107 protein-coding genes and 1 riboswitch (1 of these 108 only partly in view) are annotated in these 113,923 nt (G+C 72.1%); of the genes, 67 read left to right on the top strand and 40 right to left on the bottom strand.

Annotated elements, in window-relative coordinates; all coding sequences use genetic code 11:
* From ACGFML_RS28405 to ACGFML_RS28390, 4 genes are all read left to right on the top strand, one after another.
* A protein-coding gene (locus ACGFML_RS28405) for an NYN domain-containing protein (protein ID WP_393548400.1) crosses the window boundary here: on the top strand, positions 1–507 show its 3' portion. Its footprint begins 867 nt before the window's first position; 507 of the gene's 1,374 nt are visible here — the last part of the coding sequence; its start codon lies beyond the left edge, outside the window; its stop codon occupies positions 505–507.
* A gap of 303 nt (positions 508–810) precedes the next feature.
* On the top strand, positions 811–1,830 hold the full coding sequence (locus tag ACGFML_RS28400; RefSeq protein ID WP_393548398.1) for an NlpC/P60 family protein: 1,020 nt from the start codon (positions 811–813) through the stop codon (positions 1,828–1,830).
* Between the two features lie 252 nt (positions 1,831–2,082).
* Positions 2,083–3,120, top strand: coding sequence for an NlpC/P60 family protein (locus ACGFML_RS28395; RefSeq protein WP_393548396.1), 1,038 nt, complete (start codon positions 2,083–2,085; stop codon positions 3,118–3,120).
* 51 nt (positions 3,121–3,171) lie between these two features.
* Positions 3,172–4,563: a hypothetical protein gene (locus ACGFML_RS28390; protein ID WP_393548395.1), complete on the top strand. Its 1,392-nt coding sequence runs from the start codon at positions 3,172–3,174 to the stop codon at positions 4,561–4,563.
* Here the strand turns inward: ACGFML_RS28390 and ACGFML_RS28385 are convergent.
* Positions 4,520–5,812 carry a glycosyltransferase 87 family protein gene (locus tag ACGFML_RS28385; protein ID WP_393548393.1) on the bottom strand — a complete coding sequence of 431 codons (1,293 nt, stop codon included), beginning with the start codon at positions 5,810–5,812 and terminating at the stop codon, positions 4,520–4,522. The genes ACGFML_RS28390 and ACGFML_RS28385 overlap by 44 nt on opposite strands.
* 162 nt (positions 5,813–5,974) lie before the next feature.
* On the opposite strand from ACGFML_RS28385, the gene ACGFML_RS28380 reads away from it, so the two are divergent.
* Complete coding sequence (locus ACGFML_RS28380) at positions 5,975–7,117, top strand: glycosyltransferase family 4 protein (protein WP_393548391.1); 1,143 nt, start codon at positions 5,975–5,977, stop codon at positions 7,115–7,117.
* Between the two features lie 478 nt (positions 7,118–7,595).
* Here ACGFML_RS28380 and ACGFML_RS28375 read toward each other — a convergent pair whose 3' ends face one another.
* On the bottom strand, positions 7,596–9,392 hold the full coding sequence (locus ACGFML_RS28375) for an AMP-dependent synthetase/ligase (protein ID WP_393548389.1): 1,797 nt from the start codon (positions 9,390–9,392) through the stop codon (positions 7,596–7,598).
* Positions 9,393–9,666: 274 nt separating this feature from the next.
* On the opposite strand from ACGFML_RS28375, the gene ACGFML_RS28370 reads away from it, so the two are divergent.
* From ACGFML_RS28370 to ACGFML_RS28340, 7 genes are all read left to right on the top strand, one after another.
* Positions 9,667–10,443 (top strand): metallophosphoesterase, encoded by a 777-nt coding sequence (locus tag ACGFML_RS28370; protein WP_393548387.1) that lies wholly within the window; start codon positions 9,667–9,669, stop codon positions 10,441–10,443.
* A 158-nt stretch (positions 10,444–10,601) separates the two neighbouring features.
* Complete coding sequence (locus ACGFML_RS28365) at positions 10,602–11,078, top strand: SRPBCC family protein (RefSeq protein ID WP_393548385.1); 477 nt, start codon at positions 10,602–10,604, stop codon at positions 11,076–11,078.
* A gap of 2 nt (positions 11,079–11,080) precedes the next feature.
* Complete coding sequence (locus ACGFML_RS28360; protein WP_393548383.1) at positions 11,081–12,298, top strand: ArsA family ATPase; 1,218 nt, start codon at positions 11,081–11,083, stop codon at positions 12,296–12,298.
* Positions 12,299–12,363: 65 nt separating this feature from the next.
* On the top strand, positions 12,364–12,840 hold the full coding sequence (locus tag ACGFML_RS28355; RefSeq protein ID WP_393548381.1) for a DUF5304 domain-containing protein: 477 nt from the start codon (positions 12,364–12,366) through the stop codon (positions 12,838–12,840).
* A gap of 87 nt (positions 12,841–12,927) precedes the next feature.
* Positions 12,928–13,869: an ROK family glucokinase gene (locus ACGFML_RS28350; protein WP_393548379.1), complete on the top strand. Its 942-nt coding sequence runs from the start codon at positions 12,928–12,930 to the stop codon at positions 13,867–13,869.
* 74 nt (positions 13,870–13,943) lie between these two features.
* Positions 13,944–14,687 carry an endonuclease/exonuclease/phosphatase family protein gene (locus ACGFML_RS28345; protein ID WP_393548377.1) on the top strand — a complete coding sequence of 248 codons (744 nt, stop codon included), beginning with the start codon at positions 13,944–13,946 and terminating at the stop codon, positions 14,685–14,687.
* Positions 14,688–14,723: 36 nt separating this feature from the next.
* The gene (locus tag ACGFML_RS28340; RefSeq protein ID WP_393548375.1) at positions 14,724–15,182 is read left to right on the top strand and encodes a hypothetical protein; all 459 of its coding nucleotides are present in this window, start codon (positions 14,724–14,726) and stop codon (positions 15,180–15,182) included.
* Between the two features lie 56 nt (positions 15,183–15,238).
* Here ACGFML_RS28340 and ACGFML_RS28335 read toward each other — a convergent pair whose 3' ends face one another.
* Positions 15,239–15,766, bottom strand: coding sequence for a hypothetical protein (locus tag ACGFML_RS28335; protein WP_393548373.1), 528 nt, complete (start codon positions 15,764–15,766; stop codon positions 15,239–15,241).
* Complete coding sequence (locus tag ACGFML_RS28330; RefSeq protein WP_393548372.1) at positions 15,753–16,550, bottom strand: alpha/beta hydrolase; 798 nt, start codon at positions 16,548–16,550, stop codon at positions 15,753–15,755. The genes ACGFML_RS28335 and ACGFML_RS28330 overlap by 14 nt, the downstream gene beginning before the upstream one ends.
* Before the next feature lie 219 nt (positions 16,551–16,769).
* Here ACGFML_RS28330 and ACGFML_RS28325 point away from each other — a divergent pair, with 219 nt between their 5' ends.
* The 5 genes from ACGFML_RS28325 to ACGFML_RS28305 all read left to right on the top strand — a co-directional run bounded on the left by ACGFML_RS28325 (position 16,770) and on the right by ACGFML_RS28305 (position 21,915).
* A complete protein-coding gene (locus tag ACGFML_RS28325) occupies positions 16,770–17,522 on the top strand; it encodes a lysophospholipid acyltransferase family protein (RefSeq protein ID WP_393548370.1) in 753 nt (250 codons plus the stop codon).
* Positions 17,523–17,549: 27 nt separating this feature from the next.
* On the top strand, positions 17,550–18,827 hold the full coding sequence (gene macS, locus ACGFML_RS28320) for a MacS family sensor histidine kinase (protein ID WP_393548368.1): 1,278 nt from the start codon (positions 17,550–17,552) through the stop codon (positions 18,825–18,827).
* A gap of 23 nt (positions 18,828–18,850) precedes the next feature.
* Complete coding sequence (locus tag ACGFML_RS28315; protein ID WP_393548446.1) at positions 18,851–19,495, top strand: response regulator; 645 nt, start codon at positions 18,851–18,853, stop codon at positions 19,493–19,495.
* Positions 19,496–19,687: 192 nt separating this feature from the next.
* Positions 19,688–20,716 (top strand): 6-phosphofructokinase, encoded by a 1,029-nt coding sequence (locus ACGFML_RS28310; protein WP_393548366.1) that lies wholly within the window; start codon positions 19,688–19,690, stop codon positions 20,714–20,716.
* Positions 20,717–20,898: 182 nt separating this feature from the next.
* Complete coding sequence (locus ACGFML_RS28305) at positions 20,899–21,915, top strand: 2-hydroxyacid dehydrogenase (protein WP_393548364.1); 1,017 nt, start codon at positions 20,899–20,901, stop codon at positions 21,913–21,915.
* Here ACGFML_RS28305 and ACGFML_RS28300 read toward each other — a convergent pair.
* Positions 21,881–23,755, bottom strand: a complete 1,875-nt coding sequence (locus ACGFML_RS28300; protein WP_393548362.1) for an anthranilate synthase family protein — start codon at positions 23,753–23,755, stop codon at positions 21,881–21,883. The two genes, ACGFML_RS28305 and ACGFML_RS28300, sit on opposite strands and share 35 nt — an antisense overlap.
* A 105-nt stretch (positions 23,756–23,860) precedes the next feature.
* Complete coding sequence (locus tag ACGFML_RS28295) at positions 23,861–23,917, bottom strand: trp operon leader peptide (RefSeq protein WP_351594118.1); 57 nt, start codon at positions 23,915–23,917, stop codon at positions 23,861–23,863.
* Between the two features lie 175 nt (positions 23,918–24,092).
* Here ACGFML_RS28295 and ACGFML_RS28290 point away from each other — a divergent pair, with 175 nt between their 5' ends.
* Entirely contained in the window at positions 24,093–25,436 is a 1,344-nt protein-coding gene (locus tag ACGFML_RS28290) for a class II 3-deoxy-7-phosphoheptulonate synthase (protein ID WP_393548444.1), read from the top strand.
* A 155-nt stretch (positions 25,437–25,591) separates the two neighbouring features.
* Positions 25,592–25,870: a bacterioferritin-associated ferredoxin gene (locus ACGFML_RS28285; protein ID WP_393548360.1), complete on the top strand. Its 279-nt coding sequence runs from the start codon at positions 25,592–25,594 to the stop codon at positions 25,868–25,870.
* A 26-nt stretch (positions 25,871–25,896) separates the two neighbouring features.
* Here the strand turns inward: ACGFML_RS28285 and bfr are convergent, their stop codons facing one another.
* Complete coding sequence (bfr, locus tag ACGFML_RS28280; protein ID WP_393548358.1) at positions 25,897–26,373, bottom strand: bacterioferritin; 477 nt, start codon at positions 26,371–26,373, stop codon at positions 25,897–25,899.
* Positions 26,374–26,520: 147 nt separating this feature from the next.
* Here bfr and ACGFML_RS28275 point away from each other — a divergent pair, with 147 nt between their 5' ends.
* Positions 26,521–27,153 (top strand): sulfite oxidase-like oxidoreductase, encoded by a 633-nt coding sequence (locus ACGFML_RS28275; protein ID WP_393548356.1) that lies wholly within the window; start codon positions 26,521–26,523, stop codon positions 27,151–27,153.
* 22 nt (positions 27,154–27,175) lie between these two features.
* Here the strand turns inward: ACGFML_RS28275 and ACGFML_RS28270 are convergent, their stop codons facing one another.
* The 6 genes from ACGFML_RS28270 to thiO all read right to left on the bottom strand — a co-directional run bounded on the left by ACGFML_RS28270 (position 27,176) and on the right by thiO (position 33,155).
* The gene (locus ACGFML_RS28270) at positions 27,176–27,712 is read right to left on the bottom strand and encodes a DUF4396 domain-containing protein (RefSeq protein ID WP_393548355.1); all 537 of its coding nucleotides are present in this window, start codon (positions 27,710–27,712) and stop codon (positions 27,176–27,178) included.
* Positions 27,713–27,781: 69 nt separating this feature from the next.
* Positions 27,782–28,684: a deoxyribonuclease IV gene (locus tag ACGFML_RS28265; RefSeq protein WP_393548353.1), complete on the bottom strand. Its 903-nt coding sequence runs from the start codon at positions 28,682–28,684 to the stop codon at positions 27,782–27,784.
* 66 nt (positions 28,685–28,750) lie between these two features.
* On the bottom strand, positions 28,751–30,709 hold the full coding sequence (gene pknB / locus ACGFML_RS28260; RefSeq protein WP_393548351.1) for a Stk1 family PASTA domain-containing Ser/Thr kinase: 1,959 nt from the start codon (positions 30,707–30,709) through the stop codon (positions 28,751–28,753).
* 207 nt (positions 30,710–30,916) lie between these two features.
* Positions 30,917–31,711: a thiazole synthase gene (locus ACGFML_RS28255; RefSeq protein ID WP_393548349.1), complete on the bottom strand. Its 795-nt coding sequence runs from the start codon at positions 31,709–31,711 to the stop codon at positions 30,917–30,919.
* An 8-nt stretch (positions 31,712–31,719) separates the two neighbouring features.
* Positions 31,720–31,941, bottom strand: a complete 222-nt coding sequence (thiS, locus tag ACGFML_RS28250) for a sulfur carrier protein ThiS (RefSeq protein WP_393548347.1) — start codon at positions 31,939–31,941, stop codon at positions 31,720–31,722.
* Entirely contained in the window at positions 31,938–33,155 is a 1,218-nt protein-coding gene (gene thiO, locus ACGFML_RS28245) for a glycine oxidase ThiO (protein ID WP_393548345.1), read from the bottom strand. Before thiO ends, thiS begins: the two co-directional genes overlap by 4 nt.
* A riboswitch (TPP riboswitch) is annotated at positions 33,153–33,265 on the bottom strand. Its footprint overlaps the gene before it by 3 nt.
* A 155-nt stretch (positions 33,266–33,420) precedes the next feature.
* On the opposite strand from thiO, the gene ACGFML_RS28240 reads away from it, so the two are divergent.
* From ACGFML_RS28240 to ACGFML_RS28220, 5 genes are all read left to right on the top strand, one after another.
* Positions 33,421–34,662, top strand: a complete 1,242-nt coding sequence (locus tag ACGFML_RS28240) for an NAD(P)/FAD-dependent oxidoreductase (protein ID WP_393548343.1) — start codon at positions 33,421–33,423, stop codon at positions 34,660–34,662.
* A 91-nt stretch (positions 34,663–34,753) separates the two neighbouring features.
* Entirely contained in the window at positions 34,754–35,119 is a 366-nt protein-coding gene (locus ACGFML_RS28235) for an Rv2175c family DNA-binding protein (protein WP_393548342.1), read from the top strand.
* 92 nt (positions 35,120–35,211) lie between these two features.
* Positions 35,212–35,871, top strand: a complete 660-nt coding sequence (gene thiE / locus ACGFML_RS28230) for a thiamine phosphate synthase (RefSeq protein ID WP_393548340.1) — start codon at positions 35,212–35,214, stop codon at positions 35,869–35,871.
* A 120-nt stretch (positions 35,872–35,991) separates the two neighbouring features.
* A complete protein-coding gene (gene metF / locus ACGFML_RS28225) occupies positions 35,992–36,909 on the top strand; it encodes a methylenetetrahydrofolate reductase [NAD(P)H] (protein WP_393548338.1) in 918 nt (305 codons plus the stop codon).
* Between the two features lie 37 nt (positions 36,910–36,946).
* On the top strand, positions 36,947–38,095 hold the full coding sequence (locus ACGFML_RS28220) for a hypothetical protein (protein WP_393548336.1): 1,149 nt from the start codon (positions 36,947–36,949) through the stop codon (positions 38,093–38,095).
* A 40-nt stretch (positions 38,096–38,135) separates the two neighbouring features.
* Here the strand turns inward: ACGFML_RS28220 and ACGFML_RS28215 are convergent, their stop codons facing one another.
* The 5 genes from ACGFML_RS28215 to ACGFML_RS28195 all read right to left on the bottom strand — a co-directional run bounded on the left by ACGFML_RS28215 (position 38,136) and on the right by ACGFML_RS28195 (position 44,380).
* Positions 38,136–39,647 carry a phytoene desaturase family protein gene (locus ACGFML_RS28215; RefSeq protein ID WP_393548334.1) on the bottom strand — a complete coding sequence of 504 codons (1,512 nt, stop codon included), beginning with the start codon at positions 39,645–39,647 and terminating at the stop codon, positions 38,136–38,138.
* 79 nt (positions 39,648–39,726) lie between these two features.
* Positions 39,727–40,344 carry a DUF4126 domain-containing protein gene (locus tag ACGFML_RS28210; protein WP_393548333.1) on the bottom strand — a complete coding sequence of 206 codons (618 nt, stop codon included), beginning with the start codon at positions 40,342–40,344 and terminating at the stop codon, positions 39,727–39,729.
* Between the two features lie 388 nt (positions 40,345–40,732).
* Positions 40,733–41,347: a TetR/AcrR family transcriptional regulator gene (locus ACGFML_RS28205; RefSeq protein ID WP_393548331.1), complete on the bottom strand. Its 615-nt coding sequence runs from the start codon at positions 41,345–41,347 to the stop codon at positions 40,733–40,735.
* A gap of 35 nt (positions 41,348–41,382) precedes the next feature.
* Positions 41,383–43,590 (bottom strand): YhgE/Pip family protein, encoded by a 2,208-nt coding sequence (locus ACGFML_RS28200; protein WP_393548330.1) that lies wholly within the window; start codon positions 43,588–43,590, stop codon positions 41,383–41,385.
* Positions 43,562–44,380 carry an ATP-binding cassette domain-containing protein gene (locus tag ACGFML_RS28195; RefSeq protein WP_393548328.1) on the bottom strand — a complete coding sequence of 273 codons (819 nt, stop codon included), beginning with the start codon at positions 44,378–44,380 and terminating at the stop codon, positions 43,562–43,564. The genes ACGFML_RS28200 and ACGFML_RS28195 overlap by 29 nt, the downstream gene beginning before the upstream one ends.
* A 233-nt stretch (positions 44,381–44,613) precedes the next feature.
* Here ACGFML_RS28195 and ACGFML_RS28190 point away from each other — a divergent pair, with 233 nt between their 5' ends.
* The 3 genes from ACGFML_RS28190 (at position 44,614) to ACGFML_RS28180 (ending at position 46,656) form a co-directional block, all read left to right on the top strand.
* Positions 44,614–45,099: an SAV_6107 family HEPN domain-containing protein gene (locus ACGFML_RS28190; protein ID WP_393548326.1), complete on the top strand. Its 486-nt coding sequence runs from the start codon at positions 44,614–44,616 to the stop codon at positions 45,097–45,099.
* A gap of 140 nt (positions 45,100–45,239) precedes the next feature.
* Positions 45,240–45,995 carry a methyltransferase gene (locus ACGFML_RS28185; protein ID WP_393548324.1) on the top strand — a complete coding sequence of 252 codons (756 nt, stop codon included), beginning with the start codon at positions 45,240–45,242 and terminating at the stop codon, positions 45,993–45,995.
* A 259-nt stretch (positions 45,996–46,254) separates the two neighbouring features.
* A complete protein-coding gene (locus ACGFML_RS28180; protein WP_393548323.1) occupies positions 46,255–46,656 on the top strand; it encodes a DUF3040 domain-containing protein in 402 nt (133 codons plus the stop codon).
* 134 nt (positions 46,657–46,790) lie between these two features.
* Here the strand turns inward: ACGFML_RS28180 and ACGFML_RS28175 are convergent, their stop codons facing one another.
* The 4 genes from ACGFML_RS28175 to ACGFML_RS28160 form a co-directional block, all read right to left on the bottom strand.
* Positions 46,791–49,208 (bottom strand): transglutaminaseTgpA domain-containing protein, encoded by a 2,418-nt coding sequence (locus ACGFML_RS28175; protein ID WP_393548321.1) that lies wholly within the window; start codon positions 49,206–49,208, stop codon positions 46,791–46,793.
* Positions 49,209–49,245: 37 nt separating this feature from the next.
* Entirely contained in the window at positions 49,246–50,607 is a 1,362-nt protein-coding gene (locus ACGFML_RS28170; protein WP_393548319.1) for a DUF58 domain-containing protein, read from the bottom strand.
* Positions 50,607–51,629, bottom strand: coding sequence for an AAA family ATPase (locus ACGFML_RS28165; protein WP_393548317.1), 1,023 nt, complete (start codon positions 51,627–51,629; stop codon positions 50,607–50,609). Before ACGFML_RS28165 ends, ACGFML_RS28170 begins: the two co-directional genes overlap by 1 nt.
* 116 nt (positions 51,630–51,745) lie before the next feature.
* The gene (locus ACGFML_RS28160; RefSeq protein ID WP_393548315.1) at positions 51,746–52,306 is read right to left on the bottom strand and encodes a beta-class carbonic anhydrase; all 561 of its coding nucleotides are present in this window, start codon (positions 52,304–52,306) and stop codon (positions 51,746–51,748) included.
* 495 nt (positions 52,307–52,801) lie between these two features.
* On the opposite strand from ACGFML_RS28160, the gene rsmH reads away from it, so the two are divergent.
* The 16 genes from rsmH (at position 52,802) to ACGFML_RS28080 (ending at position 70,710) form a co-directional block, all read left to right on the top strand.
* On the top strand, positions 52,802–53,770 hold the full coding sequence (rsmH, locus tag ACGFML_RS28155) for a 16S rRNA (cytosine(1402)-N(4))-methyltransferase RsmH (protein ID WP_393548313.1): 969 nt from the start codon (positions 52,802–52,804) through the stop codon (positions 53,768–53,770).
* Positions 53,767–54,345 carry a septum formation initiator family protein gene (locus tag ACGFML_RS28150; RefSeq protein ID WP_393548311.1) on the top strand — a complete coding sequence of 193 codons (579 nt, stop codon included), beginning with the start codon at positions 53,767–53,769 and terminating at the stop codon, positions 54,343–54,345. Before rsmH ends, ACGFML_RS28150 begins: the two co-directional genes overlap by 4 nt.
* A 7-nt stretch (positions 54,346–54,352) precedes the next feature.
* Positions 54,353–56,350, top strand: coding sequence for a peptidoglycan D,D-transpeptidase FtsI family protein (locus ACGFML_RS28145; RefSeq protein ID WP_393548309.1), 1,998 nt, complete (start codon positions 54,353–54,355; stop codon positions 56,348–56,350).
* Between the two features lie 17 nt (positions 56,351–56,367).
* Positions 56,368–58,128 (top strand): UDP-N-acetylmuramoyl-L-alanyl-D-glutamate--2,6-diaminopimelate ligase, encoded by a 1,761-nt coding sequence (locus tag ACGFML_RS28140; protein ID WP_393548307.1) that lies wholly within the window; start codon positions 56,368–56,370, stop codon positions 58,126–58,128.
* A 62-nt stretch (positions 58,129–58,190) separates the two neighbouring features.
* Positions 58,191–59,624, top strand: a complete 1,434-nt coding sequence (murF, locus tag ACGFML_RS28135) for a UDP-N-acetylmuramoyl-tripeptide--D-alanyl-D-alanine ligase (protein WP_393548305.1) — start codon at positions 58,191–58,193, stop codon at positions 59,622–59,624.
* A gap of 5 nt (positions 59,625–59,629) precedes the next feature.
* Positions 59,630–60,694 (top strand): phospho-N-acetylmuramoyl-pentapeptide-transferase, encoded by a 1,065-nt coding sequence (mraY, locus tag ACGFML_RS28130; RefSeq protein WP_393548442.1) that lies wholly within the window; start codon positions 59,630–59,632, stop codon positions 60,692–60,694.
* Positions 60,695–60,723: 29 nt separating this feature from the next.
* Positions 60,724–62,133 carry a UDP-N-acetylmuramoyl-L-alanine--D-glutamate ligase gene (murD, locus tag ACGFML_RS28125; RefSeq protein WP_393548440.1) on the top strand — a complete coding sequence of 470 codons (1,410 nt, stop codon included), beginning with the start codon at positions 60,724–60,726 and terminating at the stop codon, positions 62,131–62,133.
* Positions 62,134–62,189: 56 nt separating this feature from the next.
* Positions 62,190–63,524 (top strand): putative lipid II flippase FtsW, encoded by a 1,335-nt coding sequence (gene ftsW, locus ACGFML_RS28120; protein ID WP_393548303.1) that lies wholly within the window; start codon positions 62,190–62,192, stop codon positions 63,522–63,524.
* A 6-nt stretch (positions 63,525–63,530) separates the two neighbouring features.
* Positions 63,531–64,622 (top strand): undecaprenyldiphospho-muramoylpentapeptide beta-N-acetylglucosaminyltransferase, encoded by a 1,092-nt coding sequence (gene murG / locus ACGFML_RS28115; RefSeq protein ID WP_393548301.1) that lies wholly within the window; start codon positions 63,531–63,533, stop codon positions 64,620–64,622.
* 23 nt (positions 64,623–64,645) lie between these two features.
* The gene (locus ACGFML_RS28110; RefSeq protein WP_393548299.1) at positions 64,646–65,458 is read left to right on the top strand and encodes a cell division protein FtsQ/DivIB; all 813 of its coding nucleotides are present in this window, start codon (positions 64,646–64,648) and stop codon (positions 65,456–65,458) included.
* A 283-nt stretch (positions 65,459–65,741) separates the two neighbouring features.
* Positions 65,742–66,974, top strand: coding sequence for a cell division protein FtsZ (gene ftsZ / locus ACGFML_RS28105; protein ID WP_393548297.1), 1,233 nt, complete (start codon positions 65,742–65,744; stop codon positions 66,972–66,974).
* A gap of 13 nt (positions 66,975–66,987) precedes the next feature.
* Complete coding sequence (gene pgeF, locus ACGFML_RS28100) at positions 66,988–67,719, top strand: peptidoglycan editing factor PgeF (protein ID WP_393548295.1); 732 nt, start codon at positions 66,988–66,990, stop codon at positions 67,717–67,719.
* Complete coding sequence (locus ACGFML_RS28095; RefSeq protein ID WP_393548293.1) at positions 67,712–68,446, top strand: YggS family pyridoxal phosphate-dependent enzyme; 735 nt, start codon at positions 67,712–67,714, stop codon at positions 68,444–68,446. Before pgeF ends, ACGFML_RS28095 begins: the two co-directional genes overlap by 8 nt.
* A 122-nt stretch (positions 68,447–68,568) precedes the next feature.
* Positions 68,569–69,189: a cell division protein SepF gene (locus tag ACGFML_RS28090; protein ID WP_393548291.1), complete on the top strand. Its 621-nt coding sequence runs from the start codon at positions 68,569–68,571 to the stop codon at positions 69,187–69,189.
* Positions 69,190–69,257: 68 nt separating this feature from the next.
* Positions 69,258–69,548: a YggT family protein gene (locus ACGFML_RS28085; protein ID WP_046928503.1), complete on the top strand. Its 291-nt coding sequence runs from the start codon at positions 69,258–69,260 to the stop codon at positions 69,546–69,548.
* Between the two features lie 49 nt (positions 69,549–69,597).
* Positions 69,598–70,710, top strand: coding sequence for a DivIVA domain-containing protein (locus ACGFML_RS28080; RefSeq protein WP_393548288.1), 1,113 nt, complete (start codon positions 69,598–69,600; stop codon positions 70,708–70,710).
* 266 nt (positions 70,711–70,976) lie between these two features.
* Here the strand turns inward: ACGFML_RS28080 and ileS are convergent, their stop codons facing one another.
* Together ileS and ACGFML_RS28070 are read right to left on the bottom strand one after the other, a co-directional pair.
* Positions 70,977–74,114: an isoleucine--tRNA ligase gene (gene ileS, locus ACGFML_RS28075; RefSeq protein WP_393548286.1), complete on the bottom strand. Its 3,138-nt coding sequence runs from the start codon at positions 74,112–74,114 to the stop codon at positions 70,977–70,979.
* 539 nt (positions 74,115–74,653) lie between these two features.
* Complete coding sequence (locus tag ACGFML_RS28070) at positions 74,654–75,103, bottom strand: hypothetical protein (protein WP_393548284.1); 450 nt, start codon at positions 75,101–75,103, stop codon at positions 74,654–74,656.
* Between ACGFML_RS28070 and ACGFML_RS28065 the strand changes: the two genes are divergently transcribed.
* The 4 genes from ACGFML_RS28065 (at position 75,081) to ACGFML_RS28050 (ending at position 78,974) form a co-directional block, all read left to right on the top strand.
* Positions 75,081–75,539, top strand: coding sequence for a TraR/DksA family transcriptional regulator (locus ACGFML_RS28065; RefSeq protein ID WP_393548282.1), 459 nt, complete (start codon positions 75,081–75,083; stop codon positions 75,537–75,539). The two genes, ACGFML_RS28070 and ACGFML_RS28065, sit on opposite strands and share 23 nt — an antisense overlap.
* Before the next feature lie 123 nt (positions 75,540–75,662).
* The gene (gene lspA / locus ACGFML_RS28060) at positions 75,663–76,271 is read left to right on the top strand and encodes a signal peptidase II (RefSeq protein ID WP_393548281.1); all 609 of its coding nucleotides are present in this window, start codon (positions 75,663–75,665) and stop codon (positions 76,269–76,271) included.
* Positions 76,272–76,351: 80 nt separating this feature from the next.
* Positions 76,352–77,293 (top strand): RluA family pseudouridine synthase, encoded by a 942-nt coding sequence (locus tag ACGFML_RS28055; RefSeq protein WP_393548279.1) that lies wholly within the window; start codon positions 76,352–76,354, stop codon positions 77,291–77,293.
* A gap of 85 nt (positions 77,294–77,378) precedes the next feature.
* On the top strand, positions 77,379–78,974 hold the full coding sequence (locus ACGFML_RS28050; RefSeq protein ID WP_393548277.1) for a Na+/H+ antiporter: 1,596 nt from the start codon (positions 77,379–77,381) through the stop codon (positions 78,972–78,974).
* A gap of 3 nt (positions 78,975–78,977) precedes the next feature.
* Here ACGFML_RS28050 and ACGFML_RS28045 read toward each other — a convergent pair whose 3' ends face one another.
* On the bottom strand, positions 78,978–80,054 hold the full coding sequence (locus ACGFML_RS28045) for a mechanosensitive ion channel family protein (protein WP_393548439.1): 1,077 nt from the start codon (positions 80,052–80,054) through the stop codon (positions 78,978–78,980).
* Between the two features lie 110 nt (positions 80,055–80,164).
* Between ACGFML_RS28045 and ACGFML_RS28040 the strand changes: the two genes are divergently transcribed.
* Entirely contained in the window at positions 80,165–80,770 is a 606-nt protein-coding gene (locus tag ACGFML_RS28040) for a dienelactone hydrolase family protein (RefSeq protein WP_393548275.1), read from the top strand.
* An 18-nt stretch (positions 80,771–80,788) separates the two neighbouring features.
* On the opposite strand, the gene ACGFML_RS28035 is transcribed toward ACGFML_RS28040, so the two are convergent.
* From ACGFML_RS28035 to ACGFML_RS28010, 6 genes are all read right to left on the bottom strand, one after another.
* Positions 80,789–82,432, bottom strand: coding sequence for an alkaline phosphatase D family protein (locus tag ACGFML_RS28035; protein WP_393548273.1), 1,644 nt, complete (start codon positions 82,430–82,432; stop codon positions 80,789–80,791).
* A 99-nt stretch (positions 82,433–82,531) separates the two neighbouring features.
* Entirely contained in the window at positions 82,532–83,455 is a 924-nt protein-coding gene (locus tag ACGFML_RS28030; RefSeq protein ID WP_393548271.1) for a thioredoxin domain-containing protein, read from the bottom strand.
* A gap of 41 nt (positions 83,456–83,496) precedes the next feature.
* The gene (locus ACGFML_RS28025) at positions 83,497–84,156 is read right to left on the bottom strand and encodes a hypothetical protein (protein WP_393548269.1); all 660 of its coding nucleotides are present in this window, start codon (positions 84,154–84,156) and stop codon (positions 83,497–83,499) included.
* Positions 84,157–84,247: 91 nt separating this feature from the next.
* The gene (locus tag ACGFML_RS28020; RefSeq protein ID WP_393548267.1) at positions 84,248–85,114 is read right to left on the bottom strand and encodes a thioredoxin domain-containing protein; all 867 of its coding nucleotides are present in this window, start codon (positions 85,112–85,114) and stop codon (positions 84,248–84,250) included.
* A gap of 83 nt (positions 85,115–85,197) precedes the next feature.
* The gene (locus tag ACGFML_RS28015) at positions 85,198–85,857 is read right to left on the bottom strand and encodes a hypothetical protein (protein ID WP_393548265.1); all 660 of its coding nucleotides are present in this window, start codon (positions 85,855–85,857) and stop codon (positions 85,198–85,200) included.
* A 116-nt stretch (positions 85,858–85,973) separates the two neighbouring features.
* A complete protein-coding gene (locus tag ACGFML_RS28010) occupies positions 85,974–87,317 on the bottom strand; it encodes a DUF2252 domain-containing protein (RefSeq protein WP_393548263.1) in 1,344 nt (447 codons plus the stop codon).
* 281 nt (positions 87,318–87,598) lie between these two features.
* Here ACGFML_RS28010 and dnaE point away from each other — a divergent pair, with 281 nt between their 5' ends.
* Positions 87,599–91,141, top strand: a complete 3,543-nt coding sequence (dnaE, locus tag ACGFML_RS28005; protein WP_393548261.1) for a DNA polymerase III subunit alpha — start codon at positions 87,599–87,601, stop codon at positions 91,139–91,141.
* A gap of 66 nt (positions 91,142–91,207) precedes the next feature.
* Here the strand turns inward: dnaE and ACGFML_RS28000 are convergent, their stop codons facing one another.
* Positions 91,208–91,384: a hypothetical protein gene (locus ACGFML_RS28000; protein ID WP_393548259.1), complete on the bottom strand. Its 177-nt coding sequence runs from the start codon at positions 91,382–91,384 to the stop codon at positions 91,208–91,210.
* A gap of 305 nt (positions 91,385–91,689) precedes the next feature.
* Between ACGFML_RS28000 and ACGFML_RS27995 the strand changes: the two genes are divergently transcribed.
* The 4 genes from ACGFML_RS27995 (at position 91,690) to ACGFML_RS27980 (ending at position 95,640) form a co-directional block, all read left to right on the top strand.
* A complete protein-coding gene (locus tag ACGFML_RS27995; RefSeq protein WP_393548257.1) occupies positions 91,690–92,982 on the top strand; it encodes an NYN domain-containing protein in 1,293 nt (430 codons plus the stop codon).
* A gap of 27 nt (positions 92,983–93,009) precedes the next feature.
* A complete protein-coding gene (locus ACGFML_RS27990) occupies positions 93,010–94,020 on the top strand; it encodes an ABC transporter ATP-binding protein (protein WP_393548255.1) in 1,011 nt (336 codons plus the stop codon).
* An 85-nt stretch (positions 94,021–94,105) separates the two neighbouring features.
* On the top strand, positions 94,106–94,909 hold the full coding sequence (locus ACGFML_RS27985; RefSeq protein WP_393548437.1) for an ABC transporter permease: 804 nt from the start codon (positions 94,106–94,108) through the stop codon (positions 94,907–94,909).
* 68 nt (positions 94,910–94,977) lie between these two features.
* A complete protein-coding gene (locus ACGFML_RS27980) occupies positions 94,978–95,640 on the top strand; it encodes an ABC transporter permease (protein WP_393548251.1) in 663 nt (220 codons plus the stop codon).
* An 80-nt stretch (positions 95,641–95,720) separates the two neighbouring features.
* Here the strand turns inward: ACGFML_RS27980 and ybaK are convergent, their stop codons facing one another.
* From ybaK to ACGFML_RS27965, 3 genes are all read right to left on the bottom strand, one after another.
* Complete coding sequence (gene ybaK / locus ACGFML_RS27975; RefSeq protein ID WP_393548249.1) at positions 95,721–96,230, bottom strand: Cys-tRNA(Pro) deacylase; 510 nt, start codon at positions 96,228–96,230, stop codon at positions 95,721–95,723.
* A gap of 65 nt (positions 96,231–96,295) precedes the next feature.
* Positions 96,296–97,042, bottom strand: coding sequence for an LON peptidase substrate-binding domain-containing protein (locus ACGFML_RS27970; RefSeq protein WP_393548247.1), 747 nt, complete (start codon positions 97,040–97,042; stop codon positions 96,296–96,298).
* 369 nt (positions 97,043–97,411) lie between these two features.
* Positions 97,412–99,013, bottom strand: a complete 1,602-nt coding sequence (locus ACGFML_RS27965; RefSeq protein WP_393548245.1) for an oxidoreductase — start codon at positions 99,011–99,013, stop codon at positions 97,412–97,414.
* A gap of 209 nt (positions 99,014–99,222) precedes the next feature.
* Between ACGFML_RS27965 and hisD the strand changes: the two genes are divergently transcribed.
* From hisD to hisF, 8 genes are read left to right on the top strand one after another with little or no spacing between them, the layout of a single operon-like run.
* Positions 99,223–100,548 carry a histidinol dehydrogenase gene (gene hisD / locus ACGFML_RS27960; RefSeq protein ID WP_393548243.1) on the top strand — a complete coding sequence of 442 codons (1,326 nt, stop codon included), beginning with the start codon at positions 99,223–99,225 and terminating at the stop codon, positions 100,546–100,548.
* Positions 100,545–101,666, top strand: a complete 1,122-nt coding sequence (locus ACGFML_RS27955) for a histidinol-phosphate transaminase (RefSeq protein WP_393548241.1) — start codon at positions 100,545–100,547, stop codon at positions 101,664–101,666. Before hisD ends, ACGFML_RS27955 begins: the two co-directional genes overlap by 4 nt.
* Positions 101,663–102,268: an imidazoleglycerol-phosphate dehydratase HisB gene (hisB, locus tag ACGFML_RS27950; protein WP_393548240.1), complete on the top strand. Its 606-nt coding sequence runs from the start codon at positions 101,663–101,665 to the stop codon at positions 102,266–102,268. The genes ACGFML_RS27955 and hisB overlap by 4 nt, the downstream gene beginning before the upstream one ends.
* A gap of 4 nt (positions 102,269–102,272) precedes the next feature.
* Complete coding sequence (locus tag ACGFML_RS27945; protein ID WP_393548238.1) at positions 102,273–102,437, top strand: hypothetical protein; 165 nt, start codon at positions 102,273–102,275, stop codon at positions 102,435–102,437.
* Positions 102,428–103,075, top strand: a complete 648-nt coding sequence (gene hisH / locus ACGFML_RS27940; protein ID WP_393548236.1) for an imidazole glycerol phosphate synthase subunit HisH — start codon at positions 102,428–102,430, stop codon at positions 103,073–103,075. Before ACGFML_RS27945 ends, hisH begins: the two co-directional genes overlap by 10 nt.
* Positions 103,075–103,806 carry a bifunctional 1-(5-phosphoribosyl)-5-((5-phosphoribosylamino)methylideneamino)imidazole-4-carboxamide isomerase/phosphoribosylanthranilate isomerase PriA gene (gene priA / locus ACGFML_RS27935; RefSeq protein ID WP_393548234.1) on the top strand — a complete coding sequence of 244 codons (732 nt, stop codon included), beginning with the start codon at positions 103,075–103,077 and terminating at the stop codon, positions 103,804–103,806. Before hisH ends, priA begins: the two co-directional genes overlap by 1 nt.
* A gap of 40 nt (positions 103,807–103,846) precedes the next feature.
* A complete protein-coding gene (locus ACGFML_RS27930; RefSeq protein WP_393548232.1) occupies positions 103,847–104,236 on the top strand; it encodes a Rid family hydrolase in 390 nt (129 codons plus the stop codon).
* Between the two features lie 39 nt (positions 104,237–104,275).
* Positions 104,276–105,031 (top strand): imidazole glycerol phosphate synthase subunit HisF, encoded by a 756-nt coding sequence (gene hisF, locus ACGFML_RS27925; RefSeq protein ID WP_393548230.1) that lies wholly within the window; start codon positions 104,276–104,278, stop codon positions 105,029–105,031.
* Between the two features lie 366 nt (positions 105,032–105,397).
* Here the strand turns inward: hisF and ACGFML_RS27920 are convergent, their stop codons facing one another.
* The 3 genes from ACGFML_RS27920 to ACGFML_RS27910 are packed head-to-tail and all read right to left on the bottom strand — an operon-like array spanning position 105,398 to position 108,856.
* On the bottom strand, positions 105,398–106,141 hold the full coding sequence (locus tag ACGFML_RS27920) for a succinate dehydrogenase/fumarate reductase iron-sulfur subunit (RefSeq protein WP_393548435.1): 744 nt from the start codon (positions 106,139–106,141) through the stop codon (positions 105,398–105,400).
* Between the two features lie 59 nt (positions 106,142–106,200).
* Positions 106,201–108,150 carry a fumarate reductase/succinate dehydrogenase flavoprotein subunit gene (locus ACGFML_RS27915; protein WP_393548228.1) on the bottom strand — a complete coding sequence of 650 codons (1,950 nt, stop codon included), beginning with the start codon at positions 108,148–108,150 and terminating at the stop codon, positions 106,201–106,203.
* A 1-nt stretch (position 108,151) separates the two neighbouring features.
* Positions 108,152–108,856 (bottom strand): succinate dehydrogenase cytochrome b subunit, encoded by a 705-nt coding sequence (locus tag ACGFML_RS27910; RefSeq protein ID WP_393548226.1) that lies wholly within the window; start codon positions 108,854–108,856, stop codon positions 108,152–108,154.
* Positions 108,857–108,951: 95 nt separating this feature from the next.
* On the opposite strand from ACGFML_RS27910, the gene ACGFML_RS27905 reads away from it, so the two are divergent.
* A complete protein-coding gene (locus ACGFML_RS27905) occupies positions 108,952–109,851 on the top strand; it encodes a LysR family transcriptional regulator (RefSeq protein ID WP_393548224.1) in 900 nt (299 codons plus the stop codon).
* 10 nt (positions 109,852–109,861) lie between these two features.
* Here the strand turns inward: ACGFML_RS27905 and ACGFML_RS27900 are convergent, their stop codons facing one another.
* Positions 109,862–110,494, bottom strand: coding sequence for a TIGR03085 family metal-binding protein (locus tag ACGFML_RS27900; protein ID WP_393548222.1), 633 nt, complete (start codon positions 110,492–110,494; stop codon positions 109,862–109,864).
* A gap of 46 nt (positions 110,495–110,540) precedes the next feature.
* Positions 110,541–110,684, bottom strand: coding sequence for a hypothetical protein (locus ACGFML_RS27895; protein WP_393548221.1), 144 nt, complete (start codon positions 110,682–110,684; stop codon positions 110,541–110,543).
* Between the two features lie 24 nt (positions 110,685–110,708).
* Here ACGFML_RS27895 and hisI point away from each other — a divergent pair, with 24 nt between their 5' ends.
* The 4 genes from hisI to ACGFML_RS27875 all read left to right on the top strand — a co-directional run bounded on the left by hisI (position 110,709) and on the right by ACGFML_RS27875 (position 113,762).
* Entirely contained in the window at positions 110,709–111,119 is a 411-nt protein-coding gene (gene hisI, locus ACGFML_RS27890; RefSeq protein WP_393548219.1) for a phosphoribosyl-AMP cyclohydrolase, read from the top strand.
* Between the two features lie 11 nt (positions 111,120–111,130).
* Complete coding sequence (locus ACGFML_RS27885) at positions 111,131–112,654, top strand: anthranilate synthase component I (RefSeq protein ID WP_393548217.1); 1,524 nt, start codon at positions 111,131–111,133, stop codon at positions 112,652–112,654.
* A 126-nt stretch (positions 112,655–112,780) separates the two neighbouring features.
* Positions 112,781–113,434: a TIGR02234 family membrane protein gene (locus ACGFML_RS27880; RefSeq protein WP_393548215.1), complete on the top strand. Its 654-nt coding sequence runs from the start codon at positions 112,781–112,783 to the stop codon at positions 113,432–113,434.
* 82 nt (positions 113,435–113,516) lie between these two features.
* The gene (locus tag ACGFML_RS27875) at positions 113,517–113,762 is read left to right on the top strand and encodes an HGxxPAAW family protein (RefSeq protein ID WP_393548213.1); all 246 of its coding nucleotides are present in this window, start codon (positions 113,517–113,519) and stop codon (positions 113,760–113,762) included.
* Positions 113,763–113,923 lie beyond the last annotated feature (161 nt).

The following is a 113,923-nucleotide window of genomic DNA, read 5'->3' as shown; positions in this document are numbered from 1 at the left end:
CCCGCCAGCGTCCACCCGGCGGACACCGTCGAGGCGGTCGCGCCGGGCAGGATGACGCCCAAGGACATCGCGACCCGGGCACTGTCGGACACCGATCCGGCGCTGCTCGACCAGCTACTGGCGCTGCCCCAGGCGCATTTGGTGGTGGATGGCTACAACGTCACCAAAACCGGCTATCCCACCATGCCTCTGGACAAACAGCGGCTGCGGCTGCTCGGTGGGCTGGCGGTGCTGGCCGCGCAGACGGGTGCGGAGATGACCTGTGTCTTCGACGGTGCGGAGCTGGCGGCGCCGGTGCTCCTCGCGCCCCCGCGCGGCGTCCGGGTCCTCTTCAGCAAACCGGGCGTCACGGCCGATGAGTTGATCCGTCAGCTGGTACGGGCCGAACCGCCCGGCCGTCCGGTGGTCGTGGTCTCCACGGACCGGGAGGTGGCCGACGGCGTCGCGAAGGCGGGTGCCCGGCCGGTCGCATCGGCCCTGCTCCTCAAGCGACTTGCCCGGACCTGACGGTTTCGCGGCCCCGGTGCCGTCCTGTCGGGAAAATCCCGGACCTTCCGTATCGCAGCGTCAATTGACGCTTACTGGCCGTGTGATGTTGGTAAAAGATGGGGTTGGCGGCGCAGTTTTTTCCCGTGGGGATTTGAAGCGATCACAGCTTGGTTACTAAGGTCAGGCCCGAACCTTCATACAGGTGATTATCCAACCGGGATGGTCAGTGAAGGTACCGCCGAGTCCGCGGCGTTCACGCGGAGCCGGGGTTCACCCCCCCACTTCCCGGTAGGCGGCTGGAGGAAGAAGGAGCTCGCCCCCGTGGCGTCCCACCGTCGACCCAAGCAGCCGAGCCGTACTCGCGTGACCGTGCTCACCGCGACCGCCGCCGCGGCCGTCGCCCTCTCGTCCCAGGCAGCCCAGGCCGCCGACCCGACCAAGAAGGACGTCAAGTCCGAGGTCGACAAGCTCTACGAGCAGGCGGAGCAGGCCACCGAGAAGTACAACGGCGTCAAGGAAGACCAGAACAAGCTGCAAAAAGAGGTCGACAGCCTCCAGGACAAGGTCGCCCGCGGCCAGGGTGAGCTCAACCAGATGCGCAAGGGCCTGGGCGCCGTCGCCTCCGGCCAGTACCGCAGCGGCAGCATCGACCCCTCCGTGCAGCTCTTCCTCTCCGGCGACCCGGACACCTACCTGGACAAGGCCGCCACCCTGGACCAGCTCAGCGGTCACCAGGCCGAGCAGCTGAAGACCGTCGCGGACAAGCAGCGGCGCCTCGCCCAGGAGCGCGCTGAGGCGGCCGGCAAGATCAAGGACCTCTCCGAGACCCGTAAGGCGCTCGGCGACAAGAAGGACGAGATCAAGGGCAAGCTCGCCAAGGCGCAGGAGCTCCTCAACACGCTGACCGCCAAGGAGCGGGCGGCCATGCAGGCCAAGGAGGACCGCGCCAACCGCAGCAACTCCCGGGTCAACCTCGGCGACGACCTGCCCGCCTCGCAGCGCGGTGCGGCCGCCCTGGCCGCCGCCCAGTCCAAGATCGGCTCGCCCTACGTCTGGGGCGCCACCGGTCCGTCCTCCTTCGACTGCTCGGGTCTGACCTCCTGGGCCTACCAGCAGGCCGGCCAGTCGCTGCCGCGCACGTCGCAGGAGCAGGCCAACGCCGGTACCCGGATCTCGCAGGACGCCCTCAAGCCGGGCGACCTGGTGCTCTTCTACGGCGACCTGCACCACATCGGCCTCTACGCGGGCAACGGCACGGTGCTGCACGCCCCGAAGCCCGGTGCCGCGGTGCGCTACGAGTCCATCAACAACATGCCGTTCGCGTTCGGCGTGCGCGTCTGACCGTCCCGTCACCCGGGTCGGAAAAGCCTCACCACACTGCCAATCTGCCGCCCGAACGGGCGAATTGCGGCCCCCGCCGCTGACTTCCCGCCCCGCCGGTGACCTGCACAGTCACCGTCGGGGCGGCTTTTTGCGTACGGCAAGGGGTCTTTGGTCCGCGCCTGCCCGCACGGTTACTGTCCAGCCTCGCGCCGCCGGTCACCGTCCGCCCTCCCGGCGGCAGCGGCTGCACACGGAAGGAGTGCGGCATTCGTGGTCTCCCATCGCCGTAGCTCGCAGCCAGGTCCCGTCACCCGCACCGGTGTCACCGTCGCCTCCGCGGCGGCCCTGGCCACCGCGGCCGCCGCACTGTCCGGGGCACCGGCCTCGGCCGACCCCGCCGCGGGCCGGGAGGCGGCCACCGCGCGGGTCGACAGGCTCTACGAGGAGGCCGAACGGGCCACCGAGAAGTTCAACGGCGCCAGTGATCTGACCCGGCGGCTGCGGGACGAGGTGTCGAACCTCCAGGACCGCACCGCCCGCGCCCAGGGGCGGGTCAACCGGATGCGCACCCGGCTCGGTGCGCTGGCCGCCGCCCAGTACCGGACCGGCGGCCTGGACCCCACCGTCCGGCTGCTGCTCTCCGAACGCCCGGACAGCTACCTGGAGAAGGCCTCCGCGCTCGACCGGCTGCACACCGTCCAGGCCGCCGAGCTGCGCGAGCTGCGGGGCGCACAGCGGTTCCTGGAGCAGCAGCGGCGGGCGACCACCGCGAAGCTGGCCGACCTGGTGGCCGGCCGCCGGGACGTCGCCCGGCACAAGAAGGCCGTCCAGCACAGGCTGGCCGCCGCACAGCGGCTGCTGAACGAGCTGCCCCGGGATGCCAGGGCGGCCTACGACCGGGTCTCCCGCAGCGACGGGCGGGACGGGGCGTTCCCCGACCTCTCCGGCGTCGTACCGGCCTCCGGGCGGGCCGCGGCGGCCGTCGCCGCGGTGCGGGCCGCCGTCGGTTCGCCGTACGCCTGGGGAAGCACCGGCCCCGCGGCCTTCGACTGCTCCGGACTCACCCAATGGGCCTATGAGCGCGCCGGAGTCTCCATCCCGCGTACCTCCCAGGCCCAGCGCGGCGCCGGCCGCCAGGTGCCGCTGTCCCAGGCGCAGCCCGGCGACCTGGTCGTCTACCGCTCCGACGCCAGTCACGTCGGGCTGTACGTCGGCAACGGACAGGTCGTGCACGCGCCCTATCCGGGCGCCCGGGTCCGCTACGACCCGGTCGGCATGATGCCCATCGCCTCCGTCACCCGGCCGTAGATCCCCGCCCAGCGTTTTTGCCCCGCCCGGGCCGCACATACGATCGGCGGCATGTCACGTCAGCGGGCGCGACGGCGCTGGCCGTCCCGGGCCGGGGCGGCGGCCTGTGCCGTCCCCCTCCTCGTGCTGCTCGTCCCGCTCAGCGGCTGCGCGCCCCAGTCCCCGCCGAGCGACCGTTATCCGGACGTCCAGCGGATGCTCGACTCCCGCGCGCGGGCCGTCCGCCACCGGGACACCGCCGCCTTCCTGGCCACCGTCGACCCACGGGCCACGGGCTACCGCGCCCGCCAGCGCCGGGTCATCGGCAACATCGGGGCGGTGCCGCTCACCGACTGGCACTACGACCTGGTCTCCACCGACGCCTTCCCGCTGCCGGCGGGCGGCCCCCGCGGGCGGATGGCCGCGAAGGTCCGGCTGAGCTACCGCCTCAAGGGCTATGACACCGCCCCCGTCACCTCCTTGCAGTACCTCACGCTCACCCGGCGGGCGGGCCGCTGGCGGGTCTCCTCGGACACCGACGGCGCCGCGTCCGGCAGGACCGGCACCCGCCAGCTCTGGGACCAGGGCCCGGTGCGGATGGTCCGCGGCAGGCACAGCCTGGTGCTCGGCGGCCGATCGGACCCGGAGCGGCTGCGCGACCTGGCCGACCGCGTCGACGAGGCCGTGCCGGCCGTCTCCGAAGCCTGGCAGGGCAGGTGGTCGGGGAACGTGATCGTGGAGGCCCCCGACACGGTGGAGCGGATGGCGCAGCTGCTGGGCAGCGACGATGCCGCCGGCTACGCGGGCATCGCGGCCGTCACCACCGGAGAGGCGGGCGCCTCCACGACCGCGCCGGCGGACCGGGTGATCGTCAACCCGGAGGCGTACGAGGAGCTCAACGACCTCGGACGCGCGGTCGTCCTCACCCACGAGACCACCCACGTCGCCACCCGCACGGTCACCACCGCGGTCACCCCGCTCTGGCTCTCCGAGGGATTCGCCGACTGGGTCGCCTACCGCGAGATACGCCACCAGGCCGCCGTCACCGCCCCCGAGCTCTCCCGCGCGGTGGCGACCGGCAAGGCCCCCGAACGCCTCCCCACCGACCAGGACTTCGGCTTCCAGGCCGGCGCGGACCGGCTGGCGAAGGCGTACGAGGGCGGCTGGCTGGCCTGCCGGATGATCGCCGACAAGTGGGGCGAGACCAAGCTGATCGCCTTCTACCGGGCGGCGGGCCTCAGCGGCGCGGAGATCGCGTCGGGGCGCCTGGGCGGGCCGATGGAGGCGCAGCAGGCCACCCACCGGCCGACGGCGCACCCCTCGCCCGGCTCGGCGTCGGCGCGCGAGCGCCACCAGCCGGACCGCGCCGAGCGCCTGGACCGCACGATGCGGGCCCAACTCGGCATCAGCATGGCGGAGTTCACTCGGCAGTGGCGGGACTATGTGGCGGGGCAGCTGGGGTGAGCGGGCGGGCCGCGGGCCGGTGCGCGCGGGCCGCCGTACGGCCGTCGGGCACCCGGCGCCCATCCGCCCGCGTCACGGCCGACAGCCGGCGGCAGGCCAGCAGCGAGGCCGCCACCAGCAGCCCGTTCCGCAACGCCAGCAAGGTGGTGCCGAGGCCGTCGCTCGCCACCACATGGGCGAAGCAGACCGGGAACTCCAGCAGCGTGACCCCGGCCGCCACCAGCACGAGCGCGACCGGCAGGGCCTGCCGGCCGGTCCCCGCCGTCATGCACACCGCAGCCAGCGCCACCAGCCACAGCACGTACTGCGGGCTGATCACCCGGCTGGTGGTGGTGAACAGCAGGGTGGCCGTGAAAGCGGCGTCGCGGAGTGTTTCGGCCGTCGTCTCCCGGGCGCGGAGCCGCCAGCGGAGCAGCCAGGCCAGCGCGGCGCCGGTCAGCGCGAACGACAGGGCGCTGACGAGCGGGACCCCCGGCCCGACGAACTCCACCGAGCCGTAGCGCAGCACCACCCGCCCCTCCCAGCCCGCGCGGCGGGCCAGATGGAGGACGAGTCCGCCGAGCGATTCGATCTCCGTACCGCGGTCGCGCTGGAAGGTGAGGAAGGCGAGCGCGCCGGGGGCGGCGACCGTGGAGAGCGCCGTCAGCCCGGCCGCGGTGCCCGCCGCGGCGAGCCACAGGGAGCGGGCGGGGCGGCCGCGCAGGGCAGCCCCGGTCAGCAGCAGCACCGGCCAGACCTTCAGCAGTGCACCGAACCCGACCAGGGCGCCCGCCAGCCGCGGCCGGCGGGCCGCCGCGCACAGCGCCGCCGCGGCGACGAGAGCGACCACCAGGTCGTAGCGGGCGTACGCGGTCGGGCCGAGCAGCGCCACGCCCGCGATCCACACCCAGACCCCGGCGGCGCGATGGCCCGGCCGGCGCGCCGTGCGCAGGAGGAGGGCGAGCCCGGCCGCGTCCGCCGCGAGCATCAGCACGACGAACGCCGTGGTGTAGTCGAGGAACGGCAGCAGCCCGGGGGAGAGGACGGCGAGCGCGGCGCCCGGCGGGTACTGCCAGGTGACGTCGTCGAGGGGGAAGGCGCCGCCGCGGAGGACCTCGGACCAGCCCCGGTAGATCACCGAGACGTCGCTCGTCACATCCGGCCCCGGTAGCCGAACCACCCGCAGCACGCACAGCAGGATCACGGCCCGCGTCACGGCCCAGACGCCGACCGGCAGCCGTCCGCCGCGCGCCCCGCCGATGCCGGTCATCTCACGTCACCACTCCCCGCCGGGTCTCCGTGCATCATCCGGCAGCGTCCGGTCAGGGCGGTGGAGGCGGTGCGGGTGTGGCGGGCCGGGCCGCCGGCCGCCGCCCGGCGACCGGTACTGTCGGCCGGGACCGGCCCCTGGAAACCCGCCCGAGAGACCACCGTGCCCAAGACCCTGATCGTCACGAACGACTTCCCGCCCCGGCCCGGCGGCATCCAGGCCTTCCTGCACAGCATGGCGCTGCGCCTGGACCCGTCCCAGGTCGTCGTCTACGCCTCGACCTGGAAGCGCACCAAGGAAGGTCTCGCGGCCACCGCCGCCTTCGACGCCGAGCAGCCGTTCACGGTGATCCGCGACCGTACGACGATGCTCCTGCCCACGCCGCGGGTGACCCGGCGGGCCGCCTCGCTCCTGCGGGAACACGGCTGCTCCTCGGTGTGGTTCGGCGCGGCCGCCCCCCTCGGGCTGATGGCGCCGGCGCTCCGCTCGGCCGGGGCCCGACGCATCGTGGCGACCACGCACGGCCACGAGGCGGGCTGGGCGCAGCTGCCCGCCGCCCGCGGGCTGCTGCGCCGGATCGGGGAGGGCACCGACACCCTCACCTACCTCGGCGAGTACACCCGCTCGCGGATCGCCGCGGCACTCACCCCCGAGGCCGTGGCGCGGATGGTCCAGCTCCCGCCCGGCGTCGACGAGAAGACCTTCCACCCCGGCTCGGGCGGCGACGCCGTACGGGCCCGGCTGGGCCTGGCCGGCCGGCCGGTCGTGGTGTGCGTCTCGCGGCTCGTCCCGCGCAAGGGCCAGGACACCCTCATCGAGGCGATGCCCGCCGTCGTGGCCGAGGTTCCGGACGCGGTGCTGCTGGTCGTCGGCGGCGGCCCGTACGAGAAGGAGCTGCGCACGCTGGCCCGGCACAAGGGCGTAGCGGACTCCGTGCGCTTCACCGGCGCCGTCCCCTGGGAGGAGCTGCCGGCCCACTTCGGTGCGGGCGACGTCTTCGCCATGCCGTGCCGCACCCGGCGCGGCGGCCTCGACGTCGAAGGTCTCGGCATCGTCTACCTGGAGGCCTCCGCCACCGGCCTGCCCGTCGTGGCCGGCGACTCCGGCGGCGCGCCCGACGCCGTCCTGGACGGCGAAACGGGCTGGGTGGTCCCCGGCGGCTCACCCACCCCCACTGCCGAACGCATCGTCGCCCTCCTGAAGGACCCCGCCCTGCGCCGCACGATGGGCGCCCGGGGCCGCGCCTGGGTGGAGGAGAAGTGGCGCTGGGACCAGCTCGCTGCGCGGCTTGAGCGGTTGCTTTAACGCTGCGCTTTGCCTCGCCCCACGTTGTCGGCTTTCCCGCCGTTGCGCTGCGCTTGGCCGGCGCCCCACGCTTTTGGCTGTCCCGCCGTGGCGCCTGCGGCGGGCTGTGGCCGCTGCGCGGGGCTGTTCGGCTGCGGGACCGGCCCTCCGGACTCCGTCCTGCGGTCCGGCCCCTCTCCGTTGGGGGTGGGAGGGAGACCGGTGGGGGTGAGTGTCGGTGGTCAGGTGCTGCCTGTGGACGGATCACAGCAGAGCCGAAGACGAGGCGTCGGCCCCACTGGTCTTTTCTTTCCCCCCACTCACGGGAGGGGCCGCGCCGCAGGACGGAGTCCGGAGGAGCGGCACCGCACCCTACAAACCCACGCCCGCCGCGTGGGGGTACCTCCCACGCCCTTTGGGCAGTGGGGGAGCAACGGCGAACAACCACCACGGCGGGACAGCCGACAACGTGGGGCCCAGGCAAAGCGCAGCGAACCGGCTACCCCCGGTAGATGGCCTCGATCTCCTCGGCGAAGTCCTTCGCCACCACATTCCGCTTGAGCTTCAGCGACGGCGTGACATGGCCCGACTCCTCGGTGAACTGGGTCGGCAGGATGCGGAACTTGCGCACCGACTCGGCCTTGGAGACGGCCGCGTTGCCGTCGTCGACGGCGCGCTGGACGGCCGCCAGCAGCTCCGGGTCCTTGGCGGCCACGGCGGGGGAGACGTCGGCCGGGTGGCCGTGCTCCTCGGCCCAGCGCGGGAGGAACTCCTCGTCGAGGGTGACCAGCGCGCCGATGAACGGGCGGCCGTCGCCGACGACCATGCACTCGGCGATCAGGGCGTGGGCGCGGATGCGGTCCTCGATCACCGCCGGAGCGACGTTCTTGCCGCCCGCGGTCACCAGGATCTCCTTCTTGCGGCCGGTGATGGCGAGGTAGCCGTCCTCGTCGAGGGTGCCGATGTCGCCGGTGTGGAACCAGCCGTCGGAGAGGGCCTCTTCGGTGGCCGAGGGGTTGTTCCAGTACTCGGTGAAGAGGTGCTCGCCGTGCAGCAGGACCTCGCCGTCGTCGGCGATGCGGACGACGGAGCCGGGGAGCGGCTGGCCGACCGTGCCGATCTTCTGGCGGTCCCACGGGTTGAAGGCGGTGGCCGCACAGGACTCCGTCAGGCCGTAGCCCTCCAGGACGGTGAAGCCGATGCCGCGGTAGAAGTGGCCCAGCCGCTCGCCGAGGGGGGCGCCGCCGGAGATGGCGTGGGTGGCGCGGCCGCCGAGGACGGCGCGCAGCTTGCCGTAGACGACGCGGTCGAAGACCTTGTACTTGACCTTCAGCCCGAGGGACGGGCCGTCGGCGCTGTCGAGCGCCCGGCTGTAGGCGATCGCGGTGTCCGCCGCCTTGTCGAAGATCTTGCCCTTGCCGTCGGCCTGGGCCTTGGCGCGCGCCGAGTTGTAGACCTTCTCGAAGACGCGGGGGACGCCCAGGACCATCGTCGGGCGGAAGGAGGCGAGGTCGTCGGTGAGGTGCTTGATGTCCGGGGCGTGGCCGAGCTTGATGGGGGCCATCAGGGCCGCCACCTGGACCAGCCGTCCGAAGACGTGCGCCACGGGCAGGAAGAGGAGGACGGAGGCGTCACCGGTGCGGAAGAGTGGGCGCAGGCGCTCGACGACGTTGCCGCACTCGGCGAAGAAGCTGCGGTGGCTGAGCACACAGCCCTTGGGGCGGCCGGTGGTGCCGGAGGTGTAGACGATGGTGGCGGGGGAGTCCGCGTCGGCCAGCGCGCTGCGCTCGTCGACCTCCCTGTCGGTGATGCCGTCGCCCGCGGCCCGCAGCCGGGCCACCGCGTCCCGCTCGATCTGCCAGATGTTCTCCAGGCCCGGCAGCCGGTCGCGGACCGACTCGACGGCGGCCTCGTGCGCGGGGCTCTCCACCAGGCAGGCGACCGCGCCCGAGTCGCCGAGTATCCACTGGATCTGCTCGGCGGAACTGGTCTCGTACACCGGGACGGTGATCGCGCCGGCGCTCCAGATGGCGAAGTCCATCAGCGTCCACTCGTAGCGAGTGCGCGACATCAGGCCGACCCGGTCGCCGGGGCCGACCCCGGAGGCGATCAGGCCCTTGGCCACGGCACGGACCTCGGCGAGGAAGGCGGTGGCGGTGACGTCCTGCCACTGGCCGTTCACCTTGCGTCCGATGACCGCAACATCCGGGTGCTGCGCGGCGTTTCGGCGGATGAGATCCGTCAGATTGCCGTCTGCGGGGACCTCGTACAGGGCCGGAAGGCTGAACTCGCGCAAGACTGCTGCTCCTCATTGGCGCCGGCGCCACGACGCTGTGTGTACACCGGTTGCGGTCCATGATTGTGCAAGGGGGATTGGACTGCCCGGACGTTACCCACCGGTATTGCCTTTGGGATAGGGGGGCACGCCGAGATGTTTGATGCGTCACACGCTTTACGGCACGCCCTGGGACTGCTTCCGCGCAGACTAGACCAGCGACGTACTGACCCGAAAGTAACCCCAGGTCGCGGGCGGCCTCCCGGCAACTGCCCGGGGCATCTAGGGTGACGTCATGCGTGTGCATGTGGTCAGTGACGTACATGGCAACAGCGGCGGCCTGGCCGCCGCGGGCGACGGCGCCGATGCCGTCGTCTGCCTCGGCGACCTCGTCCTCTTCCTGGACTACGCCGATCACTCGCGTGGCATCTTCCCCGAGCTGTTCGGTGTCGAGAACGCCCACGCCCTCGTCGAACTGCGCACCGCGCGCCGCTTCGAGGAGGCCCGCGAACTGGGCCGACGGCTCTGGACGGAGCTGGACCGCACGGGCCGGAGCCGCGAGTCGGTCATCGAGGGCGCCGTCCGAAAGCAGTACGCCGAACTGTTCGCCGCCTTCCCGACGCCGACGTACGCCACCTACGGAAACGTGGACATGCCGCGGCTGTGGCCGGAGTACGCGGGCGACGGCGTCACCGTGCTCGACGGCCAGCGGGCGGAGATCGGCGGCCGGGTCTTCGGCTTCGTCGGCGGCGGGCTGACGACGCCGATGCGCACCCCGTACGAGATCGGGGACGAGGAGTACGCCGCCAAGATCGAGGCGCTGGGTGAGGTGGACGTGCTGTGCACGCACATCCCGCCGGAGGTCCCCGAACTCTGCTACGACGTCGTGGCCCGCCGCTTCGAGCGCGGGAGTTCGGCGCTGCTGGAGGCCATCCGCCGGACCCGCCCCCGCTACTCCCTCTTCGGTCATGTGCACCAGCCGCTCGCCCGCCGGATGCGGATCGGCGCCACCGAGTGCATCAACGTCGGGCACTTCAACGCGACGGGCACGCCCTACGTCCTCGAGTGGTGAGGTCGCGGGCGGGGCGGGGGCCGGCGGAGTCCGCCGGCGTCGGCCCGCGCGGTAGCCTTCAGCAGCAGAGACACGGAGTTTGACGAGTTCGACGCGAGTCGGCGGACCGGCCCGAATCGGCATGAAATCCGCATGAACGGCATGGAGGAGTCACGGCGATGGCCGAACACACCAGCTCAAGCATCACGATCGAGGCGGCACCCGCCGAAGTGATGGGAGTGATCGCCGACTTTGACCGCTATCCGGAGTGGACCGGAGAGGTCAAGGAGGCGGAGGTGCTGGCCAAGGACGACCGGGGCCGCGCCGAGCAGGTGCGCCTGGTGCTGGACGCCGGTGCGATCAAGGACGACCACACCCTCGCGTACAAGTGGACCGGCGAGAACGAGGTCAGCTGGTCGCTGGTCAAGTCGCAGATGCTGCGCGCGCTGGACGGCTCGTACCGCCTGGCCGCGGTGGGCGGCGGCCGGAGCACCGAGGTCACCTACCAGCTGACCGTCGATGTGAAGATCCCGATGCTCGGCATGATCAAGCGCAAGGCGGAGAAGGTCATCATCGACCGCGCGCTGGCCGGGTTGAAGAAGCGGGTGGAGAGCGGCCCTGAGGCGTCCGCCGCCGACGAGGGCAAGAAGCTCTGAGCGTGCGCACCGTCCTCGTCACCGGGCCCGGCGGCGCGGGTCGCAGCACGCTGGCCGCCGCGACCGCCCTGGCCGGTGCCCGGCGGGGCGCGCGCGTCCTGCTGCTCACGACCGGCAGCAGCGCTCCGGAAGCGGTGCTGCACACCCGGCTGAGCGCGGAATCCGCGACCCCGGTGGCTCCCGGCCTGCACGCCCGCCGCATCGACTCCGGCGACCGGTTCCGGCAGGAGTTCCTGGCCTTCCAGGACCGCGCCGGAGCCGCCCTCGACCTGCTCGGCGCCGCGCCCCTCGACGCGGACGAACTCACCGAACTCCCCGGCTCCGAAGCCTTCGCGCTGCTGCACGCCCTGCGCACCGAACACGCCTCGGACGCCTGGGACCTGCTCGTCGTCGACATGCCGCCCGCCGACGAAACGATCCGGCTGCTCGCGCTGCCCGCCCAGGTCCGCCGTTACCTGCGCCGCCTGCTGCCGCCCGAACGCCAGGCCGCCCGCGCGCTGCGCCCGGTGCTGGCCCAGCTCGCCGGCGTGCCGATGCCGGCCCAGAAGCTGTACGAGGCCGCCGAGCGCTGGGAAGGCGAACTCGCCGCCGTCCAGCGGGTGATCGACGACCCCGGCACCTGCGTACGCCTGGTCACCGACGCCGGCCCGGTCGCCGCCGCCGGACTGCGCCCGGTGCGCGCCGGGCTCGCGCTCCACGGCCGCCGCACCGACGCCGTCCTCGTCAACCGGCTGCTGCCCACCGGCTCCGCCGACCCCTTCCTCGCCGCCCTCTCCGGCAGCCAGCAGGCCGCCCTGAAGGCGCTGCGCGAGGAGTGCCCCGACGTGGCCGTCCACGAGGTGGCGCACCTGGGCCGCGATCCCCAGGGCGTCGAGGACCTGGACCGGCTGACCGCGGGCGGGGAACCGCTGGACGAGGTGGACCCGGCGCACCACGACGCCGACGCCGCCACCGCTTCCCGCGACCCCTGGACCGTGGTGGACCGCCTCGCCACCGACGGCATCCTCCTGTGGCGGGTGCCGCTGCCCGGCGCCCGGCGTGAGGGCCTCGGGCTGGTGCGCCGCGGCGACGAGATCGTCGTCACCGTCGGCGCCTTCCGGCGCATCCGCACGCTTCCCTCCGCGCTGCGCCGTTGCACCGTCTCCGGCGCCGGGCTGAGGGACGGCGTCCTCGACATCCGCTTCGCACCCGATCCGGGCCTGTGGCCCAAGAGTCCCTGAACGCCGTACCACCATTCGGGTAACGTCGGGGGTGAGCCCCGCCGCCGGAGTCCACGGAGATCATCATGAGTGATGCCACCGAGCGCCCTGCCGACCAGCCGGCCGGTTTCGACACCGACGCCTGGGAGACGGCCTGCGCCGAGGACCTCGCGGCGGAGAAGGCGCGCCGCCGCACCGAGTACGGCCCGCAGCCGGGCAGCGCCGCCGAGGAGCTGCGCAAGCTCGCCGAGGCCGTGACGGACAAGCTCGCGGGCATCCAGCTGCCCGGTGCGCTGGGCGGGATCGCCGCGCAGGGTGCCATGGGCCAGCTCTTCCGGCAGGCCAAGGCGGCAGTGGAGCCGGTCATCGAGCGCAACCCCGATGTCTTCGACCACCTCGCGGCGGCCGGGACGGAGCTGCTCGCCGCCTACCGCTCGGCCGTCGAGCGCAGCGAGAGCCGTTGGACCCGTGACGACGACGACACCGACCGCCCGGGCCGGGACCGTCCCGACGACCCGCGCGACGACGGTCCCGCCGGCACCGAGCGGATCGACCTCGACTGAGACCCCGCCACCACACGGCAGGGGAAGGCGGTCCCTCCTCCGGTACGGTTGATCCCGGCGGGGTTCGAGCGAATAACTGAGGGACACATGGGACTCACCATCGGCGTCGACATCGGCGGCACGAAGATCGCGGCCGGCGTGGTCGACGAAGAGGGCTCGATCCTCGAGACGTGCCAGGTACCGACCCCGCAGGCGACCGACGCACTGACCGAGGCGATCGCGGACGCGGTCCGCACCGTCGGATCCGGTCACCAGGTCGAGGCCGTCGGCATCGGCGCGGCGGGCTACGTCGACGAGAAGCGGGCCACGGTCCTCTTCGCACCCAACATCGACTGGCGCCACGAGCCGCTCAAGGACAAGGTCGAACAGCGCGTCGGCCTGCCCGTGGTCGTCGAGAACGACGCCAACGCCGCCGCCTGGGGCGAGTACAAATTCGGCGCGGGCCAGGGCCACAGCGACGTCATCTGCATCACCCTGGGCACCGGCCTGGGCGGCGGCATCATCATCGGCAACAAGCTGCGCCGGGGCCGCTTCGGCGTCGCCGCCGAGTTCGGCCACATCCGGGTCGTCCCCGACGGACTGCTGTGCGGCTGCGGCAGCCAGGGCTGCTGGGAGCAGTACGCCTCCGGCCGGGCCCTGCTGCGCTACGCCCGCCAACGCGCCTTCGCCACCCCGGAGAACGCCACGGTGCTGCTCTCCCTCGGCGACGGCACCGCCGAGGGCATCCAGGGCAAGCACATCAGCGCGGCCGCCCGGCAGGGCGACGCGGTCGCCATCGACTCGTTCCGCGAACTGGCCCGCTGGGCCGGAGCGGGTCTGGCCGACCTCGCCTCGCTCTTCGACCCGTCCGCCTTCATCGTCGGGGGCGGCGTCTCGGACGAGGGCGAACTGGTCCTCGACCCGATCCGTAAGTCCTTCCGCCGCTGGCTGGTCGGCAACCAATGGCGGCCGCACGCCCAGGTCCTGGCCGCCCAGCTCGGTGGCAAGGCCGGGCTGGTGGGCGCCGCGGACCTGGCCCGCCAGGGCTGACCCCGGTGGTGGCCGAGCACCCCGGGCTCCCCGTGTCCGGCACGGAGCGCGGCTCCGCTGCCGAGGACTGTGCGATGGGCGGAGGCGGAGCGCAGCACAGCGGCTCCGCGGTCGTCCGGGTGCTCAGCTACAACATCCGCTCGCTGCGGGACGACCGGGCGGCCCTGGCCAGGGTCGTCCGGGCCTGCGCGCCCGATCTCGTGCTCGTCCAGGAGGCGCCGCGGTTCTTCCGCTGGCGCAAGGCCGCCGAGCGGCTGGCCCGCGCCTCGGGGCTGGTGTACGTCACCGGCGGCGGCACGACCGCGGGCCCGATGATCCTGTCCTCGCTGCGCGCCCATGTGGAGCGGACGCAGGACATCCTGCTGCCCCGCACCCCCGGCCTGCACCAGCGCGGCTTCGCGACCGCCGTGGTACGGATCGGGGGCGCCCGGCTCGGGGTGCTCAGCTGCCACCTGAGCCTGTCCGCCGCGGAACGCTACGGGCAGGCCGGGCTGCTGCTGGAGCGGCTGGCGCAGCTGGACGTGCCGTATGCGGTGGCGGGCGGCGATCTCAACGACCGCCCCGGCGGCCGGAGTTTCCGGCGACTGGCGGGGGCGCTGACGGACGCCTGGGTGGCGAGGCCGTGGGGCGGGGAGTTCACCTCCACGCCCCACGACCCGCATCAGCGGATCGACGCCGTCTTCACCACCGACGGTGTCGAGGTGCTCGGCTGCGGGGTGCCGCACCCGGTGCCGGGCGTCCACGAAGCGGATCTGAAGGCCGCCTCCGACCACCTTCCGGTCCTGGCCGTGCTGCGGGTGCCGGCCCACGGTCACTGATCTGTGTCCGGCCGCGCCCGGACGGGGAGTGAAGGCATGTCCGAACCGGCAACTCGGCACGACGCACGGCCGCATCGCTCCTCGCGGCACTCCTGGGCAAGGGCGCTTCCGGTGCCGCTGCTCTCCGTGGCCGCGATCACCTGTCTCGTCGCGTCCCTGGCGCTGTCCACCGCCCACATCCACCACCAGTCGGATGCCTGCCGGTACATGGCAGTGCCGTGGACGCATTTCGCGACTGCCTACGGCAGCCTGCTCGCGGCCGTGTCGGCACCGGTCGTCCACGTTCTGACGTCCCGCGCCGCGCGCCGCGGCGGGATCCGGCCGGCGTCCGGTGGGCAGAGCTGGATACCCACGTTCTTCGCCGTCATCGCAGGCTTCGTGATCCCGCTGGCGGCGTTGGTCGTCGTCCTGACCCACCAGGACGCCGGCGAGACCGCCGCGAAAATCGGCATGCCCCTGTGCGAGGGTCAGGCCGCTTCGTCAGGGACTCGCTGACCGCTGTCGGCTCCTGGACCTCCTACGCCGCACGCGTCCTCCGCGAACAGCCGCGGTCACACCACCGCTCCGCCCCCCGGCAGGTCGTCGCCCTCGTCGTCGTCCTTCATCCGCCCCACCAGGGTGGCGAAGCCGCCGAGGAAGCCGCCGATGCCCAGGACGGCGAGCCACCACGTCACCGGCTGCTGGATGATCATCATCGTCACCAGCAGCAGCGGACCGCCGAGCACCGCGAGCCAGGCGAACTTCGTGGTGACGTCGGCCTGCGGCAGCGGAGGCGGCTCCGGCGGGGTGAAGTGGCCCTCGTCGTGGTCGTCGAGGTCGCCGTCGGACGGCTCGGCGGTGCTCCAGTCGCGCGGCCCGACCCCGGGGGCGAAGACGACGAAGCTCCCGGGGCGTGCGGCCCCCGCCGTCGTGTCGTCGGCACCCGGCAGGGCCTGGGCGTCCTTGCGCCCGGCCTCCTCGGCGCCGTCGTCGTCCGCCGTGGGCACCTCCGGCTGCTCGCCGTAGCCCGCGACGATCTCCGCCCAGGCGGCCTCTTCGTCCAGCGGGTCCCGGGGGTCCCTGGGGCTATGCTCCGCCACTTGCCGCCGCCCCCTCCTGGACCGGGCCCGGCTGGGCCTCGGGGGCGAGCCGGGTGATGAAGGCGAAGGTGTCCTCGAAGATCCGCTCCGCGTCGTGGTCGAGCGTGGCGACGTGATAGCTGCGTTCCAGCAGGGTCTGCCGTACGTCGGTGGAGGACACCCGGCTCAGGATCCGCTCGGAGTCCGCGGGCGGCACGACATGGTCCTGCGGGCTGGTCATCACCAGCAACGGCTGGGTGACACCCGGGAGTTCGGCGTCCACCTGCTGGAAGAAGCGGCGCAGCGAGTACGCGGCGTGCAGCGGCACCCGGTCGTAGCCGACCTCCTCGGCGCCCGGCGCGGCGATGTCGCTGGCGATCCCCTTGGTACTCGGTACGAGGTGGCGCAGCACCGCAAGCAGCGGCGCCGCGGCATCATGGACCTTGTTGGCCGGGTTGACCACGGCCACGCCGCTGATCGCCGGGCCGTGCTTGGCGGCCAGGCGGAGCGCCAGCGCGCCGCCCATGGACAGGCCGCAGACGAAGACCTTGGTGCAGCGCTCGGTCAGTGCGCGCAGCTCGCGGTCCACCTCGGCGTACCAGTCCTGCCAGGAGGTGATCTGCAGGTCCTGCCAGCGGGTGCCGTGTCCGGGCAGCAGCGGCAGGGAGACCGTCAGCCCGCGGTCGGCCAGATGCTCGGCCCAGGGACGGACGGACTGCGGGGAACCGGTGAAGCCGTGGCACACGAGGACGCCGACCTCTCCGCCGTCACGGCGGAACGGCTCGACTCCGGGAAGGAGCGGCACCGGGGAACTCCGATCGGTAAGGGGACCTGGTGGGTTACCTCAGCGTACGCGGAGGGACGCGGAGCGGATAGGTCCGGCGTCGGCCGCGCGGCCGGGTGCCCGCCACCCGTCCGCTCGCTCGTAGGGGCCGCTCGCAGCCCCGCCGCGGCGAGCGGGGGGCCGGGGCAGGTTAAGGTCTTTGCGTCACACACAGGAGGCAGTCGGTTGATCTACGGCGCAATGAAGTTTTCCATCGGCGGGTCGCTGAAGCTTGCGTTCCGCCCCTGGGTGGAAGGCATCGAGAACATCCCCGCCGAGGGTCCGGCGATCCTCGCGAGCAACCACCTGTCCTTCTCGGACTCTTTCTTCCTGCCCGCAGTGCTCGACCGGAAGGTCACGTTCATCGCGAAGGCCGAGTACTTCACCTCGCCCGGCGTGAAGGGCAAGCTGACCGCCGCGTTCTTCAAGGGCGTGGGCCAGCTGCCGGTGGACCGGTCGGGCGGCCGGGGCGCGGGCGAGGCGGCGATCAAGAGCGGCATCGAGGTGCTGGAGCGCGGTGAGCTGTTCGGCATCTACCCGGAGGGCACCCGCTCCCCGGACGGCCGGCTCTACCGCGGCAAGCCGGGCGGCCTGGCCCGGGTCGCGCTGGCCACCGGCGCCCCGGTGATCCCCGTGGCGATGATCGACACCGAGAAGGTGCAGCCTCCGGGCAAGATCGTGCCGAAGATGATCCGGCCCGGCATCCGTATCGGCAAGCCGCTGGACTTCACCCGTTACCAGGGCATGGAGGGCGACCGCTTCATCCTGCGGTCGGTCACCGACGAGGTCATGTACGAGATCATGAAGCTGTCCGGCCAGGAGTACGTCGACATCTACGCGACGGCGGCCAAGCGGCAGATCGCCGATGCGGCGAAGGCGGCGGAGACGAAGAAGAAGGCGGAGTCGGAGGCCGGCAGGGCCGTCGACAAGGGGAAGGCCGAGGCCGGGGCGTAGTCGAGCCCGGCGAGGGGTGGGGGGCCCATGACGGATGCCGACATACCGGTGAGCGGTGCCGCCAGGCGTCACAGCAAGCGCCCGAGGGTGCTGCGGATGTCCGTCGAGCTGCCGCTGTGGCGGGCGCTCACCGGCTACCGCATCCTCACCCTCTGCTACTCGCTGTGCCTGTTCGCGCTCTCGTACAAGGAGTACGCGCATCCGCTCGGCGCCGCCGCCTACATGGCCGCGCTCACCGTCTGGATGCTCTTCACCTGGCGCCGGACGGCCTCGGCGGAGCGCTGCACCCGGTACTTCCTCTTCGCCGACCTCGGCTTCGCCGTCGGCGGCATCCTCCTGACGCCCCTGGTGGACACCCAGGCCCGCATCATGGACGGCGGGCCCACCCTGCCCTCCATCTGGACGGCGGGCGCCGTCCTGGGCTTCGCGATCAAGCGCGGCTGGCGCTGGGCCGCGGTGGCCTCCAGCGCGGTGGCGATCGCCAACCTCGTCGAACGCGAGGAGCTGGCCCGCGACATCGTCCACAACGTCGTCCTGGTGTGGGTGGCCAGCGTCGCGATCGGCTACGTGGTCGAGGTGGCTCGCGCCAGTGAGCGCACCCTCGCCCGCGCCCTGCAGATCGAGGCCGCCACCCGCGAACGCGAGCGGCTGGCCCGCGACATCCACGACAGCGTGCTCCAGGTGCTCGCGATGGTGCAGCGGCGCGGCGCCGCGATCGGCGGCGAGGCGGCCGAACTGGGCCGGATGGCCGGCGAACAGGAGGTCGCACTGCGGACGTTGGTCTCCAGCGGGTTGGTTCCGCCGCCGCGTGCGCAGGGGCCTGCGGAGACCGTGCCGCCCGCCGGCGGGACGGCCGCGCCGTCCGCCCCGGCGGGCGGGCCCTGCGACGTCCGGGCGCTGCTCGCCCCGTACGCGGGCGGTGGTGTCACCTTCTCCGAGCCCGGCGCCCCGGTCGAACTGCCGGCCGCTGCGGCGGCGGAGCTGGCGGCCGCTGTCGGTGCGGCGCTGGACAATGTACGGGTGCACGTGGGGGACGGCGCCCAGGCGTGGATCCTGGTGGAGGACGAACCGCAGGCGGTGATCGTGACGGTCCGCGACGACGGTCCCGGCATCCCCGAGGGCCGGCTCGCGGACGCCGAGCGCGAGGGCCGCCTCGGTGTGGCCTTGTCGATCCGCGGCCGGCTGCGGGATCTGGGCGGCCGTGCCGAGTGGGTCTCGGTCCCCGGACAGGGCACGGAAGTGGAGTTGACGGTCCCCAAGGGCGCCGAGTCCGAGGGCAGAGGTCGGGGGAAGGCGAAAGCGTGAGTGAGCGGGCGGGTCTGAGGGTGATGGTGGTCGACGACCACCCGATGTGGCGGGACGCGGTCGCACGGGACCTGGCCGAGGCCGGGTTCGAGGTGGTCGCGACGGCCGGGGACGGCCTCCAGGCGGTGCGCCGCGCGCAGGCGGCCATCCCCGACGTGCTGGTGCTGGACCTCAATCTGCCGGGGCTGCCCGGTGTCCAGGTGTGCAAGGAACTGGTCGGATCGCTGCCCGCACTGCGGGTGCTGGTGCTCTCCGCGAGCGGCGAGCACGCCGACGTCCTGGAGGCGGTCAAGTCCGGGGCGACCGGCTATCTGCTGAAGTCGGCGAGTACCGAGGAGCTGGTGGACGCGGTCCGGCGTACGGCCGCCGGCGACCCGGTGTTCACCCCCGGGCTCGCCGGCCTGGTGCTCGGCGAGTACCGACGCCTGGCCACCGAACCGGCCCCCGCGACCCCGGACGAGCCGGGCGCACCGCAGCTGACGGAGCGGGAGACCGAGGTGCTGCGCCTGGTGGCCAAGGGCCTCTCGTACAAGCAGATCGCCGAACGCCTGGTCATCTCGCACCGCACGGTGCAGAACCACGTCCAGAACACCCTCGGCAAACTCCAGTTGCACAATCGCGTGGAGCTGGTGCGCTACGCCATCGAGCGCGGCCTGGACGAGGCATAGGGCCCGTCGTTCGGCCCTAGGGAGCCACCCGGCCGGGGTTCCCCTCGTACGGGTGAACGCCCGGCGTCAACTCCCCGGCAAAACAACGGAATCACCGATCGCCCCATCCCGGAGTGACCCACGTCACCATTAGCGTGACGCGGGTCTGCTCATTCACGGCCGTACGCGGCCATCGACGGGATAGGTGAAGCGATGCGGGTCGGAGTACTCACCGGCGGCGGCGACTGCCCTGGTCTGAACGCGGTGATCAGGGCCGCCGTCCGCAAGGGCACCCAGGAATACGGATATGACTTCGTCGGCTTCCGGGACGGCTGGCGGGGCCCCTTGGAGGGCAACACCGTGCCGCTGGACATCGCGGCGGTACGCGGAATCCTGCCGCGCGGCGGCACCATCCTCGGCTCCTCGCGGACCAACCCCTTCAAGGAGGACGACGGTATCCGCCGGATCAAGGACACGCTGGCCAAGAACGAGATCTCGGCGCTGATCGCGATCGGCGGCGAGGACACCCTCGGTGTGGCCGCCCGTCTCTCCGACGAATACGACGTGCCCTGCGTCGGCGTTCCCAAGACCATCGACAACGACCTCTCCGCCACCGACTACACCTTCGGCTTCGACACCGCCGTCGGCGTCGCCACCGAGGCCATCGACCGGCTGCACACCACCGCCGAATCCCATATGCGGGTCCTGGTCGTCGAGGTGATGGGCCGGCACGCCGGCTGGATCGCGCTGCACTCCGGCCTCGCCGGCGGCGCCAACGTCATCCTCATCCCCGAGCAGCGCTTCGACATCGACGAGGTCTGCGGCTGGATCGAGTCCCGCTTCAAGGTCCGCTACGCCCCGATCGTGGTCGTCGCCGAGGGCGCGATGCCCAAGGACGGCCAGATGGTGCTCAAGGACGGGTCCACCGACTCCTTCGGCCATGTCCGGCTGTCGGGCGTGGGGGAGTGGCTGGCCAAGGAGATCGAGCGGCGCACCGGCAAGGAGGCCCGCACCACGGTGCTCGGGCACACCCAGCGCGGCGGTACGCCCAGCGCCTTCGACCGCTGGCTGGCCACCCGCTTCGGGCTGCACGCCATCGATGCGGTGTGCGACGGCGATTTCGGCAAGATGGTCGCGCTGCGCGGTACCGACATCGTCCGGGTGCCGATCGCGGAGGCGACCGCGAAGCTCAAGACCGTCGATCCGGCGCTGTACACCGAGGCCGGCGTCTTCTTCGGCTGAGCCGGTGCACGTCCCCCGCGCCGGGACCGGTACGCCGGGCGGCATCCCCGGGCGAGGGGCCGTATATTCGCCATACATGGACATAGGCGAATGTATGGGGCATACGGCGTCTGTGGCGTACGCGGCATGTCCGGCCTGCCGTGCAGAGGCAGGCCGGAGTGGCAGGACCGGCGGGAGGGTTCGTGGAGATCATCGCCTTCGGTGTCCAGGCGGACGAGCGCGCGCTGCTGGAGAGTTCCTTCGGGGAGCGGCACCAGGTCCGCAGCCTGGACGTGTTCATCAACCGCGACACCGCCCCCATCGCCCACGGCTACGAGGTCGTCAGCTCCAGCGTCCACGCCGACCTCGGCGCCGACGTCCTGCAGACGCTCGCGGCCGGCGGCACCAAGATGATCGCCCAGCGCGCCACCGGCTTCAACAACATCGATCTGGAGGCCGCGGCCGACCTCGGCATGTCCATCGGCCGGGTCTCCGCCTACTCCCCGTACGCGGTCGCCGAGTTCGCCTGGGGCCTGGCGCTGGCGGTGAACCGGCGGATCGTCCGGGCCGCCACCCGCACCCGTAACTTCGACTTCCGGCTGGACGGCCTGATGGGCCGCGATCTGCGGGGCCGCACGGTGGGCGTGATCGGCACCGGCCGGATCGGTGAGGCATTCACCCGGATCGCCCACGGCTTCGGCATGAACCTGCTCGGCTGGGACATCGCCGAGAACCCCAACTGCGCCGCGCTCGGTATGACGTACGTCGGCAAGCGGCAGCTGTTCGCCGAGGCGGACCTGGTCACCCTGCATGTGCCCCTGGTGGCGGCCACCCGGCACCTCGTCGACGCCGCCGCGCTGGCCGCGATGAAGGACGACGCGGTCCTCGTCAACTCCAGCCGTGGCGGGCTGGTCGACACCGTGGCCCTCGTCGACACGCTCAAGGCGGGCCGGCTCGACGGCGTCGCCCTGGACGTCTACGAGGAGGAGGCCGGCCTGTTCTTCTTCGACAAGTCCCTGGACGTCATCAGCGACGACACCCTCGCCCGCCTGATGACCTTCTCGAACGTGCTGGTCACCTCGCACCAGGCGTACTTCACCGAGGACGCGGTCGGCCAGATCATCGACGCCACCGTGCGCAACGTCGAGGACTATCTGGCCCACCGCACCAACGAGAACATGCTGGTCACACGAGGACAGCTGCCAGCAGCTGGGCGGTGACCGCGGCGCCGTCCAGGGTGAGCACCGACTCGGGATGGAACTGCACGCCCGCGAAGCCGGGACCGCGCAGCGCATGCACGTCGCCGGTCTCGGCGTCCCGGCTCAACTCGACCCGGTGCATGGCGAGTTCGGTGGCCGTGGTGTCGTCGCAGCGGGCCGTGAAGGTGTTGTAGAAGCCCACCGTCTCCGGGCGCCCGAAGAAGTCGATCCGCTCCTGTGCGCCCTGGAACGGCACCTCCTTGCGGACGATCTCCAATCCCAGCTCGGCGGCGAGCAGTTCGTGGCCGAGGCAGACGCCCAGCAGCCCGTGCCGGTGCTCGCGCACCAGCTCGGCGGTGAGCGCGCGCAGGGTGCGCATCTTGGGATCGGTGGCGTCGGCCGGATTGCCGGGGCCGGGGCCGAGCACCACCGGGCCCTCGTGCGCGCGCACCGCCGCGCGCAGCCCCGGCTCGTCGAACCGTCGGATCTCGACCGTCAGCCCCGAGGTGCGCAGCAGATGCGCCAGCATCGCGGTGAAGGTGTCCTCGCCGTCGACGACCAGCGCATGGCCGCTCAGCGCGGCGGTCGAGGCGGGGGTCTGCATCCGCAGCCAGAACGGCGCCAGGTCGGCCCGCCGGGCGGCCAGGGCGGCCTGCACCCGCGGGTCGTCGGCCAGCCGCGGCGGCGCGGTGTCCGCCGGCCGGGCGGGGCCCGGACGCACGCCGAGCGCGGTGAGCACCCCGGCCGCCTTGGCGTGTGTCTCCGCCACCTCGCTCACCGGGTCCGAGCCGCGGACCAGCGTCGCTCCCACCGGCACCCGCAGCCGGCCGGCCGCGTCGACGTCGGCGGTGCGGATCAGGATGGGCGAGTCAAGGGTCTGCGCGCCTCCCGCGTCGCGGCCGATCAGGGCGAGCGCGCCCGCGTAGTAGCCGCGCCCCGTGCCGTCCCGCCCGAGGGGCTCGTAGCGCTCGATGACCCGGCAGGCGTTCTGTACCGGCGACCCGGTGACCGTCGCCGCGAACATCGTCTCCTTCAGCACCTCCCGCACGTCCAGCGACGAGCGGCCGCGCAGCTCGTACTCGGTGTGCGCGAGGTGGGCCATCTCCTTCAGTCGCGGCCCGACCACCACGCCGCCCATGTCGCCGACGGTGCACATCATCTTGAGCTCTTCGTCGACGACCATCGACAGTTCCTCGATCTCCTTGCCGTCATCGAGGAAGGCGAGCAGGTCGTCGGCGGTCGGGCCGCCGGCCGGGTAGCGGTACGTCCCGCTGATCGGGTTCATCACGACCGTGCCGCCGCTCATCCGGACGTGCACCTCGGGGCTCGCGCCCACGAGCGTCCGCTCCCCGGTGTGCACGACGAAGGTCCAGTACGCGCCGCGCTCGGCGGCCAGCAGCCGGCGGAAGAGGGCCAGGGCATCGGCCCGGTCGAACCCGGGGATCTCGCCCTCGTAGGTCCGCCGGATCACGAAGTTCGCCCCCTCGCCGCTGCCGATCTCCTCGTGGAGCACCCGCCCGACGATCTCCGCGTACTGCTCGTCGGTCACGTCGAAGGCCGCCCCGTCCGCCACCCGCACGGCGTGGTCCGGCAGCTGCGCCAGCGCATCGGCGAGCGGCAGCTCGTACGTCTCCTCGGGGACCAGCGCGACGAGCGGCGTGCCGTCGTCGTGCACGTCGAAGCCGCGCTCCCTGATTTGCCGGAACGGCACCATCGCCAGGCCCTCGGGAAGGTCGGCGAGCCGGTCGTACTCCGCGACGGAGCCGATCAGGATCTCCACGGTGTCGTGGTCGCGGCCGGGTGCCCGGCGGCGCAGCAGGGCAAAGGGCCGGTCGTCGGCGAGCAGCTCGGGCAGGTGCATGTTCCTCGTCCTTCTCGGTCAAGAGGTGGGGGCGAGGGCCGGCGTCCGGAAAGACCGAAGGCCGCCCTCGGGCGGCCTTCGCGGAGTCTGTGGAGTGCGCGCGAATCAGTGGGCCGCCGGAAGAGCGGTCCACCACCAGTTCATGGTTGTCTGCGCGAACATGGTCTGCACCCTAGCGGAGCGCCCCGCCGCGTGCACCGTGTCTCACGGTGTGGACGGCCCGGCGGTGGCCGAGCGCTCGTTACGGGGTTCCGTCCGGATCCGCGTCCGGACCGTCTCACAGTCCGGGCGCGGCGCGGACACCCCTCGAGGACCCCGTAATGTGGTGTTCGTGACCGTGAACGCTGAAACCCATGCCGGTGGCAACACCTGGCGAGACCTGCCCGCGGCGCAGCAGCCTGACTGGCCGGACCAAGAGGCTCTGCGCGATGTGATCGCGGAGCTCGAGTCCTATCCGCCGCTCGTCTTCGCGGGCGAGTGCGACCAGTTGCGTGAGCGCCTGGGAGCGGTCGCCCGTGGTGAGGCGTTCCTGCTTCAGGGCGGCGACTGCGCGGAGGCCTTCGACGCCGTCTCCGCCGAGCACATCCGCAACAAGCTCAAGACGCTCCTCCAGATGGGCGCCGTGCTGACCTACGCCGGGTCCGTCCCGGTGGTCAAGGTCGGCCGGATCGCCGGTCAGTACAGCAAGCCGCGCTCCAAGCCGACCGAGACCCGCGACGGCGTGACGCTGCCGACCTACCGCGGCGACTCCGTCAACGGCTTCGAGTTCACCGAGGCGGCCCGGATCCCGGACCCCGAGCGGCTGAAGCGGATGTACCACGCCTCCGCGGCGACCCTCAACCTGGTCCGCGCCTTCACCACCGGTGGCTACGCCGACCTGCGCCAGGTGCACGCCTGGAACCAGGACTTCGTGAAGTCCTCGCCCTCCGGGCAGCGCTACGAGGCGCTGGCCCGCGAGATCGACCGCGCGATGAACTTCATGAACGCCTGCGGGGTGGACCCGGAGGAGTTCCGTACCGTCGAGTTCTACGCCTCCCACGAGGCGCTGGTCCTCGACTACGAGTCGGCGCTGACCCGCGTGGACTCGCGTACCGGCAACCTCTACGACGTCTCGGGCCACATGGTGTGGATCGGTGAGCGCACCCGGCAGCTGGACGGCGCCCACCTCGAGTTCGCCTCGCGCATCCGCAACCCGATCGGCGTCAAGCTCGGCCCGACCAGCACGGTGGAGGACGCACTCACCCTCATCGAGCGCCTCGACCCGGAGCGCGAGCCCGGCCGGCTGACCTTCATCACCCGGATGGGGGCGGACAAGGTCCGCGACAAGCTCCCCGAGCTGGTCGAGAAGGTCACCGCCTCCGGCGCCCAGGTGGCGTGGATCTGCGACCCGATGCACGGCAACACCTTCGAGGCGGCCTCGGGTCACAAGACCCGCCGCTTCGACGATGTGCTGGACGAGGTCAAGGGCTTCTTCGAGGTCCACAAGGCCCTGGGCACGCACCCGGGCGGCATCCACGTCGAGCTGACCGGCGACGACGTCACGGAGTGCGTGGGCGGCGGCGACGAGATCTTCGTCGACGATCTGCACCAGCGCTACGAGACCGCCTGCGACCCGCGGCTCAACCGCAGCCAGTCGCTCGACCTGGCGTTCCTGGTGGCGGAGATGTACCGCGACCAGTAGGCGCGGGCAGAGCACGACGATGGGGCGCGGATCCTGTGATCCGCGCCCCATCGCGTTGTGCGCCACCCGGGACGCCAGGTAAGGTAAGGGTAACCTCACTCAAGATCGGCAGGATCGTCGAGGATCGGTGGGGTTCCCAACGGAGGTGAAACCGCGTGTACGTCTGCTCATGCTTCGGGATCACCGAGAAGCAGGTCCGCGAACACGCGGACACGGGCGCCTGCACGCCCCGCCAGATCGCCTCCGCCTGCAAGGCCGGCACCGACTGCGGCGGCTGTGTGCGCCGCATCCAGGAACTGCTCGGCCGTGGCGCGTGCCCGCGCCGGGAGCTCATCGACAGCGGGGCCCCCGCGCCGCTGGGCACCGTGGCCGCACCGCCGCCGGTCGCGGAGGTGGCCGAAGTGGTGCCCGCGGCGCTCCGGGAGGCCGCGTAGCCCTGCGGGGTGGCACGGCCCGCGCCTCAGCTCGGCTGCTCGATCAGCTGTGCGATGTAGAGCGCCTCGCCGAGTTTCTCCACCAGTTCGAGCTGGGTGTCGAGATAGTCGATGTGGTGCTCCTCGTCCGCGAGGATGTCCTCGAAGATGTTCGCCGAGGTGATGTCGCCCTTGGCGCGCATGATCTCGATTCCGCGCCGCAACCGGTCGATCGCCTCGACCTCGACCTGCCGGTCCGCATGGAACATCTCGGTGACGGTCTGGCCGACGCGCACATGGAAGAGCCGCTGGTAGTTCGGTAGCCCTTCCAGGAAGAGAATGCGGTCGGTCAGGAGCTCCGCGTGCTTCATTTCGTCGAACGACTCGCTGCGGGTGTACTTGGCGAGCTTCGTCCAGCCGAAGTTCTCCTGCATCTTGGCGTGCAGGAAGTACTGATTGATCGCGGTCAGCTCGGCAGTCAGCTGCTCGTTGAGGAATTCAATGACCTCGGGGTCGCCCTGCATGGCAGCGGGCTCCTTCCGCGCGAGAACTGGGCAGGTGCCGCGCATCCTTGCACCGCGTGGAGCGGACAGTCCAGTAAGTGCACGCTTAGTACGAGTTGCCCGAATCCCTCCCTGCCTGGTCATCGGCACCCCTCCCGGTCTGACAACATGGAGGGCATGGGTCAGCCGGACGGTCGCGAAGAGGAGCAGGATCAGCTGCCTCCCGGACAGCGGCTGCAGCGGGGCTGGCCGGTGACGCATTACGGTCCGGTCCCGAAATTCCGCCCCGAACGCTGGGAGTTCCGCGCCTTCGGCGCCACTGCGGACGGTGAAAAGCACTGCTGGACGCATGAGGAATTCACGGCCCTGCCGTATGCGACGGTCGTCGCCGATATGCACTGCGTGACGAAATTCAGCATGCTGGGCGCCGAATGGGGTGGGGTCCGCGCGCAGACGATCATGGAGCTCGCGCCGCCCGCGCCGGATGTCACCCATGTGATGGTGTGGGCGGAGTACGGATTCAGTTCGAACCTGCGGCTGGCGGATTTCGCGGCGCAGGACTGTCTCTTCGCCACCCACCGCTCGGGCGAACTGCTCACCGCCGAACACGGTTTCCCGGCCCGGCTCATCGTTCCGCACCTGTACGCCTGGAAGGGGCCCAAGTGGGTCCGCGGCATCGAGTACATGACGGCGGACCGCCGCGGCTTCTGGGAGGAGCGCGGCTACCACAACCTCGGCGACCCCTGGCGCGAGCAGCGCTACTCGTACCAGGAGGCGCCGGGCGAGGGCCCCGAGCTCTGACGTCGCCCGCGCCCGGCCGCCCTCAGTGGTGGTACCGGTGCGCCACCGCATGACCCCGGCCGCGGCCGATCAGCCACTTGTTGACCGGTGTGGTCACCACGAAGGCGAGCGCCAGTGAGGCGGCCAGGGTGCCCCAGAACAGTACGTCCGACAGCTGGGCGTCCATCGCGCCCGGCCAGAGCGCGATCACGCCGTTGTCGATCAGCTCCATCACGGCGATGGAGAGCGTGTCTGCCGCGAGGGCGATCCGGAACGCCGTACGGAAGCCGACGCCCGCCTTCAGTACGCCGCGCAGGGTGAGGGCGTAGCCGAAGGCGAAGGCGAGGATGATCGCGAGGATCGTGGTCGGGGCGTTGTGCCAGCCCAGCGCCGTACCGATCACCATGCCCAGGACCTCGCCGATGGCGCAGCCGGTGAGGCAGTGCAGGGTGGCCCTGGCGGCCGTCGTCCAGCCTGCGGTGGCGCCGCTGTGGTCCCTGTGGCCCGCTTCGGCCGGTGCGCTCGCGGCGGCCGTGCCGGCGGCGTCGGTGGTGTGGTCGTGGGGTGTGCGGTGCTGCATGGAAGCTCCCGGTGAGAGGTAGCGGTTCCGGCCCGACAGTGGGAACCATATACCCCCTAGGGGTATAACTCAAAGAGTGTCCGGTGCCCGCAGCCCCTTCAGTCGGGCCACGTCGGCCGCATGCCCCTCCTTGCCGCCCGGCGTCTCGATCACCAGCGGAACCCCGTCCGTCGCCGGATGCCGGAAGAGCTCGCCGAACGGCTCCGCGCCGATGTGCCCGGAGCCGATGTTCGCGTGCCGGTCCTTGTGGGCGCCGACCACGTCCTTGGAGTCGTTGGCATGGATCAGCCTCAGCCGGCCCTCGCCGGTGACCTCCACCAGCTCGTCCAGCAGCGCCTTCATCCCGCCCGGCGCCGCCATGTCGTGCCCGGCCGCGAAGGCGTGGCAGGTGTCCAGGCACACGCCGAGCCTCGGATGCCGGTCCAGCGCGTCGAAGTACGGCCCCAGATCCTCGGCCGGCGCACACAGCGAAGCGCCCTGCCCGGCCGTCGGCTCCAGCAGTAGCCAGGGGTCGTCGTCATGTGTCAGCTCGTCCAGCAGCGGCCGCATCCGCTCCCGGACCTGCGCCAGCGCCTCGGCGCGCGGCCGGCCGCCGGTCGCCGAGCCGGTGTGCACGACCACGCCGAGCGCGCCGATCTCCCGGCCCCGGCGCAGCGAGTGGCGGAGCGAGGCCACCGACTTCTCGACGGTCGCCTCGGTGTGCGACCCGAAGTTGATCAGATACGGCGCATGGACGTACGCCGGGATCCGCTCCTGCGCGCAGGCCGCCCGGAACGCCTCGTCCTGCTCGGGAGTTCCGGGGGGCGTGGCCCAACCGCGCGGGTTCGCCACGAAGACCTGTACGGTCTCGGCGCCCATCTCACGGGCGTACGGAAGGCCGGTCTTCGCCAGGCCGCCGGCCACCGGCACATGGCCGCCGACCGGATTGCGCGCGCGGGCGCGCGATGCGTCGTCGTGCTGGGGTGTACTCACCCTCCCAGGGTGCCAGGTGCCCGCCGGCCGCCGTCCCGCGGACGCCGACCGGCGGGGGCCGGCAGCCTAGAGGGCGCCCTTCAGTCGGATGGTGATCGTGCTGCCCTTCGGGGCCTGGTCGTCGCCTTCGACGGACTGGCTCTCGACCTCGTCCTGCGGGAAGAGGAACGGCTTCTTGACCTCGACCGCGAAGCCGCTGTCCTCCAGCGTCTTCTTGGCGTCCGCCTCGCTCTGGCCGGTGACGTCCGGCACGGTGACCATCTGCGGCCCCTTGGAGAGGGTGAGGGTGACCGTGTCGCCCGTGCCCAGCGAGTGGTCCGCGCCGGGCGACTGCTGGGCGACGGTGCCCTTGTCCTCCTGCGAGAAGACCGGCTGTTCCGCGAACTTCACCCGCAGACCCTCCTCGCGCAGCGAGGACACCGCATCGGCGCGGTCGTCCCCGACCACGTCCGGCACCTGGATCTCGGAGCCGCGGCTGACCGTCATCCCCACGGCGGTGTCCGGGTGCCGCTTGCTGCCCGCGGCCGGGTCCGTGCGCATCACCGAACCCTTGGCGACCTCGTCGCTGAAATCCCGCTGCACGGTGCCCGGAGTCAGCCCCAGGTCGCGCAGCTTGCGCTTGGCGTCGGCCACCGGGGTGCCCGAGAGGTCCGGTACGGAGACGATCTCCGGGCCACGGGAGATCGTGAGGGTGACCGTGTCCGTCCCGCGGATCTGCTTGCCGGTCGCCGGGTCCGTGGACATGACATGCCCGCGGTCCACATTCGAGCTGAAGTCGCGTACCACCTTCACGCCCAGCCCCCCGTCGCGCAGCGTCTTGACCGCCTTGGCCTGCGGCATGTCGAGGACGGCGGGGACGGCCGTGAACTGGCCGACATTGACGTACCACACGCCGGTGCCCACGCCGAGGACCAGCAGTACGGCCGCGATGACGGTGAGGACCTTGTGCCGCTGGATCAGGCCGTCGCGCGGCGCCGGCGCGGGGACCGGGCGAAGCCGCGTGGTCCGGTCGCCGGGAGGTACTTCGTCACCGAGCGGCATCTCCAGCCGGCTGGTGCGGTTGAGCTCGACCTCGCCCGGTGCCGCCGGCCCGCCGAGCCGCGGCAGGACATCCGTCCGCTCGGCGTCGCCGGCGGGCAGCTCGTGCGCCTGCGGCGGCACCAGATCAAGCTGCTCGCCGGTCAGCTCGGCACGGGTCTCCCGCGCCCGGTACAGCAGCGCCGCCGCGTCCTGCGGGCGCAGCTGCGGATCGCGGGCGGTGGCCAGCGCCACCAGATCGTCCAGCTGCGGCGCCAGGCCGGGCACCAGGGTGGACGGGGGTCGGACGTCCTCGTGCAGATGCTGGTAGAGGATCTGCGCCGCGGAGCCACCGGTGTGCGGCTTGCCGCCGGTGAACATCTCGTAGAGCACCACACCGCAGGCGTAGACGTCGACCCGGGCGTCGGCGGTGCCGTGCTCCATCTGCTCGGGGGCGAGATAGGACACGGTGCCCAGGACGGAGCCGGTGGAGGCGGTGGTGTTGGTGTCCACCGCCCGCACCAGGCCGAAGTCGGCGACCTTGACCCGGCCGTCGTCACCGATCAGGACGTTCTCCGGCTTCATGTCCCGGTGCACGAGACCGGCGCGGTGCGCGGCACCCAGGGCCGCGAGGATCGGCTCCAGGATGTCCAGCGCCGCCCGCGGCTGCAGCGCGCCCCGCTCCCGCAGCACATCGCGCAGTGTGCACCCGGCGACGTACTCCATCGCCAGATAGACGTACGTGCCGTCGGTGCCCTGGTCGAAGACGCCCACCACGTTCGGGTGCGAAAGGCGCGCGACCGACTTGGCCTCCCGGATGAAGCGGTCGACGAACGCCGCGTCCGTGGCCAGGCTCGGGTGCATCACCTTCAGCGCGAGTACGCGGTCGAGCCGGGTGTCCAAGGCCCGATAGACCGTGGCCATCCCGCCGGCGGCGATGCGCGCCTGAACGCGGTAGCGGCCGTCGAGCAGCTGGCCCTCGAGCGGGTCCTGAAGGGTCGTATCCACGGCAGACGAGTCTACGAGGCATTACCGGCTGCTCCGACGCCGCGGCGGTCACTCGGGGCGGACTGCAGCCGAACAGTGACAGGAACAGTGCCGGGAGCGGTGCCAGGAGCGGTGCCGGGAGAGGGGGTCGCCCGGATGCGCCGCACCCACAGACCTCGCCGGGTGCACCCCCAGGGGGTACCCGGCGAGGGTGTACCCGTCCGCCGTCTAGAAGGCGGGCCGCTCCGGGTCCAGCGCCGCGACGCCCTCCGCCGGCGAGGACGCGTGCGCGAAGTGGCGGCGCGGGATCCGGCCCGCCCGGTACGCCAGCCGTCCGGCGTCGACCGCGTGCCGCATCGCCTCGGCCATCAGCTCCGGCTCCTGCGCCCGGGTCACCGCGGACGCCAGCATCACCGCCGCACAGCCCAGCTCCATGGCGAGCGCGGCATCCGATGCGGTGCCCGCACCCGCGTCCAGGATGACGGGAACGCCCGCCCGCTCCGTGATCAGCTGGAAGTTGTGCGGGTTGCGGATGCCCAGGCCCGACCCGATCGGCGAGCCCAGCGGCATGATCGCGGCGCAGCCCGCCTCCTCCAGCCTCCGGGCCAGCACCGGATCGTCGTTCGTGTACGGCAGCACCGTGAAACCGTCGTCCACCAGGGTTTCGGCGGCGTCCAACAGCTCGACGGGATCGGGCAGCAGGGTGCGTTCGTCGGCGACCACCTCGAGCTTGACCCAGTCCGTACCGAGCGCCTCCCGGGCCAGCCGGGCGGTGAGCACCGCCTCGCCCGCCGTGAAGCACCCCGCGGTGTTCGGCAGCACCCGGATCGCGTGCCGCCGCAGCACGGACAGCACCGAGCCCTGCACGGTCGGGTCCAGCCGCCGCATGGCGACCGTGGTCAGTTCCGTACCGGAGGCGAGCAGCGCCCGCTCCATGACGTCGAGGCTGGGCGCGCCCCCGGTGCCCATGATCAGCCGGGACGTGAAGGTGGTGTCACCGATGGTGAGCAGATCGTCCGCCATGTTCCGGATCAGCCTCCCTGGACCGCGGTGAGCACCTCGACGCGGTCGCCGTCGCCGAGCGGGGTGGTGGGCCACTGGGTGCGCGGCACCACCGTCTCGTTGACCGCGGCGGCGACCCCGGCGGACGCCCGGGTCAGCGTCGCGACGAGACGGTCGAGGGTCAGGTCCCCGGGGATCCGGCGGGATTCGCCGTTGACCGACACGGACACCGTGGAAGGGGGGGCACTCATACGGGCTGCTCCTCTGGGACGTGGGCGTGCTCGGCCCGGTGGGCGGTGAAGCGCGCGGGGGAGAAGGGGCGGGCCTCGTCCGGAAGGCTCCCGCCGGCCAGCACCTCGGCCATCACCTCGCCGGTGACGGGCGTCAGCAGCACGCCGTTGCGGAAGTGCCCGGTGGCCAGGTGCAGGCCGGGCAGGTCGGTCGGTCCGAGCAGCGGCGCGTTGTCGGGGGAGGTGGGCCGCAGTCCGGCGCAGGTCTCCACCAGCGGCAGCTCCGTGATGCCCGGGACCAGCTCGTGGGCGTCGCGCAGCAGCTCGTAGACGCCGCCCGCGGTGACCGTGGTGTCCCAGCCCAGCTCCTCGCTGGTGGCCCCCACGACCAGCTCGCCGTTCTCCCGGGGCACCAGATAGAGCGGATTGCCCCGCACGACGGCCCGTACGGTGCGCGACAGGAACGGGGGGCTCCCGGCCGGCACCCGCGGCAGCCGCAGCCGCAGCAACTGCCCCTTGACGGGCCGCACCGGCGGCAGCACCGCCTGCGGCACCCCGGCCAGCCGCCCGCTGTCACTGCCCGCGGCCAGCACGACCTGACCGGCCGGCAGCCGGGTGCCCCCGGCGAGTTCGGCACCCGAGGCGCGCCCGCCGTCGACCGTCAGCCGCTCCGCCCGGGAGCGGTGGAAGACCACCCCGGCCCGCTCGCACGCGACCAGCAGCGCGCTCGCCAGCCGCCGTGGGTCGACCTGATGGTCGCCGTCGACCCGGAGCCCGCCCCGGATCCCGGGGGCCAGCATCGGCTCCAGACGGCGGCACTCGCGCCCGGTCAGCCACTGCGAGTCCAGTCCGGAGCGGTTCTGCAGCGCGTGCAGTTCGCGCAGATGGGCACGGTCGTCGGCGTCCAGCGCCACGGCCAGCGTGCCGCACCGCCGGTAGCCGGTCTGCTGCCCGCTCGCCTCCTCCAGCTCGGCGGCGAAGTCCGGATAGCGCCGCGCGGAGGCCAGATTGAGGCCGAGCAGGACCTCCTCGCCGTAGTGGAGTTCGGTGACCGCGGCCAGCATGCCGGCCGCCACCCAGGCGGCGCCGCCACCGGGATCGGGGTCGGCGACCGCGACGGTCAGACCGCGGCCGGCCGCCCGCCAGGCGGTGACCAGACCGATGATGCCGCCCCCGATGACCAGGACGTCAGGGTGGCCCGTGGCTGATGCGGAGCGTGTCGCAGGTGGATGCATGGGCGTCCAGCCCCTCCCTTCGCCGGCATGACCCGGATCAGGTTCGTACGGTCGGAGGCCGGCCAGCCTCCCTCTCAGCCCGGTGCGTCCGGGCTCCCGCGAGTGCGTGTGCCCGTCACCCTAATACGGGTCCGCGACGCGCCGTAAGGCGCCATGGGACAGCGCCCCCGGGCCCGGTCCGGGGCGTCACCGTCCGTGACGCTGTGTCAGAGATCTCCTTGCGCGGTGCTGCGGGCGGCCTCTCCCACCGTCCTACAGTGATCGGGTGAGCGAGCAGAGCAAGTCCTCCCAGGACCCTGACCACACGCCGCGCGTCGTGATCGCCGGCGCGGGAATCGCCGGCGTGCAGACCGCGGTCGCCCTGCGCGAGGCGGGCTGGCGCGGTGCGATCACCCTGCTCGGCGACGAGCCGCACCAGCCCTACGACCGCCCCCCGCTGTCCAAGGCACTGCTGCTCGGCACGGCCGACGGCGCCACCTTCGACATCGACTTCGCCGCCCTCGGTATCGATCTGCACCTCGGCCGCCCGGTCACCGCCCTGCGCCCCGGCGCCCACGAGATGGACACGGCCGAGGGCCCGATCGCCTACGACCACGCGGTGCTCGCCACCGGCGCCGACCCCGTCCTGCTGCCCGGCAGCGAGGGCCGGGCCGGCGTCCACCTGCTGCGCACCCTCGACGACGCCGAGCGGCTGCGGTCGGTGCTCGCCGCCCGGCAGCGGGTCGTGGTCGTCGGCGCGGGCTGGATCGGCGCCGAATTCGCCACCGCGGCCCGCGAGGCGGGCTCCACGGTCACCGTCGTCGAGGCCGCCGACCGCCCGCTGGCCGGTGCGCTGCCCGCCGAGGTCGCCGACCGAATGACCGCCTGGTACGCGGACGCCGGCGCCGAGCTGCGCACCGGTACCCGGGTCGCCGCCGTCTCCTCCGGCGAGGTCGCCCTCGCCGACGGCACCACCCTCCCCGCCGACGCCGTGGTCGTCGGCATCGGTGCCCGCCCCGCGACCGCCTGGCTGGCCGGCTCCGGCGTGGCCCTCTCGCCGCAGGACGGCTCCGTACTGGCCGACGACCAGCTGCGCACCTCCGTCCCCGACGTCTTCGCGGTCGGCGACTGCGCCTCCTTCCCGTCGGCCCGCTACGGCCGCCGGCTGCTGATCCACCACTGGGACAACGCCCTCCAGGGCCCCCGTACGGTCGCCGAGAACATCACGCGCGGCGCCGCGGAGGGCGTGGTCTACGACCCGGTCCCGTACTTCTGGTCCGAGCAGTTCGGGCGGTTCGTGCAGTACGCGGGCCACCACGAGGGCGCCGACGAGACGATCTGGCGCGGCGACCCGGCCGGTGCCTCCTGGGCCGTGCTGTGGCTGCGCGAGAACCGGCTGGCCGCCCTGCTCGCGGTCGGCCGCCCCCGCGACCTGGCCCAGGGGCGCAAACTCATCGAGAAGGGCGCCGCCCTCGACCGCGACCGCGCCGCGGACGCCACCCTTCCGCTGAAGGCGGCGGCGCGCTGACCGGGTGCGCGGCATCACCCTCCGGGGTGCCGGACGGCCCGGACGGCGATCCCGGCTACCGGCTGTCAGTCCGAGGTGGCACGCTTGTCCTGTGACCGAGATTGACGCAAACATCGATGGACTCGTTCCCGCCTGGCTCACCCTCCCCGACATCGCCGAAGAATTCGGCATCGCAGTGACGCGGGTCCGGCAGCTGGTCAAGGAGGGCCAGCTGATCGCGGTGCGCCGCGGCGAGAACAGGGCGCTCCATGTGCCCGCCGATTTCATCCAGGACGGCAAGGTCGTCAAGGGCCTCGTCGGCACCCTGACCCTGCTGCGCGACGACGGCTTCGCCGACGACGAGATGCTGGAATGGCTCTTCACGCCCGACGAAACCCTGCCCGGCACCCCGGCGCAGGCGCTGCGCGAGAACCGCGGCACGGAGGTGAAGCGCCGGGCGCAGGCGCTCGCCGTCTGACGCCACCGCACCCGAATCCGTAAACCGCATCCTTGGGGCGTATGGGCCGGAGCTCCGGCCCATACGCCCCCGATCTGGGGGAAGACCGCCCGATGACCACCGCACGACAGGCCCTGTCCGACGCCCGGCTGTACCTCTGCACGGACGCCCGGAAGCGGCAGGGCGACCTGGCGCAGTTCCTGGACGCGGTGCTCGCCTCGGGCGTGGACATCGTCCAGCTGCGCGACAAGGGCATGGAGGCCGGCGAGGAGCTGCGCCACCTGGAGGTCTTCGCGGACGCCTGCCGGCGGCACGGCAAGCTGCTGGCGGTCAACGACCGCGCGGACGTCGCCCACGCCATCGGCAGCCAGGTGCTGCACCTGGGCCAGGGCGACCTCCCGGTACCGGCGGCCCGCGCCGTCCTCGGCCAGGACGTCCTCCTCGGCCGCTCCACCCACGCCGAGGCCGAGGTGGACGCTGCAATGGCCGAGCCGGGAGTGGACTACTTCTGCACGGGCCCGTGCTGGCCCACCCCCACCAAGCCCGGCCGCCACGCCCCCGGCCTCGATCTGGTCCGATACGCCGCCGGGCGCGCCCCCGAGCGCCCCTGGTTCGCGATCGGCGGGATCGATGCCGGCAATCTCGACGACGTCCTGGAGGCCGGCGCCCGTCGCGTCGTGGTCGTACGGGCGATCACCGAGGCCGACGACCCGGGCACGGCCGCCGCGGAGCTGGCGAAGCGGATCCGCACCTGGGGCGCCCAGGCGTCCTAGCGGGCCCGCGGGTGGGCCGGGAGGCGAATTCCGGACGGCTGGTGGCCGGGAAGATGTCCAACGGGTGGACAAATGCGTCCGCCGGTTGGTGTGCGCCGGGCCTCTGGTTAACCTGCCCGTATGGCCCTAGGTACAGCTTCCACCAGGACTGATCGCGCACGCACCGTGCGCGAGCTGCTGGCTTCCGGCAAGCAGTCGTATTCGTTCGAGTTCGCCGCCCCGAAGACCGAGAAGGGCGAGCGGACCCTGTGGAACGCCATTCGCCGGATCGAGGCCGTCTCCCCGACCTTCGTCTCCGTGACGTACGGCGCCGGCGGCACCTCCCGTGAGGGCACGGTGCGCGCCACCGAACGCATCGCCACCGACACCACCCTCACCCCGGTCGCCCATCTGACCGCCGTCAACCACTCCCTGGCCGATCTGCGCAATGTCATCGGGCAGTACGCCGACGCCGGTATCCGCAACATGCTCGCGCTGCGCGGCGACCCGCCCGGTGACCCGATGGGCGACTGGGTGCGCCACCCGCAGGGCGTGGACTACGCCGCCGACCTGGTCCGACTGATCAAGGAGTCCGGCGACTTCTGCGTGGGCGTCGCCGCCTTCCCCGAGATGCACCCCCGCTCCTCGGACTGGGACACCGACGTCACGCACTTCGTCGACAAGTGCCGGGCCGGCGCCGACTTCGCCATCACCCAGATGTTCTTCTACCCCGAGGACTACTTCCGGCTGCGCGACCGGGTCACCGCTGCGGGTTGCTCGACGCCGATCATTCCGGAGATCATGCCCGTCACGAACGTGCGCCAGATCGAGCGCTTCGCGCAGCTCAGCAATGCTGCGTTCCCGCCCGAGCTGGCCGACCGCATTCTGGCCGTCAAGGACGACCCGGCGGCGGTACGCTCCATTGGCATCGAGTACGCGACGGAATTGTGTGCGCGCTTGATGGCCGAGGACGTTCCGGGGTTGCACTTCATTACCCTGAACCACTCCACGGCGACCCTGGAGATCTACGAGAATCTGGGGCTGCACCAGCAGTCCTGATCTACGGTGGCCGGACAGCGGCGGAAGAGGGGCGTATATGGGCTGGACGATCCTCTACATCGCATTCGGACTCGTCGCGGTCTGGCTCCTGGCCGAGGTGCTGCTCCAGTACAAGGCCCGGCTGCGCTGGCGGCTGCTGGCCTTCGTCGGCTTCCTCGGCGTGGTCGTCGGCGTCGCCCTGCCGCAGGTGATCGTGATCGCGGTGGGGCTGATCGCCTTCGCCGTCGGCCAGACCAACGTCACGCTCTCCTTCCGGCGCGGGTTCTCCACCGGCTGGGCCCTGGGCGGCAAACCGCGCGAGAGCCGGCGCCGCCGCGGTCGCGCGGGCGCCGCCCCCGCGGCCGAACCGACCCTTCAGGTCTCCGGGCTGGAGGAGGTTCCGGCCACCGACGGCACCGGTCCGGGCGAGGAGGAGAGCGTCTTCGCCGGCGCCAACAGCTTCCGCGGCCAGGACGCCTACCCGGAACAGAACGCCTCCGGCGCACCGGACGCCTACGCGTACCCGGGGGCGAACGCCTACCCCGCCCAGGACGCCTACCCCGCCCAGGACGCCTACCCCGCGCCGGACTCCTACCCCGCGCAGGACTCGTACCAGAGCCCCTACGACGGGCAGGTCGGGTATCCCGCGCAGGACTCCTACGCCGGCCAGGGCCTGTACGACACCGGCGCCGTCTACGCCCCGCAGCCGATGCCCGAGGAGACCGGCCAGTACGGCATCTACAGCCCCGATGCCCGCGGCCCCCAGGACCCCGGCTACGCCCCGTACGACCCCTACGGCAACGTCGCAGGCGACACCAACGGCTATGCGTACGACGGCGGTTACGGTCAGAACGCCACGGGCCAGGAGCCCCCGGCGGGCGCCTACGCCGACCCGTACGCGGCGTACGGCGACCCCTACGGCCAGGGCGGCCAGGGCGGGCAGGCGCCTTACGCCGCCCCGTACGCCGACGGCCTGCCCTACTCCGCGCCCTACGACCCGTACGGGCAGCCCGATCCCTACGGCCAGTCGACCTACCCGGCCGGACAGTACGACGACCAGGGCCGCAGCCCCGGCCAGGGCTACGGCGGGACACCGCCCGACGGCGTCTGGGTGCCGCAGCAGCGCGACGGCGAGCTCCCGCCCGAGCAGCCGCCGTACCCGCCCTACCAGCAGCAGGGCTACGACGAGCAGCAGTACCGCTACTGAGCCGCCCGGCGGCCGGGGCCCCGGCCGGTGTGTCAGGGGTTCAGGTCGAGCCGCGCCAGTCGTCGCCGTTCACGATCAGGCCCGCCACGATGGCACCGGACATCCCTGCGTGGGCCGGCCCGCCGCCCGGGTGCGACCGGCCGCCGACGGCGTAGAGCCCCGGTATCCGGGTGCGGTTGCCGGGCCGGAGAAAGCGCCCCTGCTGCCCCGCCAGCGCCGGTCCGGGCACCGATTCCCCCGCTGCGGGCGGCAGTACCTCCCGCCACAGGATCCGCTCCCGCAGGCCCGGCACCGCCGCCTCGGCGGCCTCGGCCATCCGGTCCGCGACCTGTGTCAGGGCCGCGGTCGGGCCCTCCGGGCCGGGCGGGGCCACCGCCGCGGTCAGGGTCACCGCCTCGTGCCCCGCGTCGGGCCGGGTGGTGGCGTCGTCCGGGCGCAGCACCGTCACCGTGGGCCGGGCACCGGCGTCCCGCGTCCCGGGAGCGCCGCCGAACACGGCCGCCAGCTCCGCGCCGCGGTCCGCGGTGTGGACCACCGTCCGGTGCACGGCGTCCTGCGGGCGCGCCCCGCGCAGCGCCAGACAGACCGTCAGCCGGGCCGCGGCACGGTCGCCCGGCCGCGGGCCGGGGCGTACGTCGTCCGGGCCCCAGGGCTCCCGGCCCCGGCACAGCCCGGCGATCCGCGCCGGATCGATGCCCGCCACCACGACCTCCGCCTCCGCCACCCGACCGTCGGCGAGCTCGACGCCGGCCGCCCTGCCGTCCTTCTCCACGATCCCCGTCACCTCGGCGCCGAAGGTGAACTCCACCTTGCGCGCCAGAGCGCGCTCATGGACCGCATCGGCCAGCGCCCGCATGCCGCCGCGCGGATACCAGCTCCCGAAGGTCTGCTCCATGTACGGGAGCACGGCGGCACCGGCGGGCGCGCTGCGCGGGTCGAAGCCGTACGCCAGCGCATGGCTCTCCAGCAGGGCGATCAGCCGGGGGTCGGTCAGCTCGCGGCGCGCCACCTCGGCGAGCGTGGCGGTCGTGGGGCCCCTGCCGCGCCCGAACAGCCCGCGCCGGCGGAGGGCCGGATACGGATCCCGCCCCAGCACCCGCCAGTCCGGCCACAGCGGTTCCTCCAGGAGCGGGCGACGGGTGGCGTCCCACGCCTCGCGGGCGCGGCCGACCAACGCGCTCCAGCGCTCGCCCGCGCCGGCGCCCAGCGCTGCGTCCAGGGCCTCGATCACGCCGGCCCGGGAGGCGTTGGGCAGTGGGGCCGAGGTGCCGTCCGCGAAGACATGGCGGCTTGCGGGATCGACCTGCGCCAGCTCGACGCAGCTCTCCAGCGGCTCCCGGCCGGTCTTGACGAACAGATCGCGGTAGACGGCGGGCAGATGCAGCAGGCCCGGCCCCGTGTCGAAGGTGAAACCGTCCCGTGCGTACCGCCCCAGTGCGCCGCCGTGCGTTGCACCGCGCTCGTACACCGCCACCCGGTGGCCCGCGACGGCCAGCCGGGCAGCGGCCGCCATCGCGCCCATCCCGGCGCCGATCACCGCAATCCGTGCCATGCCTGCGACTTTATCCGGCACCGCTGACAACGCCCGCGGGGCCGGGGCGTCCCGCGCGGTGCTCCCGCCCGGCCCCGGCTCAGCCCGTCGGCGGTACGGCGTCCGCCGTGGCCGGCCGCCGCTCCGCGCGGCGGGCCCGCCGGCGGCGCAGGAACCGGCGGATCCGCGACCACATGAAGATCACCAGCGTGATGCCGCCGATCAGCAGCGCCGCCGCGATGCCCGCCGCGATCACCGGGTGGAAGACGGCGAAGGCGATGAGCCCCGCGACGCCCAGATCCTCGGCCAGGCTCAGCACGATGTTGCTCGCGGGCTCCGGCGAGGTGTTGACCGCGATCCGCGTGCCCGCCTTGACGAGATGGCTCAGCAGTGCCGTGGCACCGCCCACCGCGCCGGCCGCCAGCTGCGGCAGCGAGCCGTCGTGCCCGGCCAGCAGCGCCGCCACGACGCCGCCCGCGACGGGCCGGACCACCGTGTGGGCGGCGTCCCACACCGAGTCCACGTAGGGCACTTTGTCGGCGACGGCTTCGCACACGAAGAGCACCGCGGCCGCGATCAGCACATCGGGGCGCTGCAGCGCGGCGGGCACCTCGTCGGTGGCGCCGGTGGCGCCGAGCAGGCCGAGGAGCAGGACGACGGCATAGGCGTTGATCCCGCTCGCCCAGCCACTGGTGAAGACCAACGGGAGTACGGACACGCAGGAGATCGTAGGCCGGAGCGGGGGCCCGGGGCACCGCCGGTGTCAGGTGCTCAGGCGTGAGTACCCGTACTCAGCCGCCGAGATGAGTAGGTACGCGGATGGGCCCGGCGCCGCCCGGAGGGAAGAGTGGGGACCACGGCAGGGAAGCGGCGCCGCACCGCCGACACGGGGCGGCGGAGCGGCGCGGCTCCCGGCCGTGACGGGGGAAGTACGGGGGAACGTACGGGGGCTCCACGGGGGAGCACGGGGGAGCACGGGGGAAGCGCTGTCCTGGTCGGATCGGCGGGGGAACGATCCTGGCCAGGGCGGCGCACTCTTTTGTGCGCAGCCGCGGACCCGTACGGGTGCGCGCCGGAAATGACCCTACGGCGCGCACCACCCCGGCTCACTCGGGGCGGCCGGTGACCCTCCCCTGGAGGAGTCGCGACAGCGCCGCGTGGACGTCGTCGATCGACCGGTCCGGCTGGTAGGACTGCCAGTCCAGGGCGGCCACCAGGACCATCCCGAACAGCGCCGACGCGGTCAGCGGGATATCGATCTCCTCGCTCAGCTCCCCGGCGGCCACCGCCTTCCGCAGGACGCCCTCCACGACCGTGATGGCCCGCCCGCGCACGACCATCAGCGTGGACTGCCAGGCCCGGTTGGTGCGCCACAGTTCGGCGACGTAGAGCTGGGTCAGCGCCGGGTACGTGGAGATGAACTCCAGCCCGGCCCGGATCATGGCGTCCAGCGCGTTGATCTCGCTGCCGCCCCGGCCGGTCACCTCGTCGGCGGCGTCCTGCAAGGAGCTCGCCAGCAGCTCGATGCCGTGCCGCAGCAGCTCCTCGAAGAGGACGTTCTTGCTCGCGAAGTTGTAGTAGACGGTGCCCTTCGCGACGCCCGCCCGCTCGGCGATCTCGTCCACCGTGGTGGACGAGAAGCCCTGTTCGGCGATGAGCGTGACCGCGGCCTCGAAGAGTTTGCGACGGGTGGCATCGCGGCGTGTAGTGGAGCTGTCCATGGGGGCGATTGTGCCGGTCCCCGGCCGGCGCGCGCTCACAGGCTCAGCTCCGGATGCAGGTCCTTCATCCGCACGACCTGGCGGCCGCGCGCCGACAGAGCGGTCAGCGCGAGCGCGCCGGCGGTGAAGGCGGCGAGGACGAGACCGCCCTGCCACACGGGTGCGAGACCGCCCCCGGTGATGAGCCGGCGCAGGCCCTCGACGATGTAACTCATCGGCAGATAGGGGTGGATGGCGCCGAAGAAACCCGGACTGGTCTGCACCGGGTAGGTGCCGCCCGCCGACGTCAGCTGGAGCATCAGCAGCGCCAGCACCAGAATCCGGCCGGCCGGTCCGAACTGCGCGTTCAGCCACTGCACGATCGCCGAGAAGCAGGCCGTGACCAGCACGAGGAAGCCGATCGTGCCGGCCGACCGCGCCATCTCGAGCCCGAGCGCGAAGTGCAGCACGGACATCAGCGCCGCGGTCTGCAGCACCCCGATACCGACCACCGGCAGCCAGCCGGACAACGCCACCCGCCAGGAGGAGGCGCCCATCGCCAGGGCCCGCCGGTTGAGCGGCTGGATCAGCATGTAGGCCACCATCGCACCGACCCACAGGGACAGGGGGATGAAGTACGGGGCGAAGCCGGTGCCGTAGTTCGGCGCCTTGTGGGCGGAGTCCGATGCCAGCTGGACCGGGTCGGACATCACCTTGGTGCGTGCGTCGCGGTCCTTCTTGCCGTAGTCGGGGATCTGCCGCGCCCCGTCGTGCAGCCCGCCGGCCAGCTTCTGCGAGCCGTCGGAGAGCTTGAACAGGCCGCCCTTCAGCGTGTGCGCACCGTTCTCTAGCCTGCCCACGCCGGAGTCGAGGTCGCCCATCCCGGTGGCGGCGCGGCCGGTGCCGTCGTGCAGCTGTTGTGCGCCGTCGTCGAGCCGGTCCGCTCCGGTGGCCAGCCGGGCGTTGCCCGCGGCCAGCTTGCGGGCGCCCGCGGAGACCTTGTGCGCGCCGTCGTTGAGATCGTTGATCTTCTTGACCGCGGCGTCCATGTCGGCGCCCAGCCTCGGTCCGCGCGTGGCCAGCTCGGCGGCCAGGGAGTGCAGGGTGTCCAGGTCGCGGCCCAGCCGGTCGAGGTTCTTCTCGTCGTGGACGTAGCCGCTGACCTCTTCGGCCTTGTCCGCCGCGGCGGCCGCCTGTCCGGTCATCCTCTTCAGCTCGGCGCAGGAGGTGTCGAGCGTGACCCCGCTGTCGCAGCGCAGCCGGTAGTACGTGGCGAGGTGGTCGGAGATGCCCCGGGAGAGGCGCGCCCCGGTGGAGGCGGCGGCGGGAAGTCTGTCCAGGTGGTCGCGGACCGCCTGCGAACCGTCGGCGACGAGCTGTGCCGCCTCGCCGATCTCCTTGCCGTGTGCCCGGACGAAGGGCCCCACCTTGCCGACGACTCCGTTGACGGTGTCGGCCAGCTGCTGGGTCCCGCGGGCCACCTGCCCGGATCCGTCCGCCAGTCGGCGCGATCCCTCGGCGGCCGTACCGGCTCCCCGGGCGAGGTCGGAACTGCCCCGGCTGAGTCGTCCGGCGCCCGCGTCCAGGTCGCCCAGCCCCTGGACGAGCCTGCCGCTGCCGTCCTTCGCGGTGCCCAGGCCGTCGGCCAGTTCGCCGCTGCCGTCCTTGGCCCGACCGATGCCGTTCCGGAGCTTGTCGGCGCCGTCGGCGGCTTCCTCGGTCCTGCCGTGCAGCGTGGAGAACGAGACGAAGATCTTGTCCAGGAAGGTGCGCGAGGACTTGGTCGAGGCCGCCGAACGCACCTCGGAGAACACCGTCCGGGAGATCTGCCCGACGATGTAGTTGTTCGCGTCGTTCGTGCGCACCTTCAGGGCGCCGGTCTCCGGGTGGTCACCGGAGCTGGAGGCGACCCGCCTGCTGAAGTCCGCGGGGATGGACAGCGAGAGGTAGTACGAGCCGTCCTCGACGCCCCGGGCGGCCTCCTTGGCGTCCACCGGGCGCCAGTCGAAGGTGTCGCTGTCGGCCAGCCCCTCGACGATGCCGTCGCCCGCCGAGATGCGCTTGCCGTCGACGGCGGCGCCCCTGTCCTCGTTGACCAACGCGACCGGGATCTTGTCCAGCCGCCCGTACGGGTCCCAGAAGGACCACAGGTACAGCGCGCCGTACAGCAGCGGCAGCAGCAGCAGCGCGGCCAGTGCGGCGCGCGGCAGCTTTCCCCTCCCGAACCGCTTCAGCTCAAGCGCGGCCAGTTTCGGCGAGCGCATCGGCCGCCCCCTCTGTGTCGTCGTGCACCGTTGTGTCGTCGTGCACCGTGTCGTGAACCTCGTCCGGGCCGGCGGGGCTGCCGGTACGCACCAGCACCACGTCCCCGGCCGCCGCCCCGCCCTCCGGCGGCTCGCTGCACACCGCGAGCACCGTCGTGCCGGCCGCCGTCAGGCCGCGCAGCATGGCCCAGGCCCGGCGCCGCTCGTCGTCGGACAGCTTCAGGTCGGTGTCGTCCACGGCCAGCAGCCGCGGGCCGCCGATCAGCGCCAGCGCCACCGACAGCCGCAGCGCCTCCAGCCGTTCCAGGTCGCGGACGGAGGTGCGGATCCCCTTGGGCAGCGACTCCAGGTCGAGCCCGGCCGTCGCGAGCGCGTCGTCCACCAGGGCGCGGGCCTCGGCCCGGCGCTCCCGCCGGGGCCGCAGCAGTGCCCGCAGTGAGCCGCCGAACCGGCCCTGCAGCAGGGCGCGTTCGCGCAGATGCTCGCCCACGGTCAGCGCGGGGTCGAGCTCGGCGACCCCGGGGACGTGGGTGATTGCGGTGACGGAACGGACCGCGGCTATCTTCTTGGGGAGCGGCAGTCCGCCGACCTCGGCGGTGCCCTCGGCGGACTTCATCCGCCCGGTGAGCGCGAGCAGCAGGCAGGTGCGGCCCGAGCCCGACGGACCCTGGACGGCGATCAGCGAGCCGGGGGCCGCCGTGATGTCGATGTTCCTGCACGCCCAACCGCGGGGGCCCCGGACCCCGAATCCCGCGGCCGTGACCGCCGCCCCGTGCGGGGTGCTGTCCACGATCCCTCCTTGAACTGACCGGTCAGTTCAAAAAGTATCGGCGCCACACCCCCCCTCGCGCAAGAGGGTGGCGAAATTCGCCGCCGACCGGCCGCCAAGTCGCCGCACGGCTGCCCGCTTTCCGACGAAAGTGCAGGTCAGCGACGATTGTCAGTGGTGTACCTCACGATGGGGGCATACGGTCCCGAATCGGCATTCGGTGCGAACCGGCATGCGACGACAGGAGGTTCGTCATGGCAGCCCGTCCCACCAAGGGCAGCTCCGCTGCGTACGGTCCCCCGAGCGATGTCCACCCCGTCCTCCGGCGGGCGGCGGCCCCGCCCGCCGCCCTCGACCTGCTCGCCCAGGCCCGGCACGGCCTCGATGAGGCGGCAGCCCTGGAGATGCCCAACGAGCGGTTCGCCACCGCCCATCTGGCCGCCCTGCGCACCGCGGCCGCCGTGCTCGCCGTGCGCGGCCGGCCCGAGACCACGCGAAGCGGTAGGGGAAGGATCCGCAGCGCCTGGGAGGTGCTCCCCGAGGTCGCCCCCGAACTCACCGAGTGGAGCGCCCTGTTCGCCTCCGGCGCCGCCCGCCGGGCCAAGGCCGAGGCGGGGATAGCCGGCGCGGCCAGCCGTCGCGATGCCGACGACCTCCTGCGCGACGTGGAGATGTTCCTGCGCCTGGTGGAGCGCATGCTGCTGCTCCAGGCGTCGCTTCCCCCGCAGCGGGCCGGCTGACACGGACGGCGGCCGCGTGCCGGGGCGGCGTCCGCGGGCGCCGCCCCCGCACCGGCGATGCCGCAGGCCGCGGACGGTGCGCGACGCAATAGGGTGGTGAGCGACTGGATGTTCATGCCCCCGCCGAGGAGCCACCCGCCGTGTCTGACCCGCTGCGCCCCCGCGCCTCCCTTCGTACCGCCGTGGTCTGGGAGGTCCTCAAGGACGCCCTGGAGCGCCGGGTCAAGACCGCCGGGCGCGATGCCCTGGACGTCCTGGACACCGGCGGCGGCACCGGCAACTTCGCCGTGCCGGTGGCCCTCCTCGGCCACCACGTCACCGTCGTCGACCCCAGCCCCAACGCCCTCTTCGCCCTGGAGCGCCGGGCCGCGGAGGCGGGCGTCGAGGACCGGGTGCGCGCGGTCCAGGGCGACGCCCACGGCCTCTTCGACGTGGTCGAGCGCGGCGGCTACGACGCCGTCCTGTGCCACGGCGTCCTGGAGTACGTCGACGACCCGGCCGAGGGCGTCCGCAACGCCGTCGACGCCCTGCGCCCGGCCGGCACCCTCAGCCTGCTCGCCGCGGGCCTGGGCGGCGCCGTACTGGCCCGCGCCCTGGCCGGCCACTTCACCGAGGCCCGGCACGCCCTCACCGACCCCACCGGTAGCTGGGGCGAGGGCGACCCGGTGCCCCGCCGGTTCACCGCCGAGCAGCTCACCGGCCTGGTCGCCGCTACCGGCCTCCAGGTCGGCGCGGTGCACGGAGTGCGGGTCTTCGCCGACCTCGTCCCCGGCGTGCTGGTCGACACCGAGCCGGGCGCCGTGGAGGCCCTCCTGAAGCTGGAGGCGGCCGCCTCCGAGCAGCCCGCCTTCCACTCCGTGGCCACCCAGCTGCACGTCCTCGCCGAGCGCGGCTGACGCTGCGGAGCTCGCACGATCACCGCGTGCAGTCGGCCACAGGACACCCGATCGGCCCCTTCTCCCCGTATGATCGGGGTACGACGTTCCGGCATGACGGAAGGGCGGGTGGGGAATGCAGGCAGCATCACGCCGCCGCCGTGGCGGCCCGGAGCAGTGAACTGGCGTTGAGGGGCGGGTTTCACGGGGACGAATCCCTGCCTATCCTGAAAGGGTCGCACCCCGGTCGCCCCCCGCGACCGACGAGTAGGAGGACTCCGTGCCGCTCTCGGAGCACGAGCAGCGCATGCTCGAGCAAATGGAGCGAGCGCTGTACGCCGAAGATCCCAAGTTCGCGACAGCGCTTGAGGGAAGCGGGCTGCGTACGTACACCCGGCGACGGGTCTACCAAGCGGTCGTGGGCTTCCTGGTGGGTATCGGCCTGCTCATGGCCGGAATGGTCGCGCAACAGATCTGGATCAGCGTGGTGGGCTTCCTCGTGATGCTCGGCTGCGCGGTGCTGGCGGTCACCGGATGGCGTAAAGCCCCCAAACCAGGTGAGCAGCAGGCGTCCGGAGGCACCGCGGGCGGACCGGCACGCCGTCAGGCGCGGCAGCGGCGTTCGATGATGAACCGCATCGAGGACCGGTGGCAGCGCCGCCGTGACGAACAGGGCCACTGAGGCCCACCGACTTCCCCCGCCCCAAGCTTTTCGCGGCCGCCCGACAGGATCGGGCGGCCGCATCGCTGTGCGGCAGCGCAGCCACCGCCGCTACCGCCGCTGTGCCGCTTCCGCCGCTGCGCCACTGTGCGGCCCTACGCCCGCTGCCGCCCCGGTCGCAGTGCCGCGGCCGCCCGCCGGACCGTGGTGGCCGCCCGGCCGGCCGACCGGCGGTCGACGAAGCCCGACCAGCGGGCCGCTCCGGCCCACAGCAGCCGGACCGCGGAGCGCGGGGCAAGACGGGCGCGCAGCCGCAGACCACGGTTCGCCGCCGCGTACAGTCCGACGCGCACCCGGTGGACATCCGTGGCGAGCCCGGCCGCCGGGCTCGGCTGCGGGGCGTACAGCGCCTCCTCGACCGTCGCCGCCAGCCGGCGGGCAGCGTCGGCGGCCTCCGGCGCCACCTCGCCGACCCGCACGATCCGCTCGGCCGCCCTGCGCGGGGTCAGCGATGCGTCCGGCAGGATGCCGAAGTCCCAGCCGGTGTCCAGCAGCTCCTGCCAGGCCGCGAGGGTGCCCGCCGGGCCGTCGCCGCAGGCCAGCCGCCGGGACCGGATCCGCAGGCGCCACAGCAGGGGGAGGGCCGGCAGCAGCAGGACGAGCAGCGCGGCGACCCCGATGGCGAGGACCGCCCAGGGGGGCGGTCCGCCGGCCGAGGGAGGTCCGTCGGCCGGCGCGGGCGGCGTCGTGCACTCCGCCCGGGAGCCCTGCCCCTGCCGCTGCTCACCGGGAGCGCAGGACGGCGCCGCGGACGGGGCGTGCGGTGCGGGGGCGGACGCGGAGGGCTCCGGCCCGGAGCCACCGGGGTCGATGCTGACCGAGCCGTCGTCGGGGAAGGCGTAGTCGGGCACGCTGCCGCGGCTGGGGGTCGGCTCGAAGCGGGTCCAGCCGATGCCCTGGAAGTACAGCTCGGGCCAGGCGTGCGCGTCCTTGAGGCTGACGGACGTCGTGCCGTCGGACTGCGGGGTGCCCGGGGTGAAGCCGACCGCGACCCGGGCAGGGATCCCCAGGGTGCGTGCCATCGCGGCCATCGAGAAGGAGAAGTGGACGCAGAAGCCCTCCTTCTGCCTCAGGAACCGCGCGATGGCCTCACTGCCGCTGCCGGCGCTGACCTGGGTGCTGTACGTGAAGCCACCGTTGAGCGAGAACCAGTCCTGGAGCCGGACGGCCTTGTCGTAGCGGGTGCGGGCACCCCGGGTGACCTTGAGCGCGGTCCTGCGGACCACCGGGGGCAGCGAGCGGGGCACCTTGGTGTACTCGCGCGCCAGCCGGGCGGGCGGTGCCGGGGCCGCGGCCAGCTGCTTCGCGGTCGGCCGCACCTGGAGGCTCTCGACCTGGTACTGCACACCGCGGGTGGTCTGCCCGCGGTCGCCGACCAGGGTGCGGCCCGTCGGTTCGAAGCGCCAGCGCCCGTTGATGTCCACCTTCGATGCCGGGTAGGGGAGCGGCAGCCAGTTCTGGGCGTACCACGCCGCCGTCGAGACGGAGGTGTTGATCCTGGTGGCGGACACCTTGGAGGAGAGACCGGGCGGGCCCGGCAGCCGGTCGGGGACGTCCATGACCGTGCGCTCGGAGGGTTTCCAGGCCGTGCCGTCGAACTGGTCCAGGGCCACGATCCGCAGATACATCTCGCGGGCGTCGGGTGCGGTGGTGCGGTAGTTGAGGACCTCTTTGTCCGCGGGCTGGTTGAGGCTGTTCTGCAGCGAGACCAGCGGGTTCACCGCGGAGATCGTGCCGCCGCCACCGGCGTCGTCCCCCGTGCCGGACGGGCCGATCAGCCCGCCACCGAGCGAGGGCAGCACGGCGGGCACCGCCAGCGCGATACCGAGCGCAAGCGCCCCGATCCGGCGGCCCGTACGGACCGGGGACGGCACGGTCGTGCCCGGTCCGGCGGCGCTCTCCGGCCCGGCCGCACCCGCCGCGCCGAAGACCCGGCCCCACTGGGAGAGCCGGTCGCGCCCCTCGGTCAGCAGGAGCAGCAGATAGCCGGCCGCCGCCACCAGGAACCACAGCCAGCCCGCGCCGCCCTGGGTCAGCCCGGCCGCCACCGAGTACAGCGCGAGCAGCGGGAGCCCGGCGGGCGCGGCGCTGCGGTACGTGACCGCCAGTGCGTCCACGATCAGGCCGATCAGCAGCACACCGGCCACCAGCAGCAGACGGATACCGGGGGTGACGGGCGCGGGGATGGCGTACCGGCCGACGTCTCTGACGCCTTCGTGCACCAGGCGGCCGAACTCCGCAACGGCGTCCGGGCCGGGCAGCACCCCGAGGACGGCCCGGTCGGGCACGAAGAGCACGGTCAGCAGCAGCACCGCGGCCAGCGCCTGCGCGGTGACGGTCAGCGGTCCGGCGAGCGGCACCCGCCGGGTCAGCGCGCCCACACCGCTGACGAGTGCCAGCAGGATCACGGCCTGGACCAGCCAGCCGACCCGTTCCACCAGCGGCAGCAGTGCGCAGGCCGCGCACGAGGTCGCCACCGCCGCACACAGCGCCAGCCGCGCCCGGCCGCTCATGCCCACGCCCCGCTTTCCCCACGATCCGTCGTGCCGTTCATACGGCGCCTCCCGCGTGCGCGGCGCCGGTCGGCACGGTCCGGTCCGGTGCGCCGCCGTGCCCGGCGGCGCACCGCCACAGCTCGGCGAGCGGGACGTCGGGCGTCACCGGCAACGCCGTCCAGCCCGCCTTGCGCAGCATCAGCACCCGCTCGTCCACCGGCGCCCCGCCCGAGGAGAAGCCGAGCCCGCCCGGCCCCGGCAGCCAGGAGTCGCCGTCCAGGACGAAGGCGATCGCGGTGTCGCACCGCTGCCGTAGGCGCCCGGCGACCGCCGCCTGCTCCTCGTCCAGATCGCCGAAGAAGGCGATCAGCAGCCCTTCACCGCCGCCGCGCAGCGCGTCGTACGCGGCCGAGAGCCCGGCCTCCTCGGAGTGCTCCAGCACGGCGAGGGTGTCCAGCAGCAGGCCGGCGGCGTCGCCGGAGCCGGTCCCGCCGGTGCCGTCCGGACCGGGCACCGAGGTGCCGGTGTCGGTCAGCAGTCGCACCGAGAACCCGCGCTCCAGCAGGTGGACGGCGGTCGAGGCGGCGGCCGTGACGGCCCATTCGAAGGCCGAGTCGGGCCCGGCCCCCTCATGGGCGGCCGCACGGGTGTCGAGCAGCACCGTGCAGCGTGCCTTCTGCGGTTGTTCCTCCCGGCGCACCATCAGTTCGCCGTAGCGTGCGGTGGACCGCCAGTGCACCCGGCGCAGATCGTCGCCGTGGCGGTAGCCGCGCGGGATGACGTCGTCCTCGCCGGACAGGGCGGGTGAGCGCTGCCGGCCCTCGCCGTACCCGGGTGTGGCGCCGGCCGGCCGCACCGGCGGCAGCGGCTCGACGCGCGGGACGACCGTCAGAGTGTCGGCGGTACTGAACGAGCGGGTCAGCTCGCACATCCCGAAGGGGTCGGACAGGCGCAGTTGCAGCGGGCCCAGCGGATACCGTCCGCGCAGGTCGGAACGGACGCGGTAGGACACCTCCCGGCGGCCGCCGGCCTCCACCCGGTCCAGTACGAAACGGGGCCGCGGCCCGAGGACGTAGGGCACCCGGTCCTGCAGCATCAGCACGCCGGTGGGCAGCCGGGAGATGTTCTCGATCCGGAGCCGGACCCGGGACTCGGCGCCGGCGGACACCCGGGCGGGGGAGAGCATGCGGCTGCCCGCGACGCGGTAGCGGGTGCGGTGCAGCATCAGCACGCACACCAGCGGCAGCGCCGCCAGCAGCAGCCCGACCCGCAGCAGATCCGCCTGCCCGAGGAGGAACGAGCAGGCCGCGGCGGCCATCCCGGCAGCCAGGAACGATCTGCCGCGCGTGGTCAGCCCTCCGAACGCCGCCCGCAGCCCGGCCCGCTCCGACGTCCCGCCGCTCCCCCCGCCGGACATCACAACCCCCGTGCTCCGGGCGGCTGCTGGCCGCGGTCCTGCCGCCACCGCGGCGCGGACGGTTCGGGCACCGGGGTGCGGCGCAGGATCTCCAACACGATCTGCTCGGCCGTACGGCGGTTCAACTGGGCCTGTGCGGTGGGCAGCAGCCGGTGCGCGAGCACCGCCGGCGCCAGCGACTGGACATCGTCCGGCAGGGTGTACTCCCGGCCGGCCAGCGCCGCCGCGGCCTTCGCCGCCCGCACCAGATGGAGCGTGGCGCGGGGCGAGGCCCCCAGCCGCAGCTCGGCATGGCCGCGGGTGGCCGCGACGAGGTCGACCGCGTATCTGCGGACGGCCTCGGCGACGTGGACCGAGCGCACCGCGTCGATCAGCTTCACGATCTCGTGGGCGTGCGCCACCGGCTGGAGGTCGTCCAGCGGGGAGGCGCCGCCGTGCACGTCCAGCATCTGCAGCTCGGCCGCCGGGCTGGGGTAGCCGATCGACACCCGCGCCATGAAGCGGTCCCGCTGCGCCTCGGGGAGCGGGTACGTGCCCTCCATCTCCACCGGGTTCTGTGTCGCGACGACCATGAACGGGCTGGGCAGTTCATGGGTCTGCCCGTCCATGGTGACCTGGCGCTCCTCCATGGACTCCAGGAGCGCCGACTGGGTCTTGGGCGAGGCGCGGTTGATCTCGTCGCCGATCACGATCTGGGCGAAGATCGCGCCGGGTTTGAACTCGAAGTCCCGGCGCTGCTGGTCGAAGATGCTGACCCCGGTGATGTCGGAGGGCAGCAGATCGGGCGTGAACTGGATGCGCCGCACCGAGCAGTCGATGGAACGGGCCAGCGCCTTCGCGAGCATGGTCTTGCCCACGCCCGGCACATCCTCGATGAGCAGATGCCCCTCGGCCAGCAGCACCGTCAGCGCGAGCCGTACGACGTCCGGCTTGCCTTCGATCACGCTCTCCACCGACCGGTGCACCCGCTCCACCGTGGTGGTCAGCTCGCCAAGGCCCGTTCGTTCGTCGTACGTCGTCACTCGGCCCTCCCCGGCCCTTCCCCAAGCACTGTTCACCCACGCATTCTTGCTGTCCGCGTGGCTTCGCGTCATGGCCTGTGGACAACTCGGGGTCGATATGTCCGGACCGTCCGGGATCAGGGCAGGGGATCGATCTCCCGCAGCAGGCCCGTTGTCACGTCGAAGACAAATCCGCGGACGTCGTCGGTGTGCGGCAGGAAGGGCGAGGTGCGTACCCGCTGCATGGACTGCCGGACGTCGTCGTCGAGGTCCTTGAACGCCTCGACCGCCCAGGTGGGCCGCTGTCCGACCTCGGCCTCCAGCTCGTGGCGGAAGTCCTCGGTCAGGCTCAGCAGGCCGCAGCCGGTGTGGTGGATCAGGACGACCGAGCGGGTGCCGAGCGCCCGCTGGCTGATCGTCAGGGAGCGGATGATGTCGTCGGTCACCACGCCGCCCGCGTTGCGGATGGTGTGGCAGTCGCCGAGCTCCAGGCCCAGCGCGGCATGCAGGTCGATCCGGGCGTCCATACAGGAGACGACGGCGACCTTGAGGACGGGTCGGGCGTCCATCCCGGGGTCGGTGAAGGCGTCGGCGTAGTGCCGGTTCGCCTCGACGAGACGGTCGGTGACGGCTTCACGGGTGGGGCCGCCGGCGCTGTCGGCGGGCGGGGGCAGCGGCTGCGACGCAGGTATGGCCATGTCTTCACGTTAATAGTCAACGGCCGATCCGGCCCCGCGTGAGACGGGGCATACGGTGCGAGATCACCCATTGTGAGCTACCCCACAGCACGCCTCGCGCCTCAGCCGTTCGAGTGAGAGGCCGGTGCGAAAGCCGTCGCGGGACGCGCGGAACCGGTTGATTGACCGCGACAGCCGGTCGACTAAAGTGGCGCGAAGTGGGAGGCGTGACGCTCTCCTTGGATCCCGAATCCCTCGCGTGCGCGACGCCGCACGTACGGCTCGGCCTCCTCCCGCTCCACCGGCCTTCCGACGCCACTTCCCCGTCGCCGGAGGGTCAATTCCCCTTCAGAGCGGGCGGGGACCAAGCGGTACGTACGGCATCCCCCAGCCAACGGCCGGGGACCCACCTGCCGCCCACCCCATCGGAAGGCACATGAGCCAGCGCAGCGAGCCAATCACGAAGAGGTGCGCGCTTCGCGCATGCCGGCGGTCCGAGGGCAGCGAGGCCGGCGCATGAGCGGCAACACCCGGCACGTACCTGTCATGCTCCAGAGGTGTCTGGACATGCTCGCCCCCGCGCTGTCCGCACCGGGAGCGGTCGTCGTCGACTGCACCCTCGGCCTCGGTGGGCACAGCGAGGCGCTGCTGTCCGCCTTCCCCGAAGCCCGGCTCGTCGCCCTCGATCGCGACCCGGCAGCCCTCGAGCTCGCCGGGCAGCGGCTGGCCCCGTACGGCGAGCGCGCCACCCTGGTGCACGCCGTCTACGACGAGCTGCCCGAGGTCCTCGACCGGCTCGGGATCCCGCACGTGCAGGGTGTGCTGTTCGACCTCGGCGTCTCCTCCATGCAGCTGGACGAGGCCGACCGGGGCTTCGCCTACGCCCAGGACGCCCCGCTGGACATGCGGATGGACCAGACGACGGGCATCAGCGCCGCGGACGTCCTCAACACCTACGCGCCCGGCGAACTCGTCCGGATCCTGCGCGCCTACGGCGAGGAGAAGCAGGCCAAGCGGATCGTCGGAGCGATCGTGCGGGAGCGGGCCAAGGAACCGTTCAGCAACAGCGCGCGGCTGGTCGAGCTGATCCGGGACGCGCTGCCGCAGGCCGCCAAGCGCACCGGCGGCAACCCCGCCAAGCGCACGTTCCAGGCGCTGCGCATCGAGGTCAACGGTGAACTGGCCAGCGTGGAGCGCGCCGTTCCGGCCGCCGTCGAGGCGCTGGCCGTCGGCGGCCGGATCGCCGTGCTCTCGTACCAGTCGCTGGAGGACCGACTGGTCAAGCAGGTCTTCGCGGCCGGTGCGGCCAACACCGCGCCGCCCGGCCTGCCGGTCGTCCCCGAGCGCTACCAGCCCCGACTGAAGCTGCTGACCCGCGGCGCCGAGCTCCCCACGGAGGAGGAGGTGGCCGAGAACCGGCGCGCGGCCCCCGCCCGGCTGCGCGGCGCCGAGCGCATCCGCGAGAACGTCGAGAACACCGCATGAAAGGCCAGGGGCGGCCGCGCGGGCGGGCGGGGCGCCTCGGTGCGCTCCTTCCCGCCGGCGGCACCGCCGCGCGCACGCCCTTCGTCCTGCTGATCGTGGTGCTGCTCGGCTCCGGGCTGATCACGTTGCTGCTGCTCAACTCGGCCCTCAACCAAGGGTCGTTCGAGCTCAGCAAGCTGGAGAAGGAGACCGACGACCTGACCGACGAACAGCAGGCGCTGCAGCAGGAGGTGGACACCTACTCGGCGCCGGGTGCCCTGGAGAAGCGGGCCCGGAAGCTGGGGATGGTGCCCGGCGGCAACCCGGCGTTCCTGCTGCCCGACGGTACGGTCCGGGGCCGGCCGAGCGAGGCGACGGAGCAGCAGGCGGCGCTCAGCGCGCCCGCCGAACCCCCGGCCGCCGCCCCCTCCGCCCGTCCGCTGCTCGCACCGGGCACACCGGGCCGGGCGGGCGCACCGGACATCGCCGGCGCCCTGTCCCCGTTCGCCCCCAGCGGCCCGCACGGCCCCGCCCGGCCGGCACCAGGCCCCCGTGCCGGCGCCGCCACCCCCACCCCGACGACCTCCGGCAGGTGACGGCGGCATGACCGAGCCCAGGGACCCCCGCCGTCGCGTACCGCGCCCGGCCCGGAGCGGCCCGACGGCGGCCCGGCCCGACCGCGGCGGCCCGCGGCGCCCGGCCGCCCGGAAGCCCGCAGCCGACCGGCGGAGCGCCCCGCGTCCCGCCGCCCGCCGCCCCGGCCCCGCCCCGCTGCGCCTGGGCAGCCCCCGGCCCCGGCTGCGCCTGGTCTCGCTCGCGCTGACGCTGGTGCTGCTCGTCTTCGTTGTACGGCTCTTCCAGGTGCAGGCCGTGGACTCCGGGGCCTTCGCCGCCAAGGCCAACGAGAACCGCTATGTGCCGGTGAAGCTGGCCGCCGAGCGCGGCGCGATCACCGACCGGGGCGGGGTGGCCCTGGCCAGCACCGTGGACGCGTACGACATCACCGCCGACCCCAGCCTGCTGGCACCCGACAAGACCAAGATCGACGACGCTCCGCAGCGGGCCGCCGCGCTGCTCGCGCCGATCCTGCACGAGGACCGCGGCACGCTCGTCGGGAAGCTCGCCAAGCGGCAGACCCGCTACGTCCTGCTCGCCCGGCAGCAGACCCCGCAGGTCTGGAAGCGGATCAAGGACCTGCGCAGGACCCTCGACGCCCGGGCGGCCGCCGCACCCGCGCACACGCCCCGCCCCGACGTCCTGGTCGGGATCTTCGCCGACCGGCACAGCAAGCGGATCTATCCGAACAAGGACCTGGCGTCCGGGGTCCTCGGCTTCGTCAACGGCGAGGGCAAGGGCCGCGGCGGCATAGAGGCACAGCTCGACAAGGGCCTGGCGGGCAAGGAGGGCAAACTGGTCTACGCCCAGTCCGGCGGCCGCCGGGTGCCCACCGCCGGCGCCCAGGAGCACCCCGCCGTCCCCGGCAGCGACGTCCAGCTGACCCTGGACCGGGACATCCAATGGGCGGCCCAGCAGGCCATCTCCGAGCAGGTCGCGAAGTCCGGCGCCGACCGCGGCTACGTCGTCGTCCAGGACACCCGCAGCGGCGAGATCCTGGCGCTGGCCAACTCGCCCGGCTTCGACCCCAACGACATCTCCCGGGCCGAACCCGGCGCGCTGGGCAACGCCGCACTGACCGACGCGTACGAGCCGGGCTCCACCAGCAAACTGATGTCGATGGCAGCCATCCTCGAGGAGGGCGCCGCCACCCCGGCCACCCGGGTCACGGTGCCCAACCGGCTGCACCGCGGCGACCGGCTGTTCGCGGACGACGTCGACCACAAGACCTGGCATCTGACCCTCAACGGCGTGCTCGCCAAGTCCAGCAACATCGGCACCATCCTGGCGGCCGGCCAGCTCGGCAGGACGCAGCCGCAGGCCAACCAGGTCCTCTACTCCTACCTGCGGAAATTCGGCATCGGCCGACCGACCGGGCTCGGCTTCCCCGGGGAGACGGACGGCATCCTGGCCGAGCCGCAGGACTGGAACACCTCGCAGCAGTACACGATCCCGTTCGGTCAGGGGCTGTCCCTCAACGCCGTCCAGGCGGCCTCGGTCTACTCCACGATCGCCAACGGCGGCGAGCGCATCGCCCCCTCACTCGTCCGCGGCAGCACCGGCCCGGACGGCCGGTACACGCCCGCCCCCAAGCCCGACCGGAACCGAGTGGTCAGCAAGAAGACCGCCACGACCCTGGCCACCATGCTCGAATCGGTGGTCGACGACCAGGAGGGCACCGGCGCCAAGGCGAAGATCGACGGATACCGGGTCGGCGGCAAGACCGGCACGTCCAACCGGGTGGACCCGGAAACCGGCCGCTACCGCGGCTACACCGCCTCCTTCGCCGGTTTCGCGCCCGCCGACAAGCCCCGCATCACGGTCTACTGCGCCATCCAGAACCCCACCAAGGGCAGCTACTTCGGCGGCCAGATCTGCGGCCCGATCTACCGGCAGGTCATGGAGTTCGCGCTGAAAACCCTGCAGGTTCCGCCGACCGGCACGCCGTCCCCGCGGCTGCCGGTCACCTTCAAGCCAGGCGAATGAATCGAGGCAACACGGCCGTGACGACCATCACCACCGACGGTACCCCCGACCCCGCAAACGGCTCCTGTGCGCGGCCCTCACTTCGCCCCGGGCACGTTCAGCCCGGTACGCTCACCGCCGTGTCACAAGCTGATCAGTCCCCCAAACCCCCGAGCCCGGAGGAGGGCGGCCCCGGCGGATATCCGGGTGCGCCCCGTCCCGAGCAGGTCCGCCCCACCCCCCTGGCGGAACTCGCCGAGCAGCTGGGCATCCCGGCTCCGGCCGGCGCGAGCGATGTCCAGGTCACCGGCATCACCCATGACTCCCGGGCGGTTCGCCCCGGTGACGTCTACGCCGCGCTGCCCGGTGCCCGCCTGCACGGCGCCGACTTCGTCGCCCAGGCCGCCGACCTGGGCGCCGCCGCGATCCTGACCGACCCGACGGGCGCCGACCGCGCCGCCGCGACCGGCCTGCCGGTGCTGGCCGTCGAGAACCCGCGCGCACGCATGGGCGCCCTGGCCGTCTCGATCTACGGCGTCCCCGGCGAGGACCTCCTCCAGATCGGCATCACCGGTACCTCCGGCAAGACCACCACCGCGTACCTCATCGAGGGCGGCCTGCGCGCCGCCGCCGCGCAGCCGGCCCAGGCCGGTGGCGGGCGGCCGGCGGGTGGACTGACGGGCCTGATCGGCACGGTGGAGACCCGGATCGGCGACGAGCGCCTCAAGTCCGAGCGCACCACGCCCGAGGCCACCGACCTCCAGGCGCTGTTCGCGGTGATGCGCGAGCGCGGCGTGCGGGCGGTCGCGATGGAGGTTTCCAGCCACGCGCTGGTCCTCGGCCGGGTCGACGGCTGCGTCTTCGACGTCGCGATCTTCAACAACCTCAGCCCGGAGCACATGGAGTTCCACTCCGGCATGGAGGACTACTTCCAGGCCAAGGCCCGGCTGTTCACCAAGGCCCGCAGCCGCGCCGGCGTCGTCAACCTCGACGACGAGTACGGCAAGCGGCTGGCCGACGGCGAGTCCGAGGTCCCGGTCACCACCTTCTCCGCGGAAGGCCACCCGGACGCGGACTGGCGGGCGTCCGACGTCGAGGTCGGCACGCTCGGGTCGACCTTCACCGTGCACGGCCCCCGGGGCGAGAGGGTGCGCGCCGCCTCTCCGATCGCCGGCCCGTTCAACGTCGCCAACGCGCTCGCCGCGATCACCTCGCTCGTCGTCGCCGGGATCGACCCGCAGACCGCCGCCGACGGCGTCGCCGCGGTCCCGGGTGTCCCCGGCCGCCTGGAGCGCGTCGACGCTGGCCAGCCGTATCTGGCGGTCGTCGACTACGCCCACAAGACGGACGCCGTCGAATCGGTTCTTCGCGCGCTGCGCAAGGTCACCGAGGGCAAGCTGCATGCCGTCCTCGGTTGCGGCGGCGACCGCGACCCGCACAAGCGCGTTCCGATGGGTTCCGCGGTCGCCCGCCTCGCCGACACCGCCGTACTGACCTCCGACAACCCCCGTGGCGAGGACCCGCTCGCGATCCTCGCCACCATGCTCCAGGGCGCCGCGGAGGTACCGATCCACGAACGCGGCACGGTGCTCGTCGAGGAGGAGCGGGCCGCCGCCATCGCCGCGGCCGTCGCCCGCGCCGAGCCCGGCGACACCGTCATCGTCGCGGGCAAGGGCCACGAGCAGGGCCAGGACATCGCCGGAGTGGTACGCCCCTTCGACGACCGTCAGGTGCTCCGCGAGGCCATCGAGGAATCGCTGAAGACACAGCAGTCACAGCAGCCGAACCACCAGGGATGACACACCGCCATGCGCGCACAACCCTCTTACTGGCTCCATCTGCCCCCGACCGGGGGTGACCTGTGATCTCCCTGTCCCTCGCCGAGATCGCGGGCATCGTCGGCGGACAGATGCACGACATACCGGACGCCGGCGCCGTTGTCACCGGGCCCGTCGTGATGGATTCCCGCCAGGTACGCCCCGGCAGCCTGTTCGTCGCCTTCGCCGGTGAACGCGCCGACGGCCACGACTTCGCCGCGGGCGCCGTCGAGGCGGGCGCGGTGGCCGTACTGGCCGCCCATCCCGTCGGCGTGCCCGCCGTCGTCGTCGACAACGTGGTCGCCGCCCTCGGCGCGCTCGCCCGCGCGGTCGTCGGGCGGCTCGGGACCAAGGTCGTGGCCCTGACCGGCTCGGCCGGCAAGACCAGTACCAAGGACCTGATCGCCCAACTGCTGCAGCGGCACGGGCCGACCGTGTGGCCGGAAGGCAACCTCAACAACGAGATCGGGCTGCCGCTCACCGCGCTGCGCGCCGATGCCTCAACGCGCCATCTCGTGCTGGAGATGGGCGCTCGCGGCGTCGGCCACATCCGCTACCTGACCGGGCTGACCCCGCCGGAGATCGGTGTGGTGCTCAACGTCGGCACCGCGCACATCGGCGAGTTCGGGGGCCGCGACCGGATCGCCCTGGCGAAGGGCGAACTCGTCGAGGCCCTGCCCGAGCACGGTGTCGCGGTGCTCAATGCGGACGATCCGTACGTCGCTGCCATGGCGGCCCGTACGAAGGCCCGCACGGTCCTGTTCGGCGAGGCCCGAAATGCCGATATCCGTGCCGAGAATGTCCGGCTCACCGATCTCGGTCAGCCCGCTTTCACGCTTCACACACCCTCCGGGTGCAGTGATGTGACCATGCGGCTGTACGGTGAGCACCACGTGTCGAACGCGCTCGCCGCGGCCGCCGTCGCCCATGAGTTGGGCATGCCCGTGGACGAGATCGCCATCGCGCTCTCCGAAGCCGGCACGCTCTCCCGCTGGCGGATGGAGGTCACCGAGCGCGCGGATGGCGTGACGGTCGTCAACGACGCCTACAACGCGAACCCCGAGTCCATGCGAGCGGCGCTGCGAGCGCTGGTCGCGATGGGCACCGCCGCCAAGGCGAAGGGCGGTCGTACGTGGGCGGTGCTCGGTGAGATGGCCGAGCTCGGCGAGGACTCGCTCGCCGAACACGACGCGGTCGGACGCCTGGTCGTCCGGCTCAACGTCAGCAAGCTCGTGACGGTCGGCGGCAGGGAAGCGGCCTGGCTCGACATGGGCGCCAAGAACGAGGGTTCGTGGGGTGAGGAGTCGGTGCACGTGTCCGACGCGCGGGCGGCGGTCGACCTGTTGCGCAGCGAGCTGCAACCGGGAGACGTGGTGCTGGTGAAGGCGTCCAGGTCGGTGGGGCTGGAGCGGGTCGCCGCAGCACTGCTGGACAGCGAGAGCGTCATCGGCGCTGAGGGCGGAGCCGCGTCCCGATGAACTCGATGAAGCAGATCCTCTTCTCCGGAATGATCGGGCTCTTCCTGACCCTGATCGGCACCCCGGTGCTGATCAAGCTGCTGGCCAAGAAGGGGTACGGGCAGTTCATCCGCGATGACGGCCCGCGCGACCACCACAGCAAGCGCGGTACGCCCACCATGGGTGGCATCGCCTTCATCCTCGCGACGATCATCGCCTACGCCCTGACCAAGGTGATCACGAGCAGCGACCCCACCTTCTCCGGTGTGCTGGTGCTGTTCCTGATGGCGGGTATGGGCCTGGTCGGCTTCCTGGACGACTACATCAAGATCGTCAAGCAGCGTTCGCTGGGCCTGCGGGCCAAGGCGAAGATGGCCGGCCAGCTGATCGTCGGTATCGCCTTCGCGGTGCTCTCGCTGCAGTTCGCGGACCTGCGGGGACAGACACCGGCCTCCGACCGGCTGTCCTTCACCCAGGACTTCGGTTGGCAGGTCGGCCCGGTGATCTTCGTGATCTGGGCGCTGTTCATGATCCTGGCGATGTCCAACGGCGTGAACCTCACCGACGGCCTCGACGGCCTGGCCACCGGCGCCTCGGTGATGGTCTTCGGCGCGTACACCTTCATCGGCATCTGGCAGCACCAGGAGTCGTGCGCCAACCAGATCACCGCCGGACCAGGCTGTTACGAGGTACGCGATCCGCTCGACCTCGCGGTCGTCGCCTCCGCACTGATGGGCGCCTGCTTCGGCTTCCTGTGGTGGAACACCTCGCCCGCCAAGATCTTCATGGGTGACACCGGCTCGCTGGCCCTGGGCGGCGCGCTCGCGGGCCTGGCGATCTGCTCCCGCACGGAGCTGCTGCTGGCGATCCTCGGCGGCCTGTTCGTGCTCATCACCATGTCCGTGGTGATCCAGGTCGGATCCTTCCGCCTGACCGGCAAGCGGGTCTTCCGGATGGCGCCACTACAGCACCACTTCGAACTGAAGGGCTGGTCGGAAGTCCTGGTGGTGGTCAGATTCTGGATCATCCAGGGCATGTGCGTCATCGTCGGACTCGGCATCTTCTACGGCGGTTGGCAGGCGGCGAAGTGACCGCGTACGGACCGCAGGACTTCGCCGGTATGCACATCACCGTGGCCGGCCTCGGTGTGAGCGGCGTTCCCGCCGCCCGCGCCCTGGCCGGCCTCGGCGCCCGCGTCACCGTCGTCAACAGCAGCGACGGTGAGCGCGAGCGCGGGCAGGCGGCCGAGCTGGAGCCCCTGGGAGTCACCGTCCGCCTCGGCGACGGCGACACCCTCCCCGAGGGCACCGAGCTGGTCGTCACCACCCCGGGCTGGAAGCCCACCAGCCCCCTCTTCCTCGCCGCCGAGAAGGCGGGCATCGAGGTGTGGGGCGATGTGGAGCTGGCCTGGCGGCTGCGGGGGCCCGGTTCCGCGCCCTGGCTGGCGGTCACCGGCACCAACGGCAAGACCACCACCGTCCGGATGCTGGCCTCGATCCTGGAGGCGGAGGGGCTGCGGACCGCCGCCGTCGGCAACATCGGTGTCCCGCTCGTCGACGTCGTGCTCGGCGCGGGGCAGCAGGACGGCGAGTCGTACGACGTCCTCGCCGTCGAGCTCTCCAGCTACCAGCTGCACTGGGCGCCCTCCGTACGCGCCCACTCCGCGGCCGTCCTCAACCTCGCACCGGACCACCTCGACTGGCACGGCTCGATGGCGGCCTACGCGGCCGACAAGGGCCGGATCTACGAGGGCAACACGGTCGCCTGCGTCTACAACGCGGCCGACCCGGCGACCGAGGAACTGGTCCGCGCCGCCGACGTCGAGGAGGGCTGCCGCGCCATCGGCTTCACCCTCGGCACGCCCGGCCCGTCCCAGGTCGGTGTGGTCGAGGGCATCCTCGTCGACCGCGCCTTCGTCGAGAACCGTCAGCAGCAGGCCCAGGAGCTCGCCGAGGTCTCCGACCTCGCGTCCCCCGCGCCGCACAACATCGCCAACGCCCTGGCGGCGGCGGCCCTGGCCCGCGCCTTCGGGGTGCGGCCGGCCGCCGTACGCGACGGACTGCGGGCCTTCCACCCCGAGCCGCACCGCATCCAGCACATCGCGGACGTCGGCGGCATCGCCTACATCGACGACTCCAAGGCCACCAACACCCACGCCGCCGAGGCGTCGTTGGCGGCGTACGAGCACATCGTGTGGATCGCCGGCGGGCTCGCCAAGGGCGCGACCTTCGACGAGCTGGTGCAGAGGTCGGCGGAGCGGCTGCGCGGCGTGGTCCTCATCGGCGCCGACCGCGCGCTGATCCGCGAGGCCCTGACGCGACACGCCCCCGATGTCCCGGTCGTCGACCTCGACCGGACCGACACTGGGGCGATGTCCGAGGCCGTGGCGGAAGCCACCCGGCTGGGCAGGCCCGGCGACACCGTTCTCCTGGCCCCGGCCTGTGCCTCGATGGACATGTTCGTCAACTACAACAAGCGGGGCGACGCCTTCGCCGACGCGGTCCGTGAGCTGACCGCACCGGAAAACTAGCCGGTCCCCGCTGCCGTCGGCGACCCGCGGCGCGCGCACCTGTGGAGGGGACGAGGATGACGGCCCGACCGGCCAGGACGGCGCCCGCGCGTCCCGCCCGCCGTACGCCCCCGGTGCGCTCGCCGCGCGGGGGCCCCCGGCGCCTCTACACCCGGGTCAGGCGGGCCTGGGACCGGCCGCTGACCGCCTACTACCTCATCCTCGGCGGCAGTCTGCTGATCATGGTCCTCGGCCTGGTGATGGTCTACTCGGCCTCCCAGATCAAGGCCCTGCAGTCCGGCCTCGCCCCGTCCTTCTTCTTCCGCAAGCAGCTGCTCGCGGCCGTGCTGGGCGGCGTGCTGCTGCTGGCCGCGTCCAGGATGCGGGTCGCACTGCACCGCAAGGCGGCCTATCCGCTGCTCGCGGGCTCGGTGTTCCTGATGTGCCTGGTGCAGGTGCCGGGCATAGGGGTCGCGGTCAACGGAAACCAGAACTGGCTCAACCTCGGCGGCCCCTTCCAGATGCAACCGAGCGAGTTCGGCAAGCTCGCCCTGGTCCTGTGGGGCGCCGATCTGCTGGCCCGCAAGCAGGAGAAGAAGCTCCTGGTGCAGTGGAAGCACCTGCTGGTGCCACTGGTTCCGGTCGCGTTCCTGCTGCTGGGGCTGATCATGCTCGGCGGCGACATGGGAACCGCGATCATTCTCACGGCGGTCCTCTTCGGCCTGCTGTGGCTGGCCGGCGCCCCCACCAGGCTGTTCGCGGGGGTGCTCGGCGCCGCCGCGGCGATCGGGGCGCTGCTGATCGCGACCAGCGCCAACCGGATGTCGCGGCTGGGCTGTACCCTCGCCACCGACCCGGGCCCCGGCGACAAGTGCTGGCAGGCCGTGCACGGTATCTACGCCCTCGCCTCCGGCGGATTCTTCGGCTCCGGCCTCGGCGCGAGTATGGAAAAATGGGGTGAACTCCCTGAACCGCACACCGACTTCATCTTCGCCATCACCGGGGAGGAACTGGGACTGGCGGGGACGCTGTCGGTGCTCGCCCTCTTCGCGGCTCTAGGCTATGCGGGTATCCGCGTGGCCGGACGCACGGAGGATGCCTTCGTCAGGTACGCCGCGGGAGGCGTGACCACCTGGGTCATGGCCCAGGCCATGATCAATATCGGTGCGGTGCTCGGCCTGTTGCCGATCGCCGGTGTCCCGCTCCCGCTGTTCTCCTACGGAGGCTCCGCCCTGCTGCCGACGATGTTCGCCATCGGGCTGCTGATCGCCTTCGCGCGTGAGGAGCCCGCTGCGCGGGCGGCATTGGCCGCGTTGGCTACGCGGAAGCCGGTTTTCGGTAGAAAACCGGCTGGGGTGAGATGGAAAACGATGAGACGGCGCGTCAAGAAGCGGCCGTCCGGAGAGCGGTGAATTTCGGTGCATGTCGTACTCGCCGGTGGGGGGACCGCCGGCCACATCGAGCCCGCGCTCGCCCTCGCGGACGCCCTGCGCAGGCAGGACCCGACCGTGGGGATCACGGCACTCGGCACGGAAAAGGGGCTGGAGACACGGCTCGTCCCGGAGCGCGGCTATGAGCTCGGCCTGATCCCGGCCGTACCGCTGCCGCGCAAGCCCACCCCCGAACTGATCACCGTCCCCGGGCGGCTGCGCGGCACGATCAAGGCCGCCGAGCAGATCCTGGAGCGCACCAAGGCGGACTGCGTGGTCGGCTTCGGCGGCTATGTCGCCCTGCCCGGATATCTGGCCGCCAAGCGGCTCGGTGTGCCGATCATCGTCCACGAGGCCAACGCCCGGCCCGGTCTCGCCAACAAGATCGGCTCGCGGTACGCCAAGTTCGTCGCCGTCAGCACCCCGGACAGCAAGCTGCGCGGCGCCCGCTACGTCGGCATCCCGCTGCGCCGCACGATTGCGACGCTGGACCGCGCGGCGGTCCGCCCCGAGGCCCGGGCCGCCTTCGGGCTCGACCCGAACCTCCCCACCCTCCTGGTGTCCGGCGGTTCCCAGGGGGCCCGACGGCTGAACGAGGTCATCCAGGCGGCCGTGCCGGCGCTGCAGCGCGCCGGCATCCAGGTCCTGCACGCGGTCGGCCCGAAGAACGAACTGCCGCACGTGGACAACATGCCGGGGATGCCGCCGTATGTCCCGGTACCGTACGTGGACCGGATGGATCTCGCGTATGCCGCGGCCGACATGATGCTCTGCCGCGCGGGCGCGATGACCGTCGCCGAACTCTCCGCCGTCGGGCTCCCGGCCGCCTTCGTCCCGCTGCCCATCGGCAACGGCGAACAGCGGCTGAACGCCCAGCCGCTGGTCAACGCCGGCGGGGGCCTGTTGATCGACGACGCCCAGCTGACCCCGGAGTGGGTGCAGTCCAGCGTCCTCCCGGTCCTGGCCGATCCGCACCGGCTGTACGAGATGTCCCGCGCAGCCTCCGAGTTCGGCCGCCGGGACGCCGACGAACTGCTGGTCGGCATGGTGTACGAGGCGATCGCCCAGCAGCAGAAGTAGCGAACGAGCAGAGGCAGGGGAGCGTGGCCGGACCCAGAACCGCCCAGCGCGGCGTCAAGAAGCGGCCGTCCGGCCCGCCCTCCGGTCCTCGGACGCAGGTGCGGTGGCCGCGGTGGCTGCACACCCCCGTGCGCACTCCGCGCCGGCGGCTGGCCCTCGTCCTGGTCCTCGTGGTGCTGTTCGGCGGCTTCGGGGCCTGGGCCCTCTACGGCTCGGACTGGTTCCGGGTCCGGCAGGTGAAGGCCGCCGGTACCCGGGTTCTGACGCCGGACGAGGTGGTGGCCGCGGCCCGCGCCCCGGTGGACGCGCCGCTGGTTTCGGTGGACACCGACGAGATGGCCGGACGGCTCCGCGCCGCGCTGCCGCGCATCAAGGCCGTTGAGGTGGTGCGATCGTGGCCGCACACCATCGTTCTCAAAGTGGTCGAAAGAACGCCGGAACTTGCGATGCGTTCGGGCGGAAAGTACAGCGAAGTGGACGATGAGGGCGTCCGTTTCGCCACTGTGCGTACCCTTCCCAAGGGTGTTCCGCTTCTGGAAATGGCCGTTTCCGACTCCCCAAGTCTTCATCGCTTCGGAATCGACCGGTTGCGTCGCGCCGCGACGGACGTCGTCGGCCGACTTCCCGAGGCGGTCCACAAGGATGTCCGCAGGGTCCGCGTCGCGTCCTACGACTCCGTGACCCTGAAACTGACGGGCGGTCGTACTGTCGTATGGGGCAGCCGCGAACAGGGCGCCGAGAAGGCCAAGGTGCTCGTCGCCCTGCTGAAAGCCGCGCGTGGTGCGCACCACTTCGACGTCGCGGTGCCCAGCGCCCCCGCAGCGTCGGGGAGTTGACGCTCGTAGGCGCAGGCCAGCACCCTGGATGGCTACGACTATGGGTGATCACATAGGGTGAAAAGAAAAACGGGAGGTTCGGCGTGTTCGTTGAACGCGCGCGCCTTGTCGACTTAGTGTCTCGTTCCAAAGGGACTATGGAACCAAGGAACACAGGTACAGGTAACCCTAAACTTCAACGTTAGGGTTCGGGTCGGCGATACGGACCGTCCCATCGGCATCAGTCGGCGTCCACACGGTATGTGAGGCGGCGACACGTAACTCGAGGCGAGAGGCCTTCGACGTGGCAGCACCGCAGAACTACCTCGCAGTCATCAAGGTCGTCGGCATCGGCGGCGGTGGCGTGAACGCCATCAACCGGATGATCGAGGTCGGGCTCAAGGGCGTCGAGTTCATCGCGATCAACACCGATGCACAAGCGCTCCTGATGAGCGACGCCGACGTCAAGCTCGACGTCGGTCGCGAAATGACGCGCGGACTCGGCGCGGGCGCAAACCCGGATGTGGGTCGCAAGGCGGCCGAGGACCACCGCGAGGAGATCGAGGAGGTCCTCAAGGGGGCCGACATGGTCTTCGTGACCGCGGGTGAGGGCGGCGGCACCGGCACCGGCGGCGCGCCCGTCGTCGCCAACATCGCGCGCACGTTGGGTGCCCTGACGATCGGTGTGGTCACCCGGCCGTTCACCTTCGAGGGCCGCCGGCGTGCCAACCAGGCCGAGGACGGCATCGCCCAGCTGCGCGAAGAGGTCGACACCCTCATCGTGATCCCCAACGACCGGCTGCTGTCCATCTCGGACCGCCAGGTGAGCGTGCTCGACGCGTTCAAGTCGGCGGACCAGGTGCTGCTGTCGGGCGTCCAGGGCATCACGGACCTGATCACGACCCCGGGCCTGATCAACCTCGACTTCGCCGACGTCAAGTCCGTGATGTCCGAGGCCGGCTCGGCCCTGATGGGCATCGGCTCGGCGCGCGGCGACGACCGCGCGGTGGCCGCCGCGGAGATGGCGATCTCCTCGCCGCTCCTGGAGGCGTCCATCGACGGCGCCCGCGGCGTGCTGCTGTCCATCTCCGGCGGCTCCGACCTCGGCCTCTTCGAGATCAACGAGGCCGCGCAGCTGGTCAGTGAGGCGGCGCACCCGGAGGCCAACATCATCTTCGGCGCGGTCATCGACGACGCGCTGGGCGATGAGGTGCGGGTGACGGTCATCGCCGCGGGCTTCGACGGCGGTCAGCCGCCGGCCCGCCGCGACGCGCAGTCCACGCTGTCGTCCCCCAAGCGCGAGGAGCCGGCTCCGGCGGCCCCGAGCCGTCCGGCCAACCCGCCGGAGCCGCGGCCGTCGTCCTTCGGCGGCCTGGGTTCGGTGCCGGTACGGGACGAGGAGCCGGCTCCGGCCGAGTCCTCGACGCTGGGCGAGGCGTCGACGCCGTCGTCCGGTTCCCCGCAGGTGCCCCCGGCCCGGCCGTCCTACTCGGACAGCTCGGCCGAGGAGCTCGACGTCCCCGACTTCCTGAAGTGACCAAAGCACCGAAGTGATAGGGCAACAGCACCACGAGAGCGGCGCGCACTTCGCCTTCACCGACAGGTGGGGTGGAGTGAGCGCCGCTCCGTACGATCAGCTCAATCTGGGCGGCGCGGTCGGCGACGACCCGTCGTCGGTTCGCACGAACCGGGAGCGCGTGGCCGCGGAACTCGGCCTCGACCCGGGCGCGGTGGTCTGGATGAACCAGGTCCACGGCCGGGACGTGGCGGTGGTCGACGGGCCCTGGCGCGGCGACGACATCCCGTGTGTCGACGCGGTGGTGACCGCCCGCCCGGGCCTCGCGCTCGCCGTACTGACCGCGGACTGCACTCCGGTGCTGCTCGCCGATCCGGTCGCCCGGGTCGCCGGGGCCGCACACGCCGGCCGTCCGGGACTGGTCGCCGGGGTCGTGCCGGCGGCCGTCGAGGCGATGACGAAGTTGGGCGCCGAGCCGGACCGGATCATCGCGTACACCGGGCCCGCGGTCTGCGGGCGCTGCTACGAAGTGCCCGAGGCGATGCGTGCCGAGGTCGCGGCGATCGTGCCGCAGACCTGGTCGACGACCGGCTGGGACACCCCCGCGGTGGATGTCACCGCAGGTGTACGGGCCCAACTCGGCGCGGCAGGAGTGCCGGTCCGTGAAGATCCCCACATCTGCACGCTCGAGTCCGCGGACCATTTCTCGTATCGGCGGGACCGCACCACGGGGCGGCTCGCGAGCTATGTATGGCTGGATGGCTGAGCACGTGACGGATGACCGTAGAACCGAACTGGCCGGCAACCTGGCGCAGGTGGAGGACCGTATCGCCACCGCGTGCGCCGCGGTCGGCCGGCCACGGGGCGAGGTGACCCTGATCGTGGTCACCAAGACCTACCCCGCGAGCGATGTCCGGCTGCTCGCAGAGCTGGGGGTGCGGCATGTCGCGGAAAACCGCGATCAGGATGCGGCACCGAAGGCAGTCGAATGTGCCGATCTGTCCCTTACTTGGCACTTCGTCGGTCAATTGCAAACGAACAAGGTGCGGTCCGTCGCCCGGTATGCCGGACTTGTCCAGTCGATCGACCGGGCCAGGCTCGTGACCGCGCTCTCCAAAGAAGCGGTGCGCGCCGAGCGTGAGCTGGGCTGCCTGGTCCAGGTGGCACTTGACGCCGAGTCAGGTCAGCAGGGGGACCGTGGCGGAGTGGCGCCGGACGGCGTCGCGATGCTCGCCGACGCGATCGCCGGAGCCCAAGGTCTGCGGCTGGACGGTGTGATGACCGTCGCGCCGCTGACCGGACCGTATGCCGGGCGCCCATGTGCGGCATTCGAACGGCTCATGGAAATCTCAACCGACCTGCGCGCCAACCATCCTGCTGCCAACATGGTGTCAGCGGGTATGAGCGCGGACCTCGAAGACGCGGTGGCGGCCGGGGCGACACATGTGCGCGTCGGCACTGCGGTACTCGGAGTCCGACCACGGCTCGGGTAACGTCGCCAAGCAAGTCGGACCACAGCACAAAATATGGTCATTCCCGCAGAAAGCGGGAGGCTGCGTGGATCCAGGGCCCCCGGTGACGGAGCCGATCCACCACAGAGCGGAGGACGCAGAGAATGGCCGGCGCGATGCGCAAGATGGCGGTCTACCTCGGCCTCGTGGAGGACGATGGGTACGACGGCCGGGGTTTCGACCCCGACGACGAGTTCGAGCCCGAGCTTGATCCGGAGCCGGATCGGGGGCGTCGTCAACAGCACCAAGTACAGGCGGAAACACGCCCGGAGCGGGAGGAACCGGTACGTGCCGTGACACCTCCGGCGCAGCGTGAGCCGGCCCCGCTCGCCGCGGAAAGCGGACGACCCGCCCGAATCGCCCCCGTGGCATCCATCACACCCGACCGTCCCAATCTGGAGAAGAACGCACCGGTGATCATGCCCAAGGTTGTGTCCGAGCGGGAGCCTTACCGCATCACGACGCTCCACCCCCGGACCTACAACGAAGCCCGTACCATCGGGGAACACTTCCGTGAGGGCACTCCGGTGATCATGAATCTCACGGAGATGGACGACACCGACGCGAAGCGACTTGTCGACTTTGCGGCCGGTCTTGTCTTCGGTCTGCACGGCAGCATTGAACGGGTGACGCAGAAGGTGTTCCTGTTGTCGCCTGCTAACGTCGATGTCACGGCGGAGGACAAGGCTCGTATCGCAGAGGGCGGGTTCTTCAACCAGAGCTGAGACGCAACACGGGGCACACCACGGCCTACTGGGCCAAATCGGGATCAAAGGGGAGAGGGGCGCGCGAGATGAGTGTCGCTGGTCAGGTGATCTATATCGCGCTGTACTGCTTCCTGATCGTGTTGATTTTCCGGCTGGTGATGGACTACGTGTTCCAGTTCGCCCGTTCATGGCAACCCGGCAAGGCGATGGTGGTCGTTCTGGAGGCCACCTACACTGTCACCGATCCGCCACTCAAGCTTCTGCGGCGGGTCATTCCGCCGCTGCGTCTCGGGGGCGTGGCGCTCGACCTGTCCTTCTTCGTATTGATGATCATCGTCTACATCCTGATCACCGTCGTGAGGTCGGTGTTGTTGTGAACGATACGGTCTTGCCGATTGCCGACGACTACGTTGAGGTGAAGTAGAGATGCCGTTGACCCCCGAGGACGTGCGGAACAAGCAGTTCACGACCGTCCGCCTCCGAGAAGGCTATGACGAGGACGAGGTCGATGCCTTCCTCGATGAGGTCGAAGCCGAACTGACCCGACTGCTGCGGGAGAACGAGGACCTGCGCGCCAAGCTGGCCGCCGCCACTCGCGCCGCCGCGCAGAACCAGCAGCAGCAGGGCCTGCGCAAGGGACCCGACCAGCAGCAGGAGCAGCAGCAGCGAGGCGGGGCACCTGTGCCCGCCGCCATATCGGGTCCGCAGCCGGTCCCGCCGCAGCAGCAGCAGGGGATGGGTGGCCCGCCCCAACTGCCCGGTGGTGCACCGCAGCTGCCCCCAGGCCCCGGTGGCCACGGCCCGCAGGGCCCGCACGGCCCCGGTCCGATGGGCCCCAACGGTCCGATGGGTGGCCCGCTCGGCGGCCCGCAGCAGCAGCAGCTGCAGCAGGGCGGCCAGCAGGGCGGCCCCGGCGGTGACAGCGCGGCGCGCGTGCTGTCGCTGGCGCAGCAGACTGCCGACCAGGCGATCGCGGAGGCCCGTTCCGAGGCCAACAAGATCGTCGGTGAGGCGCGCAGCCGCGCCGAGGGTCTGGAGCGGGACGCCCGCGCCAAGGCCGACGCGCTGGAGCGGGACGCGCAGGAGAAGCACCGCGTAGCGATGGGCTCGCTGGAGTCGGCCCGCGCCACGCTGGAGCGCAAGGTCGAGGACCTGCGCGGTTTCGAGCGCGAGTACCGCACCCGCCTGAAGTCCTACCTGGAGAGCCAGCTGCGTCAGCTGGAGAACCAGGCCGACGACTCGCTGGCGCCGCCGCGGACCCCGGCGCCCGCAGCCGCTTCGCTGCCGCCGTCCCCGTCGATGGCGTCGGCCGGTGCAGGCACCATGGGCGGCAACCACACGATGGGTGGCGGCCAGTCGATGGGCGGCGGCCACTCGATGGGCAACGGCTCCGGCGGCGGTCCGTCCTACGGCGGTCAGCAGCAGATGTCGCCGGCGATGACCCAGCCGATGGCACCGGTGAGGCCGCAGGGCCCGCAGCCGATGCAGCAGGCGCCGTCGCCGATGCGTGGCTTCCTCATCGACGAGGACGACAACTGACGGCCGCGTAGGGCGCAGAGTCGGCAATCAGGGCCGGGCCCCCGGGGAGATCCTCCCCGGGGGCCCGGCCCTTTGCCGTGCGGGTGCGGGTGCGGGGCCCGGAGCGGCCGGTGCGCGGAGCGCCGCCGGTGCGCGGGGCGCCGCCGGTGCGCTGCTGGAGCGGTGGAGTCCCGACCGCGCCCCGGGGGAGAGAGCGCGGCCCGCCCATGACGAAGCCCCCGGCGGGTGAGTGCCGGGGGCTTCGTCGTACGGGCTTGCGGTGGCTGTTACGCCTTGCGCAGGTGGAACGTCAGACCCAGGCTCTCGTCCGTGAAGGCCGGGCCGTGGTCGCCGTCCGGGGCACCCTGGGCGTAGTCCGTGGCGAGGACCTCGTCGGAGATCAGCGCGGCGTGGTCGGTCAGGGCCGTGCGGACGTCCTCGTCGGTGGCGGACCAGCGCAGGGCGATCCGGTCGGCGACATCCAGGCCGCTGTTCTTACGGGCCTCCTGGATCAGTCGGATGGCGTCACGGGCCAGGCCCGCCCGACGCAGCTCCGGGGTGATCTCCAGGTCGAGAGCGACGGTCGCGCCCGAGTCGGAGGCCACCGACCAGCCCTCGCGGGGCGTCTCGGTGATGATGACCTCGTCGGGGGCGAGGGCGACCGTCTCGCCGTCGACCTCGACGCTCGCCGTGCCGTCCCGCAGGGCGAGCGAGAGGGCCGCGGCATCGGCCGCCGCCACGGCCTTGGCGACAGCCTGGACGCCCTTGCCGAAGCGCTTGCCCAGCGCCCGGAAGTTCGCCTTGGCGGTGGTGTCGACCAGGGAGCCGCCCACCTCCGAGAGGGAGGCCAGGGAGGAGACGTTGAGTTCCTCGGCGATCTGGGTGCGCAGGTCGTCGGAGAGGTCACCGAAGCCGGCCGCGCCCACCAGCGCGCGGGAGAGCGGCTGGCGGGTCTTGACGCCGGACTCGGCGCGGGTCGCGCGGCCCAGCTCGACCAGCCGGCGGACCAGCAGCATCTGCGCGGAGAGGGTCGGGTCGATGGCGGACCTGTCGGCGACCGGCCAGGAGGAGAGGTGGACGGATTCCGGGGCGTCCGGGCCGACCGGGACGACCAGGTCCTGCCAGACCCGCTCGGTGATGAACGGGGTGAGCGGGGCCATCAGCCGGGTGACCGTTTCGATGACTTCGTGCAGGGTGCGCAGCGCGGCCGCGTCGCCCTGCCAGAAGCGGCGGCGGGAGCGGCGGACGTACCAGTTGGACAGGTCGTCGACGAAGGACGACAGCAGCTTGCCGGCGCGCTGGGTGTCGTACGCCTCCAGGGCCTGGGTGACGCCGTCGACCAGGGTGTTCAGCTCGCCGAGCAGCCAGCGGTCCAGGAGCGGGCGGTCGGCGGGCGCCGGGTCGGTGGCGCTCGGTGCCCATCCGGTGGTGCGGGCGTACAGAGCCTGGAACGCGACGGTGTTCCAGTAGGTCAGGAGGGTCTTGCGGACGACCTCCTGGATGGTGCCGTGGCCCACCCGGCGGGCCGACCAGGGGGAGCCGCCGGCCGCCATGAACCAGCGGACGGCGTCGGCGCCGTGCTGGTCCATCAGTGGGATCGGCTGGAGGATGTTGCCCAGGTGCTTGGACATCTTGCGGCCGTCCTCGGCGAGGATGTGGCCCAGGCAGACGACGTTCTCGTAACTCGACTTGTCGAAGACGAGCGTGCCGACGGCCATCAGGGTGTAGAACCAGCCGCGGGTCTGGTCGATGGCCTCCGAGATGAACTGCGCCGGGTAGCGCTTCTCGAAGAGCTCCTTGTTGCGGTAGGGGTAGCCCCACTGCGCGAACGGCATCGAGCCCGAGTCGTACCAGGCGTCGATGACCTCGGGGACGCGGGTCGCGGTGCCCTGGCAGGTCGGGCAGGGGAAGGTGATCTCGTCGATGAACGGGCGGTGCGGGTCCAGCGACGACTGGTCGGTGCCGGTCAGCTCGGTGAGCTCGGTCAGCGAGCCGACGCAGGTGAGGTGGTCGTCCTCGCAGCGCCAGATCGGCAGCGGCGTGCCCCAGTAGCGGTTGCGGGACAGCGCCCAGTCGATGTTGTTGTTGAGCCAGTCACCGAACCGGCCGTGCTTGACCGACTCCGGGTACCAGTTGGTGTTTTCGTTCTCGCGGAGCAGGGCGTCCTTGACGGCGGTGGTGCGGATGTACCAGGACGGCTGGGCGTAGTAGAGCAGCGCGGTGTGGCAGCGCCAGCAGTGCGGGTAGCTGTGCTCGTACGCGACGTGGCGGAAGAGGAGCCCGCGCGCGGAGAGGTCCTCGACGAGGGCCGCGTCGGCCTTCTTGAAGAACTGGCCGCCGACGAGCGCCAGCTCCTCCTCGAAGGTGCCGTCGGCGCGGACGGGGTTGACGACCGGGAGGCCGTACGCCTTGCAGGTCTTGAGGTCGTCCTCACCGAAGGCGGGGGCCTGGTGGACGAGGCCGGTGCCGTCTTCGGTGGTGACGTACTCGGCGTTGACGACGAAGTTGGCGCCCTCCAGCTCGACGAGGGAGAACGGGCGCTCGTAGGACCAGCGCTCCATCTCACGGCCGGTGAAGGACTGGCCGGTGGCCTCCCAGCCCTCGCCCAGGGCCTTCTCCAGCAGCGGCTCGGCGACGACGAGCTTCTCCGTGCCGTCGGTGGCGACGACGTAGCGGACGTCGGGATGCGCGGCGGCCGCGGTGTTGGAGACCAGGGTCCAGGGCGTGGTGGTCCAGATCAGCAGCGCGGCCTCGCCCGCGAGCGGGCCGGAGGTGAGCGGGAGGCGGACGTAGACCGAAGGGTCGACCACGGTCTCGTAGCCCTGGGCCAGCTCGTGGTCGGACAGGCCGGTGCCGCAGCGCGGGCACCAGGGGGCGACGCGGTGGTCCTGGACCAGCAGGCCCTTGTTGAAGATCTCCTTCAGCGACCACCACACCGACTCGATGTAGTCGGGGTCCATCGTGCGGTACGGGGCGTCGAGGTCGGTCCAGTAGCCCATGCGGGTCGTGAGCTCGGCGAAGGCGTCGGTGTGCCGGGTCACCGACTCGCGGCACTTGGCGTTGAACTCGGCGATGCCGTACGCCTCGATGTCCTTCTTGCCGTTGAAGCCCAGCTCCTTCTCCACAGCCAGCTCGACCGGGAGGCCGTGGCAGTCCCAGCCGGCCTTGCGGTCGACGTGGTAGCCCTGCATCGTGCGGAACCGGGGGAAGACGTCCTTGAAGACGCGCGCCTCGATGTGGTGGGCGCCGGGCATGCCGTTGGCGGTCGGCGGACCCTCGTAGAAGACCCACTCCGGCCGGCCCTCGGACTGCTGGAGGGTGCGGGAGAAGACCTTCTGCTCCTGCCAGAACTCGAGCACGGCGTGCTCGAGGGCGGGGAGGTCTACCTGGGCGGGTACCTGGCGGTACTGGGGCTGCTCACTCATCGGGTTTTCCTCCGGCGGACACCTGCTGCGTTCTCCGTCCGGAGGGACGAGAGCCCTGGCTCCCGCGGTACCACCCTCCTTGGCGGCGCCGCTGGCACCGCCCCCTCATTGGGGTCGCGCTGCCGGTTCTACTCGCCCTGGGCGGCCCGCGGGCCCGTGGGCGGAACCCACTGTCCAAGACTTTCTTCCGGCGACTCCGGGGTGATCTTCACGTCGCGCACGCCCCCGGGCTCGCACCGTCCCCGGATCGCTGCTGGCTGCGTACGACGCTACTCGTCCCATCAATGCCTCTCGCTGGGCCCAGTGTACGGGCCCGCGCCGGTGACGGCCGACCGGTTTTCCAGGTGGCGGAGGGCGGCGGCCGCTCCGGCGGTGGCGACCGGCCCGGCCGCGGTGACCCGAATGGCGGGGCGCGGTCGGCGGGCGCAATCGGGGCGGGACGGGTACCGGGGCGGGGCGGGCGGGCCCATCCGGCGGTGCGTCCCGTTGCCGCGTGCCGCGTGGGGATTTATCGTTCCCGTCACGATTCGCGCACAAGCTCACATACGTGAAGGGGTCGCGGCCATGGTGGCGAAAAAGACCGCCCCGCAGACGAGCTCGACGCCTGCCGAAGAGGCCGATGAGGCTGTCGCGAAGCAGTCCGCAGCGCAGCGGACTGCCGCGAAGACCGCCGCCGGCGAAACGGCCGCGAAGAAGACGGCCGCGAAGAAGACGGCCGCGAAGAAGACGGCCGCGAAGAAGACGGCCGCGAAGAAGAAGGCCGCGAAGCGAACGGTGGCCAGGAAGGCGACGGCCGAGAAGGCGGCCGGGAAGGCGGCGGCCACCGGGGCGGCGTCGAAGAAGGCGGCGAAGAAGACGGCGAAGACAACGAAGACAACGAAGACGACGGCGAAGACGGCCGCGGCCGCGCATGCCGCGGTGCCCGCGGAGAAGACGGGAGCCCCCACTGTGGCGGCGAAGAAGACGGTGGCCGCTGCGGCGCCCGCCACGGACAGCGCGGTGCTCCCGGGCCGGCCGGCCGCGGCCCCCGGCGAGCTCGCCGTACGGCCGGGCGAGGACCCCTGGACCCCGCAGGAGGTGGACGAGGCGAGGGCCGACCTGATGGAGGAGGTGGGTCGGCTGCGCGCCGAGATCGTCGCGTCCGAGGACGCCATCGCCGGGCTGATGCGGGACTCCGGTGACGGTGCGGGCGACGACGAGGCCGACACCGGCAGCAAGAACATCACCCGCGAGCACGAGCTGGCGCTGGCCTCCAACGCCCGCGAGATGCTCCAGCAGACCGAACGGGCGCTCGGCAGACTGGACGCGGGCACCTACGGCCTGTGCGAGAACTGCGGCAAGGCGATCGGCAAGGCGCGGATGCAGGCCTTCCCGCGCGCGACGCTGTGTGTGGAGTGCAAGCAGAAGCAGGAGCGGCGGGTCTGACGGCACGCCGGAATCCGTTGTGGGCGGCCCCCCGTACCCCCCACGACCGTACGTGTGTGCCGTACGCTCGAGACCCGTCAGGCGTGGCCTGACGGCTGACTCGAACGGGCTGAGGACTCACACGTGGCAGAGGCGGAACGCATCACCAGTACGCCGGGATCCGGGACGGATTCCGCAGCGGATCCCCAGAAGGGTTCCGAAGGGGGGCAGCCGGTGGAGCCGGAGCCGGAGCAGAAGGCGGGCCGTGGCAAACGGCGCATCCCCGCGCTGCTGCTGGTCGCCGCCGTGGTCTACGCGCTGGACCTGGGCAGCAAGCTCCTGGTCGTGGCCAAGCTGGAGCACCACGCGCCGATCGAGATCGTCGGGACGCTGCTGCAGTTCAGTGTGATCCGCAACCGCGGGGCCGCGTTCAGCATGGGCCAGGCGCTGACGATCTTCCTCACGATCATCGCGGCGGCCGTGATCGTGGTGATCGCCCGGATCGCCCGCAAGCTCTACAGCCTGCCCTGGGCCATCGCGCTCGGCCTGCTGCTCGGCGGCGCCTTCGGCAACCTCACCGACCGCGTCTTCCGCTCCCCGGGGGTCTTCGAGGGCGCGGTGATCGACTTCATCGCCCCCGCGCACTTCGCGGTCTTCAACCTCGCCGACTCCGGCATCGTCTGCGGCGGCATCCTGATCGTCCTCCTGTCCTTCCGGGGCGTGGACCCGGACGGCACGGTCCACAAGGACTGACGGACCCCGTCCTCCGGGCCCGGAGCCGGGGCACCACCGCCCCGGGCCGGGCACCGTGCCGGGACTGCCATACTCGTGGGGTGAGCACCGTTCCCGAGATCCGCACCCTGCCCGTACCGGACGGCCTGGAGGGCGAGCGCGTCGACGCCGCGCTGGCCCGCATGTTCGGCTTTTCCCGTACGAAGGCGGCCGAGCTCGCCGCGGCCGGAAAGGTCCGGGTCGACGGCTCCGAGGTGATGAAGTCCGAGCGGGTGTCCGGCGGTGCCTGGCTGGAGGTCGAGATGCCGCAGGCCGCAGCGCCCGTGGAGATCGTCGCCGAGCCGGTCGAGGGCATGGAGATCGTGCACGACGACGACGACATCGTCGTGATCGTCAAGCCCGTCGGCGTCGCCGCGCACCCCAGCCCCGGCTGGACCGGCACGACGGTCATCGGCGGCCTGGCCGCGGCCGGCTACCGCATCTCCACCTCCGGCGCCGCCGAGCGCCAGGGCATCGTGCACCGTCTCGACGTCGGCACCTCCGGCCTGATGGTGGTCGCCAAGTCGGAGCGCGCCTACACCCTGCTCAAGCAGCAGTTCCGCGAGCGTACGGTCGACAAGCGCTACCACGCCCTGGTCCAGGGCCACCCGGACCCGATGAGCGGCACCATCGACGCCCCCATCGGCCGGCACCCGCAGCACGACTACAAGTGGGCGGTCGTCGCCGAGGGCAAGGCGTCGGTCACGCACTACGACCTGATCGAGGCGTTCCGGGCGGCCAGCCTGCTGGACATCAAGCTGGAGACCGGCCGCACCCACCAGATCCGGGTGCACATGTCCGCCCACCGCCACCCCTGCGTCGGCGACCTCACCTACGGCGCCGACCCCACGCTCGCCAAGCGACTCGGCCTCACCCGCCAGTGGCTGCACGCCATGCGGCTGGGATTCGAGCACCCCTCCGACGGCCGCTGGGTCGAGTTCGAGAGCGCGTACCCCGACGACCTGCAGCGCGCGCTGGACACCGTGCGCGACGAGAGCTCCTGACCACGCGGCCAAGGGGCGGTTTCGGCCGGCCGCATGGCAGGCTGGGGGCGGAAGTGATCACCCCCCACCCCGGAGCGTAGCCACCGTGGACCAGCTGGCTCTGATGTTCGTCCTGCTGCTCGGAGCCGTGGTGATGGTGCCGGTCGGGGACCGGCTGGGGCTGCCCTCACCGGTGCTGATGACCCTCGCCGGGGCGGTGCTGGCGCTGCTGCCGTTCGTGCCCAACGTCGAGGTGCCGCCCGAGTTCATCCTGCCGCTGGTGCTGCCCCCGCTGCTCTACGCCGCGGTGCAGCGCACCTCCTGGCGGCAGTTCACCGCCAACCTGCGGCCGATCTTCCTGCTGGCCGTCGCGCTGGTCTTCGCCAGCACGGCCGCCGTCGCCGCGGTCGCGCAGGCGGTGGTGCCCGGTATGCCGATCGCCGCCGCAGTGGTGCTCGGCGCGCTGGTCGCCCCGCCCGACCCGGTGGCCGCGACCGCCGTGGCCGGCAGGCTCGGGCTGCCCCGCCGGATGGTCTCCATCCTGGAGGGCGAGGGGCTGTTCAACGACGTCACCGCGATCGTGCTCTACCACGTCGCGCTCGCCGCGGCGGTCAGCGGCACCTTCTCGGTGCCCTCCGCGGTCGGTTCGCTGGTGCTCTCCGCGGTGGTCGCCATAGCGGTCGGCCTGCTGCTCGGCTGGGTCACCAACAAGCTGATGGGGCTGCTCGGTGACCCGACGCTGCAGATCGGTCTGACGCTGCTGGTGCCGTTCGTGGCCTACGTCCTGGCCGAGGACTTCCACGGTTCCGGTGTGCTCGCCGTGCTGACCGCCGCGCTCTTCCTCGCCGAGTACGCGGTCGACGCCGACGACGTGCTGGGCCGTCTCGCCGGCTACACCTTCTGGGAGGTCGTCGACACCCTCGTCACCGGCGTGGCGTTCGGCCTGATCGGCCTGGAGCTGCACAACATCTTCGGGGCCGCGTCCCAGCGGTGGGGCGAGCTGTTGGCCGCCGGGGCCGCGGTCGTGGCGGTGGTCGTCGCCGTCCGGCTGCTGTGGCTGCTGCCCGCCGCCTGGCTCGCCAAGCGGATGCACAAGCTCCGCGACTACGACGAGCAGATCCCGATGAGCTGGCGGGAGACCCTGATCATGTGGTGGTCGGGGATGCGCGGGGTGGCGTCCGTGGCGCTGGCGCTGGCCATTCCGTACACCGTCGACGGCGGCGGTGCGTTCCCGGCCCGCGACGAAATCCTCTTCATCGCCTTCGCGGTGGTACTCGCCACCCTGCTCGTCCAGGGGCTGACGCTGCCCTGGCTGGTGCGCAAGCTGCGGGTGCGGGCGGACGCCGACGTCGAGGACGCGCTGGAGCGCGAGCTGGCGATCCGGGTGATCAAGGCGTCCAAGCGGCGGCTGAAGGAGATCCTGGAGGTCGAGGAGCTGCCCGAGGAGGTCAGCGACCAGCTCGCGCGCCGCGCCTACGACATCGGCGCCCGGATCGCCCCGGACATCGTCGACGACGAGCGGCGGGAGCTGTTCGACAAGCGGATCACCCGGATGAAGAAGGTGCAGCGCATCCAGGGCGAGATGCTCTCCGCCGCCCGGCACGAGGTGCTGGCGGCCCGCAGCGAGCCGGGTGCGGACCCCGAGATCGTCGACCGGGTGCTGCGCCATCTGGACGTGCGCAGCCTGCGGGGCGTGCCGTAGCCCTCAGCCCGCCGCGTCGCCGTCCGCGCGCAGCTCCCGGCGGCCGGAGGGGGCGGGCGCGGTGGTGATCCGCGGCAGCGCGTAGGCGTGCTCGGCCCGCAGCCACTCGATCATCCGCTCCCGGACCTGGCAGCGCACCGCCCAGATGGTGTCCGCGTCGCGGGCGGTCACCAGGGCCCGCACCACCATCGTGGAGGGTGTGGTGTCGGTGACCACCAGGCTCCAGGACCGGCCGTCCCAGTCCTCGCACTCCTGCAGGATCTCGTGCAGCCGCTGCCGCATCTTCTCCACCGGCGCGGAGTGGTCGAGATGGAAGAGGACCGTGCCGGTCATCTGGGAGCCGCCGCGCGACCAGTTCTCGAACGGCTTGCCGGTGAAGTACGAGACCGGCATGGTGATCCGCCGCTCGTCCCAGGTCCGTACGGTCAGGAAGGTCAGCGTGATCTCCTCGACGGTGCCCCATTCGCCGTCCACCACGACGGTGTCGCCGATGCGCACCATGTCGCCGAAGGCGATCTGCAGGCCGGCGAAGAGATTGCCCAGCGTGGACTGGGCGGCGATACCGGCGACGATGCCCACCAGCCCGGCCGACGCCAGCACGGAGGTGCCGACCGCCCGCATCTCCGGGAAGGTGAGCAGCATCGCGGCGGCGGCGACGGTGATCACCGAGGCCGTCACCACCCGCTGGATCAGCGTCACCTGGGTTCGCACCCGCCGTACCCGGGCCGCGTCCCGTCCGCTCGCCGCGTAGCGGGTGTACGAGGACTCGACGATGGCCCGCGCGGCCCGGACGAGCAGCCAGGCGGTGGCCGCGATCAGCACGAGGGTGAGCGCCTGCCCGATGCCCGCGGCGTGGTCGTCGACGATCTCGAGCCCCGCCTCGTCGTACGACCCGCGCAACATCGCCGCGCACAGCACCACTTGGGCCGGTATGCGGCAGCGGCGCAACAGCCCCCACAGGGGGGTCTCGGGGTGTACGGCGTCGATGCGGCGCAGCGTCCGGTCGGCGAGCCAGACCAGGATGAGCGTGACCACGATCGAGCCGCCGATGACGACGATCGGGCGCAGCACGTCCTCCAGGGACACGGGCCTCCTCCTTGCTGTCGTGTGGTGCGGTGTGCTCGTTGCGGGTCTGTCGACCGTAGCTGGCACGATGGGGCAGAGCGATCCGACCCAGGGAAGTGATGTCAATGCCCGAGCCCAGCGAGTCCGCGACCAGCGGGTCTTCGACGATTGTGCTGTTTCATTCGGTGTGCGGGCTGCGCCCCGCGGTGCACGCCGCCGCGGACCGGCTGCGGGCCGCGGGCCATGAGGTGATCGTCCCCGATCTGTTCGACGGCCGGACCGCGGACTCGGTGGCGGACGGCATCGTCGTCAAGGACGAGATCGGCAAGGAGGAGCTGCTGCGGCGGGCGGTGACGGCGGCGGCACCGTACTCCGACCGCGGCCTGGTCTACGCCGGGTTCTCCTTCGGCGGCTCGGTCGCGCAGAACCTCGCGCTGGCCGACGAGAGGACCCGCGGGCTGCTCCTCCTGCACGGCACCTCCGACATCGCCGAGGGTGCCGTCGCCGACGATCTGCCGGTGCAGCTGCATGTGGCCGACCCGGACCCGTACGAGCCGCACGACTGGCTGAACGCCTGGTACCTCCAGATGCGCCGGGCCGGCGCGGACGTCGAGATCTTCCGCTACGCCGGCGCCGGCCACCTCTACACCGACTCCGCCCTGCCGGACTACGACGAGGAGGCGGCGGAGAGCACCTGGAAGGTGGCGCTGGGGTTCCTGGCCGAACTCTGAGCCGCCGCCCGCCGAGGGTTACGCCACCGGCCCCGCCGCCTTCTCGAGCTGCTGGGTGCCGGTACGGGTGCAGTACGAACGCAGCAGCGTGCTGGTGGCGTTCGGGTCGGCCTTGTCGGAGACGCCGAAGTAGTCCATCTGGGTGCGCTCGGCGCTGACGTCGAGGACGCCGTAGCCGTGCGAGTCCATGTCCAGCCACTTCACGTGGCGGTTGGCGGCGCGGATGGCGGCGACCCCGGCCAGCGAGATGGTGTGCGGGGCGACGTGCAGGATGTCGTCGACGTTGTCGGAGGTGACGGAGGTGACCACGAACTCCGTCGCCACCGGCCGGGTGTGGGGGTAGGTCGCCGCCTCCCGCGGCACGTCGTTGGCCCAGGCCATATGGATGTCGCCGGTCAGGAAGACGGTGTTGTCGATGCCGCGGTCGCTGAGGTGGGCCAGCAGCTCGCGCCGGTCGTCGGTGTAGCCGTCCCACTGGTCGGTGTTGATCGCCAGGCCCTCCTTGGGGACGCCGAGGATGTCGGCGAGCGGTCCGAGCAGGTGCGCGGGTATGGAGCCGAACGCCACCTGCGAGATCATCACCGAGGTGCCGACCAGGCGCCAGGCGGTGTCCGAGCGCTCGAGTCCCGCCTTGAGCCAGTCCAGTTGGGCCCGGCCGGTGATCGTGCGGCCGGGGTCGTCGACCGCGCCGCTGCCCACCGGGGCCTGCTCGTCGCGGAACGACCGCAGGTCCAGCAGGTGGAGATCGGCGAGGTTGCCGAAGCGCAGCCTGCGGTAGGTGGTACCGGCGGTGGAGGGCCGTACCGGCATCCACTCGAAGTACGCCTGCTTCGCCGCGGCCATCCGCGCGGCCCAGGGGCCCTCGGTGTCCGGGGTGTGGTTGACCGCGCCGCCCTTCCAGGCGTTGTCGGCGAACTCGTGGTCGTCCCAGATGGCGATGACCGGGTGGGTGGCGTGCATGGCCAGCGCGTCCGGGTCGGTCTTGTGGACGCCGTGCCGGATGCGGTAGTCGGCGAGTGTGAGCAGCTCGTGGGCGGGGGAGTGCGGACGCACGACGTGCTTGAAGTCCGGGTACTCGCCGGACTTGTACTCGTAGAGGTAGTCGCCGAGGTGCAGCACCGCGTCCAGGTCGGCGCGGGCGGCGAGGTGCCGGTACGGCGAGAAGTAGCCGGACTCCCAGTTGGCGCAGGAGACCGCGCCGAAGCGGACGTTGCCGGGGGCCGCGTCCCGGGTGGGCGCGGTGCGGGTGCGGCCGACGGGGGAGTGCTGTCCGTCGACGGCGAAGCGGTAGTAGTAGCGGGTGGCCGGGCGCAGGCCCCGCACGTCCGCCTTGACGGTGTGGTCGGCGGCGGCGGTGGCGGTCACGCTGCCGTGCGCCACCACCTCGCCGAAGTTCCGGTCCGTGGCCACCTGCCAGGCCACCTTGGTGGCGGGGCCGAGGCCGGAGCCGGGGGTGGCCCCGGTGGCCGGGGTCACTCGGGTCCACAGCAGGACGCCGTCGGGGAGCGGGTCGCCGGAGGCGACGCCGTGCTGGAAGAACCGGCGCCCGTCGGCGGGGTCCTGGGCGTGTGCGGCGGTGGCGCCGGCCAGCGGAAGCAGGGCGGCGGTGGCGGCTGCGGCCGTGACGGCGGAGCGGCGTGAGAGGGGGGCATGATCGGTCACGGCCGATCACCTTACTGGCCGGTAGGGGGGAGCGGGAGGGCGTTGCCCGGGAAACCCGGAAATTCGCCCACCCGTTCCCTTGCTGCCCGGTTGCGGCCTTCAGCGCCCCGCCGTCGGGTCCTTCTCGCCCTTCCGGATGCCCTGGCCGCCGTCCTTGCCGGTGCCCTTGCCCTGGTCCGTCCCCTTCGCCGGGCCGAACTCCTTGTCGATCATCTTCTTGAAGTTGGCCAGCGAGAGCTGGTTGTACTGCGCCTGCGTCATCTGCTGCTGCGGGATCTTGTCCATGACCAGCTTCTTGTCGCCGTGCATGAAGGTCGGGGTGCCCTTGACGCCCTTGCGGCCGAACAGCGCGGTCATGTCCATCGTCCAGCGGTCGTAGGTGCCCTTCTTGACCGCCTGCTCGAACGCCTTGTTGTTCTTGAGCTCCGGCACCTCGGCGGCCACCTTGAGCAGCGCGGAGTCCTTGGCGTAGACGTCGTCCCGCTCATCGGGGTGGTTCTTCGCCGAGTACAACGCCGTCTTGTACTTCAAGAAGGCGTCCGGGCTGACGTCGAGGGCGGCGCCCAGCGCGCTCAGCGCGTTCTTCGAACCCTCGCCGCCTCCCAGGCCGTCGATGAACGAGTACATCGTGAACCGGACCTTGAAGCGGCCCTCCTTGATGTCCTTGAGCAGCTCCGGGCCGGTGCTCTGCTCGAACCCGGCACACGCCGGGCAGCGGATGTCCTCGAAGACCTCCAGGGTCTGCTCGGCCTTGGGGTCGCCTATGAGGATCTCGGTGCCGTTCTTGCCCTGGGTGTGGGCCGGCGTCACGGCCTTCGCCTCCGCCGCGGCGTCCCAGCCGGTGGGCTCGGTCAGCTTCATGATGCCGAAGCCGATACCGGCGGCGACCACCAGCACGCCCACCACCGAGGCGCTCACGACGAGCTGACGCCGCGTCTTCTCCTGCTTCTTCTGCCGCTCGCGTTCGGCGCGGATCCGCTCGCGGGCCGCCGTCTTGCCGGCCTGGCTGTTGCGATTGCTCATGGGGGGTTCCCGTTCCTCGGGGTGGATGGCTCGTACGGAACTCAGGCGGCGGCGGGCGGAGGGCCGCGGCGCAGTACGCAGTGCACGAGGAAGGGGAGCGGGCCCGGCGGCGGCAGCGGGTGAGCCGGCCGCACGCGGCGGCGGGGCGGGGCCGGCAGGGCGGTGGCCACCGCGGCGGCCCGGCGCAGCGGCCGGCATGCGCCGGCCGCGACCGCGCGCAGCAACTGGTCCAGCGCGGCGTCCCAGCGGTGCAGCCAGGCGGCGGCGAGCAGTCCGACGGCGAGGTGGGCGGCGAGCAGCAGCCAGGGGGCCGCGGGCGGCGTCGGGGCGACGGCCAGGGCGTCCGTGCCGTGCGGGAGGGCGGCGCCCCGGCCGCCGGTCCGGCACAGCAGATCGACGCCGACCGAGTGCAGCGGGCCGGCGACCGGGCCGCCGGCCCGTCCGTAACAGGCGTGCTGCCCGGTGGTGAAGACGGTGTCGGCGGTCAGTTCCAGCGGCACCAGCAGCGACGCGACCGCCCCGTAGGTGCGCTTCCGGCCGGTGAGGGCGTACGCCGCCGCGAAGACTCCGGCGCACACCGCGGCCAGGGGGAGGGGCGGCAACGGGGCGCGGGAGAGCAGGACATGGGAGGTGGCCGAGAGCAGGACGCACAGCGCGGTGAACACCGTCGCCCGTACCGCCCGAAATCCCCTCCCCTGCATGCCGGGAGTCTGCCATGCGCACGGCAGAAGCCCGGGTCAAGATTTGGCATCGGCCGGCGCGCACCGCGCACGCCGGCCGATACCGCCGGCCTCAGTGCTTGAGTGCCTTGTCCACCTGGGAGTTGAAGTCCGCCACCGTGGAGGGTGCGGCCTTGCCCTGCGGGGTGTCCGTGCCCAGCACCGTGCCGTTCAGCTTGATGGTCGGGGTGCTGGTGACGTCCTTGTTCGAGTTGAACGCGTCGGACATCTCGAGCGCCCACCGGTCGTAGGTGCCGCCCTTGACGTTCTTCTGGAAGGCCGCGTTGCCCTTGAGCGCCGGGATGGTGTCGGCGACCTTGATCAGGTAGCTGTCGTCGGCGAACTTGTCCGGACCGGTCTCGTCCGGGTGGAACTCCTTCGAGTACAGCGCGTACTTGTACTTCAGGAAGGCGTCCGGGCTGACGTCGAGGGCGGCGCCCAGCGCGCTCAGCGCGTTCTTGGAGCCGGTGCCCTTGAGGTTGCCGTCGAGGAAGGTGCCCAGGTGGTAGGACGCCTTGTACTTGCCGTCCTTGATGTCCTTCTCGACGGTCGCGCCGATGGTCTGCTCGAAGGAGGCGCAGCCGGGGCAGCGCGCGTCCTCGAAGAGGTTGAGGGTGTTCTTGGCGTCGGGCTTGCCGACGACGATGGTGGTGCCCTTCTCGCCGGAGGTGTTGGCGGGCTCGACGAGCTTGGCCTTGGCGGCCTTCGCCCACACCTTGTCGCCGCCCGCGGCGGCGGTGGCGCCGCCCCCGCCGCTGTCGCCGCCGCCGGAGTTGGCGACCGCGAGTCCGATCCCGCCGGCCACCGCCAGCACACCGACGACCGCGCCGCCGACCACCAGCTGCCGGCGTACCCGCTCCTTCTTCGCCTGCCGCTCACGCTCGGCGCGCAGCCGGTCACGGGCTGCCTGCTTGTTGGCCTGACTGTTGCGATTGCTCATGACTGTTTCGCTCCGTGGAAATCCGTGGAAAGGGGATGCGTACGGTGCTGTCGGGGCCGCCCGCATGCGGTGCGGGCCCGGCCTCAGGCAGCGAGCGCGCAGGGCGGTCCACGGCGTACGACGCTGTGCACGAGCAGAGGGACGGCGCGGGCGGGCGGGCCGGGCCGCACGGGGGCGGGCGCCCGGCGGCCGGGGGCGGCCGGCGCGCCGATGACCGCGACGGCGATCAGCAGCGGGCGGAAGGCGAAGCCGCCCACCGCGCCGAGCAGCTGGGTCAGCGCGGCCTCGCCGCGGCGCAGCCAGGCCGCCGCCAGCAGGCCGGTCAGCAGATGCGCCGCGAGCAGCAGCAGCCAGGGCGCGGCGGGCGCCGCGGCGTCCTGGGGGAGTCGTACGAGGGGGGCGCCGACGGCTCCGCCGCCGCAGAGCAGATCCACTCCCAGCGAGCGCAGCGGCCCGGTCACCGGGCCGCCGCCCTCGCCGTAACAGGTGTGCTGGCCGACGCTGAAGACCGTGTCGGCGGCCAGCTCCAGGGGGAGCAGCAGCGCGGCGATCCGCCAGTAGCCGCGCTCCCGGCCGGCCAGCGCGTAGGCGAGCGCGTAGACGGCGACGCCGAGCGCGGCGACGGTGGTCAGCGGCAGCGGCATGTGGGACAGCAGCACATGGGACGCCGAGGACAGCGTCACGCACAGCGCCGTGAAGAGCGCCGCGCGCAGTGCCCGCAGGTGTGCCGCCGAGAGGTCCATTGCTGCGAGTGTGCCATGGGACCCGCCGGGGCGTGTCCGAGAGGAGTGTCACCCGACAGGAATCTCAGGAATCTCTCAGACAACGCGGGAGACAACGCGGGAGAGCGGCCACGTCCCTACAGGCCGGGAATCTGCCCGTTCCGGAAGAGATCCACGAAGATCTGGTGGTCGGCGCGGGCGCGCGCCCCGTAGGAGTGCGCGAAGTCCACCAGGAGCTGGGCGAAACCGTCCTCGTCGGCGGCGATGGCGGCGTCGATGGCGCGCTCGGTGGAGAACGGCACCAGGGAGTGGCCGCTCTCGTCGTCCGCGGCACCGTGCATCGTGGCCGTCGCCCGGCCGAGGTCGGCCACCACGGCGGCGATCTCCTCCGGGTCGTCGATGTCCGACCAGTCCAGGTCGACCGCGTACGGCGAGATCTCGGCGACCAGCTGGCCCGCGCCGTCCAGCTCGGTCCAGCCCAGCCACGGGTCGGCGTGGTCCTGAAGGGCGCGCTGGGAGATGACCGTGCGGTGGCCCTCGTGCTGGAAGTAGCCGCGGACCGACGGGTCGGTGATGTGCCGGGAGACCGCCGGGGTCTGCGCCTGCTTCATGTAGATCACCACGTCGTTCTCCAGGGCGTCGCTGTTGCCCTCGAGAAGGATGTTGTACGAGGGCAGCCCGGCCGAGCCGATGCCGATGCCGCGGCGGCCGACGACGTCCTTGACCCGGTAGGAGTCGGGGCGGGTCAGGCTGGAGTCGGGCAGCGTCTCCAGATAGCCGTCGAAGGCGGCCAGCACCTTGTAGCGGGTCGCCGCGTCCAGCTCGACGCTGCCGCTGCCCGCCGAGAACCGGCGCTCGAACTCGCGGATCTCCGTCATCGACTCCAGCAGCCCGAACCGGGTCAGCGAGCGGGCGTCGCGCAGCGCGTCCAGCAGCGGGCCCTCGGCGGTGTCCAGGGTGAAGGGCGGCAGCTCTTCCTTGTCGGCGTTCTTCGCCCCGGAGGCCAGCGCGTGGATACGCTCGCGGTAGGCGGCGGCGTAGGTGCGCACCAGGTCGCTGATCTGCTCGTCGCTGAGCGCCTTGGCGTAGCCGATCAGCGCGACCGAGGCGGCGAACCGTTTGAGGTCCCAGGTGAAGGGCGCGACGTACGCCTCGTCGAAGTCGTTGACGTTGAAGATCAGCCGCCCGGTGGCATCCATGTAGGTGCCGAAGTTCTCGGCGTGCAGATCTCCGTGGATCCACACCCGGCCGGTCCGCTCGTCCAGATAGGGGCCCTGGTCCCTGCCGTCCTCCAGGTCCCGGTAGAACAGGCACGCCGTGCCCCGATAGAAGGCGAAGGCCGAGGCCGCCATCTTCCGGAACTTGACGCGGAAGGCGGCGGGGTCGGCGGCGAGGAGCTCGCCGAAGGCGGTGTCGAAGACGGCGAGGATTTCCTGGCCGCGCTGCGCGGCGTTCGGTGCCGGGGCGTGCTGGGACGACATCGCTGGGTGCCTCCTGGGGCCGGGAGAGGGGATGGTGCCATGGCAGAACCACTTCGCGACGTGATCGCGACGGATCGTCGTGGATCTGCCACTGACAACGGGCGAGGCTACTCGTGAGTGCCCCGCGGGGATCCCCCGGGAGCCCGTCCGCCCGGGTGCTCGGCCGCCACCGCGCGTCGTCCCGCTGCGCGCCGCGCGGCCCGCTGGATGTCGGCGCCGAGTCGTAGACTTCGACACCGTCCCACCCACCTGTCGCCCACCGCCCCCGGAGGTCCTGCGCCGTGACCAAGCCGCCCTTCACGCACCTGCACGTCCACACCCAGTACTCGCTTCTGGACGGCGCGGCGCGGCTGTCGGACATGTTCAAGGCGGCGAACGAGATGGGCATGACGCACATCGCGATGTCCGACCACGGGAATCTGCACGGTGCGTACGACTTCTTCCACTCGGCGCAGAAGGCGGGTGTGACGCCGATCATCGGGATCGAGGCGTATGTGGCGCCGGAGTCGCGGCGCAACAAACGCAAGATCCAGTGGGGCCAGCCGCACCAGAAGCGCGACGACGTGTCCGGTTCGGGTGGTTATACGCACAAGACGATCTGGGCGGCGAACAAGACGGGTCTGCACAACCTCTTCCGGCTGTCCTCGGACGCCTATGCCGAGGGATGGCTGCAGAAGTGGCCGCGGATGGACAAGGAGACCATCTCCCAGTGGTCGGACGGGCTGATCGCCTCCACCGGCTGCCCCTCGGGTGAGCTCCAGACCCGGCTGCGCCTCGGACAGTTCGACGAGGCGGTGAAGGCGGCCTCCGAGTACCAGGACATCTTCGGCAAGGACCGGTATTTCCTGGAGCTGATGGACCACGGCATCGAGATCGAGCGTCGGGTCCGCGACGGCCTGCTGGAGGTCGGCAAGAAGCTGGGCATCCCGCCGCTGGTGACCAACGACTCGCACTACACCTATGCGCACGAGTCCGTCGCCCACGACGCCCTGCTGTGCATCCAGACCGGCAAGAACCTCTCCGATCCCGACCGCTTCCGCTTCGACGGCACCGGCTACTACCTCAAGTCCACCGAGGAGATGTACGCCATCGACTCCTCGGACGCCTGGCAGGAGGGCTGCGCCAACACCCTCCTGGTCGCCGAGCAGATCGACACCGCCGGGATGTTCGAGAAGCGCGACCTGATGCCGAAGTTCGACATCCCCGAGGGCTTCACCGAGGTCACCTGGTTCCAGGAGGAGGTCCGGGTCGGCATGGACCGCCGCTACCCGGGCGGCGTCCCCGAGGACCGCCAGAAGCAGGCCGAGTACGAGATGGACGTCATCATCCAGATGGGGTTCCCCGGCTACTTCCTCGTCGTCGCCGACTTCATCATGTGGGCCAAGAACAACGGCATCGCCGTCGGCCCCGGCCGAGGCTCCGCGGCCGGTTCGATCGTGGCGTACGCCATGGGCATCACCGACCTCGACCCGATCACGCACGGGCTGATCTTCGAGCGGTTCCTCAACCCCGAGCGCGTGTCCATGCCCGATGTCGACATCGACTTCGACGAGCGCAGGCGCGTCGAGGTCATCCGGTATGTCACGGAGAAGTACGGCGCCGACAAGGTCGCCATGATCGGCACCTACGGCAAGATCAAGGCCAAGAACGCCATCAAGGACTCCGCGCGCGTACTGGGCTACCCCTACGCCATGGGCGACCGCCTCACCAAGGCCATGCCCGCCGACGTCCTGGGCAAGGGCATCGACCTCTCCGGCATCACCGACTCCAAGCACCCGCGCTACAGCGAGGCGGGCGAGATCCGGGGGATGTACGAGAACGAACCGGACGTGAAGAAGGTCATCGACACCGCCAAGGGCGTCGAGGGCCTGGTCCGGCAGATGGGCGTGCACGCGGCCGGCGTGATCATGTCCAGCGAGCCCATCGTCGACCACGCCCCGCTCTGGACGCGGCACACGGACGGCGTGACCATCACGCAGTGGGACTACCCCCAGTGCGAGTCGCTCGGCCTGCTCAAGATGGACTTCCTGGGCCTGCGCAACCTCACCATCATGGACGACGCCGTCAAGATGGTGAAGAAGAACAAGGGCATCGAGCTGGAGATGCTCTCTGTTCCGCTGGACGACCCCAAGACGTTCGAACTGCTCTGCCGCGGTGACACGCTCGGCGTCTTCCAGTTCGACGGCGGCCCGATGCGTTCGCTGCTGCGCCAGATGCAGCCCGACAACTTCGAGGACATTTCCGCCGTCTCGGCTCTCTACCGGCCGGGTCCGATGGGCATGAACTCCCACATCAACTACGCGGAGCGCAAGAACGGCCGCCAGGAGATCACCCCGATCCACCCGGAGCTCGAAGAGCCCCTGAAGGAGACGCTCGGCCTGACCCACGGCCTGATCGTCTACCAGGAGCAGGTGCAGAAGGCCGCCCAGATCATCGCCGGGTACTCCCTCGGCGAGGCCGACATCCTCCGCCGCGTCATGGGCAAGAAGAAGCCCGAGGAGCTGGCGAAGAACTTCGTCCTCTTCCAGGAGGGCGCGAAGAAGAAGGGCTTCTCCGACCAGGCCATCCAGGCCCTGTGGGACGTGCTGGTCCCGTTCGCCGGCTACGCCTTCAACAAGGCGCACTCCTCCGCGTACGGTCTGGTCACCTACTGGACCGCCTACCTCAAGGCGAACTACCCCGCCGAGTACATGTCGGCGCTGCTCACCTCGGTGCGCGACGACAAGGACAAGTCGGCGGTCTATCTGAACGAGTGCCGCCGCATGGGCATCAAGGTGCTGCCGCCGAACGTCAACGAGTCCGAGGCGAACTTCGCGGCCCAGGGCGACGACGTGATCCTCTTCGGACTCACCGCCGTCCGCAACGTCGGCCAGAACGTCGTCGACGCGATCATCCGCTCCCGCAAGACCAAGGGGAAGTACTCCTCCTTCCCCGACTACCTCGACAAGGTCGAGGCGGTCGTCTGCAACAAGCGCACCACGGAATCGCTGATCAAGGCGGGCGCGTTCGACGAGATGGGCCACACCCGCAAGGGCCTGACCGCGCAGTACGAGCCGATGATCGACAACGTCGTGCAGGTCAAGCGCAAGGAGGCCGAGGGGCAGTTCGACCTGTTCGGCGGGATGGGCGACGCCGCCACGGACGAGGGCCCCGGCTTCGGGCTGGACGTGGAGTTCTCCGACATCGAGTGGGACAAGACCTACCTGCTCGCCCAGGAGCGCGAGATGCTCGGGCTCTACGTCTCCGACCACCCCCTCTTCGGCCTGGAGCACGTGCTGAGCGACAAGGCCGACGCGGCCATCGCCCAGCTGACCGGCGGCGACTACTCCGACGGCTCCATCGTCACCATCGGCGGCATCATCTCCGGCCTCCAGCGCAAGATGACCAAGCAGGGCAACGCCTGGGCCATCGCCACCGTCGAGGACCTGGCCGGCTCCATCGACTGCATGTTCTTCCCCGCCACCTACCAGCTGGTGTCCACCCAACTCGTCGAGGACACCGTGGTGTTCGTCAAGGGCCGCCTCGACAAGCGCGAGGACGTCCCCCGCCTGGTCGCCATGGAGATGCTGGTCCCCGACCTCTCCGAGGCGGGCACCAACGCCCCGGTGACGATCACCATCCCGACGGTCAAGGTCACCCCGCCGATGGTCGAGAAGCTCGGCGAGGTGCTGAGCAGCCACCGTGGTTCCACAGAGGTGCGGATCAAGCTCCAGGGCGCTCGGAAGACGACCGTGCTGCGGTTGGACCGGCACCGCGTCACGCCCGACCCGTCCCTGTTCGGTGATCTGAAGGTCCTGCTCGGCCCGGCCTGCCTGGCGGGCTGACGGCCCACGACACCCGTACGAGGGGCGCGCCGCCGGGCGCGCCCCTCAACTCGTCTGCGGCCGGACTCAGTTGTGGCCGAAGCGCCGCTGGTGCTTGCGGGCGACGTCCGCCGGGCTGCCCTGCGCGTGCTGCTGCGGCTGGGAGATGGCCTCGATGGCCGACTTCTCGGCCGCCTGCTGGCCGCGCTCGGCCGGGCTGCCCTTCTGCTGACTTCGGTCCTTCTTGCCCTTGTTCTTAGCCATGGCCGTGCCTCCTGAGGGGGTCCTTGATCGGGGCCGGGACCAGACTTACACGGCGTGACGAATATCGCATTTCGGGCAATTACCGTGCGTGATGCGGTCCGTTAGTCGGCGTTGGTCACGACGGGCGCGAAAAGGTGCACGCCATGTGCCCGAGATCCCCGCCGAATCCGCCACGCCGATGATCGAGACGGGGCAGATAACCCCCGTACGGTCGGGCAGACTCGAGGGAAAGCCGAAGAAACTCGTGCCACAGGCCGAGCCGGGGGGCGACCGGGCTTTCAGCACCTCAGGGAAGAGGGTGGAACGTGGATCGCTGCGTCGTCCTGGTGGACGCCGGGTATTTGCTCGGCGCCGCCGCGAGCCTGCTCGCCGGAGAACCCACCCGGTCCCGGATCTCCGTCGACCACGCCGCCCTCATCCAGGGCCTGAGACAGCGCGCCGAGGCCGACACGGAACGGCCGCTGCTGCGGATCTACTGGTTCGACGGCGCCCCCGACCGCGTCCCCCAGCCCGAGCACCGCAGGCTGCGGGTGATGCCCCGGGTCACCGTCCGGCTGGGCGCCCTGACCCGCAGCGACGGCCGCTGGGCGCAGAAAGGGGTGGACGCCGCGATGCACGCCGAGCTGACCGAGCTCGCCCGCAACCGCGCCTGCTCCGACATCGTGCTCGTCACCGGCGACGGCGACCTGCTGCCCGGCCTGATGTCCGCGAAGGAACACGGCGTCGCCGTCCACCTGTGGGCCGTCCAGGCCGCGGACGGCGACTACAACCAGTCCGAGGACCTGGTCGCCGAGGCCGATGAGCGGCGGGTCCTGGACCGTGCCTGGATCACCCGGGCCGTACGGGCCAAGGAACTCAGCATGTCCTGCGCCCCGCAGCCCGCCCCGCGCCCGGAGATCGCCGCGATCCTCTCCGCCCCGCTGCCGGAATCCGCCGTCGCCGCCGCCGCGGCCGCCGCAGCGGCCGGCCCGGACGGCGCCGACCGTACCCACGACCGCAACGGCACCAACGGCAGCGCCCGCCCCGCGGCCGCCGACCGGGATGAGACCAACGGCGGAGCGGGCCCCGGCGGCTCCCGGGTCGTCCCCACCCCCAAGGATCTGGCCGGCCTGGGCCGTACCCACACCGCGCCCGTCGGCAACGGCAACGGCAACGGCGTCCATGTGCCGGCGCCCTCCGCCACCCTGCGCTGGTCCTCGGACAAGGGCTGGGCCGAGCGCAGCGGCACCCTCGGCGAACCGTCCGAGACCGCATCCCTGCCCACCCTCGCCCAGCTGACCAGCGCCGAGCAGCGCTGGGCCGACCGCGAGGAGGACATCACCGCCGTCAGCGGCGATCCCTTCGAGGTCGGCCAGGTCTTCGCCCGCCGCTGGACCGAGCGGCTCTCCGACACCGCCCACCTCCAGCAGCTCTCGACGGAGTACCCGCGCATCCCGCACCGCATCGACGGGGAACTGCTGCGCTACGCCGCCCGCTTCGGCCTGCTGGCCCACAAGGACGACCAGATCGACGAGCACGACCGCTACGCGATCCGGGCCGGGTTCTGGCGGGAGGTCGATCTGCGCACCGCCGCCGAGCACACCCCGTCGGGGACCTGAGGCCGAGGACGCGTACCCTCGTAGCTCGTGAGGACGGGCGCAAAACAGGTGGACCACGGCGGAACGGCGTGCGTCGTGCGGGACCTCGTCAAGACCTACCCCGCGGTGCGTGGGCGTCGCGGGGCGGACCGGGCGCCCGCCGTACGCGCCAGCGACGGCATCAACCTGGAGGTGCGGCGCGGGGAGATCTTCGGGCTGCTCGGCCCCAACGGCGCCGGCAAGTCCACCCTGGTGCGCCAGCTGACCGGACTGCTGCGCCCCGACTCCGGCCGCATCTGCGTCCTCGGCCACGACCTGGTGCGCCATCCCGAGCGTGCCGCCCGGCTGCTGGGCTATCTGGGGCAGGAGTCCACCGCCCTGGACGAGCTGACCGTCGCCCTCGCCGTGGAGACCACCGGACGACTGCGCGGACTCGACCTGCGCGCGGCCCGCGCCGAGCGGGACGCCGTCCTCGACGAGCTGGGGCTGACGGAGATCGCCGGGCGCCCTCTGAAGAAGCTGTCCGGCGGCCAGCGCCGGCTGGCCTGCTTCGCGACCGTGCTGGCCGGCGAGCGCCCGCTGCTGGTGCTGGACGAGCCGACCACCGGCATGGACCCGCTCGCACGCCGTGCCGTCTGGGCGGCGGTGGACCGCCGCCGGGCCGAGCGGGGCGCCACCGTCCTGTTGGTCACCCACAACGTCCTGGAGGCCGAGAGCGTGCTGGACCGGGTCGCGGTCATCGACCAGGGCCGGGTCATCGCCTGCGACACGCCCGGCGGACTCAAGGAACTCGTGGCGCAGGAGGTGCGCCTGGAGCTGGTGTGGCGCGACCGGCCACCCCTCGACGTCCCGGAGGTCGCCGCACTGCGGCCCGCCGCCCAGGTCTCCGGCCGTCGCTGGACGCTCCGGCTCCCGGCCGACGCGGCCCGCGCCGCGGCCTTCGCCGTCACCACGGGCCCGGCCTTCGCCGCCCTGGACGACTTCACCTTCGCCACGCCGAGCCTGGAGGACGTCTATCTTTCCCTCGGTGGACGCGCGGAAGGGCTGGTCAAGGCGTGAGACGACCGGCGAGCACGGGGACGACGTACCGCAACAGCATCGAGGAAGGCCCGGTGACAGTGTGAGTGCCGCTCCCGCGCAGGCGGTGGCCGGGGCAGCCCGGGACACCGGGGCGTGGCCCGAGGACGAGGCGGCCGCCCCGCTGGCGCCCCGCGCCCGACTGCTGCCCGCGCTCGGCGCCGTCTACCGCGCCCAGCTCTCCCGGGCCCGGGTCGCACGGATCCCGCTGCTGTTCGTCGCCACCTTCCAGTCCGTCGGGATCATGATCCTGATGCGTGGCGTGGTCGACGACGGGGCCGGGGCCCGGGCCGTGGTGTCCGGGGCCAGCGTGCTGGTCGTGGCCTTCGTCGCGCTGAACCTGCTCGCCCAGTACTTCGGTCAGCTGCGGGCCGGCGGCGGGCTCGACCACTACGCGACGCTGCCGGTGCCGCCGGCCGCCGTGGTGCTGGGCGCGGCAGGCGCCTACGCCTCGTTCACCGTGCCGGGCGCCGTCGTCACCGCCCTCGCGGGCGGCGTCCTGTTCCAGCTGCCGATGGCCCACCTGTGGGTGCTGGCCGCCGTGATCCCGCTGTCCGGAGCGGCGCTCTCCGGCCTCGGTGCCGCCCTCGGCCTGCTCGCCCCGCGCCAGGAAATCGCCACGCTCTGCGGTCAGTTGGGCATGTCGGCCGCGCTGCTGCTCGGCGTCCTCCCGGCCGGCGGACTGCCCGCCGTGATCGGATACGCCCGCGATCTGCTGCCCTCGACCTACGGTGTGGAGGCGCTCACCCGCAGCTTCGACGCCCACCCCGACTGGCTCATGGTCGGCGCCGACCTGGGCGTCTGCGCCGCCGTGGGCGTGCTCTCGCTGGCCGCCGCGACCTGGGCATATCGCCGCGCCGCGGTCCGATGACCGGCGCCGGTGAGCCGCTCGGGCGTCCCTCTTCCCGCCGCACCGCGCCGACCTGGCACGATGACGGGGTGACCGCACCGCTGACGCCACGCGACAACCAACCGCCCGACGAACCGCAGAACCCCTGGGCCGCACCGGCCGCCCCTACGGGGGCCACGGCCGACGACGGGGGCCTCGGCGGCCCCGGATTCGTCCGCGAGCTGCGCGAGGGCGCGGTGATCGCCCTGCTGGTCGCGGTGTGCGGCCTGCTGCTCGGCGTGCTGTGGAACTGGCTCGCCCCGCACACGCCGCTGATCTCGGACACCAAGGCCGTCTACCTCAAGAACACCGAGGGCGAGGAGGCGATCGGCGCGGACGGCACCTTCGTGCTGCTCTGCCTCGGCTTCGGCCTGCTCTCCGCCGCGGTGGCCTTCCTCTTCCGCCGCCGTGGCGGGATCCCGTTGGTGGTGGCGCTGGTCGTCGGCGGCCTGCTCGGCGCCACGCTGGGCTGGCTGACGGGCATGTGGCTGGGGCCCATGGCGGATGTGGCCGCGCACGCCAAGCAGGTCGGCCCCGGCGTCACCTTCGACGGGCCGCTGCGCCTGGGGGCCAAGGGCGCGCTGCTGGCCTGGCCGATCGCGGCGATGCTGGCCCAGCTGGCGCTGACCGGTCTGTTCGGCCCGCGTGACCCGGAACCGCCGTTCCCGGACTGGTCCGGCCACTACGAGCAGGAGCCGCCGGCCGCGTCCTAGCAGGGACGCGCTCGGCCCGGATGTGCCGCGCGCCGCCGGGCCGCACGGCCCGGCGGTCGGCCGTCACCGGCCGCCCCGGGTCAACCGCGGGCGATCGGCGCCCAGCGCGCCCCGGTGAGCGTGACCAGATCCGCGGGCGCCAGCTCGACCTCCAGGCCGCGCCGGCCGGCCGAGACACAGACCGTCCCGTGGTCCTGCGCCGAGGCGTCGACGACCGTACGCAGCCGCTTGCGCTGGCCGAGCGGCGAGATCCCGCCCAGGACGTATCCCGTGCTGCGCTCGGCCGCCGCCGGATCGGCCATCGCGGCCCGCTTGCCGCCGACCGCCGCCGCCAGCGCCTTGAGGTCCAGCGAGCCGGACACCGGAACCACGGCCACGGTCAGGGTGCCGTCGACATCCGCGAGCAGCGTCTTGAACACCTGCTCCGGTGCGACACCGAGCGCCTCGGCGGCCTCCTCGCCGTACGAGGCCGCCGCCGGATCGTGCTCATAGGCATGCACCGTGAACGGGACCCCGGAGGCCGCGAGCGCGACCGTGGCGGGCGTGCCCTGCCCCCCGGGCTGCTGGCTCTTCCTGGTCTTCCTGGCCACTTCCCCACGCCTCAGGTCGTCCTGACGCCCTACGTCGTCCTGCCGCGACCCGCCGGCGCCATCGGTCAGTTGGGGCTGGTCGGCTGCCGGGTCAGGTCCACCGCCGGCAGCGACGGAAGCTTACCGAGCAGCGCGGACTCCTGGCGAAGGAGTTCGAGCTCCTGGCCGAGCCGGGAGGCGGTGTCCGGCGCCTCCAGCAGCCGCTGCTTGGCGGGCACGTCCAGAACGGCCGCCGCGGCGACGAGATACGACAGCACCGCCGGATCCGCGGGCAGGTCCTGACCGCTCGACAGGGTCCGCTCGTTCGCCCAGGCAAGCCGCTTCTGATACGTGCGGAAGGCGCGCACGACACCGGAGGCGAGCGCGCCCGCGCCCTCGCCCTCGTCGTCGTCCAGCTCCTCCGCCTCGACCGTCAGATACGGCCCGGAGGCGTCCACCGACCCGAGGCGGAAGCGGGCGGTGCCGGTCGCCAGCACTTCGTAGCCGGTGTCGTCGTCGGACGACTTGGCGCGGATGGTGGCCGCGTCCGCGATGCAGCCGACCGTGTGGAACGCCTGCACCGGATCGTCGCCGAAGCCCGCCGCGGGGCCGTCGGCGACCGGCAGCGTGGCGTCCGGCATGCCCTGTGCGGTCGGCGCGACCTCGCGGCCGTCCCGGATGGCGACCACCGCGAAGCGGCGGTCCTCCTCGGGACGGTCGGCCAGGTCGCGCATCATCGCTCGGTACCGCGCCTCGAAGACGTTCAGCGGGAGGACGAGTCCCGGAAACAACACCGAGTTCAGCGGGAAGAGCGGCAGGCGCACGGAGGTCACAGCCGGTAAGCCTAGCCCCCCGCGTTGTCGGCTTTCCCGCCGGTTCGCTGCGCTTGGCTTGGGCCCCACGTTGTCGGCCGTCCCGCCGTAGGGGTTTGTCGCCGTGGCGCCTGCGGCGGGCTGTGGCCGCTGCGCGGGGCTGTTCGGCTGCGGGCCCGGCCCTCCGGACTCCGTCCTGCGGTCCGGCACCGCACCCTACAAACGCACGCCTGCCGCGTGGGGGTACCTCCCACGCCCTTTAGGCAGTGGGGGAGCAACGGCGAACAACCCCCACGGCGGGACGGCCGACAACGTGGGGCGCCGGCCAAGCGCAGCGGACCGGCGGGAAAGCCGACAACGTGGGGCGCCGGCCGAGCGCCGCGGGCCGGACTACTGCCGTCGCAGCAGCCGCGACGCGCCCGCCGCCACCGTCGTCGCGAGCATCCAGCCCGCCAGGATCAGCACCGCCGCCGCCCACTGCGCCCCGCCGCACGGCTTCCAGGCCGCGCCCTGATTGAGATCTATCACCGGCAGCAGCAGGTCGAGGGCGTAGAGATAGGGGTTCCAGGGAGGGGTTTCGCCCGCCTTGAGCGGGGGTGGTGGGTTGGTGGAGAAATAGACCGTGCCGATGGCCCACAGGATGGCCATCCAGACCGCGGCCCGCCCGGGGCGGTAGCCGTACGCCACCGTCCAGTCCTGCAGGAACCCCCATGTCTTCGCGGCCAGCGGCAGCGTCTCGCGGCGGCGCCGCTGCTTGGCCAGCTGCACCTCCCGGGCGTCGGCGTCCTCACCGCTGGCGCGCAGCGAGGCGGCCAGCATTTCGTACGGCTCGGGTGCGTACTCCGGGGTTGCCGCGGCCACCCACTGCAGTCGCAGCGCGAGCGGGAAATGACCGCGCGGGATCAGCGTCTCGTACGCGAAGCCGGCCATCCACAGGCCGCCCAGGCCGGGCCAGCTCGCCGATTTGTCGACGAGGTTGACGACCCGGGCGCCGGAGAGGATCACCCGGCCGCGCTGCGGACGCTCGCCGAGGAACCGCAGCTCGGGCGTCTGGATCCGGCGCAGCGACAGCTCCTGGTCGGACTCCATGATGAAGCGGGCGTGCTCGAAGTCGACCGCGTCGCCGAACCGCCCGTCGTCCAGCCGCATCCCACCCTCGCACTCGAAGCGCTGCATCCGGGTGCCCCGGGAGGGGGTGTGGAGGGTGCCGTACGGGGGAGTGGCGCCGCTGGAGAACGGGGAGTTCGCCAGGCCGGCGGCGGTCAGGTACAGGGTCCGCTCGACGGTCAGCTGGGGGGCGTTGAGCGCCCGGCGGCCGAAGGGGTTGCTCAGCCGGCTGCCGCGCAGGCTGAGCGACACGCCGATGGTGGCGCCACGCAGCGACAGCTCGCCGTAGGACTCCATCATCTCGGCCTGGAGGTCCTGGGCGACGGTCAGTCCGTCCGCCATGACGGAGCGGCCCTGGCGGTCCTTGTGCGCCACGGTCTGATTGAGCATCAGGTCCGTGCCGATGTGCGCGTCGGTCAGTCGGATGCCGTTCTGCACCACGCAGCGCGGCAGGTGCAGATCGCCCTCGGTCTGCAGCCGGGCGGCCTCCAGTCGGGGTATCGCGCAGTTCACCATCCGCAGCGTCGTGAACCGGCTCTCCGGCAGCACCACCTCCGCCTCGAAGCGGCAGTCCCGCAGCTCGACGAATGGCTTGATCGTGCCGCCCGCAAGGTCGAGAGTGTCCGTGATGTACGCACCGGTGAGCTTGAGCGCGGGCACGCGTCCCGGCTGGGCCACCGGCCCCTCCAGAAGCAGTAACGCCAGGACCCGGGCCCGCACCCGGCGCTCCGGGCCCCACAGGTGCTGGCCGTGCGGATCGTCGCGGGCCGGGTCTCCTATGTGCAGATCGCAGGTGCTGCCGTTGCGGAACGCCTGCCACATGCTCCATTCCGCCGATGTCAGCTGCAGGTCGGCGGGCGCGTCCCCGTCCCAGGGTTCGGTCACCGTGCATCCCCCTTTCACTCTCCCCGTACGCCTGTACGGATCACCTGCCCGTCCCGTAACCGGTTGAACACGCGCGGTGAGGATCAACTCCGGTCAACTTCGCGCGGCCGGTTCCGGCCCGTACGGCAGGCGTCCAGGCTTCGCCTCGCTGTGTATCACTGAGTGATACGGGCGGCCGGGCCCGAGATCGGGTCTGAGACACTGGGAGGGTGATCTCCCGAATCGATCTGCGCGGTGACGCCCTCCCCGAGGGCGGCGCCCTGCGCGACCTGCTGCCCCGTGCCGAGTTCGACGTGGAAGCCGCCCTGGAGAAGGTGCGGCCCATCTGCGAGGACGTGCGCCATCGTGGCACCGCGGCGCTGATCGAGTACGCGCGGCGGTTCGACGGCGTCGACATCGAGCGGGTACGGGTCCCGGCGGAGGAGCTGCACAAGGCCCTCGACGAGCTGGACCCGGCCGTCCGCGCCGCCCTGGAGGAGTCCATCCGGCGCGCCCGGATCGTCCACCGCGAGCAGCGCCGCAGCGACCACACCACCAAGGTCGTCCCCGGCGGCACGGTCACCGAGCGCTGGGTGCCGGTCGAGCGGGTGGGCCTGTACGTCCCCGGCGGCCGCTCGGTCTACCCCTCGTCCGTCGTGATGAACGTCGTCCCCGCCCAGGAGGCGGGCGTCGCCTCCCTCGCCGTCACCTCGCCGCCCCAGGCCGACTTCGACGGCCTGCCGCACCCGACGATCCTGGCCACCTGCGCCCTCCTCGGCGTCGACGAGGTCTACGCCGCCGGCGGCGCCCAGGCCATCGCGATGTTCGCGTACGGCACCGAGGAGTGCCCGCCGGCCAACCTCGTCACGGGCCCCGGCAACATCTACGTCGCCGCCGCCAAGCGCCTGCTCAAGGGCCGGATCGGCATCGACTCCGAGGCCGGGCCCACCGAGATCGCGATCCTCGCGGACGACACCGCCGACGCGGTGCACGTCGCCGCCGACCTGATCAGCCAGGCCGAGCACGACCCGATGGCGGCGGCCGTCCTGGTCACCGACTCGGTGGAGCTGGCCGAGAAGACCGAGAAGGAGCTGGAGCCGCAGATCGCGGCCACCAAGCACATCGAGGACCGCATCGTTCCGGCGCTGTCCGGCCGGCAGTCCGCGATCGTCCTCGTCGACGGCCTCGACGAGGGCCTGAAGGTCGTCGACGCGTACGGCGCCGAGCACCTGGAGATCCAGACCGCCGACGCCGCCGCCGTGGCCGCCCGGGTCCGCAACGCCGGCGCGGTCTTCGTCGGCGCCTACGCCCCGGTCTCGCTCGGCGACTACTGCGCCGGCTCCAACCACGTCCTGCCCACCGGCGGCTGCGCCTGCCACTCCTCGGGCCTGTCCGTGCAGTCCTTCCTGCGCGGCATCCACGTCGTGGACTACACGCGCGACGCGCTGGCCGAGGTCGCCCACCATGTGGTGACCCTCGCCGAGGCCGAGGACCTCCCGGCCCACGGCGCCGCGCTCAAGGCCAGGTTCGACTGGAAGGTCCCGCAGAGCAAGTGACGAAGATCGACGACCTCCCCATCCGGGACGAGCTGCGCGGCAAGTCCCCCTACGGCGCCCCGCAGCTGGACGTGCCGGTACGCCTGAACACCAACGAGAACCCCTACCCGCTGCCCGAGGCGCTGGTCCGGCGGATCGCCGAACGGGTCACCGAGGCCGCCCGGCAGCTCAACCGCTACCCCGACCGGGACGCCGTCGAGCTGCGCACCGAGCTGGCCGCCTACCTCTCCCGCACCGGCGGCCACCCGGTCACCAAGGAGCAGGTCTGGGCCGCCAACGGCTCCAACGAAGTCATCCAGCAACTGCTGCAGACCTTCGGCGGGCCCGGCCGCACGGCCATCGGCTTCGAGCCGTCGTACTCCATGCACGGCCTGATCTCGCGCGGGACGGGCACCGGCTGGATCTCCGGCCCGCGCAACGACGACTTCACCATCGACATCGAGGCGGCGAAGGCGACCATCGCCGCGCAGCGGCCCGACGTGGTCTTCATCTGCTCGCCCAACAACCCGACCGGCACCGCCGTCGGGGCCGACACGGCCCTGGCGCTGTACGACGCCGCGCAGGCCGCCAAGCCGTCCCTCGTGGTGATCGACGAGGCCTACGGCGAGTTCAGCCACCGGCCCTCGCTGCTGCCGCTCATCGAGGGCCGGCCGAATCTGGTGGTCTCGCGCACGATGTCCAAGGCGTTCGGCGCCGCCGGCCTGCGGCTGGGCTATCTGGCCGCCGACCCCGCCGTGGTGGACGCCGTCCAGCTGGTGCGGCTGCCGTACCACCTCTCGGCCGTCACCCAGGCCACCGCGCTCGCCGCCCTGGAGCACACCGATACGCTGCTGAAGTACGTCGAGCAGCTCAAGACCGAGCGCGACCGCCTGGTCGGCGAGCTGCGGGCGATCGGCTGTGAGGTCGTCGACTCGGACGCCAACTTCGTGCAGTTCGGCCGCTTCGACGACGCGCACGAGATCTGGCAGGCCATCCTCGACCACGGCGTGCTGGTCCGGGACAACGGCGTACCGGGCTGGCTGCGGGTCACCGCCGGCACCCCGGCCGAGAACGACGCGTTCCTCGACGCGGTCCGCACGGTGTTCAAAGAACGCAGCCTGAAGGAGAACGAGCGATGAACGGGGCAACCGCCCGCGTTGGACGCGTAGAGCGCACCACCAAGGAAACAACGGTCCTGGTCGAGATCGATCTCGACGGCACCGGACAGGTCGACGTCTCGACCGGGGTCGGCTTCTACGACCACATGCTCGACCAGCTCGGTCGGCACGGTCTCTTCGACCTCAAGGTCAAGACCGACGGCGATCTGCACATCGACACCCACCACACCATCGAGGACACCGCCCTCGCGCTGGGTGCCGCCTTCAAGCAGGCCCTCGGCGACAAGGTCGGCATCTACCGCTTCGGCAACTGCACCGTCCCGCTGGACGAGTCGCTCGCCCAGGTCACCGTCGACCTCTCCGGCCGCCCGTACCTGCTCCACTCCGAGCCGGAGAACATCGCGCCGATGATCGGCAGCTACGACACGACGATGACCCGGCACATCTTCGAGTCCTTCGTCGCCCAGGCCCAGGTCGCCCTGCACATCCACGTGCCGTACGGCCGCAACGCCCACCACATCGTGGAGTGCCAGTTCAAGGCGCTGGCCCGCGCCCTGCGCTACGCCAGCGAGCGCGATCCGCGCGCGGCCGGCATCCTCCCCTCCACCAAGGGAGCCCTGTAGCGCCGTGAACGGCCTCTCGACAGTCTTCATCCTGATCGGCCTCTTCCTCCTCGGCGGCGTCTACTCCTTCTGGAAGCAGCAGCTGCCCAAGAGCATCATCACCGTGCTCGCCATCGGCTCCGCGATGTGCCTGGCCGCGGGTGTGCTCCGGCTGGAGGTGTGGAGTTGACCGCCGCCAAGAAGGTCGTGGTCTTCGACTACGGCTTCGGCAACATCCGCTCCGCCGAGCGCGCCCTGGCGCACGTCGGAGCGGAGGTCGAGATCACCCGTGACTACGACACCGCCATGAAGGCCGACGGCCTGCTGGTCCCCGGCGTCGGTGCGTTCGCCGCCTGTATGCGGGGGCTCCAGGACGCCCGCGGCGACTGGATCGTCGGTCGCCGGCTGTCCGGCGGTCGCCCCGTGATGGGCATCTGCGTGGGCATGCAGATCCTCTTCGGCCGCGGCATCGAGCACGGCGTCGAGACGGAGGGCCTGGACGAGTGGCCCGGCACGGTCGGCCCGCTCAAGGCCGATGTCGTCCCGCACATGGGCTGGAACACCGTCGACGCCGCCGGGAGCTCCCAGCTCTTCGCCGGCCTGCCCGCCGACGCCCGCTACTACTTCGTGCACTCCTACGCGGTGCACGACTGGGAGCTGGAGGTCGGCAACCAGCACCTCGTCGCGCCGAAGGTCACCTGGGCCACCCACGGCGAGCGGTTCGTCGCCGCCGTGGAGAACGGCCCGCTCTGGGCCACCCAGTTCCACCCCGAGAAGTCCGGCGACGCCGGCGCCCAGCTCCTGAACAACTGGATCGAGACCCTGTGATGTCCCAGCCCGCCACGCTCGAACTCCTCCCCGCCGTGGACGTCCGCGACGGTCAGGCCGTCCGCCTGGTGCACGGCGAGTCCGGCTCCGAGACCTCCTACGGCGACCCGCTGGAGGCGGCCCTCGCCTGGCAGCGGGCCGGCGCCGAGTGGCTGCATCTGGTCGACCTCGACGCCGCCTTCGGCACCGGGGACAACCGGGCGCAGATCGCCGAGGTCGCCGGCTCCATGGACATCAAGGTCGAGCTGTCCGGCGGCATCCGCGACGACGCCTCGCTGGCCGCCGCGCTCGCCACCGGCTGCCGCCGCGTCAACCTCGGCACCGCCGCCCTGGAGACCCCTGAGTGGGTCGCCAAGGTCATCGCCGAGCACGGCGACAAGATCGCGGTCGGTCTGGACGTACGCGGGACGACGCTGCGCGGCCGCGGCTGGACCCGCGACGGCGGCGACCTGTACGAGACGCTGGCCCGTCTGGACTCCGAGGGCTGCGCCCGCTACGTCGTCACCGACATCGCCAAGGACGGCACGCTCCAGGGCCCCAACCTCGAGCTGCTGCGCAATGTCTGCGCGGCCACGGACCGCCCGGTGGTGGCGTCCGGCGGCGTCTCGTCCCTCGACGACCTGCGCGCCCTTGCCGGTCTCGTCCCGGCAGGTGTCGAGGGCGCGATCGTCGGCAAGGCGCTCTATGCAAAGGCGTTCACCCTCGAAGAGGCGCTGGCCGCCGTGTCATGAGGCGCGGCCCGGCGTGACGACGTGACCGAAAGGCGGCGTGATGACCATCGAGCGCGTACGGACCGACAGCCCGTGGGAAGCAACCATCGGCTTTGCCCGTGCAGTGGCGGCCGGCGACCGTGTCCTGGTAGCCGGCACCATGCCACTGGTGGGCGGCGTCCTGCAGGGGGAGGGCGACCCGTACGTCCAGACCAAGGCCGCCTTCACCAACGCCCTGGACGCCCTCAAGCCCTTCGCGCTGGACGCCTCCGCCGTCCTGCGCACCCGCATCTACCTCACCCACCTGCGTGATGTCGATGCGGCCGGCCGGGCACACCGGGAGATCTTCGACGCCGCCCCGCCCGCCGCGACCCTGGTCGTGGTCTCCGGCTTCGTCGACTCCCGGGTCCTGGTCGAAGTAGAACTGGAAGCCTTCCGAGAAGAGTCCTGACTCTCGGATCCAAGAACCTGCAGAGAGGTCCGATCAGCCATGACCCTGGCGATCCGAGTCATCCCTTGCCTGGACGTCGACAACGGCCGGGTCGTCAAGGGCGTCAACTTCCAGAACCTGCGCGACGCGGGCGACCCGGTGGAGATGGCCAGGATCTACGGCGACGAGGGTGCCGACGAGCTGACTTTCCTCGACATCACCGCCTCCTCCGGCAACCGTGAGACCACCTACGACGTGGTGCGCCGCACCGCCGAGCAGGTCTTCATCCCGCTCACCGTGGGCGGCGGCGTCCGTACCCCCGAGGACGTGGACAAGCTCCTGCGGGCCGGCGCCGACAAGGTCGGCGTCAACACCGCCGCCATCGCCCGTCCCGACCTGATCCGCGAGATCGCCGAACGCTTCGGCAGCCAGGTCCTGGTCCTCTCGGTGGACGCCCGCCGTACGGAGCGGGGCACCTTCGAGGTCACCACCCACGGCGGCCGGCGGGGCACCGGGATCGACGCGGTCGAGTGGGCCCACCGGGCCGCCGAACTCGGCGCCGGCGAGATCCTGCTGAACTCCATGGACGCCGACGGCACCAAGGACGGCTACGACGTCGAAATGATCGAGTCCGTCCGCAAGCACGTGACCGTCCCGGTCATCGCCTCGGGCGGTGCCGGCAAGCTGGACCACTTCGCCCCCGCGGTGGCGGCGGGCGCGGACGCGGTACTGGCCGCCTCCGTCTTCCACTTCGGCGATCTGCGCATCGGTGAGGTCAAGGGGGCGCTGCGGGACGCGGGTCACCCGGTGCGGTAGCCCTGCAGGCGGGCAGGCGGGCAGGCGGGCAGGCGGGCAGGCGGGCAGGCGGGCAGGCGGGCAGGCGGGCAGGCGGGCAGGCGGGCAGGCGGGCCCGGGCCGTGGATCCGGTCGGGCCGTCCGGCGGTCCGGCGGTCCGACGGTCCGGCGGTCCGGCGGTCCGGCCGGAATACCCCTGCTGGCGCCCCGCGTTGAGGCCCCGTAGGGGGCGCTCGCACCCCCTACGGGATCCGTTCGCCCCACCCCTACGGAAGCCGCTCGATCCGTACGGAAGCCGCTCGATCCGTACGGGAGCCGCTCGCCCCGTTACGGAACCCGCCCGCCCGAAGGCGAACCGCCGCCCGGCCGGGACGACCCTCCCGTCCCTCAGCCCCGTTTGCGGGCCGCCCGGACGAACTCGCGGTTCATCTTGGTGATGCTGAACAGCGGGATGCCCTTGGGGCAGGCCGTGGCGCACTCGCCGGCGAGCGTGCAGCCGCCGAAGCCCTCGTCGTCCATCTGCCCGACCATGTCCACCACGCGTGTTGCGCGCTCCGGCGAGCCCTGCGGCAGGACGTTGAGGTGGTTGACCTTCGCCGAGGTGAACAGCATCGCCGAGCCGTTCGGGCAGGCCGCCACGCAGGCGCCGCAGCCGATGCACTCGGCGTGCTCGAAGGCGAAGTCCGCGTCCGGCTTGGGAACCGGGGTGGCGTGCGCCTCGGGGGCGGCCCCGGTCGGGGCGGTGATGTAGCCGCCGGACTGGATGATGCGGTCGAAGGCGGAACGGTCGACGACGAGGTCCTTGACCACCGGGAAGGCCGAGGCGCGCCAGGGCTCGATGTCGATCGTGTCGCCGTCGGAGAAGGACCGCATGTGCAGCTGGCAGGTGGTGGTGCGCTCCGGGCCGTGGGCGTCGCCGTTGATGACGAGGCTGCACGCGCCGCAGATGCCCTCGCGGCAGTCGTGGTCGAAGGCGACCGGATCGTCGCCGGTCAGGATCAGCGACTCGTTGAGGGTGTCGAGCATTTCGAGGAAGGACATGTCCGGGGAGATGCCGTCGACCTCGTAGGTGGACATGGCGCCCGGGGCGTCGGGGTTCTTCTGGCGCCAGACGCGCAGGGTGAGGGACATCGGGGGTGCGGCCTGCGGCGTATCCGCTGTCGGGCGCTGTGCCCCCCGGGAGTCGGCAGTCATGCGTAGCTCCGCTGGGTGGGATGGACGTACTCGAAGGCGAGGTCTTCCTTGTGCAGGGTGGGCGCCGCGCCGGTCGCGGTGAACTCCCAGGCAGCGGCGTAGGAGAACTCCTCGTCGCGGCGGGCGGCCTCGCCGTCCGGGGTCTGGGACTCCTCGCGGAAGTGACCGCCGCAGGACTCGGCCCGGTGCAGCGCGTCGAGGCACATCAGCTCGGCGAGCTCCAGGTAGTCGACGACCCGGTTGGCCTTCTCCAGCGACTGGTTGAACTCCTCGCCGGTGCCGGGGACCTTGATCCGCCGCCAGAACTCCTCACGGATCTGCGGGATCCGGTCGAGGGCCTTGCGCAGCCCCTCGTCGGTGCGGGCCATCCCGCAGTACTCCCACATGAGTTCGCCGATCTCGCGGTGGAAGGAGTCGGGGGTACGGTCCCCGTCGGCGGCCAGCAGCCGCGCCAGCCGCTCCTCGGTCTCCCGTACGGCGTCGGCCGCGGCCGGGTGCCCGGCGTCGACGGCGTCGTGGTGCGGATGGCGGGCGAGGTAGTCGTTGATGGTGGAGGGCAGGACGAAGTAGCCGTCGGCCAGGCCCTGCATCAACGCGGAGGCGCCCAGGCGGTTGGCGCCGTGGTCGGAGAAGTTGGCCTCTCCGACGGCGAACAGGCCGGGGACGGTGGTCTGCAGGTCGTAGTCGACCCAGAGGCCGCCCATCGTGTAGTGCACGGCCGGGTAGATCCGCATCGGGACCTCGTACGGGTCCTCGTCGGTGATCCGGGCGTACATGTCGAAGAGGTTGCCGTACTTCGCCTCGACGGCCTTGCGGCCCATCCGGGCGATGGCGTCGGCGAAGTCGAGGTAGACGCCCTGGCCGCCGGGGCCGACCCCGCGCCCCTCGTCACAGACGTTCTTCGCCGCCCGGGACGCGATGTCGCGCGGCACCAGGTTGCCGAAGGCGGGGTAGATGCGCTCCAGGTAGTAGTCGCGCTCGTCCTCGGGGATGTCCCTGGGGGAGCGCGCGTCGCCCCTGGCCCTCGGCACCCAGATACGGCCGTCGTTGCGCAGCGACTCGCTCATCAGCGTCAGCTTGGACTGGTGGTCACCGGTGCGCGGGATGCAGGTGGGGTGGATCTGGGTGAAGCAGGGGTTGGCGAAGTAGGCGCCGCGCCGGTGCGCCCGCCAGGCGGCGGTCGCGTTGGAGTTCATGGCATTGGTGGAGAGGTAGAAGACGTTGCCGTAGCCGCCGGAGGCCAGGACGACCGCGTCGGCGAAGTAGGTGTCGATCTTCCCGGTGATCAGGTCGCGGGCGACGATGCCGCGCGCCCGGCCGTCCACCACGATCAGGTCCAGCATCTCGGTGCGCGGGTGCATCTCCACGTTCCCCGCCGCGATCTGCCGCGACAGCGCCTGGTACGCGCCGAGCAGCAGCTGCTGCCCCGTCTGGCCGCGGGCGTAGAAGGTCCGCGAGACCTGGACGCCGCCGAAGGAGCGGGTGTCGAGCAGGCCGCCGTACTCGCGGGCGAACGGGACGCCCTGCGCCACGCACTGGTCGATGATCTCCACCGAGACCTGCGCGAGGCGGTGCACATTGGACTCGCGGGCGCGGAAGTCGCCGCCCTTGACGGTGTCGTAGAAGAGGCGGTGCACCGAGTCGCCGTCGTTGCGGTAGTTCTTGGCGGCGTTGATGCCGCCCTGGGCGGCGATGGAGTGCGCCCGGCGGGGCGAGTCCTGGTAGCAGAACTGGACGACGTGGTAGCCCTGTTCGGCGAGCGTGGCCCCGGCCGCGCCGCCCGCCAGGCCGGTGCCGACGACGATCACGGTGTGCTTGCGCCGGTTGGCCGGGTTGACCAGCTTCGCCTCGAAGCGGCGGGTGTCCCAGCGTTCGGCGATCGGGCCCTGGGGGGCCTTGGTGTCGGCGACCGGGGTGCCGGTCGTGTAGTCGGTGTATGCGGTCACGTCAGCTCACCCATCCGGTCATGACGGCGACGGGTACGGAGATGAAGCCCGCCGTCAGCAGCAGCGCGAGGACATCGGCGGTGGCCTTGAGCGTGCGGTCGCGGGCCGCGTTGCCGGCGCCGAGGGTCTGTGCGGCGCTCCAGAAGCCGTGCCGGACGTGCAGGCCCAGCGCGAGCATCGCGGCGATGTAGACGACGTCGCCGTACCAGGTGGAGAAGGTCGCGACGACGTTGGCGTACGGGTGGCCGGCCTCGGCGCGCGGGTTCACCGTCAGGGTCGTCAGGTCCAGGATGTGCCAGACGATGAACAGGCCGAGGATGATGCCGCCCCAGCGCATGGTCCTGGTCGCATAGCCGGCCCGGCGCCGCTTGTGGGCGTAGCGGACCGGCCGGGCGGCGATGTCGCGGCGGCTGAGCTGGAACGCGGCCACCGCGTGCGTGACGACGGCGGCGAGGAGCACCAGTCGCGCGATCCACAGGAACCACTCGTGGTGCAGGAAGGGCTCGCCGATGGTGCGCAGCCACGCGGCGTACGCGTCGAAGTCCACCGCCCCGAAGAAGATCTTGAGGTTGCCCAGCATGTGGACGACCAGATACAGCAGCATCACGATGCCGCTGACGGCCATCGCCGTCTTCTTGCCGACGGTCGAGCCCCAAAGGAGGCCGGCGAAGGACGGCCGTCGTTCCGTCCGCGTGTCCAGTGCCATGAGTCCCGACGGTAGGGACGACCCCGCCCATCAGTCCAAGACATGGTGCGGCTCATCTCCATAGGCTGGGACTATCACTGCCTTATATTCCTCTTATGCAGCTGCAGCAGCTCCGCTACTTCACGGCCGTCGCGGACACCCGCCACTTCACCCGCGCCGCCGAGCGCGAACACGTCGCCCAGCCCTCGCTCTCCCAGCAGATCCGGTCCCTGGAGCGGGAGCTGGGGGCGGCGCTCTTCCACCGCGCGCGCGGCCACATCTCCCTCACCGACGCGGGCGAGACCCTGCTGCCGCTGGCCCGCCGCATCCTGGCCGACGCCGAGACCGCCCGCCGGGAGGTCCAGGAGGTCGCCCAGCTGCGCCGCGGGCGGCTGCGTCTCGGCGCCCCGCCCAGCCTCTGCGCCAGCCTCGTCCCCGACGTCCTCAGCGCCTTCCACGCCGCCTACCCGGGCGTCGAGCTGATCGTGACGGAGGACGGCTCCCAGGACCTCGTCCGGGCGCTGGCAGACGGCGAACTCGACCTCGCCCTGATCATCACGCCGCTGCCGGTCCAGGCCCCGGCCCTGGTCACCGTCGAGCTGCTGCGCGAGGAGCTGGTGGTGGTCTCCGCCCCGGACCGCCCCGCCCCGGCGGCCGGCCGCCGCACCCGCGTCCGTGTCGAGGACCTCCGCAGCCGCCCGCTGGTGATGTTCCGCCGCGGCTACGACCTGCGGGAGTTCACCACCGCGGCGTGCCGGGCGGCCGGCTTCGACCCCACCTTCACCGTCGAGGGCGGCGAGATGGACGCCGTCCTCGGCTTCGTACGGGCCGGGCTGGGCATCGCCGTCGTCCCCAGCATGGTCGCCGAACGCTCCGGCCTGCGCGTCACCGGCTTCGCCACCCCCGGCATGCACCGTGTCGTCTCGGTCGCCCACCGCGGCGATGTCTCACCGCCGCGCGCCGCCCGCGAACTGGAGCGCATCCTGATGGCGCACCTGGACGTGGCGATGACCTGAGCGGGGCCGGTCAGACGCCCAGCTGCGCCGTCAGCAGCCGGTCGACCGCCTCCTTCTCCCCGTCCAGCTCCACCCGCGCCGCGTCCTGCCGCCCGAAGGCGAACATCGTCAGCTCGCCGGGCTCCCCGGTGACCGTGACCACCGGGGTACCGCGGTGCGCCACCGCCGTCTGGCCGTCCGGGCGCCGCAGCACCACGCCCACCGGCGCCCTGCGGCCCAGCACCCGCGCCATCTTCTCGAGCCGTGACCACAGCGCGTCCGCGAAGACCGGGTCCGGGTCCCGCGGGCTCCAGTCCGGCTGGGCCCGCCGTACGTCCTCGCCGTGGACGAAGAACTCCACGGTGTTCGACGCCTCGTCGATCTGCTTCAGCGCGAACGGCGACATCCGCGGCGGGCCCGTCCGGATCAGCCGGAGCAGTTCCTCGTACGGACGGCCCGCGAACTCCGCCTGCACCCGCTCCAGCCGCGCCGCCAGCGGCTTCACCAGGATCCCGCCCGCCGCGTCGGCGCGCCGCTCACGGACCACCACGTGCGCGGCCAGATCCCGCGCCGTCCAGTTCCCGCACAGGGTCGGCGCCTCCGGTCCCGCGCTCTCCAACAGATCGGCGAGGAGGAGCCGTTCACGCTTCGCATGGGTCGACATACGGCCACCCTACGACCGCCCTCCCCCCGCTGCCACGGCGCCGCACTCAGCGCGTCAGCGCCAGTACCACCAGCACCACCCCGACGGCCACCGCGGCCAGGAACACCGAGACCAGCACCCGCACCGCGACCCTCGCCGCCCGGTCCTGGTCCGGGGGAGGGGGCGGAGGCGGCGGCTGCGGCGGATGCATGGCAGCAGGATGCCGCACGGCACAATGGACACCATGAGCAGCCGCGCCACCGCCTCCGACGCCCCGTCCCCCGCCTCGCCCTCCCTGGACCCCGCCATCGCCGCCCGCCTCAAGCGCGGCGCGGACGGCCTGGTTCCCGCCATCGCCCAGCAGTACGACACCGGCGAGGTGCTGATGCTCGGCTGGATGGACGACGAGGCGCTGCACCGCACCCTCACCACCGGCCGCGGCACGTACTGGTCCCGCAGCCGCCAGGAGTACTGGGTCAAGGGCGACACCTCCGGCCACGTCCAGCACGTCAAGTCCGTGGCCCTGGACTGCGACGCCGACACCATCCTGGTCAAGGTCGATCAGACCGGCGCGGCCTGCCACACCGGCGACCGCACCTGCTTCGACGCGGACGTGCTGATCACCGCCCCGACCGCCGGCCAGTAGGCTCCGCTGACATGACCACGGGAACCACCGGCACCGCCGCACCGGACCTCGACACCTTCCGCACCCTCGCCAAGGACCGGCGGGTCATCCCCGTCACCCGGCGCCTCCTCGCGGACGGCGACACCCCGGTCGGGCTCTACCGCAAACTCGCGGCCGAACGCCCCGGCACCTTCCTCCTCGAATCCGCCGAGAACGGCCGTACGTGGTCGCGGTACTCGTTCATCGGAGTCCGCAGCGCCGCGACGCTCACCACCCGCGACGGCCAGGCCCACTGGCTGGGCACCCCGCCCGTCGGCGTGCCCACCGACGGCGACCCGCTGGCCGCGCTGCGCGCCACCGTCGAGGCGCTGCACACCCCGCACGACCTGGTCGAGGGCGGGGGCCTGCCGCCGTTCACCGGCGGCATGGTCGGCTACCTCGGCTACGACATCGTGCGCCGCCTGGAGAAGGTCGGCGACAGCACCGAGGACGACCTCGGGCTGCCCGAGCTGACCATGCTGCTCACCTCCGACCTCGCGGTCCTCGACCACTGGAGCGGCACGGTCCTGCTGATCGCCAACGCGATCAACCACAACGACCTCGAGACCGGCATCGACGAGGCGTACGCGGACGCGGTGGCCCGGCTGGACGCCATGGCCGACGACCTGGCCCGCCCGGTGCCCGCCGGCACCGCCGCGCTGCCGCCCTCCGAGGTCCCGCCCTACACCGCCGAGTGGGGCGGCCCGGCCTTCCAGGAGGTGGTCGAGGACATCAAGGAGCGCATCCGGGCCGGCGAAGCGTTCCAGGTGGTGCCCTCCCAGCGCTTCGAAACCCCGTGCACGGCAAGCGCGTTGGACGTCTACCGGGTGCTGCGCGCCACCAACCCCAGCCCGTACATGTACCTCTTCCGCTTCGAGGGCGGGGTCGACGTGGTGGGGTCCAGCCCCGAGGCGCTGGTGAAGGTCGAGGGCGGCCGGGCGATGGTGCACCCCATCGCCGGCACCCGCCCGCGCGGCGCGACCGTCCAGGAGGACCAGGCGCTGGCGGACGAGCTGATGGCCGACCCCAAGGAGCGCGCCGAGCATCTGATGCTGGTCGACCTGGGCCGCAACGACCTGGGCCGGGTCTGTGAGCCCGGCAGCGTCGAGGTCGTCGACTTCATGTCCGTCGAGCGCTACAGCCACGTCATGCACATCGTCTCGACGGTGACCGGCACGGTCGCCGACGGCCGGACCGCCTTCGACGTCCTCATGGCGTGCTTCCCGGCCGGCACCCTCTCCGGCGCGCCCAAGCCCCGCGCCCTGCAGATCATCGAGGAACTGGAGCCCACCCGGCGCGGCCTGTACGGCGGCTGCGTCGGCTATCTGGACTTCGCCGGCGACTCCGACACCGCCATCGCCATCCGCACGGCCCTGCTGCGGGACGGCACGGCCTACGTCCAGGCGGGCGCCGGCATCGTCGCCGACTCCGACCCGGTCGCCGAGGACACCGAGTGCCGCAACAAGGCGGCCGCCGTGCTGCGGGCCGTGCACAGCGCCAACCACCTGGCGACCTAAGGCCTGTCGTTGCGATCAGGACGGGTGCTTCGGGAGCGGCCCGGGCCGCTCCCGAAGCACCCGTCCTGATCGGGCCACCCCCCCCGCGCGGCGGGCGCCGCGACGCGGTGCGCGATAGTGGTACGCGTGAGTGCCGCACCCCAGCCCCGTACAGACGTCGCGCCCGGGCCCGCGCAACCCGCCGAGCCCCGCAGCGCCCGGCGCAGCCTCGCCCTCGCGCTGCTCGCCGGCGCGGCCGGCGCAGCGCTCACGCTGCTCGCCGCCAGCCGGACGTGGGCCACCGGTACCGCGGTCCTGGCCCAGGGCGAACTGCCGCGCAGCGTGACCGGCAGCGATGTGACCGGTGTGCCCGGCGCGCTGGCCGTCGTCGGCCTCGCGGCGCTGGTCGCCGTCTTCGCGGTCCGCCGGGCCGGCCGGCTCGCCGTCGCCGCCCTCCTCGCGCTCAGCGGCCTGGGCACCGCCGTCGCCGCCGCGCTCGGCAACTCCGACACCTCGGCGCTGCGCGAGAAGGCGTCCACGGCGGTCGGTCTGGCCGGCACCGATGTGCATCGCGTCACGCACACGGCGTGGCCGTGGGTGACCGCGGTCGGTGGCCTGCTGCTGCTGGCCGCCGGGCTGCTCGCCCTGGTCCGTGGCCGCCACTGGCCCGCGATGTCGGGCCGGTACGAGCGCACGCCGGGTGGCGCCCGCGGTCCGCGGCGCGCTCCGGCGCTGACGGATCCGGACCGTCCGGAGGAGATCTGGAAGTCCCTGGACCGCGGCGAGGACCCCACCCGGTAACGGTGCCGCCCTCGGCATCGGTGACAATGGACGACGATTACCGCGCCCGGACCCCGGCGCGAGAGAGCAGCGAGGAGCACTCATGTCGAGCAGTGGCCACGGACACACCCCCGCCGCCTGGACCGGCGTCATCATCTCGTTCATCGGCTTCTGTGTCTCCGGAGCCTTCATCGTCCTGGCGAACGTCCCCGGCTTCTGGGCGGGCATCGTCCTGATCGGCCTCGGCGCCGTGGTCGGCGGCGTGATGCACATGGCGGGCCTGGGCGCGGAGCCCAAGCGCTCGGCCCGACCGCGCCCGCAGGCGCAGGCGCAGCCGCAGGAGAGCTGACCACCGCTCCCGCACCTCCGCAGCACCCCGAAGGCGCCGCTTCCCGGCCCGTACGCACCCCGGTGCCGTACCCGCCGTCCGTGCCCACCCCGTACGGCGGCCGAGAAGCTGCGCCTTCGCGCATCCGGCGTCACCATGGGCAGCGTGACCGATCCCTTGGC

This window comes from Streptomyces sp. NPDC048650, assembly GCF_043199095.1.
GTDB lineage: Bacteria > Actinomycetota > Actinomycetes > Streptomycetales > Streptomycetaceae > Streptomyces.
This window is presented reverse-complemented; position numbering and strand designations above follow the sequence as displayed.

What these genes read in the sequence shown, in the direction of transcription:
- ACGFML_RS28390 (WP_393548395.1), top strand. Translation starts at nt 3,172, where the DNA reads ATGTCACGTCAGCGGGCGCGACGGCGCTGGCCGTCCCGGGCCGGGGCG.
- ACGFML_RS28385 (WP_393548393.1), bottom strand. Translation starts at nt 5,812, where the DNA reads ATGACCGGCATCGGCGGGGCGCGCGGCGGACGGCTGCCGGTCGGCGTC.
- ACGFML_RS28370 (WP_393548387.1), top strand. Translation starts at nt 9,667, where the DNA reads ATGCGTGTGCATGTGGTCAGTGACGTACATGGCAACAGCGGCGGCCTG.
- ACGFML_RS28365 (WP_393548385.1), top strand. Translation starts at nt 10,602, where the DNA reads ATGGCCGAACACACCAGCTCAAGCATCACGATCGAGGCGGCACCCGCC.
- ACGFML_RS28355 (WP_393548381.1), top strand. Translation starts at nt 12,364, where the DNA reads ATGAGTGATGCCACCGAGCGCCCTGCCGACCAGCCGGCCGGTTTCGAC.
- ACGFML_RS28350 (WP_393548379.1), top strand. Translation starts at nt 12,928, where the DNA reads ATGGGACTCACCATCGGCGTCGACATCGGCGGCACGAAGATCGCGGCC.
- ACGFML_RS28345 (WP_393548377.1), top strand. Translation starts at nt 13,944, where the DNA reads ATGGGCGGAGGCGGAGCGCAGCACAGCGGCTCCGCGGTCGTCCGGGTG.
- ACGFML_RS28340 (WP_393548375.1), top strand. Translation starts at nt 14,724, where the DNA reads ATGTCCGAACCGGCAACTCGGCACGACGCACGGCCGCATCGCTCCTCG.
- ACGFML_RS28325 (WP_393548370.1), top strand. Translation starts at nt 16,770, where the DNA reads ATGAAGTTTTCCATCGGCGGGTCGCTGAAGCTTGCGTTCCGCCCCTGG.
- macS (WP_393548368.1), top strand. Translation starts at nt 17,550, where the DNA reads ATGACGGATGCCGACATACCGGTGAGCGGTGCCGCCAGGCGTCACAGC.
- ACGFML_RS28315 (WP_393548446.1), top strand. Translation starts at nt 18,851, where the DNA reads ATGGTGGTCGACGACCACCCGATGTGGCGGGACGCGGTCGCACGGGAC.
- ACGFML_RS28310 (WP_393548366.1), top strand. Translation starts at nt 19,688, where the DNA reads ATGCGGGTCGGAGTACTCACCGGCGGCGGCGACTGCCCTGGTCTGAAC.
- ACGFML_RS28300 (WP_393548362.1), bottom strand. Translation starts at nt 23,755, where the DNA reads ATGCACCTGCCCGAGCTGCTCGCCGACGACCGGCCCTTTGCCCTGCTG.
- bfr (WP_393548358.1), bottom strand. Translation starts at nt 26,373, where the DNA reads ATGCAGGGCGACCCCGAGGTCATTGAATTCCTCAACGAGCAGCTGACT.
- ACGFML_RS28275 (WP_393548356.1), top strand. Translation starts at nt 26,521, where the DNA reads ATGGAGGGCATGGGTCAGCCGGACGGTCGCGAAGAGGAGCAGGATCAG.
- ACGFML_RS28270 (WP_393548355.1), bottom strand. Translation starts at nt 27,712, where the DNA reads ATGCAGCACCGCACACCCCACGACCACACCACCGACGCCGCCGGCACG.
- ACGFML_RS28255 (WP_393548349.1), bottom strand. Translation starts at nt 31,711, where the DNA reads ATGGCGGACGATCTGCTCACCATCGGTGACACCACCTTCACGTCCCGG.
- thiS (WP_393548347.1), bottom strand. Translation starts at nt 31,941, where the DNA reads ATGAGTGCCCCCCCTTCCACGGTGTCCGTGTCGGTCAACGGCGAATCC.
- thiO (WP_393548345.1), bottom strand. Translation starts at nt 33,155, where the DNA reads ATGCATCCACCTGCGACACGCTCCGCATCAGCCACGGGCCACCCTGAC.
- thiE (WP_393548340.1), top strand. Translation starts at nt 35,212, where the DNA reads ATGACCACCGCACGACAGGCCCTGTCCGACGCCCGGCTGTACCTCTGC.
- metF (WP_393548338.1), top strand. Translation starts at nt 35,992, where the DNA reads ATGGCCCTAGGTACAGCTTCCACCAGGACTGATCGCGCACGCACCGTG.
- ACGFML_RS28220 (WP_393548336.1), top strand. Translation starts at nt 36,947, where the DNA reads ATGGGCTGGACGATCCTCTACATCGCATTCGGACTCGTCGCGGTCTGG.
- ACGFML_RS28215 (WP_393548334.1), bottom strand. Translation starts at nt 39,647, where the DNA reads ATGGCACGGATTGCGGTGATCGGCGCCGGGATGGGCGCGATGGCGGCC.
- ACGFML_RS28205 (WP_393548331.1), bottom strand. Translation starts at nt 41,347, where the DNA reads ATGGACAGCTCCACTACACGCCGCGATGCCACCCGTCGCAAACTCTTC.
- ACGFML_RS28200 (WP_393548330.1), bottom strand. Translation starts at nt 43,590, where the DNA reads ATGCGCTCGCCGAAACTGGCCGCGCTTGAGCTGAAGCGGTTCGGGAGG.
- ACGFML_RS28190 (WP_393548326.1), top strand. Translation starts at nt 44,614, where the DNA reads ATGGCAGCCCGTCCCACCAAGGGCAGCTCCGCTGCGTACGGTCCCCCG.
- ACGFML_RS28175 (WP_393548321.1), bottom strand. Translation starts at nt 49,208, where the DNA reads ATGAGCGGCCGGGCGCGGCTGGCGCTGTGTGCGGCGGTGGCGACCTCG.
- ACGFML_RS28170 (WP_393548319.1), bottom strand. Translation starts at nt 50,607, where the DNA reads ATGTCCGGCGGGGGGAGCGGCGGGACGTCGGAGCGGGCCGGGCTGCGG.
- ACGFML_RS28160 (WP_393548315.1), bottom strand. Translation starts at nt 52,306, where the DNA reads ATGGCCATACCTGCGTCGCAGCCGCTGCCCCCGCCCGCCGACAGCGCC.
- rsmH (WP_393548313.1), top strand. Translation starts at nt 52,802, where the DNA reads ATGAGCGGCAACACCCGGCACGTACCTGTCATGCTCCAGAGGTGTCTG.
- ACGFML_RS28150 (WP_393548311.1), top strand. Translation starts at nt 53,767, where the DNA reads ATGAAAGGCCAGGGGCGGCCGCGCGGGCGGGCGGGGCGCCTCGGTGCG.
- ACGFML_RS28145 (WP_393548309.1), top strand. Translation starts at nt 54,353, where the DNA reads ATGACCGAGCCCAGGGACCCCCGCCGTCGCGTACCGCGCCCGGCCCGG.
- mraY (WP_393548442.1), top strand. Translation starts at nt 59,630, where the DNA reads ATGAAGCAGATCCTCTTCTCCGGAATGATCGGGCTCTTCCTGACCCTG.
- murD (WP_393548440.1), top strand. Translation starts at nt 60,724, where the DNA reads ATGCACATCACCGTGGCCGGCCTCGGTGTGAGCGGCGTTCCCGCCGCC.
- ftsW (WP_393548303.1), top strand. Translation starts at nt 62,190, where the DNA reads ATGACGGCCCGACCGGCCAGGACGGCGCCCGCGCGTCCCGCCCGCCGT.
- ACGFML_RS28095 (WP_393548293.1), top strand. Translation starts at nt 67,712, where the DNA reads ATGGCTGAGCACGTGACGGATGACCGTAGAACCGAACTGGCCGGCAAC.
- ACGFML_RS28090 (WP_393548291.1), top strand. Translation starts at nt 68,569, where the DNA reads ATGGCCGGCGCGATGCGCAAGATGGCGGTCTACCTCGGCCTCGTGGAG.
- ACGFML_RS28085 (WP_046928503.1), top strand. Translation starts at nt 69,258, where the DNA reads ATGAGTGTCGCTGGTCAGGTGATCTATATCGCGCTGTACTGCTTCCTG.
- ACGFML_RS28080 (WP_393548288.1), top strand. Translation starts at nt 69,598, where the DNA reads ATGCCGTTGACCCCCGAGGACGTGCGGAACAAGCAGTTCACGACCGTC.
- ileS (WP_393548286.1), bottom strand. Translation starts at nt 74,114, where the DNA reads ATGAGTGAGCAGCCCCAGTACCGCCAGGTACCCGCCCAGGTAGACCTC.
- ACGFML_RS28040 (WP_393548275.1), top strand. Translation starts at nt 80,165, where the DNA reads ATGCCCGAGCCCAGCGAGTCCGCGACCAGCGGGTCTTCGACGATTGTG.
- ACGFML_RS28030 (WP_393548271.1), bottom strand. Translation starts at nt 83,455, where the DNA reads ATGAGCAATCGCAACAGCCAGGCCGGCAAGACGGCGGCCCGCGAGCGG.
- ACGFML_RS28025 (WP_393548269.1), bottom strand. Translation starts at nt 84,156, where the DNA reads ATGCAGGGGAGGGGATTTCGGGCGGTACGGGCGACGGTGTTCACCGCG.
- ACGFML_RS28020 (WP_393548267.1), bottom strand. Translation starts at nt 85,114, where the DNA reads ATGAGCAATCGCAACAGTCAGGCCAACAAGCAGGCAGCCCGTGACCGG.
- ACGFML_RS28015 (WP_393548265.1), bottom strand. Translation starts at nt 85,857, where the DNA reads ATGGACCTCTCGGCGGCACACCTGCGGGCACTGCGCGCGGCGCTCTTC.
- ACGFML_RS28010 (WP_393548263.1), bottom strand. Translation starts at nt 87,317, where the DNA reads ATGTCGTCCCAGCACGCCCCGGCACCGAACGCCGCGCAGCGCGGCCAG.
- ACGFML_RS28000 (WP_393548259.1), bottom strand. Translation starts at nt 91,384, where the DNA reads ATGGCTAAGAACAAGGGCAAGAAGGACCGAAGTCAGCAGAAGGGCAGC.
- hisB (WP_393548240.1), top strand. Translation starts at nt 101,663, where the DNA reads ATGAACGGGGCAACCGCCCGCGTTGGACGCGTAGAGCGCACCACCAAG.
- priA (WP_393548234.1), top strand. Translation starts at nt 103,075, where the DNA reads ATGTCCCAGCCCGCCACGCTCGAACTCCTCCCCGCCGTGGACGTCCGC.
- ACGFML_RS27930 (WP_393548232.1), top strand. Translation starts at nt 103,847, where the DNA reads ATGACCATCGAGCGCGTACGGACCGACAGCCCGTGGGAAGCAACCATC.
- hisF (WP_393548230.1), top strand. Translation starts at nt 104,276, where the DNA reads ATGACCCTGGCGATCCGAGTCATCCCTTGCCTGGACGTCGACAACGGC.
- ACGFML_RS27920 (WP_393548435.1), bottom strand. Translation starts at nt 106,141, where the DNA reads ATGTCCCTCACCCTGCGCGTCTGGCGCCAGAAGAACCCCGACGCCCCG.
- ACGFML_RS27910 (WP_393548226.1), bottom strand. Translation starts at nt 108,856, where the DNA reads ATGGCACTGGACACGCGGACGGAACGACGGCCGTCCTTCGCCGGCCTC.
- ACGFML_RS27905 (WP_393548224.1), top strand. Translation starts at nt 108,952, where the DNA reads ATGCAGCTGCAGCAGCTCCGCTACTTCACGGCCGTCGCGGACACCCGC.
- ACGFML_RS27900 (WP_393548222.1), bottom strand. Translation starts at nt 110,494, where the DNA reads ATGTCGACCCATGCGAAGCGTGAACGGCTCCTCCTCGCCGATCTGTTG.
- ACGFML_RS27895 (WP_393548221.1), bottom strand. Translation starts at nt 110,684, where the DNA reads ATGCATCCGCCGCAGCCGCCGCCTCCGCCCCCTCCCCCGGACCAGGAC.
- hisI (WP_393548219.1), top strand. Translation starts at nt 110,709, where the DNA reads ATGGACACCATGAGCAGCCGCGCCACCGCCTCCGACGCCCCGTCCCCC.
- ACGFML_RS27885 (WP_393548217.1), top strand. Translation starts at nt 111,131, where the DNA reads ATGACCACGGGAACCACCGGCACCGCCGCACCGGACCTCGACACCTTC.
- ACGFML_RS27875 (WP_393548213.1), top strand. Translation starts at nt 113,517, where the DNA reads ATGTCGAGCAGTGGCCACGGACACACCCCCGCCGCCTGGACCGGCGTC.